General features: G+C 67.5%; 79 protein-coding genes and 1 riboswitch. Of the genes, 39 read left to right on the plus strand and 40 right to left on the minus strand.

Annotation, left to right across the window (positions count from 1 at the left end):
* Positions 1–639: 639 nt before the first annotated feature.
* Positions 640–2,064 carry a DHA2 family efflux MFS transporter permease subunit gene (locus WS96_RS19765; protein WP_059834749.1) on the plus strand — a complete coding sequence of 475 codons (1,425 nt, stop codon included), beginning with the start codon at positions 640–642 and terminating at the stop codon, positions 2,062–2,064.
* A gap of 256 nt (positions 2,065–2,320) precedes the next feature.
* On the opposite strand, the gene WS96_RS19770 is transcribed toward WS96_RS19765, so the two are convergent.
* The 3 genes from WS96_RS19770 to WS96_RS19780 form a co-directional block, all read right to left on the minus strand.
* On the minus strand, positions 2,321–3,082 hold the full coding sequence (locus WS96_RS19770) for a 2OG-Fe(II) oxygenase (RefSeq protein WP_059834751.1): 762 nt from the start codon (positions 3,080–3,082) through the stop codon (positions 2,321–2,323).
* A gap of 332 nt (positions 3,083–3,414) precedes the next feature.
* Positions 3,415–5,007 carry an inorganic phosphate transporter gene (locus tag WS96_RS19775; RefSeq protein WP_034204108.1) on the minus strand — a complete coding sequence of 531 codons (1,593 nt, stop codon included), beginning with the start codon at positions 5,005–5,007 and terminating at the stop codon, positions 3,415–3,417.
* A gap of 165 nt (positions 5,008–5,172) precedes the next feature.
* The gene (locus WS96_RS19780) at positions 5,173–5,763 is read right to left on the minus strand and encodes a histidine phosphatase family protein (RefSeq protein ID WP_059834753.1); all 591 of its coding nucleotides are present in this window, start codon (positions 5,761–5,763) and stop codon (positions 5,173–5,175) included.
* Positions 5,764–5,812: 49 nt separating this feature from the next.
* Positions 5,813–5,951: riboswitch (cobalamin riboswitch) on the plus strand.
* Positions 5,952–5,984: 33 nt separating this feature from the next.
* Between WS96_RS19780 and WS96_RS19785 the strand changes: the two genes are divergently transcribed.
* Together WS96_RS19785 and WS96_RS19790 are read left to right on the plus strand one after the other, a co-directional pair.
* Positions 5,985–6,194: a CbtB domain-containing protein gene (locus WS96_RS19785; RefSeq protein WP_006488502.1), complete on the plus strand. Its 210-nt coding sequence runs from the start codon at positions 5,985–5,987 to the stop codon at positions 6,192–6,194.
* Between the two features lie 14 nt (positions 6,195–6,208).
* The gene (locus tag WS96_RS19790) at positions 6,209–6,931 is read left to right on the plus strand and encodes a CbtA family protein (RefSeq protein ID WP_059834755.1); all 723 of its coding nucleotides are present in this window, start codon (positions 6,209–6,211) and stop codon (positions 6,929–6,931) included.
* Between the two features lie 22 nt (positions 6,932–6,953).
* On the opposite strand, the gene WS96_RS19795 is transcribed toward WS96_RS19790, so the two are convergent.
* A complete protein-coding gene (locus WS96_RS19795) occupies positions 6,954–7,862 on the minus strand; it encodes a LysR family transcriptional regulator (RefSeq protein ID WP_059834757.1) in 909 nt (302 codons plus the stop codon).
* A gap of 128 nt (positions 7,863–7,990) precedes the next feature.
* Between WS96_RS19795 and metE the strand changes: the two genes are divergently transcribed.
* Positions 7,991–10,285 carry a 5-methyltetrahydropteroyltriglutamate--homocysteine S-methyltransferase gene (gene metE, locus WS96_RS19800; RefSeq protein ID WP_059834759.1) on the plus strand — a complete coding sequence of 765 codons (2,295 nt, stop codon included), beginning with the start codon at positions 7,991–7,993 and terminating at the stop codon, positions 10,283–10,285.
* Positions 10,286–10,400: 115 nt separating this feature from the next.
* On the opposite strand, the gene WS96_RS19805 is transcribed toward metE, so the two are convergent.
* Together WS96_RS19805 and speB are read right to left on the minus strand one after the other, a co-directional pair.
* Positions 10,401–11,726 carry an MFS transporter gene (locus tag WS96_RS19805; RefSeq protein WP_059823512.1) on the minus strand — a complete coding sequence of 442 codons (1,326 nt, stop codon included), beginning with the start codon at positions 11,724–11,726 and terminating at the stop codon, positions 10,401–10,403.
* A 54-nt stretch (positions 11,727–11,780) separates the two neighbouring features.
* Positions 11,781–12,737, minus strand: a complete 957-nt coding sequence (gene speB, locus WS96_RS19810) for an agmatinase (RefSeq protein WP_011353980.1) — start codon at positions 12,735–12,737, stop codon at positions 11,781–11,783.
* 139 nt (positions 12,738–12,876) lie between these two features.
* Here speB and WS96_RS19815 point away from each other — a divergent pair, with 139 nt between their 5' ends.
* Positions 12,877–13,788 (plus strand): LysR family transcriptional regulator, encoded by a 912-nt coding sequence (locus WS96_RS19815; protein ID WP_059782891.1) that lies wholly within the window; start codon positions 12,877–12,879, stop codon positions 13,786–13,788.
* 63 nt (positions 13,789–13,851) lie between these two features.
* Here the strand turns inward: WS96_RS19815 and WS96_RS19820 are convergent, their stop codons facing one another.
* A complete protein-coding gene (locus tag WS96_RS19820) occupies positions 13,852–14,316 on the minus strand; it encodes an Lrp/AsnC family transcriptional regulator (protein WP_059500532.1) in 465 nt (154 codons plus the stop codon).
* Between the two features lie 133 nt (positions 14,317–14,449).
* On the opposite strand from WS96_RS19820, the gene WS96_RS19825 reads away from it, so the two are divergent.
* From WS96_RS19825 to WS96_RS19835, 3 genes are all read left to right on the plus strand, one after another.
* Complete coding sequence (locus WS96_RS19825) at positions 14,450–15,070, plus strand: LysE family translocator (RefSeq protein ID WP_034204115.1); 621 nt, start codon at positions 14,450–14,452, stop codon at positions 15,068–15,070.
* A 289-nt stretch (positions 15,071–15,359) separates the two neighbouring features.
* Positions 15,360–16,949 (plus strand): S53 family peptidase, encoded by a 1,590-nt coding sequence (locus tag WS96_RS19830; protein ID WP_059834761.1) that lies wholly within the window; start codon positions 15,360–15,362, stop codon positions 16,947–16,949.
* Between the two features lie 73 nt (positions 16,950–17,022).
* Entirely contained in the window at positions 17,023–18,699 is a 1,677-nt protein-coding gene (locus WS96_RS19835) for a S10 family peptidase (protein ID WP_059834763.1), read from the plus strand.
* Between the two features lie 75 nt (positions 18,700–18,774).
* Here WS96_RS19835 and nadE read toward each other — a convergent pair whose 3' ends face one another.
* The 3 genes from nadE to WS96_RS19850 all read right to left on the minus strand — a co-directional run bounded on the left by nadE (position 18,775) and on the right by WS96_RS19850 (position 21,088).
* On the minus strand, positions 18,775–19,641 hold the full coding sequence (gene nadE, locus WS96_RS19840) for an ammonia-dependent NAD(+) synthetase (protein WP_059834765.1): 867 nt from the start codon (positions 19,639–19,641) through the stop codon (positions 18,775–18,777).
* A gap of 191 nt (positions 19,642–19,832) precedes the next feature.
* Entirely contained in the window at positions 19,833–20,702 is an 870-nt protein-coding gene (locus WS96_RS19845; protein ID WP_059834767.1) for a DMT family transporter, read from the minus strand.
* Positions 20,703–20,902: 200 nt separating this feature from the next.
* The gene (locus tag WS96_RS19850) at positions 20,903–21,088 is read right to left on the minus strand and encodes a hypothetical protein (protein WP_006480515.1); all 186 of its coding nucleotides are present in this window, start codon (positions 21,086–21,088) and stop codon (positions 20,903–20,905) included.
* 218 nt (positions 21,089–21,306) lie between these two features.
* Between WS96_RS19850 and WS96_RS19855 the strand changes: the two genes are divergently transcribed.
* Together WS96_RS19855 and WS96_RS19860 are read left to right on the plus strand one after the other, a co-directional pair.
* Positions 21,307–22,065, plus strand: coding sequence for a DeoR/GlpR family DNA-binding transcription regulator (locus WS96_RS19855; RefSeq protein ID WP_006491117.1), 759 nt, complete (start codon positions 21,307–21,309; stop codon positions 22,063–22,065).
* A gap of 105 nt (positions 22,066–22,170) precedes the next feature.
* On the plus strand, positions 22,171–23,952 hold the full coding sequence (locus WS96_RS19860) for a phospholipase D-like domain-containing protein (RefSeq protein WP_059834769.1): 1,782 nt from the start codon (positions 22,171–22,173) through the stop codon (positions 23,950–23,952).
* Positions 23,953–24,018: 66 nt separating this feature from the next.
* On the opposite strand, the gene WS96_RS19865 is transcribed toward WS96_RS19860, so the two are convergent.
* The 3 genes from WS96_RS19865 to WS96_RS19875 all read right to left on the minus strand — a co-directional run bounded on the left by WS96_RS19865 (position 24,019) and on the right by WS96_RS19875 (position 27,783).
* Positions 24,019–24,693 (minus strand): TetR family transcriptional regulator, encoded by a 675-nt coding sequence (locus WS96_RS19865; protein WP_034204121.1) that lies wholly within the window; start codon positions 24,691–24,693, stop codon positions 24,019–24,021.
* Positions 24,694–24,798: 105 nt separating this feature from the next.
* The gene (locus WS96_RS19870) at positions 24,799–26,067 is read right to left on the minus strand and encodes an NAD(P)/FAD-dependent oxidoreductase (RefSeq protein ID WP_059834770.1); all 1,269 of its coding nucleotides are present in this window, start codon (positions 26,065–26,067) and stop codon (positions 24,799–24,801) included.
* A gap of 135 nt (positions 26,068–26,202) precedes the next feature.
* On the minus strand, positions 26,203–27,783 hold the full coding sequence (locus WS96_RS19875) for an amino acid permease (RefSeq protein ID WP_059834772.1): 1,581 nt from the start codon (positions 27,781–27,783) through the stop codon (positions 26,203–26,205).
* 633 nt (positions 27,784–28,416) lie between these two features.
* Between WS96_RS19875 and amaB the strand changes: the two genes are divergently transcribed.
* On the plus strand, positions 28,417–29,928 hold the full coding sequence (amaB, locus tag WS96_RS19880) for an L-piperidine-6-carboxylate dehydrogenase (RefSeq protein WP_059834774.1): 1,512 nt from the start codon (positions 28,417–28,419) through the stop codon (positions 29,926–29,928).
* 139 nt (positions 29,929–30,067) lie between these two features.
* Here the strand turns inward: amaB and WS96_RS19885 are convergent, their stop codons facing one another.
* Positions 30,068–32,530: a DUF3772 domain-containing protein gene (locus tag WS96_RS19885; protein WP_059834776.1), complete on the minus strand. Its 2,463-nt coding sequence runs from the start codon at positions 32,528–32,530 to the stop codon at positions 30,068–30,070.
* 448 nt (positions 32,531–32,978) lie between these two features.
* Here WS96_RS19885 and WS96_RS19890 point away from each other — a divergent pair, with 448 nt between their 5' ends.
* The 4 genes from WS96_RS19890 to WS96_RS19910 all read left to right on the plus strand — a co-directional run bounded on the left by WS96_RS19890 (position 32,979) and on the right by WS96_RS19910 (position 38,433).
* Positions 32,979–34,397: an MFS transporter gene (locus WS96_RS19890; protein WP_059834778.1), complete on the plus strand. Its 1,419-nt coding sequence runs from the start codon at positions 32,979–32,981 to the stop codon at positions 34,395–34,397.
* Positions 34,398–34,789: 392 nt separating this feature from the next.
* On the plus strand, positions 34,790–36,097 hold the full coding sequence (locus tag WS96_RS19900) for a hypothetical protein (RefSeq protein WP_082720308.1): 1,308 nt from the start codon (positions 34,790–34,792) through the stop codon (positions 36,095–36,097).
* Between the two features lie 160 nt (positions 36,098–36,257).
* Positions 36,258–37,370 carry a porin gene (locus tag WS96_RS19905; RefSeq protein WP_006491111.1) on the plus strand — a complete coding sequence of 371 codons (1,113 nt, stop codon included), beginning with the start codon at positions 36,258–36,260 and terminating at the stop codon, positions 37,368–37,370.
* Between the two features lie 10 nt (positions 37,371–37,380).
* Positions 37,381–38,433 (plus strand): nucleoside hydrolase, encoded by a 1,053-nt coding sequence (locus tag WS96_RS19910; RefSeq protein ID WP_059834784.1) that lies wholly within the window; start codon positions 37,381–37,383, stop codon positions 38,431–38,433.
* 30 nt (positions 38,434–38,463) lie between these two features.
* Here WS96_RS19910 and WS96_RS19915 read toward each other — a convergent pair whose 3' ends face one another.
* Positions 38,464–39,372 (minus strand): LysR family transcriptional regulator, encoded by a 909-nt coding sequence (locus WS96_RS19915; RefSeq protein ID WP_059834786.1) that lies wholly within the window; start codon positions 39,370–39,372, stop codon positions 38,464–38,466.
* Positions 39,373–39,466: 94 nt separating this feature from the next.
* On the opposite strand from WS96_RS19915, the gene WS96_RS19920 reads away from it, so the two are divergent.
* The 4 genes from WS96_RS19920 to WS96_RS19935 all read left to right on the plus strand — a co-directional run bounded on the left by WS96_RS19920 (position 39,467) and on the right by WS96_RS19935 (position 44,727).
* Positions 39,467–40,816, plus strand: a complete 1,350-nt coding sequence (locus WS96_RS19920; RefSeq protein ID WP_059834788.1) for an NCS2 family permease — start codon at positions 39,467–39,469, stop codon at positions 40,814–40,816.
* Between the two features lie 45 nt (positions 40,817–40,861).
* On the plus strand, positions 40,862–41,962 hold the full coding sequence (gene add, locus WS96_RS19925; RefSeq protein WP_059834790.1) for an adenosine deaminase: 1,101 nt from the start codon (positions 40,862–40,864) through the stop codon (positions 41,960–41,962).
* A 375-nt stretch (positions 41,963–42,337) separates the two neighbouring features.
* The gene (locus tag WS96_RS19930) at positions 42,338–42,760 is read left to right on the plus strand and encodes a hypothetical protein (protein WP_059834792.1); all 423 of its coding nucleotides are present in this window, start codon (positions 42,338–42,340) and stop codon (positions 42,758–42,760) included.
* 80 nt (positions 42,761–42,840) lie between these two features.
* On the plus strand, positions 42,841–44,727 hold the full coding sequence (locus WS96_RS19935; RefSeq protein ID WP_059834794.1) for a WG repeat-containing protein: 1,887 nt from the start codon (positions 42,841–42,843) through the stop codon (positions 44,725–44,727).
* A gap of 20 nt (positions 44,728–44,747) precedes the next feature.
* On the opposite strand, the gene WS96_RS19940 is transcribed toward WS96_RS19935, so the two are convergent.
* Together WS96_RS19940 and pdxR are read right to left on the minus strand one after the other, a co-directional pair.
* Positions 44,748–46,976, minus strand: coding sequence for a penicillin-binding protein 1A (locus WS96_RS19940; protein ID WP_059834796.1), 2,229 nt, complete (start codon positions 46,974–46,976; stop codon positions 44,748–44,750).
* A gap of 124 nt (positions 46,977–47,100) precedes the next feature.
* A complete protein-coding gene (gene pdxR, locus WS96_RS19945) occupies positions 47,101–48,609 on the minus strand; it encodes a MocR-like pyridoxine biosynthesis transcription factor PdxR (RefSeq protein WP_059834798.1) in 1,509 nt (502 codons plus the stop codon).
* 123 nt (positions 48,610–48,732) lie between these two features.
* Between pdxR and WS96_RS19950 the strand changes: the two genes are divergently transcribed.
* Positions 48,733–49,374 carry an FMN-binding negative transcriptional regulator gene (locus WS96_RS19950; RefSeq protein WP_059834800.1) on the plus strand — a complete coding sequence of 214 codons (642 nt, stop codon included), beginning with the start codon at positions 48,733–48,735 and terminating at the stop codon, positions 49,372–49,374.
* Between the two features lie 20 nt (positions 49,375–49,394).
* On the opposite strand, the gene WS96_RS32680 is transcribed toward WS96_RS19950, so the two are convergent.
* The 3 genes from WS96_RS32680 to WS96_RS19955 all read right to left on the minus strand — a co-directional run bounded on the left by WS96_RS32680 (position 49,395) and on the right by WS96_RS19955 (position 50,752).
* On the minus strand, positions 49,395–49,736 hold the full coding sequence (locus WS96_RS32680; RefSeq protein WP_257128024.1) for a hypothetical protein: 342 nt from the start codon (positions 49,734–49,736) through the stop codon (positions 49,395–49,397).
* Positions 49,733–49,987, minus strand: a complete 255-nt coding sequence (locus WS96_RS32685) for a PAAR domain-containing protein (protein WP_156443669.1) — start codon at positions 49,985–49,987, stop codon at positions 49,733–49,735. Before WS96_RS32685 ends, WS96_RS32680 begins: the two co-directional genes overlap by 4 nt.
* A gap of 192 nt (positions 49,988–50,179) precedes the next feature.
* A complete protein-coding gene (locus WS96_RS19955) occupies positions 50,180–50,752 on the minus strand; it encodes a thioredoxin family protein (protein ID WP_059834802.1) in 573 nt (190 codons plus the stop codon).
* 238 nt (positions 50,753–50,990) lie between these two features.
* On the opposite strand from WS96_RS19955, the gene WS96_RS19960 reads away from it, so the two are divergent.
* Positions 50,991–51,731 (plus strand): response regulator, encoded by a 741-nt coding sequence (locus WS96_RS19960; protein WP_034204138.1) that lies wholly within the window; start codon positions 50,991–50,993, stop codon positions 51,729–51,731.
* Positions 51,728–53,050 (plus strand): ATP-binding protein, encoded by a 1,323-nt coding sequence (locus tag WS96_RS19965; RefSeq protein WP_059823482.1) that lies wholly within the window; start codon positions 51,728–51,730, stop codon positions 53,048–53,050. Before WS96_RS19960 ends, WS96_RS19965 begins: the two co-directional genes overlap by 4 nt.
* Positions 53,051–53,141: 91 nt before the next feature.
* Here the strand turns inward: WS96_RS19965 and WS96_RS19970 are convergent, their stop codons facing one another.
* The 3 genes from WS96_RS19970 to WS96_RS19980 form a co-directional block, all read right to left on the minus strand.
* Positions 53,142–53,876, minus strand: a complete 735-nt coding sequence (locus tag WS96_RS19970; RefSeq protein WP_059834804.1) for a metallophosphoesterase family protein — start codon at positions 53,874–53,876, stop codon at positions 53,142–53,144.
* A gap of 162 nt (positions 53,877–54,038) precedes the next feature.
* Complete coding sequence (locus tag WS96_RS19975) at positions 54,039–54,575, minus strand: GNAT family N-acetyltransferase (protein ID WP_059834806.1); 537 nt, start codon at positions 54,573–54,575, stop codon at positions 54,039–54,041.
* 12 nt (positions 54,576–54,587) lie between these two features.
* On the minus strand, positions 54,588–55,220 hold the full coding sequence (locus tag WS96_RS19980) for a LysE family translocator (RefSeq protein WP_059834808.1): 633 nt from the start codon (positions 55,218–55,220) through the stop codon (positions 54,588–54,590).
* A 303-nt stretch (positions 55,221–55,523) separates the two neighbouring features.
* Here WS96_RS19980 and WS96_RS19985 point away from each other — a divergent pair, with 303 nt between their 5' ends.
* The 3 genes from WS96_RS19985 to WS96_RS19995 all read left to right on the plus strand — a co-directional run bounded on the left by WS96_RS19985 (position 55,524) and on the right by WS96_RS19995 (position 59,621).
* The gene (locus WS96_RS19985) at positions 55,524–56,717 is read left to right on the plus strand and encodes a porin (RefSeq protein ID WP_059500560.1); all 1,194 of its coding nucleotides are present in this window, start codon (positions 55,524–55,526) and stop codon (positions 56,715–56,717) included.
* A 102-nt stretch (positions 56,718–56,819) separates the two neighbouring features.
* On the plus strand, positions 56,820–57,251 hold the full coding sequence (locus WS96_RS19990) for a GFA family protein (protein ID WP_034204144.1): 432 nt from the start codon (positions 56,820–56,822) through the stop codon (positions 57,249–57,251).
* A 444-nt stretch (positions 57,252–57,695) separates the two neighbouring features.
* A complete protein-coding gene (locus WS96_RS19995) occupies positions 57,696–59,621 on the plus strand; it encodes a hypothetical protein (protein WP_059834810.1) in 1,926 nt (641 codons plus the stop codon).
* Between the two features lie 209 nt (positions 59,622–59,830).
* Here the strand turns inward: WS96_RS19995 and WS96_RS20000 are convergent, their stop codons facing one another.
* Positions 59,831–61,108 carry an MFS transporter gene (locus WS96_RS20000; protein ID WP_059834812.1) on the minus strand — a complete coding sequence of 426 codons (1,278 nt, stop codon included), beginning with the start codon at positions 61,106–61,108 and terminating at the stop codon, positions 59,831–59,833.
* 129 nt (positions 61,109–61,237) lie between these two features.
* Positions 61,238–62,701: a mannitol dehydrogenase family protein gene (locus tag WS96_RS20005; protein WP_059834814.1), complete on the minus strand. Its 1,464-nt coding sequence runs from the start codon at positions 62,699–62,701 to the stop codon at positions 61,238–61,240.
* A 158-nt stretch (positions 62,702–62,859) separates the two neighbouring features.
* Here WS96_RS20005 and WS96_RS20010 point away from each other — a divergent pair, with 158 nt between their 5' ends.
* From WS96_RS20010 to WS96_RS20020, 3 genes are read left to right on the plus strand one after another with little or no spacing between them, the layout of a single operon-like run.
* Positions 62,860–63,591, plus strand: a complete 732-nt coding sequence (locus WS96_RS20010) for a GntR family transcriptional regulator (protein ID WP_059834819.1) — start codon at positions 62,860–62,862, stop codon at positions 63,589–63,591.
* 21 nt (positions 63,592–63,612) lie between these two features.
* Positions 63,613–64,821: a D-mannonate dehydratase ManD gene (gene manD, locus WS96_RS20015; RefSeq protein ID WP_059834820.1), complete on the plus strand. Its 1,209-nt coding sequence runs from the start codon at positions 63,613–63,615 to the stop codon at positions 64,819–64,821.
* A gap of 29 nt (positions 64,822–64,850) precedes the next feature.
* Entirely contained in the window at positions 64,851–65,882 is a 1,032-nt protein-coding gene (locus tag WS96_RS20020; protein ID WP_059834859.1) for a Zn-dependent oxidoreductase, read from the plus strand.
* Positions 65,883–65,918: 36 nt separating this feature from the next.
* Here the strand turns inward: WS96_RS20020 and WS96_RS20025 are convergent, their stop codons facing one another.
* Positions 65,919–68,105 (minus strand): TonB-dependent siderophore receptor, encoded by a 2,187-nt coding sequence (locus tag WS96_RS20025; protein WP_059834821.1) that lies wholly within the window; start codon positions 68,103–68,105, stop codon positions 65,919–65,921.
* 423 nt (positions 68,106–68,528) lie between these two features.
* Here WS96_RS20025 and WS96_RS20030 point away from each other — a divergent pair, with 423 nt between their 5' ends.
* Positions 68,529–68,975, plus strand: a complete 447-nt coding sequence (locus WS96_RS20030) for a hypothetical protein (RefSeq protein WP_059834822.1) — start codon at positions 68,529–68,531, stop codon at positions 68,973–68,975.
* A 21-nt stretch (positions 68,976–68,996) separates the two neighbouring features.
* On the opposite strand, the gene WS96_RS20035 is transcribed toward WS96_RS20030, so the two are convergent.
* The 5 genes from WS96_RS20035 to WS96_RS20055 form a co-directional block, all read right to left on the minus strand.
* Positions 68,997–70,088, minus strand: coding sequence for a porin (locus tag WS96_RS20035; protein WP_059834828.1), 1,092 nt, complete (start codon positions 70,086–70,088; stop codon positions 68,997–68,999).
* 103 nt (positions 70,089–70,191) lie between these two features.
* The gene (locus WS96_RS20040) at positions 70,192–71,535 is read right to left on the minus strand and encodes an MFS transporter (RefSeq protein ID WP_059834830.1); all 1,344 of its coding nucleotides are present in this window, start codon (positions 71,533–71,535) and stop codon (positions 70,192–70,194) included.
* Positions 71,536–71,691: 156 nt separating this feature from the next.
* The gene (locus WS96_RS20045) at positions 71,692–72,753 is read right to left on the minus strand and encodes an aromatic ring-hydroxylating dioxygenase subunit alpha (protein ID WP_059834832.1); all 1,062 of its coding nucleotides are present in this window, start codon (positions 72,751–72,753) and stop codon (positions 71,692–71,694) included.
* 48 nt (positions 72,754–72,801) lie between these two features.
* Complete coding sequence (locus WS96_RS20050) at positions 72,802–73,767, minus strand: PDR/VanB family oxidoreductase (RefSeq protein WP_059834834.1); 966 nt, start codon at positions 73,765–73,767, stop codon at positions 72,802–72,804.
* Positions 73,764–74,843, minus strand: a complete 1,080-nt coding sequence (locus WS96_RS20055; protein ID WP_059834861.1) for an aromatic ring-hydroxylating dioxygenase subunit alpha — start codon at positions 74,841–74,843, stop codon at positions 73,764–73,766. The genes WS96_RS20050 and WS96_RS20055 overlap by 4 nt, the downstream gene beginning before the upstream one ends.
* Before the next feature lie 198 nt (positions 74,844–75,041).
* Between WS96_RS20055 and WS96_RS20060 the strand changes: the two genes are divergently transcribed.
* Positions 75,042–75,530 carry a MarR family winged helix-turn-helix transcriptional regulator gene (locus WS96_RS20060; RefSeq protein ID WP_059834863.1) on the plus strand — a complete coding sequence of 163 codons (489 nt, stop codon included), beginning with the start codon at positions 75,042–75,044 and terminating at the stop codon, positions 75,528–75,530.
* A 64-nt stretch (positions 75,531–75,594) separates the two neighbouring features.
* On the opposite strand, the gene WS96_RS20065 is transcribed toward WS96_RS20060, so the two are convergent.
* Complete coding sequence (locus WS96_RS20065) at positions 75,595–76,341, minus strand: TetR/AcrR family transcriptional regulator (RefSeq protein ID WP_059782859.1); 747 nt, start codon at positions 76,339–76,341, stop codon at positions 75,595–75,597.
* 170 nt (positions 76,342–76,511) lie between these two features.
* Here WS96_RS20065 and WS96_RS20070 point away from each other — a divergent pair, with 170 nt between their 5' ends.
* The 6 genes from WS96_RS20070 to WS96_RS20095 all read left to right on the plus strand — a co-directional run bounded on the left by WS96_RS20070 (position 76,512) and on the right by WS96_RS20095 (position 84,851).
* On the plus strand, positions 76,512–77,693 hold the full coding sequence (locus WS96_RS20070; protein ID WP_059782861.1) for an isovaleryl-CoA dehydrogenase: 1,182 nt from the start codon (positions 76,512–76,514) through the stop codon (positions 77,691–77,693).
* Positions 77,694–77,723: 30 nt separating this feature from the next.
* Positions 77,724–79,331, plus strand: coding sequence for a carboxyl transferase domain-containing protein (locus tag WS96_RS20075; protein WP_059834836.1), 1,608 nt, complete (start codon positions 77,724–77,726; stop codon positions 79,329–79,331).
* 19 nt (positions 79,332–79,350) lie between these two features.
* The gene (locus tag WS96_RS20080; protein ID WP_059834838.1) at positions 79,351–80,136 is read left to right on the plus strand and encodes an enoyl-CoA hydratase/isomerase family protein; all 786 of its coding nucleotides are present in this window, start codon (positions 79,351–79,353) and stop codon (positions 80,134–80,136) included.
* Positions 80,137–80,172: 36 nt separating this feature from the next.
* The gene (locus tag WS96_RS20085) at positions 80,173–82,167 is read left to right on the plus strand and encodes an acetyl/propionyl/methylcrotonyl-CoA carboxylase subunit alpha (RefSeq protein ID WP_059834840.1); all 1,995 of its coding nucleotides are present in this window, start codon (positions 80,173–80,175) and stop codon (positions 82,165–82,167) included.
* A gap of 323 nt (positions 82,168–82,490) precedes the next feature.
* Complete coding sequence (locus tag WS96_RS20090; RefSeq protein ID WP_034204156.1) at positions 82,491–82,694, plus strand: hypothetical protein; 204 nt, start codon at positions 82,491–82,493, stop codon at positions 82,692–82,694.
* Between the two features lie 42 nt (positions 82,695–82,736).
* Positions 82,737–84,851, plus strand: a complete 2,115-nt coding sequence (locus tag WS96_RS20095; protein WP_059834843.1) for a phosphocholine-specific phospholipase C — start codon at positions 82,737–82,739, stop codon at positions 84,849–84,851.
* 85 nt (positions 84,852–84,936) lie between these two features.
* Here WS96_RS20095 and WS96_RS20100 read toward each other — a convergent pair whose 3' ends face one another.
* Positions 84,937–86,256, minus strand: a complete 1,320-nt coding sequence (locus tag WS96_RS20100; RefSeq protein ID WP_179949961.1) for a galactosyl transferase GMA12/MNN10 domain protein — start codon at positions 86,254–86,256, stop codon at positions 84,937–84,939.
* A 406-nt stretch (positions 86,257–86,662) separates the two neighbouring features.
* Here WS96_RS20100 and WS96_RS20105 point away from each other — a divergent pair, with 406 nt between their 5' ends.
* The 3 genes from WS96_RS20105 (at position 86,663) to WS96_RS20115 (ending at position 89,888) form a co-directional block, all read left to right on the plus strand.
* Entirely contained in the window at positions 86,663–87,805 is a 1,143-nt protein-coding gene (locus WS96_RS20105; RefSeq protein WP_059834847.1) for a DUF2827 domain-containing protein, read from the plus strand.
* A gap of 780 nt (positions 87,806–88,585) precedes the next feature.
* Positions 88,586–89,389, plus strand: a complete 804-nt coding sequence (locus tag WS96_RS20110; protein WP_034204160.1) for an EAL domain-containing protein — start codon at positions 88,586–88,588, stop codon at positions 89,387–89,389.
* A gap of 82 nt (positions 89,390–89,471) precedes the next feature.
* Positions 89,472–89,888, plus strand: coding sequence for a hypothetical protein (locus tag WS96_RS20115; RefSeq protein WP_059834849.1), 417 nt, complete (start codon positions 89,472–89,474; stop codon positions 89,886–89,888).
* 28 nt (positions 89,889–89,916) lie between these two features.
* Here the strand turns inward: WS96_RS20115 and WS96_RS20120 are convergent, their stop codons facing one another.
* From WS96_RS20120 to WS96_RS20150, 7 genes are all read right to left on the minus strand, one after another.
* The gene (locus WS96_RS20120; protein WP_059834851.1) at positions 89,917–91,896 is read right to left on the minus strand and encodes an FkbM family methyltransferase; all 1,980 of its coding nucleotides are present in this window, start codon (positions 91,894–91,896) and stop codon (positions 89,917–89,919) included.
* A 24-nt stretch (positions 91,897–91,920) separates the two neighbouring features.
* Positions 91,921–93,057, minus strand: a complete 1,137-nt coding sequence (locus tag WS96_RS20125) for a DUF2827 family protein (protein WP_059834853.1) — start codon at positions 93,055–93,057, stop codon at positions 91,921–91,923.
* Between the two features lie 33 nt (positions 93,058–93,090).
* A complete protein-coding gene (locus WS96_RS20130; RefSeq protein ID WP_059834855.1) occupies positions 93,091–93,555 on the minus strand; it encodes a DUF4019 domain-containing protein in 465 nt (154 codons plus the stop codon).
* Between the two features lie 25 nt (positions 93,556–93,580).
* On the minus strand, positions 93,581–94,735 hold the full coding sequence (locus WS96_RS20135; protein ID WP_034204164.1) for a DUF2827 domain-containing protein: 1,155 nt from the start codon (positions 94,733–94,735) through the stop codon (positions 93,581–93,583).
* A 14-nt stretch (positions 94,736–94,749) separates the two neighbouring features.
* Positions 94,750–95,895, minus strand: a complete 1,146-nt coding sequence (locus WS96_RS20140; protein ID WP_059782897.1) for a DUF2827 domain-containing protein — start codon at positions 95,893–95,895, stop codon at positions 94,750–94,752.
* Positions 95,896–96,259: 364 nt separating this feature from the next.
* Complete coding sequence (locus WS96_RS20145) at positions 96,260–96,922, minus strand: OmpA family protein (protein ID WP_059834857.1); 663 nt, start codon at positions 96,920–96,922, stop codon at positions 96,260–96,262.
* 120 nt (positions 96,923–97,042) lie between these two features.
* On the minus strand, positions 97,043–98,998 hold a 1,956-nt coding region (locus WS96_RS20150; protein WP_179949962.1), incomplete at its 5' end, for a YadA family autotransporter adhesin.

Consider the following 98,998-nt stretch of genomic DNA (forward strand, 5'->3'; position numbering starts at 1 on the left):
GAACAGGACCGTGAAACGACTCTACGCCGATGATAGTGCGGATTCCCGTGTGAAAGTAGGTAATCGTCAGGCTCCCTAAGCCAGAAACCCCCGCCCGATCAGGCGGGGGTTTTTGCATTGGCGCGGCGGAAATACGCGGTGCAGGCGGAAAACGTCACCCGGCCTATCGGCGTTAGCACTCCACCGCCGCAATCAATTGCAGTGCCGGACCGTCAATTTAGCGCTCCGCTGTTCTCGAGCACTCCGTGGTTGTGCCCTCCAGAATCTCCCAGCCCCTCCTTCCACCAACCGTACCATCCGTCTTCGGGATCGATTCCGTCAGTGCTGCACATCCGGCGACGGCGTTGTGATGCCGGTGATGAGCGATGTTGATCAACGATGATCAATAAACATCGCTTTCTGACGCAAAATCCCCCTTGTCTTGGCGCATCTTCGATGCGCCGCGTCCCGGGCATCATGCAGCGAACGCAGTGCGAAATCGCATAAAAATCTATGCGCATAAAGTTCATTCGCGCGACATGCTCGGCAGAGCAGGGAGTAAGTCCTTCGGAGTAATATCGCCGTTCGTCCCGATCTCACGGTGCTTGGTTGCATCCGCCGGCGGTCGGTGTCCTTTGCATTCCGTCTCCTGCATCGTTCATGACTGACAGCCCCGCTCAAGGTGGTCGGACGACCGACTTCTTGCCCTATCTCGTCGCCGCGACGTTCTTCATGGAGTATCTCGACACGACCGTGATCGCGACCGCGCTGCCGCAAATGGCCAGTTCGTTCGGCGTTGGGCCGAACGCACTGAGCCTCGGGATGACGGCCTACATGTTGGCGCTGGCGGTGTTCATCCCGATCAGCGGCTGGATCGCGGATCGCTATGGCTCGCGGACGGTCTTCGCGAGCGCGATCGTCGTCTTTACCGGCGCGTCGGTGCTGTGCGGGCTATCCGAAGGTGTGATGTCGTTCACGGCTGCCCGGCTGCTACAGGGCGTCGGCGGGGCGATGATGGTGCCGGTCGGGCGAATGATCGTCGTGCGGAGTACCGAGAAGGCGAGGCTGATGCGCGCGATCGCGACGATCACGTGGCCGGGCATCGTCGCGCCCGTCGTCGGGCCGCCGGTCGGCGGCTTCATCACGACCTATGCATCGTGGCGATGGATCTTCCTGTTGAACGTCCCGTTCGGCGTCGCGGCGCTCGTTTGTACCTGCCTGATCGTCCGGAACACGCGGGCCGACGAGCATCGGCCGCTCGACTGGGTCGGTTTCGTGCTGGCCGGCGGCGCATTGACCTGCCTGCTGATCGGCACCGAAGCAGCCGGCCAGCAGGATGTCGACTTCACGCGCGCGGGTGTCCTGGTGGGGGCAAGCGTGCTGTTCGGCATCGCCGCATGGCTGCATGCGCGACGCTGCGCGCATCCGCTGCTCGATTTCACGACGCTGAAAGTGCCGACGTTCTCCGTGACGGTGATCACCGGCTCGATCACGCGGATGGCGATCAACGCCGTCCCGTACCTGCTGCCGTTGCTGTTCCAGATCGGCTTCGGGCTGTCGCCGTTCCAGTCGGGGCTGTTGTTGCTCGCCAGCGCGCTCGGCAATCTCGGGATGAAGGCAGGCACATCGTGGATCCTCGACCGTTACGGCTTTCGGCGCGTTGCGCTCGTCGACGTGACGATCGTCGGCATCGTCACGATCGCATGCGGCTGGCTGACCGCGTCGACGCCGCTGGCGATCACGTTGCTCGTCGTATTCGTCTACGGGCTCACGCGGTCGATGCAGTTCACGACGCTCGCGACGCTGGCTTATGCGGATATCCCGGCTCAGCAGACGAGCGCGGCGAGCACGCTGTGGAGCGCCGCGCAGCAGATGACGATCGGAATGGGGATCGCGTTCGGTGCATTGTCGCTGCGGCTCGCGGCATGGGGGCGCGGCGATGCGGCCGGCATGCACTACGTGCTCGACGATTTCCGCTGGGCGTTCGTCGCGGCGGGCGTGCTCGCACTGCTGACGTTGCCGGGCTATGCCCGGCTGGCTTCCGATGCCGGCGATCGGCTGCGGGCCAACGTGGCGCGCGGATAGGCCGGACTGCCAATCGTATTGGCGGGGAGGCAGGTGAGGGCGCGTGTTTTTCGGCGTTTACCGGAAGCGCTGATGCGTTGCGGCCGCGCTTGCCCGACAGTCAGCGCAACCGGCCTTCCGTCCCTCGGCCGAGTCGGCCTTCCGGCCGGCCATGCTTGGTCGGTCGTTTTCCGAACGACGGCGTGCGGTGCGGGGACGACCATGAATGCGATGCGCAATGAGCGGCGCGGCAGCAGCGCAGCTGTTTCGATTCCCGCTACTGCGCGTCATGGAAGATGATGCCGACCGTGTGGCGGTGGCCGCTTCGAATCCGGCTGACGCCATGACGCAGATTGACGCGATAGACGCCACGGGTTCCCTGCACTGGCCGGCCGTGTACCGCGAAGATCACTGCATCACCTTGCGTCAGCGGCACCACTTCCGCACGCGACTGCATGCGGGGTCGCTGTTCCGTCAACACGAACTCCCCGCCACTGAAATCGCGGCCCGGCGCCGACAGCAGGATCGCGACCTGCAGCGGAAACACGTGCTCGCCGTACAGGTCCTGGTGGAGGCAGTTGTAGTCGTCGGCGCCGTATTGCAGGATCAGCGGCGTCGGTCGCGTCTGTCCCGCCGCGTGGCAGCGATCGAGGAACGTCGCATGGTCTTTCGGATAACGGACGTCGATGCCGAGCGCCTGGTTCCAGCGATTCGCGACCGGCACGAGATGCGGGTAGATCGTCGCGCGCAGTTCGGCGATGACCGCTGGCAGCGGATACGCGAAATACTTGTACTCGCCGCGGCCAAAGCCGTGCCGCGCCATCACGACACGTGAACGATAGAGCGCCTCGCGTGGATAGAGCGACGCGAGTGCATCGCACTCGCTTGCCGACATCAGGCCCGGTACGCGCGCGCATCCGTAGCGATCGAGCTCGGCCTCGATGCTCGGCCAGTCGAGCGTGCCGACGCGTTGTGCGATGTCCAGCGGTTCGACGGCAGGTTGCAGATCGGCAATGTTCACGGGCGTACCTCGAGGCATCGGCAGTGTGGCGCCGTGCGATCGCGCACGGTCGAATTCACGAAAGTTGATGAACCCAGTCTAGCGGCGTTCGTGTGCCGGTACGCTCCAGATCTTGCGCTTTAATTCGGACGGGAAAATGTTGTAGGCACGGCGTCGACACACTAAATGCGGCGACGTGCCGAAGCGGAGAGGCGGAGAGGCGGAGAGGCGGAGAGGCGGAGAGGCGGAGAGGCGGAGAGGCGGAGAGGCGGAGAGGCGGAGAAGCGGAGAGACGGAGAGACGGAGAGACGACAGACCCTACCTGCCGCGGCGGATGGCCGGCTATCGCTTGCCACCCGCCGTGTCGCCGATCAAGCCAGCGACCTGAACAACCAGTAAAGCCCTGCCGCCAGCGCGATCGACGCCGGCAGCGTCAGCACCCACGCGAGGACGAGGCTGCGCACCGTGCTCCATTGCAGCCCGGAGCCGTTCGCCGCCATCGTGCCCGCGACGCCCGACGACAGCACGTGTGTCGTCGACACGGGCAGCCCGTACATGTCGGCGGCGCCGATCGTCAGCATCGCGACGAGTTCGGCCGATGCACCCTGTCCGTACGTCAAATGCTGCTTGCCGATTTTTTCGCCGACGGTCACGACGATCCGCTTCCAGCCGACCATCGTGCCGAGACCCAGCGCGATCGCGACGGCAACCTTCACCCACGTCGGAATGAACTTGGTCGCGTGGTCGAGCTGCTTGCGATAGTTGTCGATCGCGAGCTTGTCGTCGGTGGCGAATGCGGGCTGGCCCGACTTCTCGATCAGGCGAATGGCTTCGGATACCAGATACATCGTGTTGCGCACGTTGTCGACGTCGCGCTGCGGCACGGCCGCCATCGAGCCCGACGCGCCGACGGCCGTCGCGAGCGACGTGGACAACTGCGCCACGGCCGGCAGCACGGCGGGCGTCAGTTCGCGATGCTGCACGTAGTGTTCGACATCGGCGCGCGGATTCGAGGAAGGCGCGACGCCGTTCGTATACTTCCCGAACGTCGCAGCCGCCTGGTTCGCGACCGCCACGAAGGTCTGCGATTCGGCGGGCGTGACGGCCTTGTTCAGCGCATACGCGGTCGGCACCGTGCCGATCAGGATCAGCATGATCAGGCCCATCCCTTTCTGTCCGTCGTTCGACCCGTGTGCGAACGACACGCCGGTGCAGGTGAGGATCAGCAGGCAGCGAATCCAGAACGGCGGCGGCTGGTCCTTCGGCGGTTCCTTGTACAGCTCGGGAATCCGCACGACGGCCTTCAGCACGAGCAGCAACAGCGACGCACACAGGAAGCCGACGATGGGCGAGAGCAGCAGCGACTTGCCGACGCCGAGCGCCTGGCCCCAGTCGACGCCGCTCGTGCCGGACGGCCCGTGCATCAACTGGTTCATCAGCCCGACACCGATGATCGACCCGATCAGCGTATGCGAGCTCGACGACGGCAACCCGAAATACCAGGTCGCGAGGTTCCAGACGATCGCGGCGATCAGCAGCGCGAACACCATCGCGAAGCCCGAGCCGCTGCCGACCTGCAGGATCAGCTCGACCGGCAGCAACTGCAGGATGCCGAACGCGACGGCTCCGCTCGAGACCATCACGCCGAGGAAGTTCCACATGCCCGACCAGATCACCGCGACGTTCGGCGTGAGCGAGTGCGTATAGATCACGGTCGCGACCGCATTCGCGGTGTCGTGGAAGCCGTTGACGAACTCGAAGCCGAGGGCGATCAGCAGTGCTGCGCCGAGCAGCAGGTACGGGAACATCGACCCTTCGCGGACCGGCGACAGATCGTCGACCAGGTGCGTGGCGATATAGGCGGCGCCAAGCACGAGCACCAGCAGGAAGACCGTATAGCCGATCTGCCGGGTGCGCGCGACGGAGGCCGAATTGTTCGGGGCGGACGAAGCAGGTTGATTCATGACGACATCTCGTAAGGGAACCTCGTCCGATCCTAGCTGCGGCTAGCAGTCAGTTTGATGACAGTCGGGATAACGAACGGTGTGTCTTACGGGATGTAAGGCGGACGGCGGCATGCGATGCGTCGGGGGCGCATCGTCCGCTCACATAGTGAACACGACAGCGGCTTACGCGCCGGTGTCGCGCGAGTCATCGTCCGTCGCGGCCAGGGTCCAGCCGTCCGGCGACGCGACGAACGTCGTGCACGACAGCGGCGCGACGCGGACGCGTGTGGCCGCCCCGGTACCGATCCGCAGCACATGCGCGATGGCCGCGCGGACGATCGGCGCATGCGTGATCGCGACGACGTCGCGATCGAGCGGCAGTGCACTCAACCACGTGCCGACCCGACGCGCGGCGGCGTCGAACGATTCGCCGCGATGCGGCGACGCGGACGGTGTGCCGATCCACGCCGCCAGTTCGTCGGGCAGGTCGCGCGCGAGATCGTGCAGCCGCTTGCCGCGCCAATTGCCGTAATCGATGTCGCGCAGCGCATCGTCGATATCGGCGTGCAGTCCGAGTGCGTCAACGGTCTGCCTCGCGCAGCGCGCCGGGCTGCACAGCACGAGCGAGCCGGCACCGATCGTCCAGCGGCCGCGCAGCGCAGTGGCTTCGGCCAGCCCGTGCGCGTCGAGCGGATCGTCGTCGGGAAACGTGCCGGTGCGCATTGCGCGGGTCGATGCGTGTGCGATCAGGTGCAGCGAGGCATGCAGGGTCATGTCGGTTGTCGGACGATCGGGAGTGGTGCGCACTTGCCGTGTGTCATCGCTTCAATACGCGAACGTTCGCGCGTACAATTCGCCCGATACGAAACGCGGAAGCCGGTGCAATTCCGGCGCGGTCGCGCCACTGTAACCGGGGAATCGACGATCCCGGAAGCCAGACCTGCCTTCGTACCCATCCATCATTTGTCGGGGCGCGATTCCCCTGAGGTGCATCCATGAGCGAAGCAGTGCTGAAGCCGGCGGTCGTGCCGGCACCCATTCCCGTCCGTGAACTGTTGCCGTGGGCCGTGTTCGTCGGCCTGATCCTGCTGCTCGCACTCTATTTCGTCGGCGCGGAACAGGGCGCGACGTCGCTCGTGCCGGGCATGTACGTCCACGAATTCGTCCACGACGGCCGCCATCTGCTCGGCTTTCCCTGCCACTGACGCGGAGTAAAAAGATGGTCGGAAAGCTGCTCATGCGCGGGATGCTCGCAGGCATCGCCGCGGGGCTTCTCACGTTCGGGTTCGCGAAAATGGTCGGCGAACCGCAAGTCGATCAGGCGATCTCCTTCGAGGAAAAAACCGCCGCCGCCCAAGGCGAGGCGCCGGAACCCGAACTGGTCAGCCGCCACACGCAGGCCGGCCTCGGGTTGCTGACGGGTGTTGTGACCTACGGCGCGGCATTCGGCGGGCTGTTCTCGCTGGTCTTCGCGTATGCATACGGACGAGGCAGTCGCCTGCCGGCACGGCCGCTGGCCGCGTGGCTCGCGCTGGCGGCGTTCGTCGCGCTCGTGATCGTGCCGAACCTCAAGTACCCGGCCAATCCGCCGTCGGTCGGCGACCCCGACACGATCGGCTATCGCACCGGCCTGTTCTTCCTGATGATCGCGATCTCGGTCGCGACGATGGTGTTCTCGGTCGGCGTGCGTCGCCATCTGCTGGCGAAGCTTGGCCAATGGAACGCGTCGATCGTCGCGGGGCTCGTGTTCGTCGCGATCATCGCGGCCGTGCAGATCGGGCTGCCGTCGGTCAGCGAACTGCCGGCCGATTTCCCGGCGGCCTTGCTGTGGAAATTCCGCGTGGCGGCCATCGGCATGCAGGTGATCATGTGGACGACGATCGGCCTGCTGTTCGGCGCGTGGGTCGAGCGCGGCGAACGCGCGGGCATGCGCGCCGCCTGACGCGCGAGACAACCGGACGCGCCTAGCGCAGCATGCGCGGCGCGCTCCACGTCGATTCGCGCGCCAGCGCGACGAACGCGGCCAGATAGTCGATCGATGCGTCCGCTTCGCGGATGCCGAGGAAGATCTGCTTCGCGATGCCCTGCTTGCCGAGCTTGACCGGCACGACCGGCATCCGGTCCGCGTACTCGTCGGCGAGCCATCGCGGCAGCGCGGCCACGCCGCGCCCGCTCGCGACCATCTGCAACATGATGTCGGTGGTCTCGATCGACTTGTGTCGCTTCGGCACGATGCCGGCCGGCGTCAGAAACTGGTTGTAGATGTCGAGCCGGTCGGTTTCGACCGGGTACGTGATCAGGATCTCGTCGGTCAGTTGCTCGGGGCTCACGTAGTCGACATGCGCGAACCGGTGCGAATCCGCGACCACCAGCACCTGTTCGTAGTCGAACACGGGATCGAAGCGCAGCCCCGGCTTGTTCAGCGGATCGGGCGTCACGAGCACGTCGATGTCGTAACCGAACAGCGCGCCGATGCCGCCGAACTGGAAGCGCTGCTTCACGTCCACGTCGACGTCGGGCCAGCACGACAGGTACGGCGAGACGACCTTCAGCAGCCACTGATAGCACGGGTGGCACTCCATCCCGATGCGCAGCGTGCCGCGCTCGCCCTTCGCGTACTGCCTCATCCGTTCCTCGGCAAGCTCGAACTGCGGCAGCAGCCGGTTTGCCAGCTTCAGCAGATACTGCCCGCCCTGCGTGAGCCGCAGGCCGCGGCCTTCCCGGTCCCAGATCGGCGTGCCGAGCTGCTGCTCGATTTTCCTGACGGTATGGCTGAGCGCCGATTGCGTGAGGTGCAGCGCATTGGCCGCCGCGGTCAGCGAGCCCTGGCGCTCGACTTCGCGAATGACGACGAGATGGAATCGTTCCAGCATGGATCGCGCTCATGCAGCAAATACATGAAGCATATTAATGGATGAATGAAATAATGCCATTTTATTTCATGGTTTGAAATCCCTATGATGGCTGCCGGATCTTCATCTTTTCTCTGGACGGCAGCTTCATGGTCACGACACACAACCTCGGTTTTCCGCGCATCGGCGCGAAGCGCGAACTCAAGTTCGGTCTCGAACGCTACTGGAACGGCGAATCGTCGCGCGACGAACTGACGGCGCTCGGCGCCGAGCTGCGCCGGCGTCACTGGCACGACCAGCGCGATCTCGACCTCGCGCCGATCGGCGACTTCGCGTTCTACGACCAAGTGCTCGACATGAGCTTCACGCTCGGCAACTTGCCGAAGCGCGTGCAGGATTTCCACGGCGATGCGCTCGACAACTATTTCCGCGTCGCGCGCGGCCGTTCGGCGCAGTCGGCGCAGGAGCACGCCGCGTGCTGCGGCGGTGTCGCGGCCGGCGAAATGACGAAGTGGTTCGACACGAACTACCACTACATCGTGCCGGAGTTCCATGCGGACACGAACTTCTCGCTCGATCCGTCGCGTCTGCTGCAGCAACTGGCCGAAGCGAACGCGCAGGGCGTGCCTGCGAAGCCGGTGATTCTCGGCCCGGTCACGTACTTGTGGCTCGGCAAGGCGAAGGACGATTCCGATCGTCTCGCGCTGCTGCCGAAGCTGCTGCCGGTGTACGGTGCGCTGATCGACACGCTGACCGCGCAGGGCGTCGAATGGGTGCAGATCGACGAACCGATTCTCGTCACCGAGCTCGATGCCGAATGGCGCCGCGCGTTCCGTACCGCATACGCGGCGCTGGAAACTCGCCGCATCAAGCTGCTGCTCGCCACGTACTTCGGGCAGCTTCAGGACAACCTGACGCTCGCGGCGTCGCTGCCGGTCGACGGCTTGCATATCGATGCGATCAATGCACGCGACGAAGTCGACGCGCTGGTGCGTGAACTGCCGGCCGATCGCGTGCTGTCGGTCGGCGCGATCAACGGCCGCAACATCTGGAAGACGGATCTGAACGCGACACTCGACTGGCTCGAGCCGCTCGCGAAGCAACTGGGCGACCGGCTGTGGCTCGCGCCGTCGTGCTCGCTGCTGCACGTGCCGGTCGATCTCGCGAGCGAGGTGAAGCTCGACGCGGAAATCCGCTCGTGGCTCGCGTTCGCACTGCAGAAGCTCGACGAGCTGAAGGTGCTCGCGACCGCGCTGAACGAAGGTCGCGACAAGGTGGTCGACGCGCTCGCCGCGAATGCCGCCGCGATCGATTCGCGCCGCCGCTCGCCGCGCGTGAACAACCCGGCGGTGAAGGCCGCGATCGCCCGCATCGACGCGCAGCTCGGCAACCGCGCGAGCCCCTATACGCAGCGTGCGTCGAAGCAGTCGGCGCGCCTGAACCTGCCGGCGTTCCCGACGACGACGATCGGCTCGTTCCCACAGACCGCCGACATTCGCCAGGCGCGCAGCCGGTTCAAGGCCGGCGCGCTGGACGAAGCCGGCTATCGCGCGGCGATGCGGGCCGAGATCGAGCGCAGTGTCCGCGAACAGGAATCGCTCGAACTCGACGTGCTCGTGCATGGCGAAGCCGAGCGCAACGACATGGTCGAATACTTCGGCGAACAACTCGACGGCTACGCGTTCAGCCAGTTCGGCTGGGTGCAGTCGTACGGTTCGCGCTGCGTGAAGCCGCCGATCCTGTTCGGCGACATCAGCCGCCCGAAGGCGATGACGGTCGAATGGATCGCCTATGCGCAGTCGCTGACGGACAAGCCGATGAAGGGCATGCTCACCGGCCCCGTGACGATCCTGAACTGGTCGTTCGTGCGCGACGACCAGCCGCGCTCGGTATCGTGCTACCAGCTTGCGCTGGCGATCCGCGATGAAGTGCTCGATCTCGAGAAGGCCGGCGTGCGTGTGATCCAGATCGACGAAGCGGCGCTGCGCGAAGGGCTGCCGCTGCGCCGCGCGCAATGGAGCGAATACCTGCGGTGGGCGGTCGAGTCGTTCCGCATCGCCGCGAACGGCGTGCAGGACGATACGCAGATCCACACGCACATGTGCTATTCGGAGTTCAACGACATCATCGCGTCGATCGCCGACATGGACGCGGACGTGATCACGATCGAGACGTCGCGCTCGGACATGGAGCTGCTCGATGCGTTCGACGACTTCAAGTATCCGAACGAAATCGGGCCGGGCGTGTACGACATCCATTCGCCGAACATCCCGACGCAGGATCACATCGTCGGGCTGATGAGGAAGGCGGCCGAGCGGATTCCGGCGGAACGCCTGTGGGTGAACCCGGATTGCGGGCTGAAGACGCGCCAATGGGCGGAAGTGATTCCGGCGCTGACGAACATGGTCGCCGCCGCGAAGACGCTGCGCGACCAGGTGCGGTAATCACGCGGCGAGCGCTGGGCAGCGCCGTCGCGATCGACGATCGGACGAAAAAAAATCGGCCCGCGGAAGAAGCGGGCCGATTGTCGTCATGCATGCATTTGCGCACTGCGTCGCGCTACGCGGCGCGCGTGCCGCGCGGCAGCGCGTCGTTCGTCTTGCCGGGCGCACCCGCATCGTCGATGCCGACGCGGCGCGCGATCAGCCACACGCACAGCGACGACAGTGCGGCGGCGCTCGTGTACTGGATCGCGAGCGGCCACCATTGCGGGGCCGCGTTCTGCGCAATCAGCGTCGCGACGAGCGGCGTGAGGCCGCCGGCGAGCGCGCCGCACACCTGATAGGCGATCGAGATCGCCGTATAGCGGATCCGCGCGACGAAGATGCCGCTGACGAAGCCCGCCACCACCGAGTAGTAGCCCGATTCCGCGAGCGTCGCGAGGCCGACGCCGACCGTGATCGACACCGGCGTGCCCAGGTGCACGAGCGGCAGCATCACGAACGGAACGATCATCGCCCAGGCGCCGGTGATCAGCAGCACGCGCGTGGTGCCGAAGCGCTGCGCGAGGAACGCGGCCGCAAGCTGTACGACGAACTGCAGCACCGCGACGATCGTCATGCAATGCAGCACCATCGACCGGTCGAGCGACAGGAACTGCGTCGCATAGCTGATCATGAAGATGTTGCTGAAATACACGCCGGCGATCCCGTACACGTTCGCGCCGATCGCGAGCAGCAGCAGCGGCCAGTACTTGAGCGCTTCGCGCAGCGGTTTTTGCGCGATGTTGCCGCTCTGCTTCACTTCCTCGAACTCGGGCGACTCCGACACGCTCGCACGGATCACGAAGCCGACGATCAGGAGCACCGAGCTCGCGAGGAACGGCACGCGCCAGCCCCAGCTCATCATGTCGTCCTTCGACAGCGTGCTGATCGCGCCGAACGCGAGCATCGACAGGATCAGGCCGCTCGCGCTGCCGAGCTGCGCGAACGACGCGAAGAACGTACGCTTGCCTTCGGGCGCATGCTCGCCGGCCAGCAGCACCGCGCCGCCCCATTCGCCGCCGACCGCGATGCCTTGCAGCACGCGCATCAGCACGAGCAGGATCGGCGCGATCACGCCGGCTTGCGCATGGGTCGGCAGCAGGCCGATCGCGACCGTCGACACGGCCATCAGCATCAGCGTCGCGAGCAGCGAACGCTTGCGGCCGAAGCGGTCGCCGAGGTAGCCGAACATCACGCCGCCAAGTGGCCGCGCGAAGAAGCCGACCGCGAACGAGCCGAACGACGCGAGCAGGCTGATGAAGCGGTTTTCGCCGGGAAAGAACAGCGGCCCGAACACGATGGCGGCGGCGGTCGCGTAACTATAGAAGTCGTACCACTCGATCGTGGTGCCGACGAACGAAGCGAGCGCCGCCCGCTTCGGTTGCTTGACGGAAGTCCCCATCTTGATGTGTGCTCCTCTGGAATCTTCTGATTTGGAATGGTGGCGGCGCGGGGATCAGTCGCGGTACGCGACGCCCGGCAGCACGCACAGCAACTCGTACGCGAGGTTCGCGCCGAGCAGGGCCGTGGTGCCGAACGGGTCGTACGGCGGCGCGACTTCGACGAGATCGCACCCGACGATGTTCAGCCCCTTCGCGCCGCGGATGATCTCGAGCGCCTGCGGTACCGTGAGGCCCGCGATTTCCGGCGTACCGGTGCCCGGCGCGTAGGCCGGATCGATGCCGTCGATGTCGAAGCTGATGTAGACGGGCGTATCGCCGACGCGCGCGCGGACTTCCTCCATCAGCGGCGCGAGCGACTTGTTCCAGCATTCCTCCGCCTGGACGACACGGAAGCCCTGTTCGCGGCACCAGTCGAAATCCTCGGCCGCGTAGCCGGTGCCGCGCAGGCCGATCTGCGTGACCTTGTCGCCGTGCAGCAGGCCTTCCTCGACCGCGCGACGGAACGGCGTGCCGTGCGCGATCTTTTCGCCCATCATCGTGTCGTTCACGTCGGCGTGTGCATCGACGTGGATCAATGCAACCTTGCCGTGCTTGCGGTGGATCGCGCGCAGGATCGGCAGCGCGATCGTATGGTCGCCGCCGAGCGTGATCGGCTTGCAGTCGTGCTCGAGAATCGCGTCGTACGCGGCCTCGATGCGGGCGATCGAATCGTGCAGGTTGTACGGATTGATCGCGACGTCGCCGATGTCGGCGATCTGCAGCGAATCGAAGGGGGCGGCGCGCGTGGCCATGTTGTACGGGCGCAGCAGCACGGATTCGGTGCGGATCTGGCGCGGGCCGAAGCGCGCGCCCGTGCGGTTGGACGTGCCGAGATCGAACGGCACGCCGACGAAACACGCGTCGAGGCCTTCGGCGCTCGCCACGTGCGGCAGGCGCATCATCGTCGCGATGCCGCCGCAGCGCGGCATTTCATTGCCGCCGAGCGGCTGGAAATGGGTGTGGTCGTTCATGGGGTGTCTCTTCCGGGGTGGGGTTGCCGTATCATGCGACGCGGTCTGGCGCACAGTTTTACGCGCTCCGTCGGGAAAGAAGAATGCGAAGATATCGACGTAAACATCGATCGTCGTCGATGTATGGAAGGGGATGAACGTGCTGGGGAATCTGTCGACCCTCGATCTGCGGTTGATCCGCGTGTTTCTCGCGGTCACGGACGCGGGCGGCGTGTCGGCCGCGCAGGCCGTGCTGAACGTCGGCCAGTCGACGATCAGCGCGCAGTTGTCGTCGCTGGAGACGCGGCTCGGCTATCGGCTCTGCGAACGCGGCCGCAGCGGCTTCCGGCTCACGCCGAAGGGCGAGCGGTTCCACGCGATGAGCCGCAAGCTGCTGGCGGCGCTCGACGAATTCGGGATCGCCGCGCGGCATATGGACCGCCAGCTGGTCGGCACGCTGAACATCGGCCTGATCGGCCATACGCCGGTGAGCCAGAATGCGCGGATCGCCGAGGCGATCGCCGCGTTCCGTACCCGCGACGAGGCCGTGCGCTTTTCGATTTCGGTGCGCGCGCCCGGCGATCTCGAGGAGAAGCTGCTGAGCGACGAGATCCAGATCGCGGTCGGCTACTTCTGGCATCGCGTGCCGTCGCTTCACTACACGCCGCTGTTCGTCGAGCGTCAGGTCGCGTATTGCGGCCGCGGCCATCCGCTGTTCGACGGCGCGGGCACGCTGACGCCGGCCGACGTCGCCGGCTTCGAATGGGCGTGGCGCTCGTATCCGCTGCCCGAGGCGCAACTGTCGACGACGCCCGATCGCGTGACCGCGACCGCCGACAACATGGAGGCCGTCGCGCTGCTGATCCTGTCCGGCCACCATCTGGGTTACCTGCCGCAGCATTTCGCGGCGCCTTACGTCGCGCAGGGGCTGCTCGCGCCGCTCAATCCGGAGCAACTGCGCTACGACGTGACGTTCCACATGGTCGTCGCGCGCAACGGCCGCGGGAATCCGCTCGTGGAGGCGTTTCTCGAGGATCTCGAGCGCGCGCACCAGTCATCCGACTTCGCTTGACGGCGGCGGCGTCGACACTGTGAGCGAGCGTTACAGCGGGGCAGGCCGCCGCTGCGGCGCGCATCATGGCACCGGCAACCCCGCGTCGTGCTTCACCTCGCGCAGCGACAGCGCCGATTCGATCGACGTCACGCCCGGCAGCATCCGCAGCGAATCGCGCAGGAACGTGCCGTAGTCGTCGAGGTCGCGCGCGACCACCTGCAGCAGGTAGTCGGCCGTGCCCGCGACGTTGTGGCAGGCCAGGATCCGCTCGATGCCGAGCACTTCCCGTTCGAACCGGTCGGCGACCTTGCGGTCGTGCGTCGCGAACCGCACGAGCACGAACGCGACCACGCCGAAGCCGAGCGCCTGGCGCGACAGCTGCGCGCGGTAGCGTTCGATGTAGCCGTCGGTTTCGAGGCGTTTCAGGCGACGAGCGCAAGGCGTCTCGGACAGCCCGACGGATTCGGCGAGCCGCGCGATCGGCAGGCGGCCGTCACGTTGCACCGCAGCGAGGATCGCGCGGTCGGTTTTGTCGAGGTCGATCATATTGGCGGAAACCTTGTTTCGATCCCTGGATTGTGGCGGATTCCCCTACCGATCGCCAATCCTTCGCCAAAAATGGCCAATAATCCCTCGTCCTTCAACGGCAACATATCGTCATTGGAGGACGGGGCAGACCATGATTTCCACGCATTTGCTGTTGATTTATCTTGCCGCGCTGGCGGCCATTTATGCGGTGCCGGGGCCCGACATGGCGCTCGTGCTGCAGACCAGCATCGGCCGCGGCGTGCGGCCGGGGATGGCGGCGGCGGCCGGCCTGTCGCTCGCGCGCACGGCGCACGTGACGCTGTCGGCGTGCGGCGTCGCGGCGCTGATCCGCAGCGCGCCGTGGCTGTACGAGGTGATCCGCTACGGCGGCGCGCTCTATCTCGCGTATGTCGCGATCCAGGTGTTCCGCTCGCCGGTGTTCGCGCTCGGCGATGGCGATGCGGCGGCGGGCGAACTGCGGCAGTCGTTCGTGAAGGGGCTGCTGACCAACCTGCTGAATCCGAAGGCGCTGCTGTTCTGCTCGGTGCTGCTGCCGCAGTTCGTGCGGCCCGAGACCGGGCCGGTCGTCTGGCAGATGTTCGAGCTCGGCGCATTGCTGGTGGCGGCCGGCGTGTGCTTCGACCTCGCATGCGTGTTCGGCGCGTCGCGCATCGCGGCATGGATGCGCGCGCATCCGCTGGCGCAGACGGTGCAGCGCTGGACCTTTTCCGCGGCGTTGATCGGTTTCGCACTGCGGCTGTCGATGGACTGAGCGTGGCCTCGCCGCATGGCCGCCGCGCAGGTCGACCGACGTGGCGGCGGCCATGCGACGATCGACGCCGGCCGCGCGCGATGCCGGCCCGCGCTCGTGCGCGTTGCCGCAGAAGGGCGTGCGCGCAAATCGTCTGACTGTTCTAAACTTCCTCTAGCTTCGCGCGATCGCGAACGCGCCGTCGCCCACGCGCCGTCGCAAACCGACTGACCGAACGGAACCGTCTTCCGCAGGCTATGTCCGATTTCCTGGCTGTTCCGTGCAACGCGGTACCAAGGAGGGTCTGAACATGGCAAGGCATCTTCAAGCCGACCGTGAACCCCGCATCGTCGCCGAGTCCAAGTGTCTCGGCCAGTGCGATCCGGCAGAACGCATCCACGTCACGATCATGTTGCGGCGGCAGGAAGAAGGGCAACTCGATGCATTGGTTCACCAGCTCGCCACCGGCGACGCGCACGCAAAACCGCTGTCGCGCGATGCATTCGCGCAGCGTTTCTCCGCCAATCCCGACGATATCCGCAAGACCGAGGAATTCGCGCATCGTCATCAACTGACGGTCGATCGCGTCGACCCGGTCGAAAGCGTCGTCGTGTTGTCCGGCACGATCCGGCAGTTCGAAACCGCGTTCAGCGTGAAGCTCGAGCGCTTCGAGCATCGGGCGATCGGTCAGTATCGCGGCCGGTCGGGCCCGATCGCGCTGCCCGACGAGCTCGGCGATGCGGTGACGGCCGTGCTCGGTCTCGACAGCCGTCCGCAGGCGCGGCCGCACTTTCGGATCCGCCCGCCGTTCAGGCCGGCGCGCGGCGCGGCGGCCGTCACGTTCACGCCGATCCAGCTTGCGTCGCTGTACGACTTCCCGGCCGGCGACGGCGCCGGACAATGCATCGCGATCGTCGAGCTTGGCGGCGGCTATCGCGCGGCCGACATCCAGCAGTATTTCCGCGGGCTCGGGATCGCGACGCCGCCGACGCTCGTCGACGTGAACGTCGGCACCGGCCGCAACGCGCCGACCGGCGAGCCGAACGGCCCGGACGGCGAAGTCGCGCTCGACATCGAAATCGCCGGCGCGATCGCACCGGCCGCGAAGCTCGCGGTGTACTTCGCGCCGAACAGCGACGCGGGCTTCATCCAGGCCGTCAACGCGGCCGTCACCGACAAGACCAACCGGCCTTCCGTGATCTCGATCAGTTGGGGCGGCCCGGAAGCGATCTGGCAGGCGCAGTCGGCACACGCGTTCAACCGCGTGCTGCAGGCGGCCGCCGCGCAGGGTATCACCGTCTGTGCGGCGTCGGGCGACAGCGGCTCGGGCGACGGGCTGCAGGATGGCGCCGATCACGTCGATTTCCCCGCGTCGAGCCCGTACGTGCTCGGCTGCGGCGGCACGCAGCTCGACGCGCTGCCCGGGCAGGGCATTCGCAGCGAAGTCGCGTGGAACGACGAGGCGTCCGGCGGCGGTGCGGGCGGCGGCGGCGTCAGTTCGCTGTTCGACCTGCCGGCATGGCAGCAGGGGCTCTCGGTTGCGCACGCCGACGGCAGCAGCACGCCGCTTGCCAAGCGCGGCGTGCCGGACGTGGCCGGCGACGCGTCGCCGCAGACGGGCTACGAGGTGTCGATCGCCGGCACCCCGGCGGTGATGGGCGGCACGAGCGCGGTCGCGCCGTTGTGGGCCGCGCTGATCGCACGAATCAACGCGGCGGCCGGCGCATCGGCCGGCTGGATCAATCCGACGCTGTACAAGAACCCGGGCGCGCTGCGCGACATCACGAAAGGATCGAACGGCACGTATGCGGCCGCGTCGGGCTGGGACGCGTGCACGGGCCTCGGCAGCCCGAACGGCGCGCAGCTCGCCGCGATCCTCGCGCGCAAGCCGTCGAGCTGACGCGCCGGCGCAGGTCTTTCGGTTCGACGCGGGTGGTCTGCCCGCGTCTTTTTTCACCTCCAGGAGCAGCACGATGGGCATCGATTCCGCATCTTCCGGCGGCGTGTATCCGCTGCATCACGGCGACCACAATTCGCATGGCGTGCCGCCGACCATCAACCCGGTCGCGCTGAGCCACGGCCGCGACCAGCCGTTCTTCGATCCGGTCGCATACGGCAACGGCCCGGACGACTCGGTGACCGACACGACCGAGGCGGCCGCGATCACGCACCACACGATCCTGATCGACGGCAAGCGCATCGCGTACACGGCGACGGTCGGCCATCTCGTGACGGTCGATCCGAGCAGTTCGCAGCCGGCCGCGAAGATCTTCTACGTCGCGTTCACGGCCGACGGCGCGAAGGAAGAAACGCGGCCCGTGACGTTCTTCTATAACGGCGGGCCCGGTTCGTCGTCGGTGTTCGTGTTGCTCGGCTCGTTCGCGCCGAAGCGCATCAAGACGTCGATGCCGGGTTTCACGCCGCCCGCGCCGTACCAGATCGAGGACAACCCGGACAGCATGATCGACCATAGCGACCTGGTGTTCATCAACCCGGTCGGCACCGGCTATTCGGCGGCCGTCGCGCCGCACAAGAATCGCGATTTCTGGGGCGTCGACCAGGATGCGGATTCGCTGAAGCAGTTCATCAAGCGCTACCTGACGAAGAACAATCGCTGGAACTCGCCGAAATACCTGTTCGGCGAATCGTACGGCACCGCGCGCAGCTGCGTGCTCGCGTACAAGCTGCACGAGGACGGCGTCGACCTGAACGGCGTCACGCTGCAATCGTCGATCCTCGATTACCGGCAGGCCGGCAACCCGGTCGGCGCGCTGCCGACCGCCGCGGCCGACGCGTGGTATCACAAGAAACTCGGCATCACGCCGCCGCCGAGCGATCTCGGCGCGTTCGTCGAGGAAGTCGCGCAGTTCGCGCGCACCGACTACCTGGCCGCGCTGCGCGCGGCGCCGCACGCGAACCCGGCCACCGTGCAGAAACTGTCGCAATACACGGGCATCGATACGGCGACGCTGCAATCGTGGGGCCTCGATATCGCGGGCTACGACACGCGCGGCAACTCGCTGTTCCTGACGACGCTGCTGCATGCGCAGGGGCTCGCGCTCGGTTCGTACGACGGTCGCGTGACCGGGATCTCGTCGGGCATCGCCGGCAAGATCGACCCGAATTCGGGCGGCAACGATCCGACGATGACGGCCGTGACGGGCGTCTATACGGCGATGTGGAACAGCTACCTGAACGAGCAGTTGAAGTTCACGTCGAATTCCGCGTTCACGGATCTGAACGACCAGGCGTTCCGGAACTGGGACTTCAGCCACATCGACCCGACCGGCGCGCAGCAGGGCATCGACGCGAAGGGGAACGTGATCCTCTACACGGCCGGCGACCTCGCCGCGGTGATGGCGCTGAACGTCGACCTGAAGGTGCTGTCGGCGAACGGCCTCTACGACTTCGTCACGCCGTTCTACCAGACCGTGATCGATCTGCAGCAGATGCCGCTGGAGGACCAGAAGGTGCGGCAGAACCTGTCCGCGCGGTTCTATCCGTCGGGGCACATGGTGTATCTCGACGGCGGCTCGCGCACCGCGCTCAAACGCGATCTCGCGACGATGTACGACGCGACGGTCAGCGATACGGGCGCGCGGATGCGGATTCGTGCGCTGCAGGCGAAGAAGACGGGCGGCAACGCGTAGCGCTGCCGGTCGCGCCCGTGCCGCGCGGAACCGTTCGGGTTTGCGCGGCACGGCGCAGTGGCGCCGCGCCGTTGATCAGCCGCAGTGGCCGGGTTGCGCGGTCGGCCAGTCGAACATCGTGTACGGCAGTGCGCGCTTGTGGCGCGAGCCGTCGTAGAAGCGCAGCACCGTTTCGTAGACGCGGTCGGCGACCGGCTTGCCTTCGAGGAAATCGTCGATCTCGTCGTAGGTCACGCCATACGCGTGCTCGTCGGGGCGCAGCGGGCGCAGCTCCTCGAGGTCGGCCGTCGGCACCTTCATCACGATCAGCTCGTCGCCGCCGAGCGCGCGCGCCACCCCGCGCACGCGACGCTTGCTCAGGCCCGCGAGCGGCAGGATGTCCGCGCCGCCGTCGCCGAACTTCGTGAAGAAACCCATCAGCGATTCGGCCGCGTGGTCGGTGCCGATCACGATGCCGCGCCGCGCGCCGGCCACCGCGTACTGCGCGATCATGCGCTCGCGCGCCTTGATGTTGCCGTGCACGAAATCCTGCTGCGCGGGGGTTTCGAACGCGTGGCCGGACGCGACCAGCGAACGGAGCATCGCATCGGCGGCCGGCTTCACGTCGACCGTCAATACCTCGTCCGCGCGCACGAACGCGAGCGCGCGCTGCGCATCGTCTTCGTCGTTTTGCACGCCGTTCGGCAAGCGCATCGCGATGAAGCGCGCATCGTAGCCTTCGGCGCGCAGGCGCTCGACCGACAGTTGCGCAAGCCGGCCGGCCGTCGACGAATCCACGCCGCCGCTGATGCCGAGCACGTAGGCCCGCAGGCCGGTCGAACGAAGGTACTGCGCGAGGAAATCGACGCGGCGATCGATTTCGGCTTCGGCGTCGAAGTGCGGGGCGACGTTCAGTTCGGCGATGATCGCGCGTTGGCGGCTGGCGTAATCGGCGGATGTCATGAGTGAAGTTCCGGAACGAAATGCAAGGCGCACATCATAAGCGCAATCGCGGCGTGTCGCCGCGCCGGGCCTGCGATCCGGCGGTTTCGCGTTGCTTCGGCGAGACGCGCCGCATCGCCGTGGTGCGCGGTGCGCCGGGCGGGTGCAGGATGCGGCGCGAAGGGCATCCGGGCGGGAGCCCGATGGCCAGGTCAGCGCCGCGCGAGCACGACGCCCACCAGCGCGAGCGCGAAGCCGGCGAGCTGGATCGTCGCGAGCGTTTCGCCGAACAGCCCGTAACCCTGCAGCGCGGCCAGCGGCGGCGCGAGAAACAGCAGCGACGTCGCGCGCGCCGCATTGCCGCGCCGCAGCATCCACATCAGCATCGTGACCGCGCCGCCGGACAGGAACACGACGCCCCACACGAGCGATATCCACAGCGCCGGCGCGCCGATCCAGCGGGTTTCGTGGAGCAGCACGACGAAGACGGCCGCGACGATCGCCGCGCCGAAGTTCTGCACGGCGACCGCCGTGCGCAGATCGCTCTGCGCGAGCTTGCCTTTCTGGTACAGCGAGCCGGCGGTGATCGAGCCGACCGCCAGAACCGACACGGTGACGACGAGCCACGCGGGCGCCGCGCCCGGCGGCGGCGCGACGCCGCCCGTGACTTTCGGCGCGAGCACGAGCGCGACGCCGGCCAGCCCGAGCGCCATCCCGAGCCAGCCGCGTGCGGGCAGGCGTTCGTTGAACAGCGGGACCGCGAGCACGGCGGTGGCAAGCGGCTGCAGCGCGCCGAGCAGCGCCATCACGCCCGCATTCAGCCCCTGCGCGACGGCCCAGTAGCTCGCACCGAGATAGACGCCTTGCAGCAGCGCCCCGGCGATCAGGTGGCGCGGCCATTCGCGGCGGGCCGGCCACGGCGCGCGCGCGACGAGCGCCACCACGCCGAACAGCGCGGCCGTGCCCGCGAAGCGCGCGAGCAGGAACAGGTTCGGATCGGCGTAAGGCTTGATCGCCCGGGCAACGATGAAGCCGGTGGACCAGAGCGCGACGAAAGCGGCGGCGACGATCGAGGTAAGCATGCATGACGGGCCGCGAGGCGGCCGGACGGAACCGGAAAGTCGGCCAGTATCGGTCGAAGCGGCGCCGGCGTCTTGTCGAATCCTGCACTCGTGCCGCGCGGCGTGCAATCGTGCCGGCGGTCATCGCGCCGGTGTGCGGGGCGGCGGGGACGAGCGCCCGCCGCACGGCGCGGCGCGGACGGGGCGCGCCGCGGCGACGGTCAGTCGATCGAGAACGTGTCGAGCGGCTGGTTGGCGCGCGCGTCGGTCGCGAAGCGCGCGGCGAGCTGTTCGTAGAGCCGGCGCGCTTCGTCGAGCGTCAGGTCGATCCAGTACGGATCGCCTGCCGCGTCGTTGAGGCGTTCCGGCGGGAACTGGATTTCGATCACACTGCCTTTGCGATACATGGCGCGAGCCCCTTTGTCGGTCGTTCGTTCGGCGAAGCGCAAAGTGTAGCAACCGGCGCCGCGCGGATTCGCGCGCGCCCGGCAATACAGAATTTCGCTTTCGGGAAACGCGCCGGGCCGCCGCCCGGCCGCGTTTCCCGGCGCGGTCAAATGGTCGTCAAACGTCCGTAATACAATGGCCGGCTTACCCATTACCAGTCGCCTCGGGCGTACACGCGATGCTGGCGGAACAACGTCATCAATACATTCTGTCGGAGCTCGGACGGTCGGGCGCGTTGTCGGTCGCGGAACTCGTGCGCTCGCTCGACGTCTCGCGCGAAACCGTGCGGCGCGACCTGAACGCGCTGGCCGCGCGCGGCCTGCTCGTGATGACGCATGGCGGCGCGCTGGCCGCGGATCGCCGCGAGCCGAGCCTGTCCGAGCGCGAAGCCGCGAACGCCGACGCGAAGCGCACGATCGGGCGGCGCGCGGCCGAATTCGTGCCCGACGATGCCTCGGTGCTGATCGATTCGGGCAGCACGCCGCATGCGGTCGCGCTGGCGCTCGCCGACCGGCACCGGCTGTCGATCTACACGAACGACTGGCGCACCGCGTTCGTGCTCGCGCGGCGCAACGGCAACCGCGTGACGCTGCTCGGCGGCGAGCTGTCCGACGACGAGGATGCCACGTTCGGTCTCGACACGATCCACCAGCTCGCGCAATACCACGTCGATTTCGCGTTCGTCGGCGCCGGCGGCATCACGCCCGACGGCGAGTGCACCGACTACTCCCGGCTCGCGGCCGAAGTGCGCAGCCGGATGATCGCGGCGGCGGGCACGGCGATCATCGTCGCCGACCATTCGAAATTCGGCCGCGTGACGCCGGTGCGGATCAACGGCGCGGCCGCCGCCCGCTATCTGGTGACCGAGCGCGCGCCCGACAAGGCCGTGCGGCGCGCGCTGACGGCGCGCGGGATCGAGCTGCTCGTGTGCGACTGACGCGCGTCCGACATACAAGGTTCATCGAACGGTCATCGTCCGGGAAGAACCGTCGTCAAGACTGACCCATTCATCTCGACCGGCCGCCGGGCCAGGGAGCAACGAATGACCGTCAGCGTGCGCAGCTATCTTTCCCCCACCCTGGTCCTGCTGGCTTTCGACTGGCCCGATGCGGCGTCGCGGTCCGATTTCCTCGGCTTCGCGATCCGGCGCACGCCCGGCTTCTGGTCGGCCGACGGCAAGACGCGTGCGCCGGACAGCTGGCTGCCCAATCGCCTGACGTTCGACGGCCCGGCCGCCGACACGCAGGGCGATGCGCCGACCGATCAGGCGCCGATTCAGAAATTCATGTGGTGGGACGCGCGCATCGATCCGCAGGACCGCGGTGCGTCGTTCCGCTACGACGTCTATCCGGTCGTCGGCACGCCGGCGAACCTGCAGGTGCTCGACGCGCAAGCCGGCGTGTGCGACGTCGTGCTGCCCGCGCACATCGAGGACGGCATCGGCACGTGGTTCAACCGCGCGGTGGTCAGCTCGCAGGCGTTCGCGAAGCAGGTCGCGGCGCTGGGCCTCGCGCCGAACGAGGCGCCGAGCGCCGCGCAGGCGCTGAAGCTGCGCACGTGGCTCGCGAACGACATGGAACAGGTGTTCGCGGAGATGCTCGATCCAGCGTCGCGCGCGGTATCGGCCGTCTATCACCTGACCGACACGCTGTGGGCGCTGCCCGCGTTCGAGGCGTTCGGCCGCCGGCACGGCGAAGCGTCGCTCGCGATCGTCTACGACGCGCATACGACGGCGCGCAAGGGCAAGCCGCCGCTGCCGTCGCCGAACCAGCCGGCCGTCGATGCGCTGCAGGGCCTTGCGACGCTCGCGCCGCGCGACCGGACGCACATCATGCACGACAAGTTCATCGTGACCGATGCGCCGTCCAGCGCGGCGCCCGCGCGCGTGCTGACCGGTTCCGCGAACTTCACGACCGAGGGGCTGACCGAGCAGGCCAACGTGCTGCACGCGTTCGATTCGCCCGCGCTCGCCGCGCTGTACAACGAGCGCGCCCACGCGCTGGCCGGGAATCCGTCGATTGCGGAGACCGCGCGGCTGTCGCCGGGCTGGTCGGCGCCGATGACGATCGGCAGCGCGCAGGTACGCGTCGCCTACTCGCCGGAGCCGTCGGGGCAGCGTACCGAGATCGATACGATCGTCGCCGCGATCGCGGCCGCGAAGCATTCGGTGTCGTTCTGCCTGTTCATGCCGACCGACGCGGCGCTGCGCGATGCGTGTTTCGCGGCCGGCGACCGCGGGTTGATGATGTTCGGCCTCGTGAACCGGATCAACGCGGGCGGCGCGACGAAGGCCGATGCCGCGCAGCAGGGCGGCCAGCCGCTCGATGCGGCGACGCTCGCGAACCTCGAGCTGTACCACCGCAGCCGCGACAACCATGACGTGATCGACGCGTCGTATTTTTCGCCGGCAACGGTGCCGCAAGGCTTCGAGCCGGAGCTGCGGCTCTTCCCGGGCGAGCCGGCGCCGGCCTTTCCGCCCGTCGTGATCCATCACAAGTTCATCGTGATCGATGCGGAAGGCGCGAATCCGGTCGTCTATACGGGCTCGGCGAACATGAGCCGCAATTCCGAGCAGTACAACGACGAGAACCTGCTCGAGATCCGCGACAAGCGGATCGCGGCGATCTATCTCGCGGAATTCCTGCGGCTTTACGAGCACTACCGCGCACGCGCATTGGCGATCAATGCGAAGCAGCGGGGTACGGGCGCGCATGCGCGGCTCGCGCTCGCGCCCGATTCGAGCTGGGCGAAGAAGTATTACGTGGCGGGCAGCCCCGAACAGAAGGCGCGGATCGCGCTGGCGTCGACCGCGCCGACGGACTGATGCGCTGAAACGTTGCAGGGCCAGGGGCTGCGGCCGGGGCGCGCCCCGGCCGGCTGCCGGCGCCGCTTACGCGGCGACGTAGCGGAGCACCGCGTCGGCGATCGTGTCGCGATGCCGCGCGCGCAGGCGCGGCGCCGACGGATCGCGGCCGAACGCGGCGCCGAACGTGTAGCGGTTCGACACGCGATGGAAGCAGAACGAGCTGATCAGCAGGTGCAGGTCGAACGCGTCGATGTCCTTGCGGAACGCGCCGCTGGCCGCGCCGCGCTCGAGCAGTTCCTCGAGCGTCTTGATGATGCTGACGTTGCGGTTCTTGAACGACTTGAGCTGTTCGACATATTTCGCGCCGTGGATGTTCTCGATCGACACGAGACGGACGAAATCGCGATGCTTGTCGTGATAGTCGAACGTGAACTCGACGAGACGGCGCATGCCTTCGCGCGGCTCCATGTCGCCGACGTGCAGTTCCTGCTCGAGTGCGCGGATGTCGCCGTACACCTTCTCCAGCACGGCCTCGTACAGGCCTTCCTTGCTTTCGAAGTAGTAGTAGAGCATCCGCTTCGTCGTGTTCGTCCGCTCCGCGATCGCGTCGACGCGCGCACCGGCGAGGCCCATCGCGGAGAATTCCTGCGTGGCGACATCGAGGATGTTGCGCTTGGTTTGCTCGGGATCGTATTTACGCCGCGCATCGGACGCAAGCGCGCGGGTGTCGGACGTGGCGGCCTTGCTTCCTGCTTTCATGTGACTTTGTTGTGGTTCGCGGCGGCTTGGAAAAGGCATTCTAGCATGTGGGAAATGGCCGCCCGGCCGACCTTCCGCTCTAATCGGCAAGGCCGTCGCGGGCGCTCAGCGGCGGCAGGAGGCGAGCGCATCGCGGGCCTGGTACGCCGTATACGTGAGTTGCGCGGCGGCGAGGCCGGCCAGGCCGAACGTGCGCGTGAGCCCGAACGCGGCGAAGCCGTCCGGCACCGGCCGGCCTTCGGCCAGCGCGGCGGCGAGCGTCTCGCCGGCCACCGTGGTCGGCGCCATCCCGTGGCCGCCGAAAGCGATCGCGTGCCACACGCCGTCCGCGTCGCGGCCGATCTGCGGCATCTTGTGCCGTGCGTAGCTCATCAACCCGCCCCATGCATAGTCGACCTTCACGCCGTCCAGTTGCGGATACACGCGCAGCAGGTCGCGCCGCAGCAGGCGCGCGATCGCGTCGGGGCCGCGGTCGAGCACGGAGATCCGGCCGCCCCACAGGATCCGCGTGTCCTTCAGCGGACGGTAGTAGTCGAACGCGAAACGCGTGTCGTAGATCGCGTACGGCGCGTCGATCGCGTCGGGCAGGCGCGTGCCGAGCGGTTCGGTCGCGATCACGTAGGTCGCGATCGGCAGCACCGCGCGCTCGATGCGCGGCGACACGCCGCGCGCGTAGCCGCCGCCGGCGAACACGACGTCCTTTGCGCGCACCGCGCCCTGCGCCGTGCGCACGACGTACCCGGCGCCGTCGCGCGCGATGCCCAGCGCGGCCGAACGCTCGTACACGCGCGCACCGCCGCGCGACGCGGCCGCCGCGACGCCGAGCACGTACTTGAGCGGGTGAAAGTGGAACGCGTTCGGCTCGAACAGGCCGCCGTAATAGCGCTGCGTCTTCAGCCGCTCGCGCAGCGCGCCGGTCGGGACGGGTTCCCACTCGACGCCGAGTTCGTTTTTCATCAGCGTGCGCACACCGTCGAGCCGCGACGGATCGTCGAACCAGTTCGCGAGCATCACGCCCTCGTCGACGATGTCGCAGTCGATCCCGTAGCGGGCGATGCGCGCACGGATCAGGTCGACCGCGTCGACGGTGAGCCGGTACAGCCGGCGCCCTTCGTCGCGGCCGAGCGTGCGCAGCAGGTCGGCGTTGTCGAGGCTGTAGCCGCCGAACACGAAGCCGCCGTTGCGGCCCGACGCGCCGAAGCCGACCCGTTCGCTGTCGAGCACGACGACGTCGCGCACGCCGCGCTCGACGAGGCCGAGCGCCGTGCACAGGCCGGCGAGGCCGCCGCCGACGATGCAGACCTGCGTATCGATCGGGCCGGTCAATTGCGGGTAGGGCTGGCGGGTAACGGTGGCTTCGTAGAAGTTCTGCATGCGTTTTCGGTGATTCGTGACGGCGGAAAAACGGACGGCGCGCGTCGATCTTGCCTGAACGCGCGCGCCGCGTCGAATGGGGTTTTCAGCGCAGCGGCCGCCGAGGTCGGGCGGTCGCCGGCGCGTTGCCGGGCGTCAGGCGCCCGGCGTCGGGTTGACCGGCCGGGCGACGTAGGCCGGGTAGCCGGCATCGGCCTTTTCGGTGGCGTCGGGCGTCGCGTTGCGGTCGATCCACGGCGCGATTTCCATGTCCTCGTAGCGCACCAGCCGGCATTTCCGCACCAGCGCGTAGCCGAGCCAGATCGCGAGGAAGAACGGCAGGCCGATGTAGGTCGCGGCGACGCCCGTCCAGTCGATCTTGTCGGCGAGGAACGCGTGGTAGTCCTGGCCGAGCGCGACGACCGCGCACAGGGCGAACGCGAACAGCGGGCCGAACGGGAACCACTTCGACCGATACGGCAACTGGTCGAGCCGGTAGCCCTGCTTCAGGAAGCCCTTGCGGAACCGGTAGTGGCTGACCGCGATGCCGAGCCACGTGATGAAGCCGGCCATGCCCGACGTGTTCAGCAGCCACAGGTAGACGGTCTTGTCGCCGTACAGCGACGTGAGGAAGCACAGCGCGCCGACAGCGGTGGTCGCATACAGCGCATTGCGCGGCACGCCGCCGGGCGACAGCTTCGCAAACAGTTTCGGCGCGCGCCCTTCGACCGCGAGGTTGTAGAGCATCCGCGTCGACGCATACATGCCCGAGTTGCCGGCCGACAGCACGGCCGTCAGGATCACCGCGTTCATCACGCCGGCCGCGAACGCGAGGCCCGCGTGGCGGAACACCAGCGTGAACGGGCTCACGCCGATGTCGGTCACGTCGCTCTTCAGCAGGCTCGGATCGGTGTACGGAATCAGCACGCCGATCACGAAGATCGCGAACACGTAGAACAGCAGGATGCGCCAGAAGATCTGGCGCACCGCGCGCGGAATCGTCGTGCGCGGGTTTTCCGATTCGCCGGCCGCGATGCCGATCATTTCGGTGCCCTGGAACGAGAAGCCCGCGATCATCGCGACGCCGAGCATCGTCGCCCAGCCGCCGACGAACGGCGCGTCGCCGATCGTGAAGTTGCCCCAGCCGGCGCTCGGGCCGCCCTGCATGATCCCGAAGATCATCAGCAGACCGACGCCGACGAACGCGAGCACCGTCAGCACCTTGACCAACGCGAACCAGTATTCGGCTTCGCCGAAGCCGCGCACCGACAGCGCGTTGAGCGCGAAGATCAGCGTGAGGAACAGCGCGCTCCACCAGACGCCCGGCACGTGCGGGAACCAGTAGTTCATCACGAGCTGCGCGGCGACGAGCTCCACCGCCAGCGTCACGGCCCAGCTGTACCAGTAGTTCCAGCCGAGCGCGAAGCCGAAGCCTTCGTCGACGAACTTCGCGCCGTAGGTCGCGAACGAGCCCGACACCGGCATGAACGCGGCCATTTCGCCGAGGCTCGTCATCAGGAAATAGACCATCAGGCCGATCACCATGTACGCGAGCATCGCGCCGCCGGGGCCGGCCTGCGAGATCGACGCGCCAGACGCGACGAACAGCCCCGTGCCGATCGAGCCGCCGATCGCGATCATCCGTAGATGGCGGGCCTGCAATGCGCGGTGGAGGGACGGCTTCGCGGGCGGCGAGCCGGACGGGCGGGACGAATCGGGGCGGGCATCTGAATGCATGGCGGGCGCTGGGCGCTGTCTCCGGGATTGTTTTTCGGTGACGAAGCGCGACGCGTGGCCGGCCGCGGCCGGGTAGCGGTGATGCGGTGCGAGACGGGCCCGCTGAGCCGGGCCGTGGTGCGTGTCGCCTTCGTCGGTCGTCCGGCTGCCGTGGTGACGGCCGGCGGCGCGCCGGGTGCGTTGCACCTCGACGTCGCACCGATTGTGTGTGCCCGGTGCATCGGCGGCAAACGATATTTCCGAACAGGGTGATGCGAGATGATCATCAACTTGTGTCGTGCCGCGACGCATCCGAGCGCCCGGTTGCGGGCTTGGGAAACGTCCCATATCGGTACCGAAACAGGCCTGGCGAGCCGGCTTACTTCTTGCGTTTTTGGAATGAAGTCGTGAGTTAATATCAATAGCGGCCCGACTTGTGGCCATCGACAATGCGTTTCATGGATCGTGCCTCGCGAGGCTGGGGCGCGCCGTCCGGCCCGGCTTTCCGGCGACGGCGCAGCGCGATGCGCCGGATGGCGCACCGGGCCCGTTGCGCGGCGCATCCGCTTGCACAAGGCGCTCGAACGCGCTCCAATCGAATCACGCGGGCGGCGCTGCCGCCGCACCGATCAATCTGTCCCTGAAGAGGAAGTGATGCAATTCAACGACATTCTTGCCGCGCTCGACATCGATCTCGCCCAGTGGAAAGGCAACGCGCTGACCGCGCGTTCGCCGCTCGACGGCGCGACGCTCGCGACGCTGGCCGTCGATTCGCCCGCCGACGCCGAGCGCAAGATCGACGCCGCGCACGACGCATTCCTCAAGTGGCGCACGGTGCCGGCGCCGGTGCGCGGCGAGCTCGTGCGCGTGTTCGGCAACGTGCTGCGCGAGCACAAGGCCGAGCTCGGCCGCCTCGTCACGCTCGAAGCCGGCAAGATCACGTCGGAAGGCCTCGGCGAAGTGCAGGAAATGATCGACATCTGCGATTTCGCGGTCGGCCTGTCGCGCCAGCTTTACGGCCTCACGATCGCGTCCGAGCGTCCGGGCCACCGGATGATGGAAACGTGGCACCCGATCGGCGTGTGCGGCGTGATCTCGGCGTTCAACTTCCCGGTCGCGGTGTGGGCGTGGAATGCGGCGCTCGCGTTCGTGTGCGGCGATTCGGTCGTGTGGAAGCCGTCCGAGAAGACGCCGCTCACCGCGATCGCTTGCCACGTGCTGCTTCAGAAGGCGCTGCGCGAGTTCGAGAAGACGCATCCGGGCGTCGCGCCGGCGGAGCTGAGCCAACTGGTGCTGGGCATGCGCGATGTCGGCGAGGTGCTGACGGCGTCGAAGAAGGTGCCGGTCGTCAGCGCGACGGGCAGCGTGCGGATGGGCCAGGAAGTCGCGAAGGTGCTGAGCCAGCGTCTCGCACGCGGCATCCTCGAGCTCGGCGGCAACAACGGGATGATCGTCGCGCCGAGCGCGGATCTCGACCTCGTCGTGCGCGCGGTCACGTTCGCGGCGGTCGGCACGGCGGGCCAGCGCTGCACGACGCTGCGCCGGCTGATCGTGCATCGCAGCCTCGTCGAGCAACTGCTGCCGCGCATCGAGAAGGCGTATGCGTCGGTGAAGGTCGGCAATCCGCTCGAGGAAGGCACGCTGGTCGGCCCGCTCGTCGATCGTGCGTCGTTCGACGCGATGCAGAAGGCGCTGGCCGATGCGCGCGAGCAGGGCGGCGAAGTGAAGGGCGGCGAGCGCGTGGACGTCGGTCACGCGGATGCGTACTACGTGCGTCCGGCCATCGTGCGGATGCCGAAGCAATCGGCGGTGGTCGAGCGCGAGACGTTCGCGCCGATTCTGTACGTGATGGTCTACGACGATTTCGACGACGCGATTGCCGTGCATAACGCGGTACCGCAGGGGCTGTCGTCGGCGATCTTTACCAACGACATGCGTGAAGCCGAGCAGTTCATGTCGGCGGCCGGCAGCGACTGCGGGATCGTCAACGTGAACATCGGTACGAGCGGCGCGGAAATCGGCGGCGCGTTCGGCGGCGAGAAGGAAACGGGCGGCGGGCGCGAATCGGGTTCGGATGCGTGGAAGGCTTATATGCGTCGCGCGACGAATACGATCAATTACAGCCGGCAATTGCCGTTGGCGCAGGGGGTGAAGTTCGACGTATAAGTGCGGGCGCCCGGCTTGGGCGCTTCGACGGTCGAATGAAATGGGCCGGTTGCCGTGGAAGCGGTAACCGGCCCATTTCGTTTACTGCGTGGCGCGCGGTGCGCCGATCGATCGCGAGCGTACCCGCTCGATGGCTCACTTACGATTCGTGCCGCGTCGAACCATCCGCCGCCGGCATGTTCTGCACGACCAACATCTGCGGGCTCGACAACGTAATCCCCGCCGCCCGCAACTGCTTGAGGATCTCGAACAGCAGATCGCTTTTCGTCGAACTCGCGATCCGCGGGCTCGACACGTAACCCGTCACGCTCAGCGTGATCCCGTCCGGCGTGAGCTGGCTGAACGTCACCGACGGCGCCGGCTTCTCGAGAATCGCCTGGTGCTCGCGATACGCATCGAGCAGCAGGTCGCGCACCTGCTCGGGATCGGTGTTCAGCGGGAACGTCAGCACCAGCGTCGCGACGCCCTGCGTGCTGTTGCCCATCGTCACGTTGCGCACGTTCTGCGAGATCAGTTGCGAGTTCGGCACGATCACGGTCGAGCGGTCGCTCAGCTGGATCTCGGTCGCGCGCACGTTGATGCGGCGAATATCGCCCTCGACGCCCGCGATGCTGACCATGTCGCCTACCTTCACCGGGCGCTCGGTCAGCAGGATCAGCCCCGACACGAAGTTCTTAACGATTTCCTGCAGGCCGAAGCCGATCCCTACCGACAACGCGCTGACGATCCACGCGAGATTGTTCCACCTGACGCCGAGCAGCCCGAGCGTCATCAGCACGAGCAACACGTAGCCGACGTTGGTGAACAGCGTGATCAGCGACACGCGCATGCCCGTATCCATGCCGAGCGCGGGCATGAACTCGCCGTCGAGCCAGCGGCGCAGCGAGCGCAGCAGGTACAAGCCGATCGCGAAGCCGATCACGGCGTTCATGATCCGGTCGGGCATGATGTTCAGGCTCTGCAGCTGCTGGCTGCCGATCATCGCGACCGCGCTGTCGAGCAGGTCGCTCGGCGTGGTGCCGAAGCCGCCGGTCAGCAGCGCGATCGCCGCGATCAGCATCAGCAGGCTCGTGCCGAAGCCGGACAGGACCGTACGCGCCTGGTCGAGGTGGCGGTCTTCGAGCGCGAACAGATGCTTGATCTGCTGGCCCGACGACAGGCTCGACGAGAACAGGCTTTCGCTCGCGTCGCGCGTCAACTGAATCAGGATGTAGGTCGCGCACAGCACGATCTCGAACCACACGAGCTCGTACGTGATGAAGCGCGCGACCGTGATGTAACCGATCAGGAGTGCGATCAATGAAGCGACGATCGCGAGCGTGACGCCGGCATGGATCAGGCCGGCGAGCGTCGAGCGTTGCTCGGGTGCCTCGCCTGCCGCCGCGAGTGCGCTGCGCGCGCGGTTCGCGCGCAACAGCGATGCGCCGACCGTCAGCGCGACGACGAGCGATACGATGCCGCGGCCGAGCAGCGTGACCGACAGGCTGGTATCGACGATCCGGTTGATCGATTCGAGCGTGCCCGACACCAGCAGCAGCGCGGCCAGGATGCTGGGGAACGGCTTCATCGCGAGCGCGACCGGGTCGGCGAGCGCAGGCAGTCGCCACGACGGATGCTTCGTGCAGAGCAGGGCGCGGCCGAGCCCGGCGATCAACGCGCAGGTTGCGGCGAGTTTCGCGAACTGGTCCCACAGATCGGTCAGCGACGGCGTGAGTTCGTAGTGGCGCGCGACGGCGAGGTAGAAAATCTGAATCGCGATGGCCGTCGCGAGGAAGGTCGACAGCGCGGTCGACAGCGCGAGCGCACTGCGGCGCAAGCGGGTGGGCGGCAGACGGTTCAGCGCGATCCATGCGAGCCCGCGCTCGATGAGCCGGCGGCCGCCGAGCCATGCGGCGAATGCGGCGATCAGCAGCAGCGTGGTGATCGCCCGTTGCCCGGGGACCCACGACGAATGCAGCATGTCGAACAGTTCGCCGTTGAAATCATCGAGCCGCTGGCGATCGTCCGGCGCCAGGTGGAACAGCGGCAGCCAGAACTGCGCGCTGAAGATGCTGCCCGAACGGAACGCGAGCTGGTTCTTCAGCAGGCTGCGGTGCAGCTTCGCGAACTGCTCGGTCAGGTTCGCGAGGCTCGCCTTCTGGTCGGCGGCCTGCTTCAGCGCGGCATCGATCTGCGTCTTGCGCGCGTCGAGCGCGGCCCGCTGCTTCGCGACGGCTGGCGTTTCCGGTGCGGCGCCGTCGGCCGGCGGCGGGCCCAGCACGTCGAGTTGCGCCTGGACCTGCGCGCGTTGCGGCGTGAGATCGCTCTGCAGTTTCGCGACATCGGTGCTCAGTTCCTGCGCCGAATCGTCGAGCGCGTCCAGCTCCTTGCTGTTGGACGTGGTCGAGGTCTGCTGCTTGATGCGGTCCAGCTCCGCCTGCATCTGTTTGAGCTGGGCGACGGCGTCGGGCAGCGAGATGGCCGGCACGGATGCGCCGACGCCGCTCGCGACGGGAGCGGAAGCGGCGGCCGGGAATGCCGACGCGGTCGCGATGGCCGCGAACTGCAGCAGCGCGATCAGCGCGATCCGGCGGGCGTACGTGGATAGTCGTTGTATGGACATGGAATGCTTACGATTTTCCGACAATGCCGGTTGCCGAAAGGCAGCCGGAAGCCGGTAGTTGGCCCGCTAGCATGTTACCGGGGCGCGGAACGCGTGGTTGTACCGATTGCGTCTTGTCGTCCGCGGCGATTTCAGCGGCGCGCGCCCGCGCGACACGGCGCGGCAGCCCCATTATTACCGGCCTGCGGGGCCGGCGCGTGCGGCCGATGGCACCGGAACGCCACGCGGACGCGCCTTTCGTCCCCGACACACGGTTACGGAAGTTACACATTATTTGACGGGAAAATGGGGCATCGGATTGCTTCGGTGCCTGCAAGGCCTCCGGCCTGCTGGCTTGCCCATGCGTCAAACGGGCGTGCCGGTACAATGCAGCGATTCGCCCGGCGGCGGTTCGGCGGTCCGCCGGACGGCGACGCACGACACGACACGATCAGGAGACGCGCCCAAGATGGCCTCAACGGACAGCCTTTCCCAGGCACCTGCCCAATCCCCCTCCATCGACCCCGGCTCCATCTCGGCCCGCCTCGACCGCCTGCCGCCGACGCGCAGCGTCTGGAAGCTCGTCGTGCTGCTGAGCCTCGGCTTCTTCTTCGAACTCTACGACCTGCTGTACAGCGGCTACATCGCGCCGGGCCTCGTGAAAGGCGGCATCCTTTCCGCGACCACGCACGGCCTGTTCGGCACCACCGGCGTCGCGAGCTTCATCGCCGCGCTATTTTCCGGGCTCTTCATCGGCACGATCGCGTGCGGCTTTCTCGCCGACCGCTTCGGCCGCCGCGCGATCTTCACGTGGTCGCTGCTGTGGTACACGGCCGCGAACATCGTGATGGCGTTCCAGGACACCGCGGCGGGGCTGAACTTCTGGCGCTTCGTCGTCGGTCTCGGCCTCGGCGTCGAGATGGTGACGATCGGCACGTACATCTCCGAACTCGTGCCGAAGCAGATTCGCGGTCGCGCGTTCGCGTGCGAGCAGGCGGTGGGGTTCGTCGCGGTGCCGGTGGTCGCGTTCCTCGCTTACCTGCTCGTGCCGCACGCGCCGCTCGGCCTCGACGGCTGGCGCTGGGTCGTGCTGATCGGCGCGCATGGCGCGCTGTTCGTGTGGTGGATTCGCCGCGAACTGCCGGAAAGCCCGCGCTGGCTCGCGCAGCAAGGCCGGGTCGACGAAGCCGACCGCATCATGCGCGCGCTCGAGGCGAAGGTCGAAGCCGAATACGGGCGGCCGCTGCCGCCGCCGGCACCGGCCGAACCCGTCCCGCCGCGCGGCAGCTTCCGCGACATGTGGGTGCCGCCGTATCGCAGCCGCACGATCATGATGACGATCTTCAACGTGTTCCAGACGGTCGGCTTCTACGGGTTCGCGAACTGGGTGCCGACGCTGCTGATCAAGCAGGGCATCACGATCACGTCGAGCCTGATGTATTCGAGCGTGATCGCGCTCGCGGCGCCGATCGGCCCGCTGATCGGCCTCGTGATCGCCGACCGCTTCGAGCGCAAGTCGGTGATCGTCGCGATGGCGGCGGCGATCGTCGTCTGCGGGCTGCTGTTCAGCCAGACGACGGTGGGCGCCTTCCTGATCGTGCTCGGCATCGGTCTCACTCTGGCGAGCAACATCATGTCGTACAGCTTCCACGCGTACCAGGCCGAGTTGTTCCCGACGTCGATTCGCGCGCGGGCCGTCGGCTTCGTCTATTCGTGGAGCCGCTTCTCGGCGATCTTCTCGTCGTTCGTGATCGCGGCCGTGCTGCGCGGTTTCGGCACGTTCGGCGTGTTCGCGTTCATCGCGGGCGCGATGGTGATCGTGATGGCGGCAATCGGATGGATGGGGCCGCGCACGAAGGGCATCGCGCTCGAAACCATCTCGAAGTAGCGGGCAGGTGCGCACGCGTGCCGCACGGTTCGTTGCGGCATGCGTGCGATGCGGTCCAACGTTTCCGGTTCGGGCTATCCGGTCGACAAGTTGCTTCGTCGTGCGAATCAACCGGGAAGCGCAATCGAACCGGCTCGAGCGCGCACGCGTTCGGCCGCGGGCGAAACGTCAACACACGAGCCTGCCACGCACCGACGACACGAGCGGCAACGAGTTGAAACAAAGCGTGACGAAGCGCAATGACACCGTGAAATCGCGATTTGCATCGCAGCCGATTCGCGTATGGACGAGTAAAATGAAGGGCCTGACGACTCATTAGCCGCCATCGGAGCGCCCGCGTTGCATCAGCGAACGGCTCCGCCGCGAAGAGGCGTCGGCGCCGGGCGCACGCGATGCGCCGGACGTGTCGATGGCTTGCGCGGAAGATGCGCCGTTCGCAACAGCACGCTGCGGCGGCCGGATCGGCCGATGGCTTCGAACGTATGATTCTTGCCCACCTGGCGCGGCAATTTGCGAAGTGGCGTTGCCGTCACCGCGCAGTCGCCGCATATGTGTGGCTCGCTGCGGCGGTGTCGATTTCCGTTCTCGCCGAACAGCCTGCCTTTGCCGCGCCCGACGCGCCGTCGTCGGCCGTGCAATCGTCATCCGGTGCGTCGCCTGCATCGGCGGCCTCTCCCACGCATCCCGCTTCGTCCGCGCAGGCAGCGTCGGGCGCATCGGCCGCCGCGCCGACATCCGCCGCGTCACAAGCGAATCACGTGAATCACGCGGAACCCGCGAGCGCGGCATCGGGTGCGTCGGCTGCTTCCGCTGCGTCGGCCACCGCGCCTGCATCGGCTGCCTCCGGCACGCCTGCCAGCGAGGCCGAGCCGCCTCCGCCCACTCCGCCGCGCCGGCATCCGCCGCTGTCGGCCGAGGAAGCGCAGAACGCGACGACGCGCGCGCTCGACATGCGCAAGCGTTTCACGCAGGAAGTCACGCGACGCCTGACCGTGCCGGCGAGCGAGCAGCGCGCGTATGGCGAGCGGCTCCAGAAAGCGCTCGCCGATGCGGATCTCGGCGATCTCGCCGGCGAATACGTCGCGATGGTCGACCGCGCGCCGAACGTGCAGGCGCTGTTCATCTATTTCCGCGCGACGCCGGCCAATGCATGGCTGATGATCGGCGCATCGCCGGTCGGCACCGGCTTGCCGGGCCAGTACGACCATTTCCTGACGCCGCTCGGCGTGTTCCATCACTCGCCGGACACGATGGATTTCCGCGCGGAAGGGACGACGAACGAGAACGGCATTCGCGGCTACGGCCGCCGCGACATGCGCATCTACGACTTCGGCTGGGTGGACGGCGAGCGCGGCTGGGGCAAGGGCGGCGTGTCGCCGATGCGCTTCCAGATGCATGCGACCGATCCCGACCGGCTCGAGGCGCTGCTCGGCATCCGGCACTCGAAGGGTTGCGTGCGGATTCCCGCGTCGCTGAACACGTTCCTCGACCGGCACGGCCTGCTCGACGACGATTACCAGGCGCGTGTCGAGGCCGGCAAGTCGCTGTGGGTGCTGCGTCGCGATCGCGACATCACGCCGATCGCGGGCCGCTATCTGGTCGTGATCGACAGCGCCCGCAAGACCCGCCCGGCGTGGTCGCCGATGCCGGGGCGCGGCGCATGGTCGAAGCTGCCGAAGGGCGGCGACACGGCAGACTGAGCGCCGGCGCGCCGAACGCGGGCGCGCGAGGATGAGAATAAATCCGTTTTATCGAGATATAAAGAAAGCAAACTTTTATTATCCGATCCGGGTTCGTATAGTCGAGGCCAGTTTCGCGGAACCCTGCCGCGCCTGGACCACCACCGACCACACGACCCGCATGAAAACTCTCTACAAGCTCGCTCCGCTCGCGATGCTCGGCGCCTTCGCGACCCATGCCTGTGCGCAAAGCAGCATCACGCTGTACGGTCTCATCTCGGCCGGTGTCGGGTTCGCGACGAACCAGGGCGGCAAGAACGCGTGGCAGGCGCTGTCCGGCACGAACCAGAACCCGCGCTGGGGGCTGAAGGGCAAGGAGGATCTCGGGCAAGGGCTGTCCGCGGTCTTCCAGCTCGAGAACGGCTTCAACGTGATGACGGGCACGGCCGCGCAGAACGGCCGCGAGTTCGGGCGCATGGCGTACGTCGGCCTGGCCGACCGCACTTACGGCTCGCTGACCTTCGGTCGCCAGTACGACGCGATCCACGACTACATCGGGCCCGTGATCATCGCGAGCAACGGCGTGAACATCGGCGACAACGACAACGGCTACAACGACATTCGCGTGCAGCACTCGGTGAAGTACGTGAGCCCCGTCTACTACGGGCTGAAGTTCACCGCGCTGTACGGCTTCAGCAATGCGACCGGTTTCGCGAACAACAGCGCGTACAGCTTCGGGCTGGGCTATGAACGTGGCCCGCTGCGCTGGAGCGCGGTCTATGCGCAGTACAACCATCCTTACAGCGCGACGAACCAGGACGGCGCGATCGCGAACGACTACGCGTCGCCGCTGCTGATCTTCAGCAAGAGCGCGATGACGCCCGCCGCGTATGCGAGCCGGCAGCGGATCGCGGGCACGGGCGGCTTCTACACGATCGGCCGCGCGCAGTTCGCCGCGATGTTCACCGACGTGCGCTACGATTACCTCGACAATTCGCACCTGCACCTGCAGAACCTCGGCGTGAACGTCGTCTACACGATGACGCCGCAGCTCTTTCTGGGCGCCGCGTATGCGTTCACGAACGGCAAGTACGACGTGATCGACAAGCGTCCGAAATGGCATCAGGTGAACCTGCAGGCCGATTACTTCCTGTCCAAACGCACCGACGTCGCGCTGACGGTGATCGCGCAGCAGGCGGCCGGCGACGCCGATCATGCGCAGATCTTCGCGTATGCGCGTTCGACCGGCACGCGCCAGATGATGGCGACGCTCGGCGTCCGGCACGTCTTCTGAGTACCCGACCATGAGCCATCCGATCCCATCCCGCCGCACCTTCCTGAAACTGTCCGCCGCGCTGGCCGGCACCGCGCTGTTGCCCGAAACGGGCGCATTCGCGGCCGGCGACGCTGCCGCGCGGCGCACGGTGATCATCGATACCGATCCGGGGCAGGACGACGCCATCGCGATCCTGTTCGCGCTCGGCGCGCAGGATCGGCTCGACGTGCGCGCGCTGACGGCCGTGGCGGGCAACGTACCGCTCGACCTGACCGAACGCAATGCGCGGATCGTCCGCGACTGGGCCGGCCGCACGACGACGCTGCCGGTGTATGCAGGCTGCCCGCGCCCGCTCGTGCGCGAGCTCGTGACCGCCGCGAACGTGCATGGCAAGACGGGGCTCGAAGGCGTCGAACTGCACGCGCCGCGCGCGCCGCTCGCCGCCGGCCACGCGGTGTCGTACCTCGTCGATACGCTCGGCCGTGCGGCGCCGAACAGCGTGACGCTGTGCGCGCTCGGCCCGCTGACGAACATCGCGACCGCGCTGGTCGAGGCGCCGCAGATTCGCGCCGCGCTGCGCGACATCGTGCTGATGGGCGGCGCGTTCTTCGAGCGCGGCAACATCACGCCGGCCGCCGAGTTCAACATCTACGTCGATCCGCAGGCGGCCGACGTCGTGTTCGGCAGCGGCGTGCCGATCGTCGTGCTGCCGCGCGACGTCGCGGTGAAGGCGCCGATCACGCCGGCGCGCGTCGCGCCGTTGCGCGCGCTCGGCAACCGCTGCGGCGCGATCGTCGCGGACATCATGGAGGCGGAGCTCGCGTACAACAAGAAGCGGCGCGGGATCGACGACGCGCCGATGTACGACCCGACGGCCGTCGGTTATCTCGTCGATCCGACGCTGTTCGGCGGACGCAAGGTGAACGTGGTGGTCGAGACGACCGGGCAGTGGACGCTCGGCGAGACGATCGTCGACTGGAACGGGCGCAGCAGCCGCGCGGCGAACGCGACGTGGATCAACGAGGTCGACGCGGACCGCTTCTACGCGACGCTCGTCGAGCGCATCGCGAAGCTGCCCTGAACACGGGCGGCAAGCGCGGCGAACGCGGCATCAGATGTGCTTCGCGATCCACTCGCGGCACGCGCGCACGTGCGGGCCGCGATCGTCGGCGGCGAGCGAGATCAGCGAGATCGCACGCGTGACGCGCGGCTTGTCGACGCGTAGTGCGACGAGTTCGGGATCGTGCAGATGCATCGTGTAGAGGCTCGGCAGCACGGCGGTGGCGAGGCCGTTGCGCGCGAGCGCGTAGAGCGGCTCGGTGTATTCCATCCGGTACGCGACGTTCAGGCGCAGCTTCCCGGCGCCGCCGGTGCGATGCAGCGATTCGCTGACGCTGCCGCGCACGAACACCGCGAGTTCGCGATCGACGAGCTTCGCCCACGTGACGCTCTTCGCGCGGGCGAGCGGATCGTCGTGCCGCACGACGATCACGATCTCGTCCTCGAACAGTTGCCGGTAGCGCAACGTGCCGTCGTCGCCGTCCGGTTCACGCACGCCGATGCCGAGATCCGCGACGCCGTCGCGCACCGCTTCGACGAGCGCGCTGTTCGGCAAATCGGTGAGCGTGAAGCGCAGCGTCGGGTGCGTGCCGCGCAATGCGTTGAGCGCGGGCAGCAGGCGGCCCGCGGCCGACGGAATGAACGCGATGCGCACGGTCTGGATGCGTTCGCCGATGAGCCGCGTCATGTCGTCGAAGGTGCCGCGTGCCTGGTTGAGCAGGCGTTCGGCGAGCGGCAGCACGGCTTCGCCGGCCGTGGTCAGCGTGAGCCGGTGCGCGGTGCGTGCGAACAGGCGGCCGCCGAGCAGGAACTCGATCTGGCGGATCGACGCGGTGAGCGCCGGCTGCGTGAGCGACAGCGCCTGCGCGGCTCGAGTGAAGCTGCGGGCATGCGCAAGGACGACGAAGTGCTGGACCTGCCGCAGCGTGAGCGCGGGGAGCAGCGACGAGCGGTCGGACATCGGGCAATAACGGTCGGGATGCGGTACGCGGCAGTATAAGGCCGCGCTGCACGAACCGACACGGGACAATATTCGGAATCACGGGAGAACCACCATGTCAGCGACTGACACGATGCCGGCACGTGCGCCGGCCAACTGGCTCGAACGCCGCTTCGCGCTCGCCGCGCGCGGCACGAGCGTGCGCACCGAGACGATCGCGGGCGTCACGTCGTTTCTCGCGGCCGCGTACCTGCTCGTCGTGATCCCGTCGCTGCTTGCGACGGGCGGGATGGAGCGCGGCGCGGCGACGACCGCGACGATCGTCGTGTTCGTGCTGTTCACCACGCTGATGGGGCTGTACGCGAACCTGCCGTTCCTCGTCGGCCCCGGCATCGGCGGCTCGGTGATCATCGGCGTGACGCTCGCGACGACCGAGCACGTCGGCTGGCAGACGGGCCTCGGCATCGCGTGCGTGTCGGGCGTGCTGTTCTTCCTGCTGACGATCCTCGGCGCGCGCGGCGTCGTGGTGCGGCTGATTCCGGTGCAGATCAAGCTCGGCCTCGGCGCGTCGATCGGACTGTTCGTCACGATGCTCGGGCTGCGCAATGCGGGGATGGTCGTCGCGAACGCGAAGACCAACGCGTTCGCGCTCGGCGACTTCTCGCGGCCGGGCGCGCTCGTCGCGCTGATCGGCCTCGCGGTGGCGATCGTGCTGCAGGCGCGCAAGGTGCCCGGCGCGATCCTGATCGCGATCCTCGTCGCGGCCGCGGCCGGCGTACCGCTCGGCGTCACGCACCTGCCGGCGTCGTTCGTGTCGCTGCCGCACAGCATCGCGCCGATCGCGTTCAAGCTCGATATCGGCAGTGCGTTGAGCGTGGCCGCCGCGCCGTACCTGTTCGCGTTCTTCGCGGCGGAATTCTTCTCGACGCTCGGCACCGCGCTGGCGGTCGGCGCGAAGGCGAACCTGCTCGACGAACAGGGCAACCTGCCGAACATCAACCGGCCGTTCCTCGTCGATTCGCTCGCCGCGACGCTCGGGCCCGTGTTCGGCATTCCGGCGCTGACCGCGCTGATCGAATCGGCTGCAGGCGTGGAAGCCGGCGGCCGCAGCGGGCTGTCGTCGCTGGCCGCGGCCGTGCTGTTCGCCGCGATGTTGCTGTTCGTGCCGGTCGCGCTCGCGATCCCGAAGGAGGCGACCGCGCCGGCGCTGATCCTGATCGGGCTGTCGATGTTCGCGACGATCCGCCATACGCATTTCGACGACTTCACCGATGCGCTGCCCGTGATGTCGATGGTGCTGCTCACGCTGATGTCGAACAGCTTCGGCACCGGCATTGCCGGCGGGCTGCTGTGCTACGTGCTCGTCAAGCTGCTGGCCGGCCGCTGGCGCGACGTGTCGTGGGGGCTCGTCGTGCTCGCGATTCCGCTCGGCTATTACTTCTGGACCGTCGTGAAGCCGCACTGAGAGACGGCTTGCGCGACGCATCGCACTACCGAAAAAGAGACTGACATGAAGGGAACACCAGGCAACGTCCCGGCCGCGCGCACGGGCATCGAGATCACGCCGGCCCATCGGGCCTTCTTCCACGCGCTGCCGAAGGTCGAGCTGCATTGCCACCTGCTCGGCGCGGTGCGGCACGACACGTTCGTCGCGCTGGCCGAACGCAGCGGCGCGCCGATCGAGCGTGCGGAGATCGATGCGTTCTACGCGCGCGGCGAGAAGCCGGTCGGCGTGCTGCACGTGCTGCGCGCGCTCGACCGGTATCTGCTGACGCAACCCGACGATCTGCGGCGAATCGCATACGAATATCTGGAAGACGCGGCCGCGCACAACGTGCGGCACGCGGAGTTCTTCTGGAATCCGACGGGAACGGTGCGCGTGTCGGGCATCGCGTATGCGGACGCACAGGCCGCGATCGTGACCGCGATCCGCGATGCCGCGCGCGATTTTCGGATCGGCGCGCGCCTGATCCCGAGCATCGATCGCGAGCAGGACCCGGACGAAGCGGTTGCGATCGTCGAGTGGATGAAGGCGAATCGCGCGGACGAAGTCGCGGGGCTCGGCATCGACTATCGCGAGAACGACCGGCCGCCCGAGCTGTTCTGGAAGGCGTACCGCCATGCACGCGCGGCCGGTTTTCGCACGACCGCGCATGCGGGCGAGTTCGGGATGCCGTGGCGTAACGTCGAGACGGCCGTCGATCTGCTGCAGGTCGACCGTGTCGATCACGGCTATACGATCGTCGACAACCCCGAGCTGTGCGCGCGCTACGCGGAGCGCGGGATCGTGTTTACCGTCGTGCCGACGAATTCGTACTATCTGCGCACGTTGCCGCCGGAGCAATGGGCCGAACTGCATCCGATGCGCAAGATGCCGGGCCTCGGGTTGAAGATTCATCCGAACACGGACGATCCGACGTTGCACAAGGTCAATCCGAGCGAGGCGTGGGAACTGATGTTCAGTCATTTCGGCTTCACCGTGGCCGACTTGAAGCAGTTCATGCTGAACGGGATCGACGGCGCGTGGGTCGACGATGCAACGAAGGCCGCGTGGCGTGCCGCATGGGCGCCGGCGTTCGATGCACTGGCTGCAACGCTTGCGGCGCGCTGAGCGGGCCGCCGGCATCGCGCAACCCGGCATAGCGGGGCAGCGGGTTCGCGATTTCGGTTGTGCCCGACGTCATGCGGCGTTCGGCGTCGATCGACGACGAAGCGGGCGGTGATGCGTGCCAGGCCCGCTTCGTTCAGGTGGGCCAGGGAGCGCATGAGTCGGTCGGGCCCGATGTCTCGCATCCGTAGCGTCGTCGCTGCGCGCCGCGTGGCCGCAGTAGGCCCCCTTTCAGGCTGGCATACGCCGCTTGCGTTCGCTATATTGGCGTCCGGCGGCATCCGATCGCGATGCCGCCGCCGTGCGCGCCCGCGCCGGCATTCCAACAGCAATTCGAACCTGAGAGGCTCCGCCGTGCGCATTCCCGTTTTCTGTCTGATGTTGTTCGTTTCGCTGTCCGCGCGAGCCGGCAGTGCCTGCGATGGGCTGCTCGGCGATTACGCGCCGGCCGCCGGCAAGCCTGCGACCATGCGGGTCGAGAAGGTGGGGAGCGACATCGTGCTGCGTGCGCGCGATGGCGGCCGCTGGAGCGTCGATACGGCTCCGGCGCACGAGGCCGAACTCGATATGGACGGACCGGAGAAACCGCCTGCCGACGCGTGCGTGCTCGAGGTGCCGGGCGGCCAGCTCGTCAGGATGCCGATCGGTACGCCGTATCAGGTCACGTCCGTCACCGGCAACGGCTTCACGACGAAGCGTTCGACCACCGGCGTCCTGCTGCTGATGACGCAAGGCTTCCAGGTCGACGGCATCGAACTGTATCGGGTCGCGCGCAGCGGCGATTCGCCGTCGGCGCCGTGAGGGCGGTGGCCGCGCGCTGATGGCGAGCGGACCAGCAGGTTGCGGCACACGGCGACACAACAACGAGGCGACTCCTTCCGATGGGCAATCGAGCATGGCTGTATCTCCAGGCCGGTGACGGCGACGACGCGCGAACGATCCCGTTCGCGGAATCCAATAACCACTTCCCGCTGCTGTGGCGCGTGCTGCTTGCCGACGGCGGCGCAGGCAACGCGATTACCGATCAGCGCGTGTTCGGCGACGCCGGCACGCCTAACCTCGTGAGCGACGCCCGTGCCGCGCATGCGCGCGTCAGCCGGCTCGCATCGTTCGTCACCGCGTATCCGCTGCCGGGCGACGATCCGGCGCTGGCGCGCCAGTTCGATGCGCTCGTGCGTCATCTGGGCGAATCGATCGATGCGCTCGGCGACGCGCATGGCGCGCCGCGGCTGTCCGCGAACCTCGACGAACTGTCGTGGTTCGACGGGGGCGACCCGAACGACTACATCGCCGAAGAGCGCGATGCGTGCACGCGCCTGTGGTGGCGCGTCGCGAACTGCATGGACTTCCGCGACGTGCGCGGCGTGCGCGACGTGCTCGAGATCGACACGCCCGCCGACTGGCGCGACTGGGCATGGGGTTTCGGGTTCGGCGGTGTGTCGCACTACTACTTCTGGCGGCAGGAGCCGCCGCGCAGCGCGACCTACGACGATCTGTTCGGCGGCGGCGAACTGCATGGCGACTATCTTGGCGACGGCACGTTCAGCTTTCGCTCGCGCAACGGGCAGTGGGGCGTACGGCGCGAAACCGACGATGCATGGCGCGTGATCGTGCCGCCCGAATGGGCGAACCTGTGGGCGAGCGGCGCGCGTGACGACCGGTTGCTGTGGGCCGCGCGCGACGGCAAGGTCGGGCTGTTGCTGGCCGACGGCGACGGGGCGCGGATCGTGCGCGAACCGGCGTTCGACGCGGTGTGGGATTTCAGCGGCGACGTCGCCTGCGTGCGCGTGGGCGAGCGGTTCGGGCTCGTGCGCACGGATGGTGCGTGGGCGATCGAACCGACGCTCGACGATTTCGGCGACTTCACCGGCGGCGTTGCGTCCGCGAGTCTGGACGGCCGCTGGGGCTTCGTCGACACGCATGGCGCGTGGGTGATTCCGCCGCGTTTCGACGACGCGCACGAATTCGTGAACGGCGCCGTCGCGGCGGTGGCCGAAGGGGAGCAGTGGGGGCTGATCGGGCGCGACGGGCAATGGCGCGCGCAGCCCGAGTGGGCTGCGCTCGAGTGGTCGTCCGAGTGCGGCGCGTTCGTCGCGCGGCGCAACGGTCACGTCGGTCTCGTCGATGCGAAAGGCCGGGTGATCGTCGAACCGTGTTACGCGGAAGTGGCCCCGCTGACCGACGGCGACCGCGCGGAAATGTTCGACGAACTCGGTGCGATCCGCCATATCGTGCGGCGCGACGACGGGCGTTGCGCGATCGTCGACGGGCAGGGCCGCGTGCTGACGCCGTTCGACTTCGTCGACATGGGTGCGCTGTCGTGGTTGCCCGACGACGAAGCGGTGCCGGGCGAGCTGTTCACGCGTTACGCGATCGGCGTCCTGCCGGGCGAGCCGGTGCGACTGGCGATCTGCGATCTCGAGACGGGCGCGACGATCGCGCAGGGACGCTACGACGACGTGGCCGGGCTGTTCTGGGGCGCCGATCACGGCTGGCTGGCCTGCGTGCAGGATGACGACGGCAACGACGTGCGCGCGACGGTATTGCGCGCGGACGGCACCGTGCTCCATCCGGCGCATTACACGCGGCTCGGCGACGACACGCTGTTCGACGACGATGCCGCGCATGCGACGTCGATGCCGTGGTTCGTTCGCCGTGTCGAGATCGCGCAGCGCTGGAGCATGGACGAACCGGTCGCGGCACTGCGCGACGACGGCGTGCCCGTGTGGCTGTACGCGGACGGACACGCGACGACGACGCCCCGGTAGCCCGGCGCGTCGCCGGCACGTCAGCGGAAGAATCTCAGCCAGTCGAACAAACCCGAATGCTGCGCGCGCCGTTTCGGCGCCGGTGCGCTGCGCGGCCGGAAGTCCGGCGAGAACTGCACGTGCGGATCGATCGCATGCGCGCGCAGCGCCGCATCGTAGAACGATCCGACGATCGGCAGCGCGCTGTGCGCGCCCGCGCCCCAGTAGTCGCTGCGCAGCGTCACGCTGCCGTCGTCGAAGCCGACCCACGCGCCAGCCACCAGTTGCGGATGCATCAGGATGAACCAGCCGTCCGTGTTGTCCTGAGTCGTGCCGGTCTTGCCCGCGACGTCGATCCGAATTCCGTAGCGCGAGCGGATGTCGGCCCCGGTGCCGTAATCGACGACGCCGCGCATCGCGTCGACGAGCGTCTGCGCCGCGGCCACCGGTAACGCACGCTCGGGCGGCGCGCTGCCGAACGCGGCGAGCACCTTGCCGTCGCGATCCTCGATGCGCGTGATCATCTGCGGTGCGACGTACACGCCGCGGTTCGCGATCGTGCCGTACGCGGACACCATTTCCTTCAGCGTGACGGGGCTCGTGCCGAGCGCGAGCGACGGCACCGCGTCGAGCGGGCTGTCGCGCACGCCCATCGCACGCGCGAGCTGCGCGACCTTCGCGGCGCCTTCGTGCTGCATGACCTGCGCGGTGATGCGGTTGCGCGACAGCGCCAGCCCGTCGCGCAGCGTCATCGGCTCGCCGGTCGGCGGCTCCGCATCGGTCGGACGCCACACCGAGTGCGCGTCGATCGGGATCGCGACGGGACGGTCGACGAACGTATCGCCCGGCCGCATCCCGTCCGCGAACGCGGCGCCATAGACGAACGGCTTGAAGGTCGAACCCGGCTGGCGCCGCGCCTGCGCGACGTGATCGAACGGCGCGCTGCCGAAATCGGGGCTGCCGACCCATGCGCGGATCGCGCCGTTGCGCGGATCGATCGCGACGAAGCCGGCCTGTACCTGCGTCTTGCGCTCGCACAGCGCCCGCATGAATGCGCGATTCGCGCCGAGCTGCTTCAGCGCAATCTCGTCGGCGAGCCCGGTGTCGCGTGCCTGCCGATACTCGGGCGTCTGGCGCATGAAGCCGCGGAACAGATCGTTGCGCGGCCCGCAGCCGGACGGCCCGCGCCACGCGCCGTCGGCGATCGCCTGCAGCCGTTCGGTCTGCCGCGTCAGCGCCTGCGTGGCCATGTCCTGCAGTCGCGCATCGAGCGTCGTGCGCACGACGAGGCCGTCCGAGTAGAGATCGTGGTCGTTGCGGTCGGCCCACGCGATCAGCCACTTGCGCAGTTGCACCGCAAAATGCGGCGCGAGGCCCGGCTGCGCCGTCTGCGGCTCGAAGTCGACGCGCAGCGGCTGGCGCTGCAGTTTCGCGAGTTGCCGCGGCGACAGCATGCCCATCCGCGCCATCCGGCCGAGTACGATGTTGCGCCGCTGGACCGCGCGCTCCGGATTCAGCACCGGATTGTAGTAACTGTTGCCCTTCAACATCCCGACGAGCGTCGCGCTTTCCGCGATGTCGAGCTGGTCCGCCGACTTGCCGAAGTAGGTGCGCGCGGCCATTTCGACGCCGTATGCGTTGTACAGGAACGGTACGGTATTCAGGTAGGTTTCGAGAATCTCGTCCTTGCTGTACACCGATTCGATCTTGAACGCGGTGATCAGCTCCTTCATCTTGCGCGTGAGCGTCGGTGCGCGGCCGACTTCGTCGGGGTACAGGTTGCGTGCGAGCTGCTGCGTGATCGTCGAGCCGCCCTGGCGGCTGCCCGAGAACGTATGCAGCCCGGCCGCGAGCGTGCGGCGCCAGTCGATGCCGTGATGCGTGTAGAAGCGGTGATCCTCGGTCGCGATCAGCGCGTCGACCATGTGCGGCGAGATCTGCTTGAGCGGCACCCATTCGCGGTTCACGGACCGGAATTCGGCGATCAGCTGGCCGTCGGCCGACAGCACGCGCGCGGGGCGGTCGATGCGCGCCTTGCGGATGTCGCCGATGCTCGGCGTGAACGGAACGAACGCGAGCAGGACCAGCAGGCCCAGCACGGGGAGCGCGGCGAGCGTCAGCGCCACGCCGCGCCGGGTCGGATGGCGCAGGCGATGCAGCGCGCCGGCACACAGTGCGCGCACGCGCGTGCGGCACGCGGCGGCGAGCGGCGCGACACGGGCGCGGCAACGGAGCCACGCGTCTCGGAGATACGGCACGAAGCGATTCAAGGCGGCAGGGGCGCGGAACGAAGACGCGCGATCCTAGCAAACGGAACCCGCGCGCCGGCCGCCGAAACGGCCGTTTGCTTGCAGGATTTACAGACGATTACGTTTGTTGCCCGGCGCCAACCTTTTATCGCGCGCGGGGCCGCGATTCCACCGACGAAACCACGTCCGCGAGCCGCTGCGCGGCCGCTTCCATCTGCGCGCGGCCGAATCCGCCGAAGCCGAGCACGAGCCCGGGGCGCGCCGTGCCCGGCGCGAACATCGGCGACACCGCACGCACCGCGACGCCGGCCCGGGCGGCGCGCGCGACCACGTCGAGATCGTCGATGCCCGCCGCGAGCCACAGCACGACGTGCATCCCCTGGTCGCCCGGCTGTACCCACGCGCGCTCGCGCGGCAGCCGCGCGCCGAGCGTGTCGATCAGCAGCGCGCGCTGTTCCGCATAGACGCCGCGCACGCGGCGGATGTGGCGATCGAGATGGCCTTCGGCGATGAACGCGGCGAGCACGTGCTGGTCGGCGGTCGGCGCGTGGCGGTCCATCAGCGCGCGCGCGCCGCAGAACGCGGGCACGAGATCGTCGGGTGCGATCACGTAGCCGAGCCGCAGCGACGGAAACAGGATCTTGCTGAAGGTGCCGAGATAGATCACGCGGTCGGGCGCGAGGCCCTGCAGCGACGGAAACGGATAGCCTTCGTAGCGCAATTCGCTGTCGTAGTCGTCTTCGACGATCCATGCGCGGTGCGCGCCCGCCCACGCGAGCAGCGCATTGCGCCGCGCCATGCTCAGCGGCATGCCGAGCGGGTACTGGTGCGACGGCGTGACGAACGCGGCGCGCGCATCGGGCGCGAGACGCACGCCGGCGTCGACGTCGAGGCCGTCGGCGTCGACCGGCACGCGCACCATCGCGTCGCGCCGCCCGGTGCTTTCGAGCAGCGCGGTGATGCCGCGATAGGCCGGATTCTCGACCCACGCACGATCGTTCTCGCCGAGCAGCACCTGGCTCGCGAGATGCAGCCCCTGCTGCGTGCCGCTCGTGATCACGACCTGGCCGGCATCGCAGCGCACCGAGCGCGACCGGCGCACGTAGTCGGCGATCGCCTCGCGCAGCGGCAGCGCGCCTTGCGGATCGGCATAGCCGGACGGCGCGCCGGCGCCGCGGGCGCGCAGGCGATTGCCGAGCCGGCGCCAGATGTCGTCGGGCGCGGTGAGGCCGAGCGGCACCGAGATCGCGAACGGCATGGCCGGCAGCGGACTGAATTCGTGGGCGAGCCGCGCGAAGGCGGCGGCAGGCTCGGGCAGGCCGTCGCGCTCCGGGCGCCGACGCCGGGCAGGCGGCTCGGGCTCGGTGTCGGGCGCAGGCTCCGCGAGCGCGTTCGCGACCCGCGTGCCCGCGCCGCCGCGCGATTCGAGAAAGCCTTCGGCGACGAGCTGCGCATACGCGTCGACGACGGTGCCGCGCGCCACCTGCAGCGACGCGGCCAGCAGCCGCGTGGAAGGCAGCGCGTCGCCGGGCCGGACGTCGCCGCGGCGCACGGCGTCGCGCAGCGCCTGCGCGAGCTGGCGGCTCAGGTCGCCGGCTGCGCGGTCGAGCGCGCCGAGCGACGGGATTTCGACGATCCGGGCCGTTCTTGCCATGATTCTGGTCTGCTGAAATTGTTTCAAACCGGCTCTACAGGATAAACCAGTTTGCAGCCACAATCGAACCATGACGGGCCAGCCCCCGCGCCATTTCCCACCCCGTACGACCGTGGAGCCGACATGTACATCCCAGCCGATTACAACGAACCCAACCCCGACGCGCTGCGCGAGCTGATCGTGCAGCATCCGTTCGGCAGCCTGATCACGCACGGCAGGAACGGGCTCGACGCGATCCATATTCCGTTCGTGCTGATGCCCGACGACGACGGCGGGCTCGGCGAACTGCACGCACACGTCGCGCGTGCGAATCCGATCTGGCAGGACGTCGCGGACGGCGACGAGGTGCTCGCGATCTTCCGTGCCGGCGACGCATACATCTCGCCGGGCTGGTATCCGAGCAAGCAGGCGACGCACCGGGAGGTGCCGACGTGGAACTACCGGGTCGTGCATGCGCACGGCCGCATCACGGCGCGCGACGACGAGAAGTTCGTGCGCGGCGTGGTCGCGCGGCTGACGCGGACGCACGAAGCGTCGCAGCCGGTGCCGTGGAAAATGGGCGACGCGCCGCAGGACTTCATGGACGAGATGCTGCAATCGATCGTCGGGCTGCAGATCAGGATCACGCAGCTCATCGGCAAGCGCAAGCTCGGGCAGAACAAGCCCGTGGCCGATATTCGCGGCGCGGGCGAAGCGCTGGTCGCGAACGGCAATCTCGCGATCGGGGAGGCGATGCTGGCGGAGGCCGACTACAAGAACGAATAACTGGGCGGCCGTCGCCGACATCAGATATGCAGTATGCGTACGCTCAGGAATGTCAAAAGCCAATGTATTGAGACGGCGATTGCAAAATATCCGAAGATGACTTCCGGGCGACGGCGGCGAGCGAACAGGCCGAAACCCAATGCTGCAAAGATGGCGGGTGGTCCGAACACATGGATAAACAGCAACAGAGTCGAATGAAAGGTAGGGGCGCATGCGTCAACACCACCACCGCATTCGCCAGGGCGAGGGGCACAAAATCGTGCAAAACTGGCGCATATGCGCGCGTCTATCGTCGCCCATACAACGACGCTGATAAAGCCCGAGATAGCGAAAGCGATTGCGGCGAGTAAGCGTCGCATCATTTGGTTTTCCAAAGATGGACCTGTTTAGCGTTGCGGAGGTCGTTATCCAGCGCGACCTCTCCCCGAAACATGATCCGGTACGGGCCGCCGGCTTTTGCAATGGTGCCGACGTTTTGGCACACGGTACAGAACGCGTTACCCCCGATCAGGGCGGCTTGATGCCCGTGTACAAGAAACGGCGGACCGTCGTATGCGTTAACCGTCCCACCGCTTGAAAGACTATCGCCCACGACTGCAATTCTTCTTTTCATTGATCGGCCCTCTCGGAAAGCCGTCATCGTAGTTGCTTCGTGCGATAGCGCATCTCGATATTGATAGGGTTCCTTGAACCACGCACGTTTAAAGCGGTGATTGTGATGAGGAAACACACACGCTGCGAGTCATGCATCCCACGTGCGTGTGTTTGATGTTTCCGAATCAGTTTCCCTGCGGCTGCATACCATCTATTGCTGTCGTGCTCGACCTTCTCCCGCCTGCGCCAACGCCCCCCGAATCGCAGCCTCCGTCTTGTCGTACCCGCCTTCGCCATAACGCGTATAGACGATCTTGCCGTTCGCATCGATCAGGTACAGCGCGGGCCAGTACTGGTTGCCGTACGCGCGCCACGTGTCGTAGCGGTTGTCCTGCGCGACCGGATACCGGATGTCGAAGCGCCTGATCGCATCGGCGACGTTCTTCGCGTCGCGCTCGAACGGATATTCGGGCGTATGCACGCCGACCACGACGAGCCCCTGGTCGCGATACTTCCGATACCAGTCGTTCACGTACGGGATCGTATGAATGCAGTTGATGCACGAATACGTCCAGAAATCGACGAGCACGACCTTGCCGCGCAACTGGTCGAGCGTCAGCGGCGGGCTGTTGTGCCAGCGGTCGATGCCGGTGAAACCGGGCGCCGTCGCGCCGGCCGGCGACGCCTGCATGCCCGCGTCGTCGCGGGTGCCGGCGAAGGCGGCGAGCCCGGCCGTGGCGGCGAGGGCGATGACGAGGGCGGCGGTCTTGAGTCGGGGCAGCATGGCGTTCTCCTGATCTTTGGGGGCCGCGGCGCGATGGCGGCGGCCGGGACGGGTTTCGACAGGCCCCATTAGGCGGCGCCGACGTATCTGCGATGTGTCCGGCCGGCCGCGCGTGTGCAATGTTGTGTGTCGTCGCGGCGGCGCGATACATTGGGATACAAACGCGTGGCCGCCGTGCGGTATAAAAGCGGACATCGCCCGCCCGAACGAACCCCGACACCGATACCGACAACGACTCATGGACAAGATCGACCACGTGCTGATCGTCGACGACGATCGCGCGATCCGCGAACTGATCGCGGACTACCTGGAGAAGAACGGCATGCGCGTGTCGCTGGCCGCGAACGGCCGCGAGATGCGCAACGTGCTGGACGACGGCGCGCCCGACCTGATCGTGCTCGACCTGATGCTGCCCGGCGAGGACGGCCTGACGCTGTGCCGCGACCTGCGCGCCGGCAAGTTCCGCACGGTGCCGGTGCTGATGCTGACCGCACGCGGCGAGGAAACCGACCGCATTATCGGCCTCGAGATGGGCGCCGACGATTACCTGGCCAAGCCGTTCGCGGTGCGCGAGCTGCTCGCGCGGATCCGCTCGGTGCTGCGCCGCGCGCGCATGCTGCCGCCCGGCATGCAGGTGACGGAAACGGCCGCGCTGCTCGCGTTCGGCGAATGGCAGCTCGACACGACCGGGCGCCACCTGCTCGACGCCGACGGCACGCTGGTCGCGCTGAGCGGCGCCGAATACCGGCTGCTGCGCGTGTTTCTCGACAATCCGCAGCGCGTGCTGACGCGCGACCAGTTGCTCAACCTCACGCAAGGGCGCCAGTCCGATCCGTTCGACCGCTCGATCGACCTGCTCGTGAGCCGGCTGCGCCAGCGCCTGCGCGACGGCGCGCGCGAACCGCGCTACATCAAGACGCTGCGCAACGAGGGCTACGTGTTCTCGTCGGCCGTGACCGCCGTCGGCGGTACGCCGTGAGCGCGCGCATGTCGTGGCGCTGGCCGCGCTCGCTGTTCGCGCGGCTCGCGCTGATCCTGTGCGTGGGCCTCGCGCTCGCGCAGACGCTGTCGTTCTGGCTCACCGTGACCGAGCGGGACCAGGCGACCACCAACCTGATGATGGGCTACATCGAGCGCGAGGTCGCCAGCTCGGTCGCGCTGCTCGACCATCTGCCGCCGGCCGAGCGGGCTGCGTGGTTGCCGCGTCTCGCGCGGCGCAGCTATGCGTTCATCCTCGGGCCGGGCCAGACCGGCACGCCGCCGGAGGCGCGGCTGTCGGCGCGCGTCGAGCGCTCGATTTCGGACGGCATCGGCGGCGACTACCCGCTGACCGCGAATTCGATCCCCGGCGACCGCGAACATCTGCAGGTCCATCTGCGGCTGACCGACGGGTCGCCGCTGACGATCGACATCCATCCGATGTCGACGGTGCCGCTGTCGGGCTGGCTGCCGGCCGTGCTCGTGGTGCAGCTCGCGGTGCTGGCCGCGTGCTGCTGGCTCGCGGTGCGGCTCGCGACGCGGCCGCTCAAGCAGCTCGCGCAGGCCGCCGACGCGCTCGGCCCCGATCTGAAAGGCGAGCGGCTGAGCGAAGAAGGGCCGTCGGAAGTCGCGCGCGCCGCGCGGGCCTTCAACGCGATGCAGGACCGCATCGCGCAGTACATGGCCGAGCGCATGCAGATCCTCGCGTCGATCTCGCACGATCTGCAGACACCGATCACGCGGATGCGGCTGCGCGTCGACGTGATGGACGACGACACGCAGGGCGCCAAGCTGCGCCAGGACCTGCTGGAGATGGAGCATCTGGTGAAGGAGGGCGTCGCGTACGCGCGAACGCTGCACGGTACCGAGGAAGCCGCGCGCCGCATCGATCTCGACGCGCTGCTCGACAGCATCGTGTACGACTACACGGATGCGGGGCAGGACGTCGCGCTGCACAGCCGCGCGCCGCTCGCGCTCGTCACGCGGCCGAAGGCGCTGCGCCGCATCGTCGGCAACCTGGTCGACAACGCGCTGAAATTCGCGGGCGCGGCCGAGATCGACGTGCAGGCGGCGCCGGACGGCGGCGCGGTGATCGCGGTGCTCGACCGCGGGCCCGGCATTCCGGACGATCAGCTCGACGCGGTGTTCGAGCCGTTCCGGCGCGTGGAGACCTCGCGCAATCGCGATACGGGCGGCACGGGGCTCGGCCTCGCGATCGCGCGGCAACTCGCGCTTGCGATGGGCGGCACGCTCACGCTGAACAACCGGCCCGACGGCGGCGGGCTCGAAGCGAGGCTGACGCTGAGGAACGCGGGGTGACGCGACACGGCGCGCGAGCGTCGCGGTTTCGGTCGCGGTCCCGCGCCGACGCGTGCGATGTGTGCGACGTCGTACGCGTTGCGGATGCGCGTCAGCAGCGGCCGGTGCGCAGCGCGACGGTCCAGTCGTCGCGGCCGCGCGAAGCCGCGATGGCCGCGGCCGTGTGCCAGTCGTATTCGACCGCATGGAATTCGACGGTCCAGCCGGCCGCCGTGCGCGACACCATCGCGTAACGCGCATGGGGCGAGCCGGTCTCGATCCGGTGCGGATGCGGCAGGTCGTCCGCGTACGCCTGCAGCCCGACGCTGCCCGGATTGACGATCAGCCGGCCGTCGTCGAGCTTCGCGGTACGCGGCACGTGCGTGTGGCCGCACAGGATCAGCGAGGCCGCCGCGTCGCCCGCGCGTTCCGCGATCTCGTCGCGCGTGGCCGCGCGGCAGCCGTCGGGCGTGACCGTTTCGAGGAAATAGACGAGATCGCTGGCCGGCGTGCCGTGCACCATCAGCACGTCGCCGTCGAGCATCAGGCGTTCGGGCAGCGCGGCGATCCAGTCGAGCTGGTCGGCGCGCAGCGTGTCGTGCGCCCAGCGATCGGACAACCGCATCGCGTCGCGATCCAGGGTGAGCAACTGCCGTTCGTGGTTGCCCTTGACGGTCGGCAGGCCGAGCGCGATCAGGCGGTCGGCCGTCTCGGCCGGATGGAGCGCGCCCGACACGATGTCGCCGAGATTGACGATCACGTCGGCGCCGCGGCGGCGGACGTCGTCGAGCACCGCGTCGAGCGCGGCGAGATTGCCGTGGATGTCGGACAGCGCGGCGATTTTCATGGCGGGGCGTCGATGGGGGGAGCGGCGATTGTCGCGCAATTCGGCGCGGGTCGTCCAATCGCGTCACGGCGTCACGGCGTCACGGCGTCACGGCGTCACGGCGTCACGGCGTCACGGCGTCACGGCGTCACGGCGTCGGCGCGCGAGGCCGCGGGCGGCGCGTCAGTCGGTGGCGAGCCGTGCGTACATCGCGAAATCGCCCGGCGTGCCGCGCACCATCTTGTAGGCGCGCAGCAGCCCTTCGTAGCGGTAGCCGCACTTCTGCAGCACGCGCGCGGAGCCGGCGTTGCCGGTCAGCACGACGGCCTGCATGCGGATGAAGCCGCCGTGCGCGAACGCCCACGCGGTGACGGCTTCGCATACCGCGCTCGCGATGCCGCGCCCCCAGTGCGTCGGCGCGAGGTCGTACGCGATTTCCGCCGAGCGGTTCGCGGTGGACACCGTATGCAGCCCGATCGTCCCGGCGAGCGCGCCCGACGCCGTGTCGACGATCGCGAGACGCCGGACCGAATCCGGATCGGCCGATTCGATGCCGTCGAACAGCGGCAGCAGATCGTCGGGCGAGCGCAGGTTCCAGCTCGTGTGGCGGACGACGTCGGGATTCGACAGATACGCGTACCACGCGCCGAGGTCCGCGCGTTCGAGTTGCCGAAGCGACAGGCCGGGGAATCCGCTGCGGGGCGGTGCGGCGATTTTCATCGAACCGGGCGCCTACGCGGCATGGCGTCGGTACAGCGCGAGCGACCCGGCGAGCGCGAGCAGCATCGCGCCGCACGTACGTTCGAGCCACAGCGCGCCCGAGCGCTTCAGCAGCCGCACCGCGCGTGCGCCGAGCAGCGCGTAGCCGAACATCACGACGCCGTCGAGCAGCGCGAACGTGACCGCGAGCGCGACGTATTGCGGCGCGAGCGGCGCCTGCGGATCGAGGAACTGCGGCAGGAACGCGGAGAAGAACAGATAGCCCTTCGGGTTCGTCACCGCGGTCAGGAAGCTTTTCGCGAAGATCGACGCGTGGTGTCCGGTGGCCGTGCCGCCTTGCGCGGCCGCCACGTCGAGCGATCCCTTCGACATCAGCAGCCGGATGCCGACATAGGCGAGGTAGGCGGCGCCGAGCCATTTCACGACCGAGAACCAGAACGCCGACGCCATCAGCAGCGCGCCGAGGCCGAGCGCGACCGCGACGATCAGCACGCAGTCCGACAGCATCGCGCCCGCGAAACCGTAGGCCGCGCGGCGCACGCCGTAGCGCGAGCCGTTGGTCAGCGCGAGCAGCACGGTCGGGCCGGGTGTCGCGATGCCGACGAACGCGACGGCGGCGAAGATCAGCAGGGTCGTGTCATGCATGAAGAAGCTCCCGATGGAAGGCGCGCAGCCGATTATCGTGCGCGTCGCCCGTGCTGTACAGGCGCGATGACCGCGCGTCCGGCCGTGCATCCGACTATCTCAATTTTGGCAAGAAACTGTTGTCATTATTCCGCTGTGGAACGGAACCGGTTCCAACTACCATACCGGCCGCAGCGGGCATGCCCGCCGCTTCGTCGCGCGCGAACGTCGCCGGCCTCGCACCGCCGGCGGATGTCGGCGCCCGCGCGCCACTCGCCACAGCCAGCCAGAACAACGGGTTCACCGCCCGGAGACATGAAAACCATGAACAAGCAACTGATCGCAGCCCCGCTGCTGCTCTCGCTCGCGGGTATCGCCGCCGCGCAAAGCTCCGTCACGCTGTACGGCATCGTCGACGCGGGCGTGACCTATCGCAGCAACGAACGCGTCGGCTCCGCGGGCGCGTACACCGGGCATTCGAGCGTCGGGCTCACGACCGGCAACCTGTCCGGCAGCCGCTGGGGCATCAAGGGTTCGGAGGATCTCGGCGGCGGGATGCGCGCGCTGTTCGTCCTCGAGAACGGCTTCGACATCACCAACGGCACGTCGGGCCAGGGCGGCCGTCAGTTCGGCCGGCAGGCGTTCGTCGGCGTCGGCAGCGACCGCTACGGCACGATCACGCTCGGCCGCCAGTACACGTCGCTCGACGATTTCGTGAGCCCGGTCGGCCCGTCGTCGTTCATCGGCGGCTTCGGCGCGCACCCGGGCGACATCGACGATCTCGACCAGACCGCGCGCGTCGACAGCGCGATCAAGTACACGAGCGCGAACTACTCGGGCTTCACGTTCGGCGCGCTGTACGGCTTCGGCGGCCAGCCGGGCAGCATGAAGCAGCGCAACACGTGGAGCGTCGGCGCCGCGTACGCGGCCGGCCCGCTGCGCGTGGGCGTCGGCTACGAGCGCTCGGACAACAGCAAGACGGGCGCGACCGATCCGACGGCGGGCAAGTGGCAGAGCACCGACGACGGCCTGTTCAATTCGTCGATCAACGAAGGCTACGCGAGCGCGCAGTCGCAGCAGGTGATCGCGACGGGGGCGACGTACGACTTCGGCCCGGCCGTCGTCGGCGTGAACTACAGCAACGTGCAGTACCGCGGCGGCGCGCAGTCGCTGTTCAGCGGCCACGCGACCTTCAACGTCGCGGGCGTGTTCACGCGCTGGAACGTGCAGCCGCAGACGCAGCTATTCGCCGGCTACAGCTACACGCGCGGCAGCGACGTCGACGGCATCGACAACCGCGCGCAGTATCACAACGTCACGCTCGGCGCCGTCTACGACCTGTCGAAGCGCACCAGCGTGTACCTGCTCGGCGCGTATCAGCATGCGTCCGGCACAACGCTCGACGCGCTCGGCCGGCCGGTGGCCGCGACCGCGTCGGTGTCGGACAAGGCGAACGGCCATTCGTCCGATTCGCGGTCGCAGGCAATCGTGAGCCTGGGGCTGCGCCAGAAGTTCTGACGCAGCGATCGTTGCGCATGCAACGGGGCCCGCTGCCGCTACGCGGCGGGCCCCGTCGTGTGCAGGCGCCTATACTGTCGCCTCCCTTTTCGAGGAGACGACATGACCCGAACGTTTTCCGCGCGCTGCCTGTGCGGCGCCGTGACCGTCACGCTGTGCGGCGAGCCGGCGGCGCGTGCGAATTGCCATTGCGCGACCTGCCGCGATTTCTATGGCACGCCGATGCTGTCCGCAACCGCATGGCCGCCGGAGCAGGTGACGATCGACGGCGGCCACGCGACGTTCCCGCATCCGTCGAAGTCGATGTCGCGCGCGTGGTGCGCGTCGTGCGGCGAGATCGTGTTCGGGACGAACCGGCTCGGCATGCGCGTCGTGCCGAACAGCCTGAGTGCGCGTGCGCATGGCGGGCAATTGCCCGGCGACCTGCAGCCGACGATGCACCTGTTCTACCGGCAACGCGTGATCGACGTCGTCGATGCCCTGCCGAAATACGTCGACGGCTGGGACGGCCCGACGTTCGACCCGACGAACTGAACGATCGGCGCCGCGTGCCGGTACGGCCGGCGCGCTTTTTTCCGCCGCATTTTCCTTTTCCATCCGCTTTCCCTACGGTGCGCGAACTCGCAAAAAGCGGATCGCGCCGGATCAATATTTTTTCTCTTTCATTTAAATTTCGATTTGTAATAATCGGAACGACTTCCGGCGAATGAAAAGGAATGCGGTCATGTCAGAAAAAATGACGTGCCTGCATTCGGAGACCCGGAAGAAAATGCCGGGGAATGCGCCGAAACCGCGCGGCTGGCAGGCCGTCGCGGCGAGGGTTCGCAGATTTTGCGATCGTTGACGAAAAAGCGCCGGACGGCAAAAGGCGCGGAGTGAATAATTCGGGGTAACGGCGAATGCGCATTGCCGGAATCACCAATATTTCATGCGCCGCGATTTACAGTGTCGACCATTGTTCGTCTGGGAGCATTATTCATGTCAATGAAACGAATCCGCGCGGTATTGCTGGGAATGTGCATGGCGATGCTGGCGCCGGCAAGCCATGCGCAGGCGCAATACACGACCGACTGGCTCGCGAACACGTACGGCACGCTGGCGTCGCACGTCGGCAACGGCGCGCGCTCGATGTGGGTCGCGCCCGAAGGCGTGATCTACACGGCGTCGCGCTGGGACGAGAACGCGGGCGGCGTCGCGATCTACCAGAACGGCCAGCCGCTCGGCACGATCGGCATCCACGACGAATTCCAGGGCGGCGCGATCACCGGCAACTCGACGTCGCTGTTCGTCGCGCTCGGCTACAACCGCACGTTCGGCAGCGGCTCGGTGGGCCGCTACAACCGGAGCACGAACCAGCGCGACCTGCGCATTCCGGTCAGCACGTGGACGGGCATCCAGTATGCGGACGTGATCACGGGCCTCGCGACGGGCGGCAACCTGCTGTACGTGAGCGACTTCTACGGCAACCGCGTGCGCGTCTATACGACCGACGGCGTGTGGCAGCGCGACATCGGCGTCACGGGCCCCGGCGCGCTGGCGCTCGATGCGGCCGGCAACCTGTGGGTCGCGCGCAAGAGCGCGGGCGTCGTCGCGCAATTCAGCGCGACCGGCGCGGCGATGAACACGCTGCAGATGGCGGCCGGCGCGCGGCCGGCGTCGCTGTACTTCGATGCGTCGATGGGCCGGTTGATGGTGGGCGACGAAGGGCCCGACATGAACATCAAGGTGTATGGCGGGCTGCCCGGGATGCCGGTGCAGATCGGCACGTTCGGCGTGCAGGGCGGCTATCTCGACACGACGACGGGCATCAAGGGGCAGGTCGGCGACAAGCGCTTCACGCGCGTCGCGGCGCTCGGCAAGGATGCCGCCGGCAACCTGTACGTGTTGAACAACGCATGGGGCGGCGGCTGGGATCTCGGCCGCAACGGCAGCACCGATCTGCATGCATACAGCCCGATCGGCACGCTGCAATGGAAACTGCAGGCGCTGAACTTCGAGGGCATCGCCGCGCCCGACCCCGCGACCGACGGCACGTTGTTCTTCAGCGGCAACAACGTCTATACGGGCACCGCGGGCGGCACGTTCGTCGCGAACACGGTCGATCCGTTCACCTATCCGAAGGACCCGCGCCTCGACATGAACGACTATCAGCGCGGCCAGCACTTCGGCCAGCTCGTGACGGTCGGCGGCAACCGGATCCTCGTCGCGTCGGGCCAGAACCCGGGCAACTTCAACTTCTATTACTTCAACCCCGCGAGCGGCTATATCGCGATTCCGGCCGGCTCGCTGCCCGGCAAGCCGTTCAACACGACGCTGCAGGTGACGGCCGGTTTCGACATCGACGGCAACGGCGACGTGTGGGCCGGACTGAACGGCTCCAACGTGATCACGCGCTACCCGATGACCGGCTTCGACGCGACCGGCAAGCCGTCATGGGGCAAGCCGGTGACGACGGCCGTGCCGAGCAGCGTGGCGCCCGTGACGCGCATCATCTACCAGGCCGACAGCGACACGATGATCCTCGCGCAGGGCCTTGCGGGCAACTGGGACTGGACCGCGATGAACGGGCACATCGAGGTCTATCGCGGCTGGAAGAACGGCAACACGAGCACGCCGAACCCGGTGATCAACCTGACGAGCGCGAACCCCAAATCGATCGCGGCGGCCGGCCACTACCTGTTCGTCGGCTATGTGCACACGGTGCCGAACATCGACGTATTCGACCTGAACACCGGCGCGCTCGTCACGACGCTGACGAACTCGAACGCGGCGGCAATGGACGTCGGCAACGACGTCGACTCGATGTACGGGGTGCGCGCGTATCTGCGCTCGACCGGCGAATACGTGATCACGAAGGACAACTACAACGGCTCGAGCATCGTCGTGTATCGCTGGCGCCCGTGAGCGCGCCGACCGCACCGGCAGCGCGTCACGGCGCGCCGAGCATGCGGCCGTTCATGCTGCGCTCGTACATCGAGCCGGGCGACTCGTGGAACTTCGCGCGCGCATCCCGCACGGAGCCCGTGAAGCGCGGATCCCGCGGACGTTCATGACGGTGCCGGCCGCGACGCCGGCAAGGGCGGCGTCGCGCGGCACGCCGCCGCTTCGCGACGTCAGTGCGCGGTGTGTTCGCGCAGGACTTCCGACGGCCGCGCGTTGCGCACGAACACGCCGGCCAATACCGCGCCCGCGAGTGCGATCCCGCCGGCCAGCACGAACGCGGACGCGAACGAGCCGCTGCGTTCGACGATAAGGCCGGTGACGGCCGGGCCGATCACGCCCGACAGGCTGCCCATGCAATGCAGAAAGCCGCTGACGCCGCCGACGCGGGCCGGATGCACGACGTCCTGTACGATCGCCCAGTAGATCGCACCCGTCACGTACAGGAAGAACAGCGACACGGACATCAGCGCGACCGCGCCTTGCGTTGACTGCACGGCGCCGGCTACCGCCACGCATGCGCCGGCGCCGAGCAGGCAGGTCACGAGCACGATCCGGCGCGACAGCAGCAGGTTGCCGGTGAGCCGGTAGAGCGCATCCGAGATCGCGCCGCCGCACGCGAGGCCGATCGTGCCGACGAGCCAGGGCACGACGGTGGCGACGCTCATTTCCTTGATGTTCAGATGGTGTGCGCGCACGAGGTAGCTCGGGAACCAGCTCAGGAAGAAGAACAGCACGTAGTTGTAGCTGAAGAACGCGGCGGCGGTCGCGAGGATGCGCGGCTGGCGCACATAGTGCGACAGCGTATGCGCGGGCGTCGCCGCGCCGGCGGCCGCGGGTGCGTCGGTCGGCGCGCCCGCGCCCGGTGCGTCGTTGACCGGCGTCGCCGGACGGTCGGACGTCGACATCATCCAGACGACGACCCACGCGAGCCCGATCGCGCAGACAATCCAGAATGCCGGCCGCCAGCCGAACTGCGCGGCCAGCAGGCCGACGATCGGCCCTGCGATCGCGCCGCCGAGCGGCGAGCCGGCGCTCAGCAGGCCCATCGCGGTCGCGGCGGCGTCGCGCGGCAGCCAGTTGTTGACCATCTTGTTCGCGGCCGAGCACAGCGGCCCTTCGGCCATGCCGAACAGCAGCCGCACGATCAGCAGACTCACGAAGCCGACGGTGAGCGCGGTCATCCCGCAGAACACCGACCATAGCCCGACCGACAGCACGTACACGAGCTTCGGCCCGAGCCGGTCGGACGCGAGCCCGCCGATGAAATTGAACAGCGCGTAGCCGATGAAGAACGTGCTGAACACGAGGCCCATCTGCGCGGCGTCGATGCCGAGATCGGTCTGCACGATCGGGGCGACGATCGACAGCGCGACGCGGTCGAGGTAGTTGATTCCGTACACCAGGAACAGCAGGAACACCGTGAACCACGCCTGCGACTTCTGCTTCATGTCCGTCTCCTTCGTGCCGGTGGGCCGGCCGTCATGTCTTGTCGATCGATCGCCGCGTCGGCGCGGACCTCGGCGGGCAGGGGTATTGCGCGGTTCGTGCCGGTTGCGGCGAACCGGGTGGGCGGTCGTTCAGCGCGCGTGCAACGGCGCGAGCAAAGCGTCGGTGCCGTGCGCGCGCAGCGTCGCCAGATGCGCGCCGATGCGCGCGATCAACGCGTCCGGCCATGGGGTCGAACCGGCGAGCGCGGGGCTGCCGAGGGCGGCCCGAACCGCGCCGGTTGCATCGCCGGACGCCGACAGCGTCGCGCCGAGCGCGGCCGCGCCCGGATCGCTGACCGTCAGTGGCCGGCCCGATTCGTCGTGCGCGGTGGCGAGGTAGTGCAGCCAGAGCGCCAGCGCACGCTCCAGATACGGACGTTCGATGTCGGCCGCCGCGCTTTCGCCGAGCGCCGGCAGCCAGCGCAGCGGCACCTTCTGCGTGCCGTCCATCGCGATCTGTTCGGTGCGATGCGCGAGCGTCGGATTCCGGAAGCGCTGCACGAGCGTCGCGCAATAGCCGTGCGCGTCATAACCGGACGGCACGTCGACGGTTGCGAGCAGGTCGCGCGTCATCACGCCGTCGACGAGCGCCGCGATCGCCGGATCGGCCATCGCATCGGACACGGTCGCGCGCCCGCGCAGTTGCGCCGCATACGCGATGGCCGAATGCGAGCCGTTCAACAGCCGCAGCTTCATCGTTTCGTACGGCCGCACGTCGGCGACGACGTACGCGCCGGCGTCTTCCCAGCGCGGGCGCGGGCCGGCGAAACGATCCTCGATCACCCATTGCGAGAACGGCTCGCAGACGATCGCGGCCGCGTCGCGCGCACCGAGATGCGCGTGCGCCCAGTCGAGCGATTCGGACGTCGCGGCCGGCACGATCCGGTCGACCATGCTGTTCGGGAACGCGACGTCGTCGCGGATGCGCCGCGCGAGCGCGCCGTCGATGCGCTCCGCGTAGTCGATCAGCAGCGCGCGCAGCGTGTCGCCGTTCGACGTCATGTTGTCGCAGCAAACGATGGTGAGCGGCGCGTTCGCCGGCCGCACGCGCAGGCCGGCCGCGATCACGCCGAGCGCGGTGCGCGGCGCGCCGGGCGTCGCGAGATCCTGCCGGATGGCCGGATCGTCGGCGTCGAGTCCGCCGCCGGGGCGGCGGCAATAGCCTTTCTCGGTCACGGTCAGGCTGACGATCGACACGGCCGGATCGGCGATCAGCGCCAGCAGCGCAGGCAGCGATTCGGGCGCGAACAGCGCGCCGTGCACGGCGCCGACGATGCGCGTGCGCACGCCGCCGCCATCGCGCTCGGTCACGGTGTACAGGTGATCCTGCGCGGCGAGCAGGTCGACGGTATGACGCCGCCGTAGTTCGACGCCCACGATGCCCCAGCGGAGATCGCCCTGTTCGAGCACCGTTTCCGTATGGAGTGCCTGATGCGCGCGATGGAACGCGCCGAGGCCGAGATGGACGATCCCCGTGCGGACCGCCTGTCGGTCATAACGGGGGCGGCGCGTGTCGGGCGGCGCGGTGCGCACGAAATCGGGAGCAGGAGGCATGGTGGTCGGTGACGTTTTCTACCATGGTAGATGACTGGATGCGTGCAGGTTATTTCGACTTTTACGAGGAAGTTATCGGTGTAAACGCTAGATCGCGAGAATTTCATGACATCTGTACCATGGTAGTTATCGATATCAAGTCGGATCAATCGGCCACCATGAGCGAAACGGCAGCACTGGAAGAAGAGGACGTCGTCGTCACGGCGTTGCAAGGGTTCTCGCTGGACGAGAGCCGGTCGTACACGGAGCAGGTGCACGCGCTGCTGCGCCACGCGATCGTGCGCGGCGCGCTGCCGCCACGCACCGCGCTGTCGGAGGCCGTGATCTCCACGACGATCAAGGTCAGCCGCACGCCGGTGCGCGAAGCGTTCGCGCAGCTTGCCGACGAGCGGCTCGTGCAGATCTACCGGAAGGTCGGCACGCTGGTTGCGCCGATTCCGGTGTCGATCCTCGAGGAAGGGCGGTTCGCGCGCAGCACGCTCGAATGCGCGAACCACGTCGAACTTGCGCAGAAGATCACGCCGGAGCAGCTCGCGGAGCTGTCGCGGATCATCGACGCGCAGTGTGCGGCCGTGGCCGCGCACGATGTCGAAGCGTTCTTCGATCTCGACGAGGCGATGCACGGCCGGATGTTCGCGTTCGCGGGCCGGCCGCACGTATGGGAAATGCTGCAGCCGATGAAGCGCCAGTTCGACCGCGTGCGCTGGCTGCTGCTCGACCGCGTCGAGGATCATGCGCGCCGCGCGTTGCAGGAGCACGAACAGCTCCTCGCGCACATCGCGTCGCGCAACATGGCGCTCCTCGGCGCGGCGGTCGCGACGCACGTCGACCGGATCGGCTCGCATCTGCCCGAAGTGCGCAGCCGCGCGCCTCATTACTTTGTCGACTGAACCGCCTGCCGGAGGAGCGCAGTGAAAATCGAACGCTTGCAGACCATCGTCACGTGTCCGGGCCGGAACTTCGTGACGGTGAAGATTGTGACCGACGAAGGCCTCTACGGCCTGGGCGACGCGACGCTCAACGGGCGCGAGCTCGCGGTGCGCGCGTATCTGGAAGACCACGTGTTCCCATGCCTCGTCGGCCGCGACCCGCGCAACATCGAGGACATCTGGCAATACCTGTATCGCGGCGCGTACTGGCGGCGCGGGCCCGTGACGATGACGGCGATCGCCGCGATCGACATGGCGCTGTGGGACATCCTGGGCAAGCTCGCCGGCATGCCCGTCTACCAGCTGCTCGGCGGCAAGAGCCGCGACGGGCTGATGGTATACGGCCACGCGACCGGGCGCGATCACGAGGAAGCGGTCGACGCGGTGCGTGCGCATATCGAGGCTGGCTTTCGCGCGATTCGCGTGCAGTCGGGCGTGCCGGGGCTCGACAAGGTGTACGGCGTCGGCAAGACGGCGGGCGCGTACGAGCCCGCCGAGAAGGGGCTGCCGCCCGAGGAGCCGTGGGACACTGCGCTCTACCTGCGCCACACGCCGGAACTGTTCCGCAAGGTGCGCGAAGCGGTCGGCGACGCGCCGCACCTGCTGCACGACGCGCATCATCGGCTCACGCCGATCGAGGCCGCGCGGCTCGGCCGCGATCTCGAACCGCATCGGCTGTTCTGGCTCGAGGATGCGACGCCCGCGGAGAACCAGGACGCGTTCCGCCTGATTCGCCAGCACACGACGACGCCGCTCGCGGTCGGCGAGGTATTCAACTCGATCTGGGATTGCAAGGATTTGATCCGCGACCAGTTGATCGACTACATCCGCGCGACGATCGTGCATGCGGGGGGCATCACGCACGTGCGGCGCATTGCCGACTACGCGGCGATGTACCAGGTGCGCACGGGCTTTCACGGCGCGACCGACCTGTCGCCTGTCTGCATGGCGGCGGCGGTGAACTTCGGTCTGTGGGCGCCGAACTTCGGCATCCAGGAGCTGATGCCGCACAGCGCGCTGACCGACGAAGTGTTTCCGCACAGCTACCGCTTCGAGGACGGCTATCTCGTGATGGACGACGTGCCGGGTCTCGGCGTCGACATCGACGAGGCCCTGGCCGCGAAATATCCGTACGAGCGCGCGTACCTGCCGGTCGCCCGGCTGCGCGACGGTTCGATGTGGAACTGGTGAGCGACGAAGATCCGAAGGAGAGAACCGAAATGTTGAGCGTCGTTGTCGATCGTCCGAACAGCATGAGCGTGCGCGAGGTGTCGCTGCCCGCGCCCGCCGCCGGCGAAGTGCGCGTGAAGGTCCGCTATGCGGGCATCTGCGGGTCGGACCTGCATATCTTTCACGGCAAGAACCCGTTCGTGTCGTACCCGCGCATCATCGGCCACGAATTCGTCGGGACGATCGAGTCGGTCGGCGCGGGCGTCGACGCCGCGCGGCTCGGCGAGACCGTCGCGGTCGATCCGGTGATCAGCTGCGGGCATTGTCACGCGTGCACGATCGGCCGCCGCAACGTGTGCCGGCACCTCACCGTGCTCGGTGTGCATCGCGACGGCGGCTTCAGCGAATACACGTGCGTGCCGGCCGGCAACGCGTACCGGATTCCGGACGAGATTGCCGATACGTGTGCGGCGATCGTCGAGCCGTTCGCGGTGGCCGCGAATGCGACGTCGCGCACCGGCGTGCTGCCGGGCGATGTCGCGTTGATCTACGGCGCCGGCACCGTCGGGCTGACGATCCTGCAGGTGCTCAAGCACGTGTACGGCATTCGCGCGTTCATCACCGACCGGCTCGACGCGCGGCTGCAGCTCGCGCGCAAGTGCGGCGCGGCGGAGGACGAGATCATCAACACGAGCGTCGAGTCGTTGCCCGATGCACTGGAAAAGCGCGGCGTCGACGGCGGCCCGACGCTGATCTTCGATGCGGTCTGCCATCCGTCGATCCTCGAGGAGGCCGTGAAGATCGCCGCGCCGGCCGGCCGGATCGGCGTGCTCGGGTTTTGGTCGGAGCCGTCGGCGATCGTGCAGGCGGAGCTGACGAAGAAGGAACTGACGCTCGCCGCGTCGCGGCTCAACTGCGCGATGTTCCCGCAGGTGATCGACTGGATCGGTCGAGGACTGATCCAGCCCGAGCACATCGTCACGCACAAGGTGAGCTTTCGCGACGTCAAGCAGGCGTTCGAGATGGCCGAGCGCCATCCCGCGGAAAGCTGCAAGATCCTGCTCGACTTCGCGGGCGGTTGATGCCGGTTCGTGTCGCCGGCCGGAGCCCGTCGCGCGTCAGAACGATACCGTCGTCGTCAGCGTGACGAGCCGCGGCTCGCCGACCGCGACGATCAGGTTGCTGTTGCTCGACGGATAGTAGGTCTTGTCGAGCAGGTTCTTCACGTTGAGCTGGATGCGCGTCGGGAACTTGCCGATCGTCGTTTCATAGGCCGCGAACGCATCGACGGTCACGTAGCCGGGCAGCGTGAAACTGTTCGCGGTGTCGCCGGGCCGTGCGCCGACGAGCCGCGCGCCGCCGCCGAAGCGCCAGCGCCCCGGGAGGTTCGCGATCGCCGTGTCGTACACCGCGAACAGGCTGCCGGTGTGGCGCGCGACGTTGACGAGCGGCGTGTTGCTGTCACGGTCGTTCGCGTTCGTGTACGCATAGCTGCCGATCAGGCTCAGGTGCCGCGTGAGCTGCCCCGCAACGTCGAGTTCGATGCCGCGCGAGCGCGCGGTGCCGATCGTCGACGTGATGTCGTTGACCGTGACCGCGACGTTGCGCTTGTCGATCTGATAGGCCGCGAGCGTGCCGGTGATGCCCGGCTTCAGGCTGAATTTCAGGCCGGTTTCCAGCACGCGGCCGTATTCCGGCGCGAGCGGCGCCGCGACGTTCGACGCGACGTTCGGCTTGAACGAGCGGCTCACGTTCGCGTACGCGGTCAGCGCCGGCGTGAGCGCATACGCGAGCCCGAACTGCGGCAGCCACACGTTGCCGTGCGAGCGGTCGGCGAACACGAACGGCCGCCCCATTCCCGATTCCTGCTGCCAGTCCTCCCAGCGCAGCCCGCCGACCGCAGTGAGCCGGTCGGTGATCTTCACCGAGTCCTGCACGATCATCGAGTACGTGTGGACCTTCGAGAGCGAATCGCTCTGCTTCGCGCTCACCGTGCCGCCGGGCGCGAGCAGGCCGTAGACGGGATCGTAGAGATCGAAGCCCGTCGTCGCCTTGCCGCGGATCGTGTCGCCGCGGAAGCTGCGCTGCCGTTCGTATTCGCCGCCGACGTAGATCGCGTGGTGCATCCCCGCGAGCGTCAGGTTGCCGAGCAGGCCGAGCGTCGCGATCTGGTCGGAATCGTTGCGTCCGAGGTTCGCATCGGACGAGCGCGTCAGCGCGCCGGTCCTGCTGTTGAACGCGGTGGCGCGCGTGATGAACTGGTCGTAACGGTCGCGGCCCCAGCCGTAGGTCGCGCGCACGCGCCATGCATCGGAGAAACGGTGCTCGATGCGCGTACGCAGCGTTTCCTGGATGCCGCTGCTTTGCGACCACGCCTCCTCGTAGCGGCGATAGCGCAGCGCATCGTCGAGCTGGCCGTTCACGAGCACGGTGCCGCGGTCGAACGGCGTCGTGTAGTCGACGTACTGGTAGCTGACGTCGATCGACGTGTTCGCGTCGTGCCACGACAGCGCGGGCGCGATCAGCGCATTGCGTTCGCGGCCGAAGCTGCGCCAGTAGCGGCTCGTGTCGTATTCGCCGGTGAGCCGGAACGCGAGCGTGCCGCCCGCGACCTGGCCCGGCTTGCCGAGCGGGCCGGTCAGATCGAACTGCGCGCTGCTGCCGCCGTGGCTCGTGCGCGAGGCCGAGATCGAGCCGCCGAACGTGTCCTCCGGCTTGCGCGTGACGAGGTTGATCACGCCGCCCGGGTCCTGCATCCCGTAAAGCAGCGAAGCCGGGCCCTTCAGCACTTCGACGCGGTCGATCGTCGCGAGGTAGCTGTGCAGCACCGGCGTGCGCACGCCGTCGACCAGCACCGAGCCGTCGTTGTTCGATCCGAAGCCGCGCTTGATGAACGCGTCGCGCGTGCCGCCGAGCGTGTTCGTCTGCGTGACGCCGCTGATGTTGCCGAGCACGTCGTCGAGCGAGCGCGCCTGCTGATCCTGCATCACGCTGCTGCTGACCACCGCGACCGATTGCGGAATTTCCTTGAGCGGGCGATCGTCGCCGCCGGCGATGCTGCTCGTGCGCGGCTGGTAGCCGACGGTCGGATCGACTACTGACGATGCGCTGACGCTGATCGTCGGCAGTTCGCGTTCGGGGCGCGCGGGCGTCGACGAGTGCGAGGACGTGGCTGCCGAAGCCGTGGCGGCAGGTTCGGCATCCGCATGCGCGCCGCTTGCGACGCAAAGCGTGATCAGGGCAGGCAGGCTCGCGCGCCACGGACGAAGCGTCCGGGCGCGGTGGGGCGTTCGGCGGGATGGCATGAGTCGATGAATGGGCGGAGTGCTAAGGACGATGACGCGGACCGCGGCGCCTTTACTGTGTCGCGCGGAGGATGCGCATGATATACGTAATGAGAATCATTTGCAATTGTAAAGAGGCCGATTCGGACCGGGCATCGCGATTGCCGGGCCGCTGGCCGTCTGCTACCGTAGCGCCCAAAAACAGACGCAGTGAAATTCAACGAGAGCCGGGGGCCGCACCATGTCATCTTCCTGTCACGTCGCGTGCCGCGCGACGTCGCGCACCGCAGTCGACCATGCGGGTGCTGAAGTGATCGCAGCCGTGTTCCACGATTCGAACGATTGACGCAACGGCCGCAGATCATTCTCGGGTGTTTCGCCGGGCAGCCGGCGAAGCGCCGCGATCGATTACTTCAACCACCACGCTTGACGGGAGACCACCCAATGAAAAAGAGTTCCGCGTCGTTCATGACGGCCGCGCTGGCTGCCTGCGCGATGCTGGCGGGCGTTCACCAGAGCGGCTACGCCGCGCCGGCCGCCGAGCCCGCGATCGACGCGCACTACGCCACCGTAATCGAGGCCTACACGCAGGACATGGCCGCCGCGAAGACGAAATACGACGGCAGGCGCCTCACGTTCGTCGGCGCCGTGATCCGGATGGGCAGCGATCCAGATGGCACGTACTTCGGTGCGTTGACGGCCGACGGCGAGCAGTTCGACACGCATTTCGACGCGGCTGATCAGGCCGCGTTGAAACCGAAATTCCCGGGCGGCGAGATCAAGCCGTTCACGGCGTCCGCGAATTTCCGCTTCAGCTGCGTGAACGAAGGTTATATCGACGCGCCGGTGCTGCCCGGGCTGAAGCTGTCGCATTGCCGGCTCGCCGATTGATCGAGGTGCGGTGTCCGGCGTTCAGAACTTCTGCTGGATGCCGGCCATCACGCCGAGCTGATTCATCCCGGTGCCGACCGTCCCGCCGGCGGCGACCGCGTTCGCGGCCAGCGCGCTGTTGAACATGTAGCCCACCGACGTATAGACGGTCGTCCGCTTCGACAGGAAATAGTTCGCGCGCCCGACGACCAGCGTCGCGTTCGTGCCTTCCTTGTTTTCGCGGCGTTGCAGGTAGCGCACGCCCTGCAGGTCGAGCGCGAGGTAGGGCGTCGCGTAGTACGTGCCGCCCGCGAACACGATGTCGGCCTGCAGGTGCTCGGCCGCCGCGAGGTTGCGGCGGATCCACCCGGCGCCGAGTTTCGCGGGGCCGATCTTCACGTAGCCCGCGACGATGTCGCGCGTGTCGGTGTAGGCCGGATTGTTCAGCGGCGCGAGCGCGCCGCCGCCGCCGCGCATCACGTCGTGCGACGCGGCCAGCCCGAAATTGCTCGCGTCATACGCGAGCATCGCCGTGTATTGACGGCACGCGACGATGTCGCCGGGTACCTGTCCGGCGCAGCCCGTCGCCGACGGCCCCGCCGGCCCGGCCGCGTCGCGGCCGAAGCTGTAGGTCGCGCCGAGCGTCACGCCGTGGAACGTGCCCTTGTAGCCGATCGCATTGTCGCTGCGCGCGTTCGGCAGATACGAGTCGAAATCCGCCATCGAATGAATCGACGGGCCGATCACGTCGGCATTGGTCAGCACGATCATCGACATGTTCATCTGACGGCCGAGGGTCAGTGCGCCGAACGGGCTGTTCACGCCCACGTTGGCCTGCCGCCCGAACAGGCGCCCGCCGTAGTTCAGCGCGCCGGTGCCGGGCTGGAAGCCGTTTTCGAGCACGAAGAAGGCCTGGTAGCCGCCGCCGAGATCCTCCGTGCCTCTCAGGCCCCAGCGTGACGGCACCTCACCGGTCAGCGTCGGCATCCCGGTGAACGATCCTCCGCGCGCGGCGTTGTTGTAGTAGGACACGCCGGTATCGATGATCCCGTACAGCGTGACGCTGCTTTGCGCACAGGCCGGTCCGGCCAGCGCCATCGCCGTCGCGAGTGCGACGCCCAGTTTCGTTTTCATGGCTGTCTCCAAACAGTATGTAGATATACTTATCGATTTTTTTTATTGCCCCGGACATGCCCGGGATGCCGACGGGTATCGGCAGGACTGCGGGTGTCGCGTGTTACGAGATCGCCGGATCGCGTTGCCGGTGCGGCGCCGCGACACGCGCGCCCGCCACGGCGACGGCGATCGCCGCGCCGGCCATCGGCACGAGGAACGCGAAATAGAGATGGGGCACGGACCAGCCGTCGTCCAGCAGCGCACCGACCGTCATGGGCGACAGGATCGCGCCGAGGCGGCCGATGCCGACCGCGAGACCGATGCCGGTCGTGCGGATCTCGGCGGGATACGGCGTCGGCGACAACGCGTACATGCCGGCCACGCACGCGTTGATCACGGCGCCGAGGAACACCGCGACGATCATCCCGGTGCCGAGCGAGCCGGTGTTCGCGCCGAACGCGACCATCAGTGCGCCGCCCAGCAACAGCGTCGCGCCCAGCAGGCTGCGCAGGCCGAACCGGGTCGACAGCAGGCTGAACAGCGACGCGCCCGCGATGCCGCCGAGGTTGAGCAGCACGCCGCCGGTCACACCCTGCGAGGCCGACAGGCCGGCCTGGACCAGCAGCTTCGGCGTCCAGCTCACGACGAAATAGAAGCTGCCCATCACGAGGAAGAATGCGAGCCACAGCGCGATCGTGCGACGCGTGAGCGGCGCGCGCAGCACGGCCGTCCAGCTCGACGCGGGGCTCGTTGTGTCGATCGATGCGCTCGCGGCCGGCAGCGCGTCGATCGGCGCGCGCTTCATTCTGGCGAGGATGCGGTTGATCTTCTGCAGCGCGTCGTCCGGACGCCGCGCCAGCAGGAAGTCTAGCGATTCCGGCAACAGCGCGAGCACCATCGGGATCGCCATCAAGGTCAGGATGCCGCCGAACGCGAACACGCTGCGCCATCCCCATACCGACAGCAGATAACCGGCGATGACGCCGCCCGCGGTGGCGCCGATCGCGTAGCCGGTCGACTGCATGCCGATCGCGGCGCTGCGCCATTTGTTCGATGCGTACTCGCCGCTGATGACGGTCAGGCTTGCGAGCATCCCGCCGATGCCGAGCCCCGTATAGGCACGCGCGACGGCGAGTTGCAACGTGCTGTGCGTGGCCGCACAGGCCAGCATGCCGGTCGAGATCACCGCGAGGCAGAGCAGGATGATGCGGCGGCGGCCGACGCGGTCGGCCAGCGGGGCGATCAGTACCGAGCCGATCCCCATGCCGGCCAGCCCGGCGCTCAGCAGCAGGCCGATTTCCTTGCCGCTCAGTTTCCACTCGGCCGCCAGGTGCGGTGCGGCAAACGCGATGGCCAGCACGTCGAAGCCGTCGAGCATGTTCAGCACGACGCAGGCCGTGACCGCCATCGTCTGGAACGCGCTCATCGGGGACGCGTCGATCGTATTGTGGATATTGTCGCTCACGTCAAAGATCCTTCATAAAAATAGTATGACTAATCGAATGGGATGAAATCGAAGCCGGCAGCGGCGAACGGGACGAAAGCGAATGCGTGGGTTGATGGCCAACTCGGGGAACGCCCATCGCGGCCGGCTCGCGTCGTTCGCGCGCCGGCGCGAGGGTTACGCGGGGTCGGGCTGCAGCAGCAGCCGCTCGATCACGCGCCGCGCGCGATTGGGGCCTGCGTCGACATGAATGTCGATCTGGCGGCCGTCCGGAAACCGCAACTGATTGCGGTATTGCGCTTCGATCACGGTCTTGTCTTCGTCGAACGTCGCCGCGGATTGCTCGACGACCGTTCGCGCGATGCGTTCGACGTCGTGTTGCGGATTGGTCGCGACGGTCCAGAAGTAGTGCGTCGTCGTTTCCGACTCGGGCGTGATGCCGTGGAAGCCGCGCATGTGAAAGCCGCCGCGCGCCGGGTCGTGAAGGTCGCCGGTGCCGGCGTCCATCGCGCCGGTCCAGATCCGGATATGCGACACGTGGAACTCGATTTCCTGCCAGCGGTCGACGCGGCCCGCGAACGGCCACGCGGCCGTGTAGGTCGGCGGCGGTTCGGACTTCGGCATCCGGCGGACCAGCGTCACCGTGTCGCCGTCGCTGCTGACGCGGGTTTCCGCGCCCATATGCAGCGGCGCGTTACCGCCGATCGTTTTCAGATGAACGTAGCCGAGGTGGCTCAGGTCCATCAGGTTGTCGTGAATCAGCTGATACGGCGCGTCGTAATGGTAGTGGCCGCCGCCGAACCGGTATTGCGGGTCCGTGTGGAACGCATAGCGCGGCGGCGCGCAGGTCGGTTGGGCGTGCGCGTCGGCGCCTATCCAGATCCATATGATCGCGTCCTGCTCCTGCACCGGATACGACGCCACGCACGCCTTCGCCGGAATGCGTTCCTGGCCGGGAATCTCCACGCAGGTGCCGCCGCGGTCGAACAGCAGCCCGTGATAGCCGCAGCGCAGGCCGCGCGCTTCGAGCGAGCCGCACGACAGCGGCAGCGACTTGTGGCAGCAGCGATCCTCCAGCGCACCGACTTCCCCGGACGGCAACCGGAACAGCACGACCGGACGGCCGAGCAGCGTGCGGGCGACGGGGCGGTCCGTCAGTTCGGATGACAGCGCGGCGACCCACCAGCGGTCGACCGGGAATTGAGCAGTACTGATGGGTGCTTGGGCAGGTCGTTCCATTGATCGTCTCCAGTATCGTGGTTGGCCGCCGCGTATCGGGCGGTCCGTCTACAGATCGAGTACCAGCAGCTCGGTTCGCGACCGCGAGCAGCACGGCATGAACTGGTCGCCGGCCGCCTTTTCGTCGTCGGTCAGATACGCATCGCGATGATCGGGCTCGCCTTCGAGCACGCGAGTCAGGCAGGTGCCGCACACGCCTTGCTCGCACGACGTCAGCACGTCGACGCCGTTCGCCGCCAACGCCGCGATCACCGTGCATCCGGCCGGCACGTCGATCACCTTGCCGCTGCTCGCGATCCGCACCTGGAATGCACGATCCGCGCCGGACGATGCCACCGCGCCGCCGAAGAATTCGTAGTGCAACCGCGCGTCGCCCCAGCCGCGCTCGCGTGCCGCGTTCAGCACCGCATCCATGAAGCCGCGCGGGCCGCATACGTACAGGTGCGTGCCGTCGGGCGCGCCGGCGAGCACGGCAGCCGGATCGAAGCGTTGCGCGGGATCGCCGTCGTCGATGTGGAAGCGCGCGCGATCGCGAAATCCGGCCGCATTGATCCGCTCGACGAAGGCCATGCGATCGGCCGAGCGCGCGCAGTAATGCATGTCGAAAGGCATGCCCGACGAGAACAGCCGTTCCGCCATGCTGAGAATCGGCGTGACGCCGATCCCGCCGGCGAGCAACAGATGGTGCGGCGCGTCGGCCGCGAGCGGGAATTGATTGCGCGGCAGGCCGATCCGCACGGTATCGCCTTGCCGGACTTCGTCGTGAATCGCACGCGACCCGCCGCGGCCGTCGGCCTCGCGCAGCACTGCGATCTGATAGCGATCGCGTTGCTCCGGGTGGTTGCACAGCGAGTACTGACGCACGAGCCCGCCCGGCAGATGCACGTCGATATGCGCGCCGGCGTCGAAGCGCGGCAATGGCGAGCCGTCGTCGCTGACCAGTTCGAAGCCGCAGATGTCGCGCGCTTCCTGCCACTTGCGGGCCACCCGGACCGTCAAGGTCGCGCCGCTCATGACGCCTCCTTGACGTGCGCGACCGGCATCGCGGGCCGCTGCGGGCTCGCCGCGTTTTCGGCGGCGAGCAGCCGGTCGATCACCTTGCGCGACAGCACGCCGCCGGCGTCGATGTTGAGCTTGAGGAGCGTGCGCTCGGGCCACTGCTCGAGATTGCGCTGCTGTCGCTCGAGCATCTCGAGATCTTCCGCGAAAATCTTGCCCTGGCCTTCGCGGATCTCGGCGGTCAGCGCGTGATCGTCGGGCCGGAAGTTGCGCGCCATCCCCCAGAAGTACCAGATCGACGTGTCCGTCTCGGGCGTGATGAAGTCGACCACGATCGACGACGCCTTCCTGTCCGCCGGCGCGTCGTAGCCGCCGTGGCCCGCATGCGCGACGCCCACTTCGATCATCACGTGGCTCGGCGGCGTGAAGCGGCAGATCTGCCAGCGGTCGACCGGCACGTCGTCGGCGAGCCCGTTGCCGCGCAGCGCCATCCGCCAGAACGGCGGCGGCATCACGTTTTCCATGAAGCGGCTCGTGACGACTTCGTCGCCGTGGCTGGTCGTCTTCGGCGGCGCTTCGTCGATTTCCTTCTGGCCGATGCTCGTCGCATGCACGTAGGTCTCGTGCGTGAGATCCATCAGGTTGTCGATCATCAGCCGGTAGTCGCAGCGAATGTGATACAGGCCGCCGCCGTGCGCCCAGGCCGGATCCTCGGCCCACGCCAGCGCGGGCAGTTTGGCGGGATCGGCTGCGGATGCGTCTCCCGGCCACACCCACACGAAGCCGTACCGCTCGATCGCCGGGAAGCTGCGAATCGGCGGGAAACCGCCGACACGCTGGCCCGGCATGCCGGTCGTCCTGCCGTTGCAGCCCATTTCCAGCCCGTGATAACCGCACACGAGCACGCCGTCGCGCACGAACCCCAATGACAGCGGTGCGCCGCGGTGCGGGCAGAAATCCTCGAGCGCGGCAACCTGGCCGTCCGCCGCGCGGTAAAACACCATCGATTCGTTGCAGATCTTGCGGCCCAGCGGCTTGCCGTCGATCTCGTCAGGCGTGCAGGCCACATACCAAGCGTTCTTGAGAAACACGTTGTTCGTCTCCTTCAGGGCGGTGCCGCCGGTACGCGGCAACTCGTCATTCCGTGTACTGAATGTGATTCAGTGTACTCATTGAGATTGGCTGGAGCAAGGCGAGCGGTATACTGGTTTTCCCGGGAAATGGCGCGAGGCAGCGCCATGCCGTCGGCGCACGCAACGGCGTGCGCCGCCTATGTCATCGACTCATTCATGGAAAAAACGAATCCCGCCGACGCGCCGGTTTTCCCGCTCGACCTGTACGACGAGCCCGGGCACCTGATCCGGCGCGCGCACCAGATCGCGGTCGCGATGTTCTACGAGAAGCTCGGCCGGGACGTGACGCCGGTGCAGTACGCGGTCCTGCGGATGCTCTACGAGTGCCCGGGGCTCGATCAGGTGACGCTCGCGCAGCGGGTGGCGCTCGACACGTCGACCACTGCCGATCTCGCGGTCCGGCTCGAGGCGAAAGGATTGATCGTTCGCGAAGTGCTGCCGCGGCGTCAGCGGCGCCTGCTGCTGACGCCGGCGGGCGTCGAGTTGCTCACGCACCTGATTCCGTCGGTGAAGGAATTGCGTGCCGGCCTGTTCGACGGCATGGGCGAGGACGATTCGCAGGAACTGATGCGCCTGTTGCGCAAGTTCGTCCATTTGAACAACGAGCAGAGTCGCGCGCCGCTGCGGGTGAGCGAGGATTCGTAGCGGCGCCGGGCCGTCGGCGGCGAAAGCCGCGGCGGGGCGGCAGCTTCCGTGCTGCCCGACGGCGTCACGCGCGTGACGCTTGCCCTTCCAGCCGCCGCACGGCTTCGGCCACTTCGTTCCGGAAGCGCACGAGCGCCGCCTGTTCCGGCGCCGGCGGCTGCACGGCGGCCCACAGCATGTCGATCAACTGCGTGGCCGTCGTTTCCGTATCGAGCTTGCGGTGCCCGAGGATCGCGTCCCACAGCACGTGCTCGATCGGCCCGAACACCATCGAGCGCAGCAGGCTCAGCGGCAGATCCGCGCGAACCTGCCCGGCCGCCTGGCCGCGCGCAAGCACGTCCATCAGCGGCGCCGTGTAGCGGCGCTGCAGCGCGGTGAGCTCGTCGCTCAGCGCATGCTGCTTCGCGCGGCCTTCCGACAGCACCAGCGCGCACAATCCCGTGCCGTTCACGAGCATCAGCCGCAGGTGTGTGCGCACGATGAACGCGAACTGCTGCTGCACCGACGCGTCCCGTGGCATCCCGTGTTCGAACGCGGCGATGATTTCGTCGTACCAGTCGGCGATCACGCGCGCGCACAGCTCGCGCTTGCCGCGGAAATAGCTGAACACCGTCGCCTCCGACACGCCCACGCGCTGCGCGATCTCGGCGGCCGTCGCATGCTCGTAACCTTTTTCGGCAAACACTTCCCGGCCGGCGCGCAGAATGTCCTGCACGCGCTGCTGGGATTTGCGGCCGGCGGGGGCGCGCGGCGTGTCGGCGCGGTCGGCTTTGGCGGTGGCGGTCATGGTGTCGGCGGGAGCGGCTGTCATGCTCGCATCATATCTGAGTATCACTCAGAAAACTATTGACGACGGACCGGGCGAGGCGCGAAACTGTGCAAAATTTCCGCTTTATTGGTCAATGAATCGGCGTATTCATTCGATGTGAGCAAAACTCAGAAATCGGTGGGTGCGACACACTTTCTGGAGACGGAGGAGACATGATCAACCTGCCCGGCGTGCAATTCATGCTCGGTGAAGACATCGAGATGCTGCGCGACGCCGTCGCGACGTTTGCGGCGAAGGAAATCGCGCCGCGCGCGGCGGAGGTCGACCGCACCGACCAGTTCCCGATGGATCTGTGGAAGAAGTTCGGCGATCTCGGCGTGCTCGGCATGACCGTCTCCGAGGAATACGGCGGCGCGAACATGGGCTACACCGCGCACATGGTCGCGATGGAAGAGATCTCGCGCGCATCGGCGTCGATCGGCCTGTCGTACGGCGCGCACTCGAACCTGTGCGTGAACCAGATCCACCGCAACGGCACCGACGCGCAAAAACGGAAGTACCTGCCGAAGCTCGTGTCGGGCGAACACGTCGGCGCGCTCGCGATGAGCGAGCCGAACGCCGGCTCCGACGTCGTCAGCATGAAGCTGCGCGCGGACAAGCGCGGCGACCGCTACGTGCTCAACGGCACGAAGATGTGGATCACCAACGGCCCCGACTGCGACACGCTCGTCGTCTACGCGAAGACGGACGTCGACGCCGGCCCGCGCGGCATTACCGCATTCATCGTCGAGAAGGGGATGAAGGGCTTCTCGGTCGCGCAGAAGCTCGACAAGCTCGGCATGCGCGGGTCGCACACGGGCGAGCTGGTGTTTCAGGACGTCGAAGTGCCGGAAGAGAACATCCTCGGCCAACTGAACGGCGGCGTGAAGGTGCTGATGAGCGGCCTCGACTACGAGCGCGCGGTGTTGTCGGGCGGCCCGACGGGCATCATGGCGGCGTGTCTCGACGCGGTGGTGCCGTATATCCACGACCGCAAGCAGTTCGGCCAGTCGATCGGCGAATTCCAGCTGATCCAGGGCAAGGTCGCCGACATGTACACCACGTTCCAGGCATGCCGCGCGTACCTGTACGCAGTGGGCCGCCATCTCGACTCCGCGGGCAGCGACCACATTCGCCAGGTGCGCAAGGACTGCGCGGGCGTGATCCTCTACACGGCCGAAAAGGCGACGTGGATGGCCGGCGAGGCGATCCAGATCCTCGGCGGCAACGGCTACATCAACGAATATCCGGTCGGGCGCCTGTGGCGCGATGCGAAGCTGTACGAGATCGGCGCCGGCACGAGCGAGATCCGCCGGATGCTGATCGGCCGCGAGCTGTTCGCGGAAACGATGTAACGCCCACGTCACGCGAACGGAGCCCCGTCGATGCCGATCATCGAATCGAAACTGAACCCGCGTTCGGAAGACTTCCGCGCGAATGCCGCGGCGCTCGAGGCGGTCGTCGCCGACCTGCGCGCGAAGATCGAACAGCTCGCGCAGGGCGGCGGCCAGGCCGCGCGCGACAAGCACCTGGCGCGCGGCAAGCTGCTGCCGCGCGATCGCATCGCGCAACTGCTCGATCCGGGCGCGCCGTTTCTCGAGCTGTCGCAGCTTGCCGCGAACGGCATGTACAACGACGACGCGCCGGGCGCGGGCGTCATCACCGGGATCGGCCGCATCGCCGGCCGCGAATGCGTGATCGTGTGCAACGACGCGACGGTCAAGGGCGGCACCTACTATCCGATCACGGTGAAGAAGCACGTGCGCGCGCAGGAAATCGCCGCGGAAAACCGGCTGCCGTGCGTGTATCTCGTCGATTCGGGCGGCGCGAACCTGCCGAACCAGGACGACGTGTTTCCCGATCGCGATCACTTCGGCCGCATCTTCTTCAACCAGGCGACGATGTCGGCCGCGGGGATCGCGCAGATCGCGGTCGTGATGGGCTCGTGCACGGCCGGCGGCGCGTACGTGCCCGCGATGAGCGACGAGTCGATCATCGTGAAGGACCAGGGCACGATTTTCCTCGGCGGGCCGCCGCTCGTGAAGGCCGCGACCGGCGAGGAAGTGAGCGCGGAGGATCTTGGCGGCGGCGACGTGCACACGCGCCTGTCGGGCGTGGCCGATCATCTCGCGCAGAACGACGCGCATGCGCTGTCGATCGCGCGCAACATCGTCGGCCATCTCGCACCGAAGATCGCGCCGCCGCTCGCGCTGCGCGAGCCGAAGCCGCCGCGCTACGACGCGAAGAGCCTGTACGGCGTGATCCCGGTCGACACGCGCAAACCGTTCGACGTGCGCGAAGTGATCGCGCGCATCGTCGACGATTCCGAGTTCGACGAATTCAAGGCGCGCTTCGGCACGACGCTCGTCACGGGCTTCGCGCACATCTGGGGCCATCCGGTCGGGATCGTCGCGAACAACGGCATCCTGTTTTCCGAATCGGCCGTGAAGGGCGCGCATTTCATCGAGCTGTGCTGCCAGCGCAAGATTCCGCTCGTGTTCCTGCAGAACATCACGGGCTTCATGGTCGGCCGCAAGTACGAGAACGAAGGCATCGCGCGGCATGGCGCGAAGATGGTGACGGCCGTGTCGAATGCGAAGGTGCCGAAATTCACGGTGATCATCGGCGGCTCGTTCGGCGCCGGCAACTACGGGATGTGCGGCCGCGCGTTCGGCCCGCGCTTCCTGTGGATGTGGCCGAACGCCCGCATCTCTGTGATGGGCGGCGAACAGGCCGCGTCGGTGCTCGCGACCGTGCGGCGCGACGGCATCGAAGCGAAGGGCGGGTCGTGGTCGGCCGAGGAAGAGGACGCGTTCAAGCAGCCGATCCGCGACCAGTACGAGCGCCAGGGCCATCCGTATTATGCGAGCGCGCGGCTGTGGGACGACGGCGTGATCGATCCCGCGCAGACGCGCGACGTGCTCGGGCTCGGCCTTGCCGCGTCGATGAACGCGCCGATCGACGACACGCGCTTCGGCGTGTTCCGCATGTAACGCCCGGGAGGACAGACCGATGCGATACGAAACGATCAAGGTAAGCGAAGCCGGCCGCGTGGCGACCGTCACGCTCGCGCGGCCCGACGTGCGCAATGCGTTCAACGAGACGACGATCGCCGAGCTGACCACCGCGTTCGAATGGCTCGACGCGCACGAAGGCGTGCGCGCGGTCGTGCTCGCGGCGGAAGGCGCGGCGTTCTGTGCGGGCGCGGACCTGAACTGGATGAAGAAGATGGCCGGTTACTCGGACGACGAGAACCGCGCCGATGCGCGCAAGCTCGCGCGGATGCTCGAAGCGATTTATCGCTGCCGCAAGCCGGTGATCGCGCGCGTGCATGGCGACGCGTATGCGGGCGGCGTGGGCCTCGTCGCGGCGGCCGACATCGCGATCGCCGCCGACGGCGTGAAGTTCTGCCTGTCGGAAGCGCGGCTCGGGCTGATTCCCGCGACGATCGCGCCGTACGTCGTGCGTGCGATGGGCGAGCGCGCGGCGCGCCGCTATTTCACGACGGCCGAGGTGTTCGACAGCACGCGTGCCGCGTCGCTCGGCTTCATTCACGATGCGGTGCCGGCCGACGCGCTCGACGAAACGATCGCGAAGCTGGCCGCGACGCTCGTCGCGAACGGCCCCGACGCGGTGACGGCGTGCAAGCGGCTCGTCGCCGACGTGGCCGGCCGCGCGCTCGACGCGACGCTGATCGAGCAGACCGCCGACTGGATCGCGCAGACCCGCGCCGGCGCGGAAGCGCGCGAAGGGATCGCGTCCTTCCTCGAGAAACGCACGCCTTCGTGGCGTGAATGACGGCGTGCCCCTAACTTTCCGGACGACATCGAAGCCATGTTCGACAAGATTCTGATCGCCAACCGCGGCGAAATTGCGTGCCGTGTTGCCGCGACGTGCAAACGTCTCGGGATCGCGAGCGTCGCCGTTTATTCCGACGCGGACGCGAACGCGAAGCACGTCGCCGCCTGCGACGAAGCCGTGCACATCGGCGGCTCGGCCGCCGCCGACAGCTATCTGCGCATCGACCGCATCATCGACGCCGCGCGCGCGACCGGCGCGCAGGCGATTCACCCGGGCTACGGCTTTCTGTCGGAGAACGAAGATTTTGCGCATGCATGCGAAGCGGCCGGGATCGTGTTCATCGGGCCGCCGGTCGACGCGATCGCGGCGATGGGATCGAAGGCCGCCGCGAAAGCGCTGATGCACGCGGCCGCCGTGCCGCTCGTGCCCGGCTATCACGGCGACGACCAGGACGCGGCCCACCTGCATCGCGAAGCCGACGGGATCGGCTATCCGGTGCTGCTGAAGGCGAGCGCGGGCGGCGGCGGCAAGGGGATGCGCGTGGTCGAGCGCTCCGACGATTTCCCGGCGGCGCTCGCGTCGTGCCAGCGCGAGGCCGCGAGCAGCTTCGGCAACGATCGCGTGCTGATCGAGAAATACCTGACGCGTCCGCGCCACGTCGAAGTGCAGGTGTTCGGCGACACGCACGGCAATACCGTGTACCTGTTCGACCGCGACTGCTCGGTGCAGCGCCGTCACCAGAAGGTGCTCGAGGAAGCGCCGGCGCCGGGGCTGCACGACGACGTGCGCCAGGCGATGGGCGAAGCGGCCGTCGCGGCCGCGCGCGCGGTCGGTTACGTCGGCGCGGGCACCGTCGAATTCATCATGACGGGCGACGCGTTCTACTTCATGGAGATGAACACGCGCCTGCAGGTCGAGCATCCGGTCACCGAGATGGTCACGGGGCTCGATCTCGTCGAATGGCAACTGCGCGTCGCGGCGGGCGAGCCGCTGCCGCTGAAGCAGGAGGCGTTGCGCGTACGGGGCCATGCGCTCGAGGCACGCCTTTACGCGGAGAACCCCGCGCGCGGCTTCCTGCCGTCGACGGGCACGTTGAAGCACCTGCGGCTGCCGGACGGCGTCGAGTTCGACATCGGTGCGGCGGTGCGCGTCGACAGCGGCGTGCGCGAAGGCGATGCGATCACGCCGTTCTACGACCCGATGATCGCGAAGCTGATCGTCCACGGCGCGGACCGTGCGGAAGCGCTGGGCTTGATGCTGCGTGCGCTGCGCGCGTGCGAAGTGGTCGGCCTGCATACGAACGCCGCGTTCCTGCAGCGGATCGTCGCGTGCGAGCCGTTCGCGACGGCCGATCTCGACACGGGCCTGATCGAGCGCAATCACGATGCGCTGTTCGCGCCGCAACAACCGCCGCGCGCGGCGCTCGCACTCGCATGCGCGGCGCTGCTTGCCCGCGAACGCGGGGCAACGCAGGCCGCCTCGCCGTGGAGCGCGCTGCCGGACTGGCGGCTGAACGGCGGCTATCGCCGCACGCTCGAATGGCACGCGCCCGATCGCGAAGCGGACGTGACGGTGACGTACGAGGACGACGGCGACGGCACGCGCATCGCGATCGGCGACGCGGCCGCGCAACCGTTCGCATGGACGCGCGGCGCCACGCCGCTCGATTTCGACGTGACGCTCGGCGGCGTGCGCGGCAGCGGCCGCGTCCATGCGGACGGCGACACGTTTCATGTGTTCACGCAGGGCGCGGCCGAGACGTTCGAATGGCGCAACCTGCTCGCGCATGCAGGCGACGCGGAGCAGGGCGGCGGCCGCCTGACCGCGCCGATGCCCGGCAAGGTGATCGCGGTGCTCGTCGAGCCGGGCCAGCAGGTCGAAGCCGGCACGCCGCTGATCGTGATGGAAGCGATGAAGATGGAACACACGATCGGCGCGCCGCGCGCGGGCGTCGTCGCGGAAGTGCTGTACGGCGTCGGCGACCAGGTCGCGGACGGTGCGCAGTTGCTGATGATGGCGGAAGGCTGAGCGGCCTTGCCACCCTACGCGGGCCGGCTGCCGCTGCCGCGGCCGGCCCGCAGGAAAGCACTTCGTCATCCGCCGTCGTCGCGACAGCGCGGCGTCGGTATCGAGGACGCACGAAGCAGTACGCGTGATTCGCGCAAATCTTTCGAAATACTTACGAACTCCGCCGTTCCCGCCACGTCCCCGCGTACCGCGCACTGCGTGCCCCCCGATCTTCCCGCCGCTCGACACCGTCGTGTAACAAGTCGAACATAGCATCTCGGCGTCGATATGACCGGCGCGGCGTTCGCGCCTGCGTCACGTCGTCATCCTCACGGAGAACCGTTATGCGAACGTCGGCCCTACGGCCTTTCGCGGTCGCCGGCCTGATCGCGCTGACCGCGCTGCTCGGCGCCTGCAACGACGACCTGACCGCACCCGCCGCGCCCGTCGCGCAGCAGAAGGCCGCGTGCGGCGGCGCCGTGGTCGCCACCGCGCAGATGCGCTGCCCGCCGGGTTTCACCGCACCTGCTTCGTCGCCCGCTTCCTGATACCGGCCGTTCCCTCCAGAAAACCCATCAAGAGCAACCAGCATGGCCATCCATTCGCGACGCGATTTTCTGAAGTTCTCGGCCGGCCTCGCCGGCGCGACCGCCGCCACCGCACTGCTTCCGGAATCGATCCGCAAGGCGCTGGCGATCGAGCCGAACACCGTGACGGGCACGATCCAGGATGTGCAGCACATCGTCGTGTTCATGCAGGAGAATCGCTCGTTCGACCATTACCTCGGTCATCTGAGCGGCGTGCGCGGCTACAACGACCGGTTCCCGGTGACGTTGCCGAACGGCAAGCCGGTGTGGTTCCAGCCGCGCCAGGAAGACAAGTCGAGCGTGATCGCACCGTTTCGCTACGACACGACCAATCCGGGCGTCAACGCGCAATGTATCGGCGGCCTGCCGCACACATGGGCGACGACGCACGGCGCGATCGACAACGGCCGTGCGGACCAGTGGGCCGTGCAGAAGTCGAACATGACGATGGGCTATCACGTTCGCGACGACATCCCGTTCCACTACGCGCTCGCGGATGCGTTCACGGTGTGCGACAACTACTTCTGCTCGATCCCGGGCAACACGCACCCGAACCGCATGTACCTGATGACGGGCATGGTCGATCCGCTCGGCACGGGCGGCGGCCCGTTGCTCGACAACACCGACTACATCGACAACCAGTTCGACAAGGTCCAGCTGCCGCCCTTCAACTGGACGACCTACCCGGAACGGCTCGAAAAGGCCGGCATCTCGTGGCAGATCTATCAGCAGGGCACCGGGTTCGACAACTTCACCGGCAACTACGGCACCAACATGCTGGCGTGCTTCAGCAACTTCGTGAACGCGCCGGCCGGGTCGTCGCTGCAGACGCGCGGGATGAGCACGCGTCCGATCACGCAGTTGAAGGCCGACGTGCAGGCGAATGCGCTGCCGCAGGTGTCGTGGCTGCTGCCGCCCGCCGCGTATTCGGAGCATCCGAAATTCACGCCGCTGTATGGCGCGTACTACCTGTCGACGATCCTCGATGCGCTGACGTCCAATCCGGACGTGTGGAGCAAGACGGTCCTGCTGATCATGTACGACGAGAACGACGGCTTCTTCGACCATGTCGTGCCGCCGTCGGCGCCGACGCTGCCGGGCTCCGGCATGAGCACCGTCGACGTGTCGCTCGAGCGGCACAACGTCGTGACGTCGACGCAAGCCGGCACTTATACGGCCGACAACCTGCCGTACGGCCTCGGCCCGCGCGTGCCGATGTTCGTCGTGTCGCCGTGGTCGAAGGGCGGCTTCGTGTGCTCGCAGGTGTTCGATCACACGTCGGTGCTGCAATTCATCGAGAAGCGCTTCGGCGTGATGGAAACCAATATCTCGCCGTGGCGTCGCGCGATCTGCGGCGATCTGACGTCGGCGCTCGATTTCTCGAAATCGGACGCGACGCTGCCGACCCTGCCGAGCACGCAGGCCTATGTCGCGCAGGCCGACCTGCAATGCTCGCGCGCATCGTCGCAGACCGCGCCGGCCAGCACCGCGCAGCAGGTCGTGACCGCGCAGGAACCGGGCACGCGGCCGGCGCGTGCGCTGCCGTACGAATTGCACGTCACCGGCCAGTTGCAGGCGCAAGGCTACGCGCTGACGTTCGCGAATACCGGCACGCAGGGCGCGCACTTCTGGGTCTATACGGGAGACCCCGCCGCGATGCCGCGCCGCTATACGGTCGAAGCCGGCAAGCAGCTGACCGATACGTGGGCGCTCGACGCGAACGGCAACTATCTGGTGAGCGTGTGGGGGCCGAACGGTTATTTCCGGCGCTTCGCTGGGTCGGCGGCCGCCGATGCGGCGGCCAAGCCTGAAATCACGCCGTGCTACGACACCGCGAACGGCGATGTTTACGTGACGATCGCCAATGCCGGCACCGGCCCGCTGACGGTCACGGCGACCGATGTCGCCTATGGCGGCGCGGCGCGCACGCTGACGGTTCCGGCGGGCCAGCGCATCGAAGCGCACTGGGACCTGTCGTGCAGCAGCCACTGGTACGACCTGCAGTTCGCGGTGGCGGGCAATGCCGGCTGGATGCGCCGCATCGCGGGGCACGTCGAGACCGGCAAGCCGAGCATCACCGACCCTGCGGCCGTCGCGCCGACGATCACGGCGATCTGACGACGGCAACCGATGCGACGACGCGCCGGCCGATCGAATCCGGCCGGCGCGTCGGGGTTTGCCGATCGTGGACGTTGTGGCGGCGTCAGGGCAGCAGCCCGTCGTCATGCGCCATCATCAGCGCCCGCATCGTGGACCACATGCCGTAGTAATGCACGATGTAGCTGTCAGCACGGCGAAACAGCCAGGGCGTGTTGACGCTGACGAGATCGGCCACGCCTTCGCGTTGCAATCGTCCGTCGCGCTCCATCGCGCGAATGAAATGCAACTGGTCGCCATCGCTCGCATAGACGCTCGAGCGGTCGTGCAGCGCGGCGATCGTCGTCATCAGGTCGCGCAGCATCGCGTCGTTGCGTTCGGTGCGGCGGAACGCCATCACGCCCGAATTGAACGCCCACTGGCCGAGGTCCTGCGCGAGCAGCCAGTCGCGCCCTTCGAGCAGCGGTTCCAGCGGTTGCTGGCGGTTCGCGATCAGCACGTCGGCATCGAGCCACACGACCCATTCATGATGCTGCAGATAGGCGTGCAGCAGCCACGGCTTGAACCAGTTGCCCGTGGCGTTCAGCCCGATCTCGGCCGGAATGTCGCGATGCACGTGGAGCGTGTAGCCGTGCGCGTCGCAGTAGCGACGGACATTCCGTTCGGCCACGCGTGCATAGCTGCCGATGTTCGGCGTGTACAGCATCATCAACGCAATCGGGTGGCCGGGGTTGTACGTGCTGCGCTCGGCGGCTTCGTCGGGTGCGGGGGCGTCGTGATCGAACGCAAACATCGGCCGGCCGGCGGCGCGGCAGCGATCGACGTACGCGACGAGCGTGTCGCGAAAGCGCGGCGTCGCGCCTTTCCGTTCGGGATCGTGCGGCGTGTCGTCGATGCTGATCGCGAACGTCGGCTCGCGGCTCCACATCGGATCGAGATCGGGGCCGGACGGCATGACCGCGTACAGCCCGTCGATCGGCGTCATGTAGTGGTGCGTATCGAGCTCCGCGAAGAGCGCGGCTTCCGACGTCAGCCTCGGCTCGCTGCCGAGCTTGCAGCGCTGCACGAGCCGCATCGCGATCGCGCGCACGTCCGGCGTGTTGCGCCAGATCTGCACGTCGATTTGCGGCAGCGGCGATGCGAACGCGTCGACGAGCAGCATGTCGCGTCCGACCATCAGGCGATCGAGCGCGACGGGTTCGATGATCGCCGCGTCTTCGCTGAGCAGCAGCACGAGTTCGCCGGGTTGCGCGCCGCGCAGCACGTGGAGCAGCGACGCGTAGCGATGCAACGGCCGCAACGGCAGCGCTTGCGGCATGCCGGATGCGTCGACGATCTCGTGACGATAGCCATGTGTTTGCGCGTACCAGCGGTGGTTATCGAGGCTCGCGGGCGCGTGCTGGCTGAAATGACTGAGGACGATCATCGCGCGTTCCGAACGCGGGGCAGCGCGCACACGATGCGCGCGGCGTTCTTCGGCTCGGCACGCCATCCGGATACGCTTTCCTGCGAGCGCGGCCCCGGTTCGTTCTGGCTGGCCTGGCGGCCTTGCGCGGCATCGTGGTCCATTCTGTGTGCCCTGGTTTCGATCGTGGTGCGGCGGCGCAGCGTGCCGCCGCCGGAGTGTCCCGGGAAAACCGGCCGCCGGGCGGCACGAGTATCGCATAACGGTCGGACGGATTGGCCCGGCCGGGCCGCGCGCTGACCATCCATGACAGTGTGCGGCGGCCTGCCTCCGCTAAAATGCCGGGTTGCCGCCGCTTGACGCGGGCGGCGCTTCGCGCGCTACACTGCGCCATGCCATTCCCGTTCAACCTTCCATCCCGCCGACGATGACGTCTCCTGTCCTGACCGGCCTGCGCATCGGTATCACGATCGGATTGCGTGCCCCCGACGAAAGCCTGTGGATCAACGGCATCAAGCAGAACGCGCTGTTCCTCGCGAAGCTGCTGATGGCGTCGCCGCACGGCTACCGCGTGACGCTGGTCAACACGACCGACGTGCCGCTCACCGATGCGCTGCCGTGGGATCGCAACGTGTACGACACGCGCGCGTTCGCGGACATGAAGGATGCGCTCGACGTGGTGATCGAGCTGGGCGGGCAGATCAACGGCGAGCAGACGGCCTATCTGAAAGCGCGCGGCGTGAAGCTGGTCAGCTATTGCTGCGGCGTCGAGTACATCAACGTGATGGAGTCGATCCTGTTCGGCCGTCGGCTGTGGGATTCGCTGTTCATCAACCGCGGCTATGACGAGGTATGGGCGATTCCGCAGATCGCGCCGTCGTCGCTGCCGTTCCTGCAGTCGCTGCGCCGCTGCCCGGGGCGCGTCGTGCCGTTCGTGTGGGATCCGATGTTCCTGACCGAACGCGCGCAGTCGCTGCCCGAGCGCGGCGAATACCGGCCGCGCAGCGAGCCCGGCAAGCGGCTCACGGTGATGGAGCCGAACCACGACGTCGTGAAGTTCTGCGTGTATCCGATGCTGATCATCGACGAAGCGTATCGGCGCGACCCCGACGCGATCTGCTTCGCGCACGTGACGAACGCCGATCGCCTCGCGCACGACAGCCCCGAGTTCGTGATGCTGATGAATTACCTGGACATCGTGCGCGCGGGCAAGGCGAGCTTCGTCGGGCGCTTCGAAACGCCGCTGTTCCTGGCCGACCTGACCGATATCGTCGTGTCGCACCAATGGTCGAACCCGCTGAACTACTTCTATTTCGACGTGTGCTGGCAGGGTTATCCGCTCGTGCACAACGCGAGCCTCGCGCCCGATCTCGGCTACTACTATCCGGACAACGACGTGCAGCAGGGCGCCGATGCGCTGCTGCGCGCGCTGCATACGCACGACGACGACTGGCAAGCGTATACGCGGCGCCAGCGCGAGATCCTCGGCCGTTACACGTCGGCGAATCCGGCGCTCGTCGCCGAGTATGACGTGCTGCTCGCGAACCTGATCGGCGCACCGGCCGCCTAGCGCCGGTGTCCGCGGCGCACGTTCGTTGCGCCGCCGTCCGCCGTCGGGTTTGTCCCGCCCTCATGTCTGACGAAATCGTGCCGTTAAAAAAAGAAACCGCCGAACCCGATGGATTCGACGGTTTTCGAAGGCACGAAATTGACGGCTCCGAGGGAAGTCCGTCGAAAACAAGTTTATAGGTTAACAAGTCGGAAAGATTGTTAAATATGTTTCAATCGATAATCTTCATATAATTGAAGTTGGTATTATTGGTTAAACGGGTATTGATTCCGTTTGGAATCTTGATAATGTCGTTTGAAACGTGAAATTGAACGCTGCGATGATCGAATGACGCGCGGCGGCAGGTTTTGCGGGAGAGACGGCATGTGCGGAGACGGATGTTTCGACCTGCGTATCGAGCACGGGCGGCACTTCATGGCGCGGTATTTATCTGAACAATCGATGGCGTCCCGATTCGTGGGACGAGTAAGTCCGGAAAAAGGCGATTCTGATAAAACCGGCAGAATGAAAAAGATAAACGATTCGTTTTTTGGGGTCTTGTAATTCCCGTTGTGTAACCTGTCGCACTGTCGGTATCGTGCGCGCGTGGTGTATTTAAAGTAACCGAATAGCGTAAAAAATATCGAATTTGACGGCGCCGAAGCGAACAGTACGCTCCCCGGAAAAAATCGACATACAGGATGGGCCGGGTGGGCGGCGGAGCGCGTCGAGGTCGGCTCGTTCCGCCTATGTGTTGAGGTCGAGCCGCGATCGGCGGCTCGCCATTAGCCGGAGCGCCGGATGAATGCGGTCGAAGCTCGCCAGGAGGCGAATCGGAAAGCGAATCGCAACGAAATCGATCTCGTGTTCGGGGCACCCGACGATCACCCCGATCTTGCGTCGGTGCGCAGTTTCGTCGAAAGCCGGCTCGGATTCGCGCGCGAGCCCGTGTGCCGCGCCGACCTGTCGGGCGGCGTGCTGTACGAGGAATGCCTGGCGCGGCTGCGGTGGGGCGAGCGCGATGCGCTGCCGCCGCTCGCGTTTCTGCCGCGCCTCGAAGCGCTCGGGCTGATGCGCTGGTTCGACCGGCTGGTGGTCGGCCGCACGATCGATGCGCTGCGCGCCGATCCGGGCGCCGTGTACGGTTGCAACGTCGCGGCGGCAAGCGCGGTCGTGGACGACGCGTGGCTGGCGATTTTCAGGCGGCTCGAGCGCGAGCCGTCGGTGGCGGCGCGGCTGGTGGTCGAGATCACGGAGACGGGGCCGCTGAACCCGGTCGCCGGCCGGTCGTTCGTGTCCCGCTTCCAGCGGGCCGGGTGCCGGATCGCGATCGACGATTTCGGCGTCGGTTTCAGCGCATTGAACAATCTGGTGGTCGGCAATCCCGACATCGTGAAGCTCGACCGCTCGATCCTGTCGCTGATCAAGCGCAACGCGATCGGCCGCTACCAGTTCCGCCGGCTGATCGCGTTTGCGCATGAAGGTGCGCGGCACGTCGTCGTCGAAGGCGTGGAAAGCGAGACCGACCGACAGATCATCGTGGATGCCGGCGTCACGTGGGCGCAGGGCATCCGGTTTTCGTGGCGATCGCCGGCCGCCGCATGACCGCGGGAGCGGGCGGGGCGGCGCGCGGGGTGTGCGTCGGGAGCAGGGTGCGGAGCGAGACGAATCGCAAAGGGGCGTGGGCATGGCGGGAACGAAAGCCGGAGGCGGAACGGGCACGCAGGTGGCCGATGCGCGCGACCTGGTCGCGATCGCCGAACTGGTCGACATGCTGGCGCAACTCGGCGCCGAAGCGACCGATGCGCCGCTCGACGTCGCGTCCTGTCTGAATGGCCTGACGATCGTCGCGCGCCGTATTCAGCGGATGAGCCCGCTCGACGCGGGCGGCCGCGAACTCGCGGCGCGGCACTATTACGCGGGGGTCATCGCCGGCGCGTGCGGCGACGAGTCGGCGATCGCGCGCGGCGTATCCGACAGCCTCGTCAGGCAATCGGGTGGAGCAGGCCGGTCGGCCACCCGTTGTTTCGCGGCGCTCGCGCGCATGGGGCGGCGGCATGGTCGCGCGTTCGCCGCGCAAAGCGGCGATCGGGTGCCGGTTTAGTACAGCCGCCGCGCGTCGAACCGGTCAATCAATCCTTTCCGAAACCGCCCAGCACCAGCGCCATCGCGCGGTCGACTGCATCGTCCCACCGGCCCACGTGCGCGGCGCGCACGATCCGGATGCCCGGGTAGAGCGCGCTGCGCGAACCGGTTTCCCAGCGTGCGTCGGCTTTCGGGCTGAGCAGCAGCACGGCCGGCACGCCGAGCGCGCCGGCGAGGTGGATGTGTGCGGTGCAGGTGGTCACCACGGCGTCCATCGCGAGCATCAGCGCGGCCAGATCGCTGAAATCGCCGATTGCCCGATGCGGGAAGCTGACCGGCAGATCCGATTGTTCGGATTGCGCGGACAGGTCGCGGTTGAGGCAGTACGCGGCGTAGCCGTGCATCTTGGCAAGCGGTGCGAAGTCGCGCAGGCTGGCCGCGCGATGGAAGCGTGCATCGCTTTCGTCGCGTCCGCGCCAGTTGAGCCCGATACGGCGCGTGCCGGCCGCATGGCCATCGCGCGCCACGCGCTCGCGCCATGCGTCCGCATGCGCGGGCGGACACGCCAGGTAGGCGGGCGGCGCGCCTTCCGGAGCCGGCGCGTAGCCGAATAGCGCGGCGAGCATCAGGAACGAACACCAGTAGTCGTGCGCGATCTGCGATGTGTCGACCCACGCGCCGTGCGCGCCGATGAATTCGATATGCGGAAACGTATGGCGCAGCAGGCCCGCCAACGCGTCGGGCACGACCACGGTCACACCGGAGCAGCCGAGCGCGTCGAGCGCATGCAGGTAGCGTGCGTACTGAAGCTGGTCGCCAACGCCGCCGTAGCTGAGCACGAGCAGCCGCTTGCCCTGCAGCGGCTGGCCCTGGTAGAGCCGCTCCGTCGGCAGCCCGAACTGCGCGGACGTCAGCAGGTTTTCGCTGTCGATGGTGGCGCGCGCGGCCTCGTCGCGCCGGCCGGCGCGCAGCAGCAGTGCCGAGCGCGCCAGTTCGACGCGCCCGCGCGTCACGTCGGGCAGTGCGGCCGGATCCCCAAAATGGTCGAGTGCCGCGAGCCCGGCCTCCGGCGCGCCGGCGAAGCCGTAGCACGACGCAAGCTGCAACGCGATCGCATCGTCGTCGAGCCCGTGGCCGCGTGCGCGTTGCCAGCGAACGATCGCGTGTCCCCACTCGCCGCGCGACTCGTGGTCGAGTGCGCGGTTCCAGTTCGTTTCGGGTGCGTCGGCGTCGGCATTGGCGGACGCGGCCGCCGCGCAATCCGCGCCGTTTCCGGTCGCCGATCCGACCGCGAGCGGTTCGCCCGAGATCAGCAGGCGCTGCCGGTCCCAGCGCGCGTTCGGCACGCACAGCATGTTCAGTCCGTCGATCCGGTAGAACGTATAGTCGAGACCGGCGAACGTATCGATGATCGGCGCCTCGCCGACTTTCCAGTATTCGACCCAGCACCACGGCAGATGCGTCTCGATCAGCCGCCGCGCGCCGCGCAGCGCGTCGATTTCCATCCCTTCGATGTCGAGCTTGAGGAAATCCAGGCGTGGCAGGCCGAGCGAATCGAGCCGGACGACGGGCGTCGGCGTGCCGCCCGACGATTCCCCGTCGACGAGCGACACCGAGCCGAAATCGGCATCCTGCCCGTAGTCGACATCGGGCACCTTCATCGTGCCGTTGGCGGCGGCCAGCCCCATGTTCAGCAGATGGAGGTTGTCGAGCTCGTTGAGCGCGATGGTGCCGCCGAGCGCATGGAACAGCGTGCGCTGCGGCTCGAATGCATACACGCGGCCGCCGCGCGCGCGCAGTCGGTGCGCGATCGGCACGCACACGAGCCCCGCGTTTGCACCGCCGTCCACCGCGATCGCGCCGTCGGGCAGTTGCTCGATCACGTGCAGGATCGTGTCGAGTTCGCCCTGGATATGTGGCCGGCCGGTCTTGATCAATGCCTCGGCCTGCAGTGCGCAATGACGGTTGATCAGGAACGGGCCGTGGATCGAGTCGATCACGACGAAGTTGCGGATGGTCTGGTTCATGGACGTGAGCGCGAGCGAAGGTGGTCAGCCGAGTGCGCGGCCGGCGAACAGTCTCCGGATCTGCTCCGAATACGCGCGGACGTTGTGCTCGGCGAGCGCGTCGACCCGATGCAGGCAGCGGCGAGCCGCCGCCGCGTAGTCGTCGAGCCGTGCGTCGTGCGTCTGCGCGGCGGTCGCGATCGCGCGCGCGGCATCGAAGATCTCGAAGTCCGGATAGTAGTAGCCGACGTCGCGCAGGAACGGCGAGTTGTGCACGAGCGGGTAGTTGCCGTACAGCGCGTCGTACAGCAGGTAGTTCAGGCCGTTTTCCCAGTGGTGCGACACGACGATGTCGGTGTGATGCGCGGCCCATGCGACGAACGGCGCGCGCACGTCGGCAGTGGCCTTGCCGTCGCGCACCATTTCGAGCCCGAGCGCGAGATGCTTGAAGGCGACGTTTTCCTTCTTGTCGAACGTGTTGGTCATGTACACGTGCTCGACCAGCTCCGGATGTTCGACGTAGCACGCATTCGCGGCGAGCATCGGCACGATCGCGCTCTTCACGACGTTCAGGTTCGGCTCGAAGAACGCGATGCGCTTGGCCGTGCCGTGATTGCGGTAGCCGAAGCGCGCCTTCAGTTCGGGATCGGCGTCGAGGCTGCGTTCGATGAAATACGGCGACCAGATGTGCGGCAGCTCGATCACCGGCGCGCGGTACACGGCCTGGAAATACGCGGCGCACGTATGCATGTGCTGCGGATTCGTCCAGATCTCGTCGAACTGCACGCGGTTCGGGTTCGGCCGCCAGTCGTTCTTCTCGAAGTTGATCGTCTCGACCGCGATCACGTAGTCGTTGCCGAAGCGGTACGACACGCACTTGCCGCCGCGCCGGCGCACGGCGTCCGTGTGCGACGGGTCGACGAACGCATTCATCTCGATCAGCAGGTCGGTCTGGTGGATGATGGCCGACAGCGGCCGCAGCGCATCGCCGAACGCGTCCATCATCAGCGCCTGCGGATATTCGGTGATGCCGTCGTCGTGCGCGAGCCAGACCTCGCCGATCAACGGCGATTGCTTCAGCAGCATGTACAGGTACACGCAGTGCTGGTTCGCGCCGTTGTACCAGATCGACTGCGTCGCGTCGCGCTGCACGTTCATCGTTATCGCGACATTGAGTTTCATCGGATCGGCTCCGTGAGCGGACGCGTGCGCCGCTTATTGCGTGAAGTTTTGCGATCGGCGCGGCACATAGCCCGTCAGGCGCCAGCGGCCGTCGTCATCGAGACGAAAGCTCAGCTTTTCGTAAACGGTCGCACCGCTCGCGAGCGTCGTCGTGTAGTCGACGTTCGCGTACAGGCCGTCGGGCATCGACGACGAGTTGCTGTAGCGGATCCGCGTGATTTGCGCCCAGCCGCGATGGTCGACCGCGCCGACCGACTGGCGTGCCTGCTGCATCTGTGCCGCGAACTGGTCCTGCTTGAAGCGCGCCTTGACGAACGGTGCGGCGTCGGCCCACACCGCGCCGTACTGGCCGGCGTCGAGCTGCTTGAACACCGCATCCGAGTCGCGGAGCAGCGCGTCGGCTGATTCGCCGGCGGATTGCGCGTGTGCGCCGATCGCGATCGAAGCGGCGGCGCAGATCAGCCATTTGGCGAGGGTGAGAGGCGGGCGTGCGTTCATGTCGGAGTCCGGAAAGGGCGGCGCGTCACGCGTCGCGATAGAGGGCGGCGATCGCGTCCGTATAGGCCGCGACGTTCTCGGGGTTGTAGATGCTGACCGAGCTGAGCACATGCCTCGACTGCTCGCGGTACCCTTCCAGGTTCGCGTCGTGCTCGGCGAACGCCTTCAACAGTGCGCGGCCGCCCGCCTGGCAGTCGAAGTCAGGATAGAAATACCCGGCCTTGCCGAGGAACGGCGAGTTGTGGATCAGCGGATAGTCGCCGTACAGCAGTTCGTAGTACAGGTAGTTCTGCGCGTTCTCCCACGTGTGCGACACCACCGCATCGCCGTACGCGGCCATGAACTCGTACACCGCATAGCGGCTTTCGAACGTCGTGATGCCGTGCTCGACGATGTCGAGACTCTTCGCGAAATGGATGAACGTCGTGTGATCCTTCAGGTGGATCGTGTTGCACACGCGCACGAACTCGAGGAACTTCGGATTCGCGCGGTATGCCTCCTCCGTGATCAGCATCGGAATGATGCTCGTCTTCACCATGCAGATGTTCGGCTCGAACATCGTCACGCGCCAGCGCGGCTTGCCGGGCTGATAGCCGAACGTCAAGCCGGCGCCGAGCGTCGCGCGCGCCTTGTCGAACAGCATCGGGTGCCAGATGTGCGGGACGATCGTGACCGGCGCGCGCAGGCCCGTCTGGTAGTAGTGCAGGCACGAGCGCTCGAACTCGGGAATCGTCCACACCGCGTCGTACGGCGCGCCCGAGAACAGGAAGCCCGACGGCTTGTCGAACATCGCGCGTTCGATGTCGATCACGTAGTCGTTGCCGACCCGCATCGTGACGACCTTGCCGCCGCGCTCGCGGAACGCGCGCAGGTAATCCGCGCCGAACTGCGCGCTCATTTCGATCAGCACGTCGCAGCGCTCGAGCGCTTCGTCCATCGACAGCAACGGCACGTCCCACTCGCCGAGCATCATCTGCGGATCGGCAACGTGTTCGCCGCCGTTCACCATCACGGCTTCGGCGACGAGCGGAGACTGGCGCAGCAACAGGATCAGCAGCAGGCAGTTCTGGAAAATGCCGTTTTCCCACAGCGACTGGCCGGCGCCGCGCACGAACAGCGACACGCCGACGACGAGACGCTTGCCCTCGCCGGGCGCTTGACGGGCATTGGAGTCCGACATGCGTGTGCTCCGGTTCAGGCGACCAGACGCGAGACGAACGCGTCGAGGTTCGCGGGGTTGTCGATCGAGACCGACTGCAGCAGCCGGCCCGCCTTCGCGCGGTAGTCGTCGAGGCGTTCGTCGTGATGCAGCCACGCTTCGAGCAGCGCGCGGCCGCCGGCGGCCGAGTCGAAGTCCGGGTAGTAATAGCCGGCGTCGCCGATCAGCGTCGAGTTGTGGATCAGCGGATAGCCGCCGTACAGCACGTCGTAATACAGATAGTTCTGCCCGTTTTCCCAGTGGTGCGACACGACCGCATCCGCGTGACGCGCCATGAAGCCCGGCAGGTCGAGCCGCGGTTCGAACGTCGCCTTGTGCTCGCGCACGAGATCGAGGCTGTTCGCGAAGTGCACGAAGGTCGGATGTTCCTTCATGTGCATCGAGTTGACGACGAACATGTGCTGCACCGCGTCAGGCCGCGCGCGATAGAACTCGTCGCACGCGAGCATCGGGTAATGGCAGGACTTGGCGACCGAGATGTTCGGTTCGAGCGTCGCGAGCTTCCACGGCCGCTGGCCGGGCCGATAGCCGAACGTCGCGCCTTCGTCGGCGAGCGTGGCCACGCGGCGCTCGAGGAAGTACGGCGACCAGATGTGCGGCATCAGGTGGACGGGCGCGCGCAGGATCGTCTGCAGCATCGGCGCGGCGGTCTTGTCGTATTGCGGCAGCAGCCACACTTCGTCGAACGGTGCGCCGTTGAACACGTGCCCCGACGGTTTCCCGAAGATCGGCGTTTCGCACAGGCCCGCATACACGTGCCCGCAGAAGAACGCGGCGATCTTCTTGCCGAGCGCCTTCATGTGCCTGAGCCATTCGACCGGCAACTGCGCGCCCATTTCGATCACGACGTCGAGTTCGTGCGTGACGTCGGCGGGTTTCACGAGCGGGACGTCGAGGCCGTCGAGTTCGAGGCCGGCCGGCAGCGCGTTGGCGTCGCCGCCGTTCAGGAAATAGACGGGGCCGACGCGATCCGAACGCTTGAGCATCATCGCGAGGAACGCGATGTTCTGGTGAATGCCGTTCTCCCAGATCGCCTGGCCGTCGCGCGCAAACAGCGAGATGCCGACCGCCGGCCGTTGCTTGCGGGTGCCGCTCGCGGCGGCTTCATTGATGTCCGTCACCGGTTGTTTCCTCTGCGGCGTCGTGCGTCCGGGCATCGCGTCGAGCGTCTGGCCGGCAGCGGCGCGCCGTGGATCGTCATGGTTGGATTCGTGCCGGTGCGCCGCCGTGCGCGAATCGGGCGACGGGATTCGCGCGGCCGGCAGCCGGATTCCGGTGTGCCTCGCACGGCGCGCGTCGGGCAGGCTGCCCCGGCAACTGTCTGCCGGCGATTGTGGCATGGAAACCGCCGGTTTTGGCAGGACGTGACGAACTTTGACATCGCCGCCGGCCAACGGGAACGGGCGCCGACGAAGCGGCGCCCGGTCGTCCGGCGGCCCGCCGGCGCGGTGCGGTGGGCCGCCGGCTCGTGCGGCCGCAGGCGGCTCAGTGCTGCAGCCGGATTTCGACGCGGCGGTTGCTGGCGCGGCCTTCCGGCGTCGCGTTGGACGCGACCGGATCGGCCTTGCCGCGGCCCGAGACCGTCATCGCGTCGGTCTTCAGCCCGTGCGCCTTCAGATAGGCGGCGACCGATTCGGCGCGGCGCTTCGACAGCGCGAGGTTGTAGTCGTCGCTGCCCACCGAATCGGTGAAGCCGGTGACCGTCACTTGCGAGTACGTGCGGTCGGCGCGCTCGCTCAACAGCCGGTCCAGCGATTCGCGCGCGGTCGGTGCGAGCGTCGCGTGATCGGTGGCGAACAGCGCGTCGCCCGACAGGTTCACGCGTTCGACCACGGCGGCGGCCGGCTCGGCGGCCGAGGCCGCTTCGGCCGGTGCGGCGCCGCACTGGAAGACCAGCGTGGCCGGATCGGATTTGTCGCGCAGCGCGCGGGCCGAGTCGACGGCGCGCACGGGCTCGTCGCCGCAGATCTTGCGGGCGGCCTTCATGCAGGTCTGCGGGCCCGACAGCAGGCCGTGGCAGTCCACCTGGAAGGTGCGCACGCCGTCGCGCGGCTGCAGTTCGGAGGCGCTGAAGGTCGGGCCGGATGCGGTCGAGCACGCGGCGAGGGCCATTGCGGAAAGCGCGAGCGCAAGAGCGAGTTTGTTCACGGTGACGTCCTTAAAGCTTGGGTTGACCGAGGCCCGCCGCGGGGTGCGCAGCGGGCTCGTCCTGCCATCGGAGCCGCGGGCCGCCCGGCGGCGAGCCGAGCGGCCGGGCGGCGCGACGCGTTACTTCCACTGATACAGCATGCCGGCGCCGATCACCTTCTGACCGCCGCTGAAACCGCCGTTGATCGACGCCTTCAGGTTTTCCGTGATGCGCGCCTGCATGTTGACCGCCATCGCCTTCTGGCCGAGGAAGGTCGACGTGCCCACGCCCATCCCGAAGTTGGCGTCGCGATCGAGCTGCGGGATCGACGCCATCGCGCCGACGGCCGCGATACCCTGCTTCGCCATCTGGTCGGTCTGCTGCAGTTGCGAACCCAACGAGTTGATCTGCGCCTGCTGGCCCGACAGTGCCGTCGACAGCGTCGTCTGCACCTGCGTCAGCTGGTTCACGTTCACCGCGTCGGTGCCTTGCGTACCCGGCGCGACGTTCGTGATCTGGCGCTGCTGTGTGTCGTTGCCCACCGACACCACGTTCGAGCGGCCGCCGTCGTTCGAGCCCGCACCGATCGCCACCGAGTTCGAGCCGGCGGTGACGGTCGGGACGTCGGTGCCCTTGCCGTTCATGTCGGCCGCGATGCCGTTGTTGTTCGCCGCACGCGTCGTGTTGTTGTTGAGCGTCGTCGACAACTGGTTCAACTGGTTGTTGATGTTCGTCACGCCGGTCGACAGCGACGCCACGTTGCTGTTCGTCGTGCTCAGGCCGGTGGACAGCGAGCCGATGCCCGTCGAGGTCGACGTCGACAGCGAGTTGACGTTGCTGTTCGTCGTGCTGAGGCCCGTCGACAGCGAATTGATCGCGGTCGAGGTCGACGTGGACAGCGACGCCACGTTGCTGTTCGTCGTGCTCAGGCCGGTCGACAGCGAGTTGATGCCGGTCGACAGCGACGCGACGTTCGATGCGGTGGACGTCGACAGCGTGTTGATCGCGTTGTTCGTCGCGTTCAGCTGGCTGCCGTTGATCGCGTCCGTGCTCGACGCCGAGATCCGGCCCGCGGCGACGTTCGTGATCTGGCGTTCCGCGCCCGGTGCGCCGACGCTCACCACGCCGACCGGCGAGCCGCCCGCGAACGGGTACGTGACGCCGCCGATCGTGGCGCTCGAGGTGCCGACCGCCGCGGCCGTGACCGAGTTCGCGCCGAGTGCGATCGAGTTCGCGACGTTCGCTTGCGCGTTCGTGCCGAAGGCGAGCGCGTCGGCGGCCGTGGCCTTGGCGGCCGAGCCGTACGCCTGTGCGCCCGTGGCGCTGGCCGTGGCCTGGCTGCCCAGTGCGATCGTGTTGTCCGCGGTGGCCTGGTTCGAGCTGCCGAGGGCGAGTGCGCTGGCGCCGGTTGCCGTGTTCTGGTTGCCGAGGGACACCGCGCCGTCGCCGGTCGCCGTGTTGTTCGCACCCATCGCCACGGCGCCGGTGCCCGTCGCCACGTTCGGATCGCCGATCGCGACCGCGCCGTCGCCGGACGCGGTGTTGCCGGAGCCGATCGACACCGCCTTGCCGCCTGTTGCCGATGCGTTCTGACCGATCGCGACCGCGCCTGCCGTCTGCGCGTTCGAGCCGTCGCCGACTGCGACGCTGCTGGCGCCCGCCGCGCTGGCGTTCACGCCGGCGGCGAGGGCGTTGGTGCCCGTGGCGCCGTCGTTGGCGTAGTTGGCTTGCTGCACGCCGTTGTCGTTGACGCTGTAGTAGTGCGTCTTCGCGGCGTTGATCGCGGTCGAGGTCGACGTGGACAGCGACGACACCGAGCTGTTCGTGCTGCTCAGGCCGGTGGACAGCGAGCCGATGCCGGTCGAGGTCGACGTGGACAGCGACAGGATCGTGCTGTCCGTGCTGCTCAGGCCGGTGGACAGCGAGCTGATGCCGGTCGAGGTCGAGGTCGACAGCGACGTGATCGAGCTGTTGGCGGACGACAGGCCCGTCGACGTCGAAGTCGACAGCGAACTGATCGAGCTGTTGGCCGTGGACAGGCCGGTCGAGGTCGAAGTCGACAGCGACGTAATCGAGCTGTTGGCCGTCGACAGGCC

It is taken from the genome of Burkholderia sp. MSMB1835 (assembly GCF_001526365.1).
GTDB lineage: Bacteria > Pseudomonadota > Gammaproteobacteria > Burkholderiales > Burkholderiaceae > Burkholderia.

Excerpts from the sequence above, each read along its gene's own strand:
- nadE (WP_059834765.1), bottom strand. The coding sequence starts at position 19,641 with ATGACATCCGCCGATTACGCCAGCCGCCAACGCGCGATCATCGCCGAA.
- WS96_RS20070 (WP_059782861.1), top strand. The coding sequence starts at position 76,512 with ATGATCAACCTGCCCGGCGTGCAATTCATGCTCGGTGAAGACATCGAG.
- pdxR (WP_059834798.1), bottom strand. The coding sequence starts at position 48,609 with ATGGCAAGAACGGCCCGGATCGTCGAAATCCCGTCGCTCGGCGCGCTC.
- WS96_RS20085 (WP_059834840.1), top strand. The coding sequence starts at position 80,173 with ATGTTCGACAAGATTCTGATCGCCAACCGCGGCGAAATTGCGTGCCGT.
- WS96_RS20120 (WP_059834851.1), bottom strand. The coding sequence starts at position 91,896 with ATGAACCAGACCATCCGCAACTTCGTCGTGATCGACTCGATCCACGGC.
- WS96_RS19855 (WP_006491117.1), top strand. The coding sequence starts at position 21,307 with ATGCTGGCGGAACAACGTCATCAATACATTCTGTCGGAGCTCGGACGG.
- WS96_RS19915 (WP_059834786.1), bottom strand. The coding sequence starts at position 39,372 with ATGTCCGACCGCTCGTCGCTGCTCCCCGCGCTCACGCTGCGGCAGGTC.
- WS96_RS19930 (WP_059834792.1), top strand. The coding sequence starts at position 42,338 with ATGTTGTTCGTTTCGCTGTCCGCGCGAGCCGGCAGTGCCTGCGATGGG.
- WS96_RS19970 (WP_059834804.1), bottom strand. The coding sequence starts at position 53,876 with ATGAAAATCGCCGCGCTGTCCGACATCCACGGCAATCTCGCCGCGCTC.
- WS96_RS19795 (WP_059834757.1), bottom strand. The coding sequence starts at position 7,862 with ATGCTGGAACGATTCCATCTCGTCGTCATTCGCGAAGTCGAGCGCCAG.
- WS96_RS20035 (WP_059834828.1), bottom strand. The coding sequence starts at position 70,088 with ATGAAAACGAAACTGGGCGTCGCACTCGCGACGGCGATGGCGCTGGCC.
- WS96_RS20125 (WP_059834853.1), bottom strand. The coding sequence starts at position 93,057 with ATGAAACTCAATGTCGCGATAACGATGAACGTGCAGCGCGACGCGACG.
- WS96_RS20075 (WP_059834836.1), top strand. The coding sequence starts at position 77,724 with ATGCCGATCATCGAATCGAAACTGAACCCGCGTTCGGAAGACTTCCGC.
- WS96_RS19820 (WP_059500532.1), bottom strand. The coding sequence starts at position 14,316 with ATGATCGACCTCGACAAAACCGACCGCGCGATCCTCGCTGCGGTGCAA.
- WS96_RS19995 (WP_059834810.1), top strand. The coding sequence starts at position 57,696 with ATGTCAATGAAACGAATCCGCGCGGTATTGCTGGGAATGTGCATGGCG.
- WS96_RS19870 (WP_059834770.1), bottom strand. The coding sequence starts at position 26,067 with ATGCAGAACTTCTACGAAGCCACCGTTACCCGCCAGCCCTACCCGCAA.
- WS96_RS19805 (WP_059823512.1), bottom strand. The coding sequence starts at position 11,726 with ATGGGGACTTCCGTCAAGCAACCGAAGCGGGCGGCGCTCGCTTCGTTC.
- WS96_RS20110 (WP_034204160.1), top strand. The coding sequence starts at position 88,586 with ATGAATGCGGTCGAAGCTCGCCAGGAGGCGAATCGGAAAGCGAATCGC.
- amaB (WP_059834774.1), top strand. The coding sequence starts at position 28,417 with ATGCAATTCAACGACATTCTTGCCGCGCTCGACATCGATCTCGCCCAG.
- WS96_RS19865 (WP_034204121.1), bottom strand. The coding sequence starts at position 24,693 with ATGAAAGCAGGAAGCAAGGCCGCCACGTCCGACACCCGCGCGCTTGCG.
- WS96_RS19845 (WP_059834767.1), bottom strand. The coding sequence starts at position 20,702 with ATGCTTACCTCGATCGTCGCCGCCGCTTTCGTCGCGCTCTGGTCCACC.
- WS96_RS20000 (WP_059834812.1), bottom strand. The coding sequence starts at position 61,108 with ATGAAGCAGAAGTCGCAGGCGTGGTTCACGGTGTTCCTGCTGTTCCTG.
- WS96_RS20025 (WP_059834821.1), bottom strand. The coding sequence starts at position 68,105 with ATGCCATCCCGCCGAACGCCCCACCGCGCCCGGACGCTTCGTCCGTGG.
- WS96_RS19835 (WP_059834763.1), top strand. The coding sequence starts at position 17,023 with ATGGGCATCGATTCCGCATCTTCCGGCGGCGTGTATCCGCTGCATCAC.
- WS96_RS20135 (WP_034204164.1), bottom strand. The coding sequence starts at position 94,735 with ATGTCGGACTCCAATGCCCGTCAAGCGCCCGGCGAGGGCAAGCGTCTC.
- WS96_RS20065 (WP_059782859.1), bottom strand. The coding sequence starts at position 76,341 with ATGACAGCCGCTCCCGCCGACACCATGACCGCCACCGCCAAAGCCGAC.
- WS96_RS20030 (WP_059834822.1), top strand. The coding sequence starts at position 68,529 with ATGAAAAAGAGTTCCGCGTCGTTCATGACGGCCGCGCTGGCTGCCTGC.
- WS96_RS20105 (WP_059834847.1), top strand. The coding sequence starts at position 86,663 with ATGACGTCTCCTGTCCTGACCGGCCTGCGCATCGGTATCACGATCGGA.
- WS96_RS19910 (WP_059834784.1), top strand. The coding sequence starts at position 37,381 with ATGAGCCATCCGATCCCATCCCGCCGCACCTTCCTGAAACTGTCCGCC.
- WS96_RS19935 (WP_059834794.1), top strand. The coding sequence starts at position 42,841 with ATGGGCAATCGAGCATGGCTGTATCTCCAGGCCGGTGACGGCGACGAC.
- WS96_RS19975 (WP_059834806.1), bottom strand. The coding sequence starts at position 54,575 with ATGAAAATCGCCGCACCGCCCCGCAGCGGATTCCCCGGCCTGTCGCTT.
- WS96_RS19980 (WP_059834808.1), bottom strand. The coding sequence starts at position 55,220 with ATGCATGACACGACCCTGCTGATCTTCGCCGCCGTCGCGTTCGTCGGC.
- WS96_RS19850 (WP_006480515.1), bottom strand. The coding sequence starts at position 21,088 with ATGTATCGCAAAGGCAGTGTGATCGAAATCCAGTTCCCGCCGGAACGC.
- WS96_RS19890 (WP_059834778.1), top strand. The coding sequence starts at position 32,979 with ATGGCCTCAACGGACAGCCTTTCCCAGGCACCTGCCCAATCCCCCTCC.
- WS96_RS20090 (WP_034204156.1), top strand. The coding sequence starts at position 82,491 with ATGCGAACGTCGGCCCTACGGCCTTTCGCGGTCGCCGGCCTGATCGCG.
- WS96_RS19770 (WP_059834751.1), bottom strand. The coding sequence starts at position 3,082 with ATGCCTCGAGGTACGCCCGTGAACATTGCCGATCTGCAACCTGCCGTC.
- WS96_RS19990 (WP_034204144.1), top strand. The coding sequence starts at position 56,820 with ATGACCCGAACGTTTTCCGCGCGCTGCCTGTGCGGCGCCGTGACCGTC.
- WS96_RS19985 (WP_059500560.1), top strand. The coding sequence starts at position 55,524 with ATGAACAAGCAACTGATCGCAGCCCCGCTGCTGCTCTCGCTCGCGGGT.
- WS96_RS19950 (WP_059834800.1), top strand. The coding sequence starts at position 48,733 with ATGTACATCCCAGCCGATTACAACGAACCCAACCCCGACGCGCTGCGC.
- WS96_RS20060 (WP_059834863.1), top strand. The coding sequence starts at position 75,042 with ATGGAAAAAACGAATCCCGCCGACGCGCCGGTTTTCCCGCTCGACCTG.
- WS96_RS19825 (WP_034204115.1), top strand. The coding sequence starts at position 14,450 with ATGATTTCCACGCATTTGCTGTTGATTTATCTTGCCGCGCTGGCGGCC.
- WS96_RS19920 (WP_059834788.1), top strand. The coding sequence starts at position 39,467 with ATGTCAGCGACTGACACGATGCCGGCACGTGCGCCGGCCAACTGGCTC.
- metE (WP_059834759.1), top strand. The coding sequence starts at position 7,991 with ATGGTCACGACACACAACCTCGGTTTTCCGCGCATCGGCGCGAAGCGC.
- WS96_RS20115 (WP_059834849.1), top strand. The coding sequence starts at position 89,472 with ATGGCGGGAACGAAAGCCGGAGGCGGAACGGGCACGCAGGTGGCCGAT.
- WS96_RS32680 (WP_257128024.1), bottom strand. The coding sequence starts at position 49,736 with ATGATGCGACGCTTACTCGCCGCAATCGCTTTCGCTATCTCGGGCTTT.
- WS96_RS20005 (WP_059834814.1), bottom strand. The coding sequence starts at position 62,701 with ATGCCTCCTGCTCCCGATTTCGTGCGCACCGCGCCGCCCGACACGCGC.
- WS96_RS20010 (WP_059834819.1), top strand. The coding sequence starts at position 62,860 with ATGAGCGAAACGGCAGCACTGGAAGAAGAGGACGTCGTCGTCACGGCG.
- WS96_RS19780 (WP_059834753.1), bottom strand. The coding sequence starts at position 5,763 with ATGACCCTGCATGCCTCGCTGCACCTGATCGCACACGCATCGACCCGC.
- WS96_RS19955 (WP_059834802.1), bottom strand. The coding sequence starts at position 50,752 with ATGCTGCCCCGACTCAAGACCGCCGCCCTCGTCATCGCCCTCGCCGCC.
- WS96_RS32685 (WP_156443669.1), bottom strand. The coding sequence starts at position 49,987 with ATGAAAAGAAGAATTGCAGTCGTGGGCGATAGTCTTTCAAGCGGTGGG.
- WS96_RS19830 (WP_059834761.1), top strand. The coding sequence starts at position 15,360 with ATGGCAAGGCATCTTCAAGCCGACCGTGAACCCCGCATCGTCGCCGAG.
- WS96_RS19775 (WP_034204108.1), bottom strand. The coding sequence starts at position 5,007 with ATGAATCAACCTGCTTCGTCCGCCCCGAACAATTCGGCCTCCGTCGCG.
- WS96_RS20050 (WP_059834834.1), bottom strand. The coding sequence starts at position 73,767 with ATGAGCGGCGCGACCTTGACGGTCCGGGTGGCCCGCAAGTGGCAGGAA.
- WS96_RS19885 (WP_059834776.1), bottom strand. The coding sequence starts at position 32,530 with ATGTCCATACAACGACTATCCACGTACGCCCGCCGGATCGCGCTGATC.
- WS96_RS19875 (WP_059834772.1), bottom strand. The coding sequence starts at position 27,783 with ATGCATTCAGATGCCCGCCCCGATTCGTCCCGCCCGTCCGGCTCGCCG.
- WS96_RS20095 (WP_059834843.1), top strand. The coding sequence starts at position 82,737 with ATGGCCATCCATTCGCGACGCGATTTTCTGAAGTTCTCGGCCGGCCTC.
- add (WP_059834790.1), top strand. The coding sequence starts at position 40,862 with ATGAAGGGAACACCAGGCAACGTCCCGGCCGCGCGCACGGGCATCGAG.
- speB (WP_011353980.1), bottom strand. The coding sequence starts at position 12,737 with ATGAACGACCACACCCATTTCCAGCCGCTCGGCGGCAATGAAATGCCG.
- WS96_RS20100 (WP_179949961.1), bottom strand. The coding sequence starts at position 86,256 with ATGATCGTCCTCAGTCATTTCAGCCAGCACGCGCCCGCGAGCCTCGAT.
- WS96_RS19905 (WP_006491111.1), top strand. The coding sequence starts at position 36,258 with ATGAAAACTCTCTACAAGCTCGCTCCGCTCGCGATGCTCGGCGCCTTC.
- WS96_RS19900 (WP_082720308.1), top strand. The coding sequence starts at position 34,790 with ATGCGCCGGACGTGTCGATGGCTTGCGCGGAAGATGCGCCGTTCGCAA.
- WS96_RS19785 (WP_006488502.1), top strand. The coding sequence starts at position 5,985 with ATGAGCGAAGCAGTGCTGAAGCCGGCGGTCGTGCCGGCACCCATTCCC.
- WS96_RS19860 (WP_059834769.1), top strand. The coding sequence starts at position 22,171 with ATGACCGTCAGCGTGCGCAGCTATCTTTCCCCCACCCTGGTCCTGCTG.
- WS96_RS19790 (WP_059834755.1), top strand. The coding sequence starts at position 6,209 with ATGGTCGGAAAGCTGCTCATGCGCGGGATGCTCGCAGGCATCGCCGCG.
- WS96_RS19765 (WP_059834749.1), top strand. The coding sequence starts at position 640 with ATGACTGACAGCCCCGCTCAAGGTGGTCGGACGACCGACTTCTTGCCC.
- WS96_RS20020 (WP_059834859.1), top strand. The coding sequence starts at position 64,851 with ATGTTGAGCGTCGTTGTCGATCGTCCGAACAGCATGAGCGTGCGCGAG.
- WS96_RS19960 (WP_034204138.1), top strand. The coding sequence starts at position 50,991 with ATGGACAAGATCGACCACGTGCTGATCGTCGACGACGATCGCGCGATC.
- WS96_RS20045 (WP_059834832.1), bottom strand. The coding sequence starts at position 72,753 with ATGGAACGACCTGCCCAAGCACCCATCAGTACTGCTCAATTCCCGGTC.
- WS96_RS20080 (WP_059834838.1), top strand. The coding sequence starts at position 79,351 with ATGCGATACGAAACGATCAAGGTAAGCGAAGCCGGCCGCGTGGCGACC.
- WS96_RS20130 (WP_059834855.1), bottom strand. The coding sequence starts at position 93,555 with ATGAACGCACGCCCGCCTCTCACCCTCGCCAAATGGCTGATCTGCGCC.